We start from the raw sequence: 115343 nt of genomic DNA, 5'->3' as shown, positions 1-115343 counted from the left end.
GTGTGAAGCTTTACGCAGGTTCTGATGAATATACCTATGACAACTTTGGTAATCCCAATGTTGAAAAGTATTATTCAGTGTTTGCTTACGACGATGTACCTAACTATTCGGCGCCTGTCAGTGTTTACTATTCTTCTGAGGAAGTGATTCCTGTAGAAGAAGAAAAATACGAAAAGCAGGAAGAAGAAGACGATGATGAGCCGTTAATTGATTAGTTATTAACTGCCATGTTGTTTACTAGGTAAAAAATGAGAATAGGCGCTTAAAGCGCCTATTTTTTTACACCCTATAAGGCTTTTCTTAACGCTCGTTCAGTGCGCTGGGTACATGAGTACGGACGATGTTTCGAGTTGATAGCTCTGAATGCATTGGTCTAATTGGGCTTACACTCGTCGACTTTTGCGGTACGTCAAAATATATTTCCACATCGGCAAAACTATCTATTACTTGTTGGGTAATTAAAACAACCCCCTTCTCGCTGACTGAAAATCCGAAGTGCTTAGCAATATTAATATCGTCAATGGCTAAATTAGCGGGAACCGTCACACCTTTATCTACGATAACATTTTTTAATTTAGCGCCGGCCTCGATAGTCACATCAGGCAGCAATACACACCCTTGAAGTGAAGCGCCATCACCGATTGCGCAATTAGATGACAAAACAGTGTGATGGATACGGCAATTAGTTAATTGGCAACCGGTTCCAATCAAAATCTGATTGAGGTCGCACTGGCCTTTTTGAGTCCCGCCCCGTATTTGGGTTGGCGCGCTAGATAAAGCACTTCCCCAGATAGGCCAAGACGGGTCAGCTAAATTCAACATATCGCTGTTGTTCAGCAAATCCATATGAGCCCGCCAGTAACTATCAATGGTGCCTACATCTCGCCAATAGGGAATTTGGCAACCATCGGCGCCTCTGAATCGATGCGCAAACACTTTGTGCTGCTCAATAATATTTGGAATTACGTTTTTACCGAAGTCGTGATCAGATTCCAACGCTTTGGCATCTGCTTTAAGTAGCCGATAAAGCACTTCAGCATTCACTACATAATTGCCCATTGAAGCTAAACAATACTCTGGTGCATCTAATAATGGGTGTGGTTTACATGGCTTTTCATCGAAAGCGGTTACCCGACCTTTGCTATCAGCACTTAATACGCCCAGCTGATTTGCCGCATTCTTAGTAGGCACTTCTATGCAAGATACTGTCATTTCAGCACCATTTTTCACATGTTCAGCCAGGAGTTTTCGATAATCCATTTGATATACGTGATCACCTGATAAGATCATCACATATTTAGGCGCTCTGGATTTAATATAATCAATATTCTGAAAACACGCATCTGCAGTACCTTGGTACCAGCTTTCAGACTGCTGCTGGGATGCAGGAAGAATATCTAAACGCCCCCCAAAACTGTTATTCAATGTGCCCCAATGTTGCATTAAATGCCGAATTAAACACTGAGACTTATATTGGGTAAGTACTGCAATTCGATTTAGGCCGGAATTAACACAGTTTGAGAGAGGAAAATCGATGATTCGACAATGACTGCCAAACTCTAGTACAGGTTTAGCCCGGGTTTCAGTAAGTGCTTTTAACCGTGAGCCCTGCCCACCTGCCAGCACTAACACCATGGTATTTTCTATTATTTGCTGTAAATCAATCTCTGCATTCATAACTGTCTCCGGCTAGGGTAATACCTAAATCGATGATGATTAAACTGCAATCACAATTTAATTTATCTACTGAAGGAAAATTGCCGACATTGAATTCAAAAAATTCTACAACATGCCAAACGTGCTAGCGTTAAGTAGACTAGGGATTTCGGTTTTAAGTATTGATCCGTATCAATATGAGTAGTGTTACCAATCTTCGTAGCCTTATAGTGACTATAAATACAGGCTATGCAGTGGTTAAATCTTCGCCATATTTTCAATAATAATCCACACCAGTTGCTCCCTTATTTAATTGTAGTCACCATTGCTTAAGCTAAACAGCTTGTGCTAGCTTTAATGATTACATGCTTATAATTCAAACAAATAAGGAAAGGGAATGAGAGCAGTTTGTACGCTTGTTTTACTGTTAGTCAGTTTGCAATGTATGGCCAAGGATGTCATGAATATGCAAGCAAGGAGCGAGTTGGTTGATGAGATACTAACGCAACGATTCGAGCAGGTTTTACCCAGCCTTATGCAGCGTACTAATATTGATATGTGGGTAATCATGTCGCGGGAATACAATGAAGACCCCGTAATTAAAACTATGCTGCCATCAACGTGGCTATCTGCCCGCAGGCATACCATGTTAGTGATTTATAACCCCGGCGAAGGCAAGCCATTAGAACGCCTGGCGGTAGCGCGATATGCAGTGACCGATTTATTCAAAAAAGCATGGGACAAAGAAGCTCAGCCTAATCAGTGGGAAGCACTTGCTGAAGTTATTGAAGCGCGTAACCCTAAACGAATTGCAGTGAATGTGTCCGATGCATTTGCACTTGCTGATGGTATGAGTAGCACTGAAAACCGCAAGTTTATGGCCGCGCTTTCTCCTACCTTTAAAGACCGTGTTGTGTCAGGTGAAAAACTTGCTATTGCCTGGCTAGAAACCCGTAGTAAGCTTGAAATGCAACACTACCCTACCCTGACTCAAATTGGCTACAAACTTATTGGGACGGCTTTTTCAAATGAAATCATTACCCCGGGAATCACCACCACCGACGATGTTATTTGGTGGCTTCGTGATCAAAGCAAGGCATTAGGGCTAGAAAATTGGTTTCATCCATCAGTGTCTATCCAACGTGCCGACAGCGAAAAATTTGATCAAATAAAAGCGTTTAGTAAGCGCGCTGGTGAAAATATTATTCAGCCAGGAGACCTTATTCATGTTGATTTTGGCATTACTTACTTGCGTTTAAATACCGACCAACAACAACATGCCTATATATTGAAAGCTGGCGAAACGGCCCCTCCTGAAAGCATAGTAAAGGCCTTAGCGGCAGGTAATCGTTTGCAAGATATTCTTACGAACAACTTTAAAGTGGGACGTACTGGCAACGAGATTTTAAAAATGTCGCGAGAACAAGCTATTGAAGAAGGACTAACTCCCGCTATTTATACTCATCCCCTTGGATTTCATGGCCATGCAGCTGGTCCCACTATTGGAATGTGGGACGCACAAGAAGGCGTTCCTGTTAAGGGCGACTACCCTATGTATCCAAATACGGTTTACTCCATAGAACTAAATGCCGCAACCTACATACCAGAGTGGGATAAGGACATACGTATTATGCTAGAAGAAGATGCGTTTTTTGATGGTGAAAAAGTAGAGTATCTCGACGGAAGGCAAAAAGTGCTGCACCTCATTTCCTCACCAGGACAGTAACATACAGATTATTGCGCGCTTATTAACGTATTTTGAGCGCGCACTTTAATAACCAAAGCATTTCAACACTATTTCGATAGCTCCACCCTCGCTATATTACCGTTCACACGATTTATTTACCGCTTATATAAAAAAGCCACTACGTTATTGTCATAAACGTAAGCTGGCCCTACTTAACTAAGAGGAAATAAAAATGAAATCATACTTACAGGTAACTATTGCCACTATCTTCGCCAGCAGCCTGATGATTAACTGTCATGCTAATCATCAGGAACTCACTGATACAACTACCCCCAAAAGCATAAGTAGCACTGTTAATTCAGCCACTTCAACTTCAGCGGCATCTCAAAATAATGAAAGCTTTAGTCGCGGAAAATTTATTGGTCACTGGAAAGGAAAAATCAGTGTTAGCGAAAATCAAAGTATTGAATTTGTGTTTAACATTGAGAACTCAGAAAAAGGCTTGATGGCAACGTTAGATGTTCCATCTCAAAACCAGTTTGGCCTTCAGTTCGATAGTGTTTCGCAGACAGAAAAAGAGATAACACTACTATTAAGTGCTGCGGGTATACGCTACGAAGGTACATTAGAAAACAACGCTATAAAAGGGACATATCAACAAGGTAGCTTTAGCGCGCCCGTTGACCTGGTTAAAACCCAAGTGAAAGTTACCCGCCAAGCCAAACCTCAAGATCCAAGCCCAACACCTCGCTATACGGTAGAACAGGTTAGCTTTGCAAATGAAAAAGAGGGACATATGTTAGCGGGCACATTGTTTGTACCCCAACGGCCTTTTACACATACCGCTATTATTCTTTCTGGTTCAGGTCCTACCCAAAGAGACGGTGATATTGTTGGGCACAAGCTGTACGCCGTATTAGCTGATTTGCTCACTAAAAAGGGAATTGCAGTGCTAAGGTTCGACGACAGAGGCGTTGGTGAATCGGACGGGGAGTATGCTACCGCCACCAGCGAAGATTTTGCTAATGATGCTAACGCTGCACTTAACTTTTTAAAGCACCATGAACCAGTGGCTTCAAGTAAAATAGGCTACATCGGCCACAGTGAAGGCAGTTTAATCGCGGCTATCGCGTTAGCGAATAAAAAGAGTACTTCTGCCGACTTTTTTATCTCACTTGCTGGGCCCGGCACAACTGGGGGTGAGGTATTAATCGACCAATCTTACCTGATTCAAAAGATGCGAGGTGTGCCCAGTAGTGAACTTGAGAAAGACGATAAACTGCAGCGAAAACTGATACAGGCGATATCACAAGATTATTCTAACGAAGATATAAAGGCACTGATGTCAGCTGCCGATATACCCGCTTCTCAGCAAGATGCACAATTGTCTCAGTTGACGTCTGTTTGGATGCAATACTTTATTAAAACCGACCCGAAGACTTACCTTCAAAAGTTATCTCTTCCCGTATTCGCGGTTCATGGTGCTAAAGACTTACAAGTTCCTGTTCGTCAAAACATCGATGGCTTTATGCAATCTATTAATAAACAATGGCTAACGTATAAAATTTACCCTAACTTAAACCACTTATTGCAACCCGCAGACAAAGGATTACCAGAAGAGTATGCTGCGATTAGCACAACCCTATCTCCCGAAGTCGTTGAGGATATAAGCCTTTGGCTAGCACAACAATGAAACAGACCATAAGCTTTTGGCTGTTCCAAATAGGCATTTGGGGCAGCTTAACCTTATTCAACTTATTGGCCCGAGGTTACTTTACCCACTACAAATTGGGCGAGTTGGTAAACTCTTTAAGCTTGTTTGTTGCACTTCTTGCAGCCAGTGGTTTTCTTAAAATGTTTTATCGCGACCAAGTTTCAGCTTCCATTCCCAAAGGGGTTGGACAAGCAATACTAGGCAGTGCTGCAGCGTCATGTATTGCTATATTTATAGTTGGCTTAATCTTACTGCCTAATCAACAATATTTGTTTGGCGAAGTGGGCAGCTTACCCATACTCCAACTAGTCGCTTCCTTCCCTACTATTTTCATTTTCTTGCTCTGTTGGTCAGCGGTTTACTTACTTCTAAAACGTCAACAATCGTTAAAGCTAGCGTATCGACGTGAGGCCGAATTACGCCAAGCGTTAGCGTCAAGCCAGATGGACTTGTTAATTAATCAGCTCAATCCTCACTTTATGTTCAATGTAATTAATAACATTAGGGCGCTTATTTTAGAAGACACCAATAAGGCCAGAGATAGCTTAGCGCAACTGTCAGAAGTACTTAGAACTACATTGCAAACTAAGCAAGACAAAGTATGGTCTTTACCCCAAGAGGTAGATCTTACTAAAAGCTTTATTCAATTAAATAAGCTTCAATTTGAAAACCGATTGCGGGTAGTCTGGGACGTGTCTGGCGATATTGAAAAGTGGCAAGTGCCTTGTTTAGCACTTCAATTGCTGGTTGAAAACGCCATCAAGCATGGCATAGGGGCACTCGTATCTGGAGGCACAATTACCATTAATATAATTGCCGATAACAATTTATCTATTGAGGTTGTCAATCCAGGAAATTTAACGCCATCTAAAGGCTCTACAAGCCTAGGTATTACTAACATTAAGCAGCGTTTAAATTTACTCTATGCCGACAGAGCATATTTCTCTTTGACAGAAAATCAGCACCAAGTGTCGGCGAAAATTGTTATCAAGGAAGAGCAATGACCACCACCACGCAAACCAGAAGTTATAGTGCGATAATTGTAGAAGATTCTCGGTTGGGTCGTGTTGAGCTAAAATCTCAACTCACGCAAATACCCAATATTACGCTGGTAGCCGAAGCGGAAAATTTAGCCCAAGCGAGGGATGCTTTAACCAAGCATCATATAGACGTTATTTTCTTAGATATAAATTTACCCGACGGAAATGGGTTTGATTTACTGACTGAATTGTTACCCGCCCCAAGGGTCATTTTCACCACTGCTTTTGAACAATACGCGTTAGATGCATTTGAAAATAACGCCGTAGATTATTTACTAAAACCAATAACACAAACCAGACTTGCACAAGCCTGTGAAAAGTTATCTTTGAGTTTTGCATTGGAAGAAACTAAAACCTCGGTCGCTTCACCTATGACCATGGAAGAGCGATTTTTTGTTAAAGATGGAACCCAATGCTGGCTAATTCCTTTATCTAAAGTAGAGCGTTTCGAGGCCATGGGCAATTACACTCAAGTTCACTTTGAAGACAAACACCCAATGCTGAACAGAACGTTAGCACAAATTGAAAAGCGCCTACCCGACAGCCACTTCTTTCGCGTAAGCCGAAGTTTCATCGTGCAATTAGATAAGATAACTGCCGTTCAACCATGCAGTTCTGGCGCACTAGAGTTAACAATGGAAAGTGGCGCTGAAGTAGAAGTGTCCCGTAGACAAACCAGCTTATTTAAAGGGCGGTTCGCTATTTAGTGATGAGCCTTACCTGACTGCTTGTTGAACATTCGCCCTTTCTTACTGACCAAGACTCATTTATTCAGCTTTCAGCGCTTCAATGTCACTAATGAGATAATCTACTGAGGCGCTGTTAAGGCCATTGTATATGCCTCGAATATGGCGATTTTTATCTATTAGTAACAAACTTTCCGTATGCAAAAAATCTTCTGTATTTTGCAAATTCCCCAGATCGTCGCTAGCGAAGTACGCGCTTTTTGCTAATGAATAAATAGCATCTCGCTCTCCTGTCGCCAAATACCACTTACCGCTCACAATGCCATTTTTATCCGCATAAGCTTTTAGCAACTCTACCGTATCGGTATGCGGCCTAATCGAGTGCTGAAGAATTTTTACGTTATCGTCATCAATAAATGCTTCTTGTACCTTGGCTAACTTAGAGCGGATCATGGGGCAAATACCAGGGCAAGTGCTAAAGAAAAAACCAGCCACGTAAATTTTATTATCGAAATCTTTTTCGCTGACCTCTTCACCGTCTTGATTAGTGAAACTAAACGGCGGTATTTGGTGAAAACCATTAAGCGCTTCACTATCGCTTTCAATCCAGTGCGGTGTAAATTCTTTGCTGTTGTAGTAAGGTAATTGGTTAGATAAATCTTCAGCCCCGTAGGCTGAAGTTACCGTTATTACACTGCCGCTGCCTAGTAACAGCAGTATGCTAGAAACTAAGACCTGCCTGATTTTGGTAGTAATCAACAGAAATAACTTCATCTTCAAGCCCCACACAGTTGTTCGCTTTTCTAAGCCCATAAATCCGCCCATTTTTGTATTCGAAATTTGAGTATAAGGTGCGGTTTTGGCGCCACGCTTGCTGCAACCCTGTTGGCTGGCCTGCGTGATAGTTAAACTTTTTGAACTTGGCACCACTTCTGTACCATCGCCAGCCCTCGCCCTCGACTTTGCCGTCTTCATACACAAATGCCGAGCGAAGATTACCGTTAACCCACCAGGTTTTTGCACTGCCCTCTCGTGCCCCTGATACATAATAAGCCTCGTAACCTAAGGTGCCGTTCGAAAACCACTTTTTTGCCACGCCTGCGCGGCGCCCAGCAACAAATTCATCTTCTGTAGCCAGTTTTCCGGTGGGGTGATAGCTCACTACTTTTCCAGTAAAAGGGGCACGCTTGTAAATTCGAACGCCTTGCTTGTCTAGTGATATGTCACTTTCATACACCACTAATTGCGGTCTATCGCTAAAGGCTACCGCCCCGCAAGTTGCTGCTAGCCAAAGCACACAGAACCTCAGTGCCTTGTAGGTTAGCGGTTTAGTTAATATCACTCGGCGTACCTTGAAAGTTACCTGGGAAATTAAGGTAATAATCGCCATTTAGGTATTGTTCTGTTGATACATGATAGTGATATTCAGCATCTTCTTCTGAACCACCGGTATAAAGGGTAATTGACGTGTGGCCATTCGATTCATCAAGATCCGTCGGGTAGCCTACGGTTGAATAGCAACGTCTTCCAAAGATAAAAAAGCCATCTGCCATGATGCCTACTAGCGAGTCATCATCGTAGGAGATGGCTTGCGGCTCCAAATGATAATGGTAAGTTTGCGGTCCTGTGTGGGCGCCATTTCGATCGAAACCTTGGATCACACCTAGCGATACATCCCCGGTCCCTTCTGAATCGTTGAAAATGGGCGCGCCGCTTAAGGCAATACCTATCGCACCTAACGGCGTAGCCGATGAAGTTGCAGCAAGTTCCGGTGATACGGGCACAGTTAAGTCGTAATCGTTAATATAATCTTCAATGTCGCCTGGGGAACGTTGTTGGTTAAATAAGGTTTCATCTTCAGGCTCAACATATAAACCGCTGGCGTTACCTGAATCCCAATACGATGATGTATGATCGGGTTTTCCGGCTGATTCTAGCGACACTGTGCATCCATCTTCAGACAACACAATAGTGACATTAGGCGCCGCAACAAATTCAAGATAAGCACTTGAAAGCTCGGTCATAGGTGAGTCGCACGTTGTTGTACTTGAATCACTGTCGCTACCCGTATCTACTGCGGTTCCAGTATCAACACTTGTGCTGCTATCTACCGTTTCATCGGTAGACGAACTTCCGCCACACGCTGTTAGTACCGATAAAATACTTACACAAAACAATGCACGTAATGCGTGGGGACTTTTCGACATGGTGATTCTCTCTATTAGTATTTACTGCAGCAATATTCATACGTTTATACACTGTGCAAACATATGTAAGGATCGTGAATAGTCAGTAAATTAGCACAGGGCTTGTATGCACAATGTGCATATTCCATGGAGTTTGTTGATAAGAAAGAACATAGGGAACTGAAAACAAAAAGTACACCCGTTGATACGCGTAGCTCAGGTAAACCGTAAGGGATAGTAATGGTTTTTAGATAAAGAAATTAAATTTGCGTGATTATATTAAGAGAGGAAATATTTTTTGAGGGGTATTTTTAACACCAGAAGGCGCAGTGATAAAAATAAGTTACTGGCCCACCCAGTTGCCGAGTGGGCCATGAAACTGTAAACAAACGTTATATCAGTAAAGCTGTACTATTCAGAGAATGGACGTACAACAACTGTTTCAGCGTTATAAGAACGAACAAAGGCTGACATTTCTTTGTGGTTACAAATAATGGTTTCGCCTTCTAAGCCATGCTTAGCAAGTGCTTTTTCTGTACCGATTGAAACGGCATCTAGACATGCTTTTGAAGCGATATCTTCGTTTTTAGCAACAAGCGCGATACCTTTAGCTTCACTAGTAGTTTTATCACTGTATAAGTCAGCAAACTTTCTTAAGCTTACGTCATTACAAAGCAATGATGCACTGAAAGACGCAACATTTAATCCGTTGTCACGAATTAAGCGCTTTGCTGCTCTGTAGCCTTCTGTAGCGGCTGTGTAGCAAGCTTGTGTTTCAATGTTTTGATTAACTGGGTTTAAACGAACGTCTTGAGCAAAAGCATTTAAAGACGCTACTGAAGAGATTAGAGCAATGGCGAAAGTTGACAGTTTCATAATGTAATTCCTATTGTGTAACAAAATTAGAGTTTTCTTAAGCAACGAGTACATTATGACCAAAAATTACGTAAAAGAAAGCTTATTTCGTAATTAAATTACAGAAAAAGGCAAAAAACTGTACTTTTCACATCAATTCTGTAAGTTTTTTACAAAAATTAACCTTTCTAACAATCGTTGTTACAAAATGCGAATATATGTAACGTACATTATTGTTATCTAATATTGGATACGGCTGTATTCAGCAGCTTAAAGGTAGATTTTGAAGTTATTAAAATGCCCAAGCGATATATTGCGCTGACCTATGAAATGCGAGGGAGTGGATATGTATTCACAAATTTGCATCAGATAAGTCATGAGGTCACTGAAACAAAAATGCCCACCGGTTTCGTGCGGCAGGCATCAATGATTAAGCTAATAGCCGTGGTGGCTTTTATACTTTTGCGATTAGGTGATTAAATCGTGCATCCAGTTTAGAGAAGGAAGTTTTCGATCTTGCTGGTAGAACAAACGGTTTAACCTACCTAAAAGGTTAACCGGCCTAGATGGATCGTGAGATTTAACCCTATGAGAACTTTCATTAAGCATAAACTCCCAAGGTTGTAGATTCATCTCATCAATCTCTTCTTGGCGAACACCTAAGCTTTTAAGCGTAGACAAAATACGTTCTGTTTTGCTTTCTACAACTGGCAATATGGTACTGCCGTATAAATCAGTTAAAGGCGCGTTAATAGCTGCCAATGTGTGGTTGATTGCCGACCACACCATGTCGTGGTCAAACTCCCAATCACGGGGCGCATAATAACCTTCTATTTCCCACTCTAGCTCTGCATTGCTAGCCGCAATACTGCTTTCTGCTTCTGGCGAGAACGACAAGTCAGGGCGTGCGCCAATATTGTATGCATCTACGCTCATGGCAACACAAATTACCAGATCGCCACATATTTCTTTATTTTGATACAAGGCTTCAAATGCTGCCCGCTTAACTCCCATCCACCCGTGCACTTTCGAAGGTTGCTCTACAAAATGACGCACATCGTTGGGTAAGTCTTCACCATAAAGATCGATTAGCAGTGGCAAGGGGCTTTGCTCTGGTGCCTCATCAGGCATCCACACTTCATACTCTTGCCGATTATCTGCTTTTCCGCGGCTTTTAATACCGTAAGATAAATTTACAGGCCGGCAGATACTCCTGTCTTCATCAACTTTATGAAAATACTCAGAGCGCATTCGCTTGATAAAAGGGGCATCTAAGCCCGCCAGTGCTGCAGTAGGATAGCGATAACCAATCTCGCTGTGCTCAACCATCGTGAGTGTAGGTATGGCTTTTTCAAGCTTACTCTTTACGCCCTTAAGTTGCTCTACATTTGGTAATACAATACTTCGCTCTGGCTCAATAGTGAGCCGACGCCCATCTTCTGCAACGAACTTGGGGGTTTTGTGAAATTCGTACTCAGAAAGGCCGAGGCCTTGCACCGCGATGTTACGATAACGCGACAATTCACTGAAAAGCGCGGTGTGGTTACGAATATGTTTAAACAGGGGGCGGTTTGACGTCATACTACTTATTCCATGTCACGTATTTAAGTTGGAAAATCTGTGCGTATCTATGCAGCCGTTTTTCGGTAATTCCAATGACAGTGTGCCACAAAGATAGCATCAGGCAAGCACCTCCGTGCTCGTACCTCTTTCCTCACTTATTTATATTTAAAAATTCATACCAGACTTCAGCGCCAGCCTTATCGTACTCTTCTACTTTTGCACGAAATGCTTTGCGAAGGTCAACATTAACCAATGGGGCTGGAAGCAGCGGGTCGAACACCAACCGTTTTAGGGCATTGTCGCCGACGGTATAATATTCCTTTGCTGCATCATCTAGTGATAGGCCTTCTATACGCTTACGCGACCGCGCGAGTTCAATTAATCCTTCTTCATAGCTAGCTTCGAGGTTTTTGGTTTGCCATAACCCTGCTGCTTTTTTTTCCGTCGCGTCTGCGAAGTCAGATGCGTTAAACACCACAGCACCTTTATCTAACCCCAGTCGGTACAAGCGCTTTCGTGTTGCTCCTACCGTATCGTTAAGGTTGTTCGGCCTAACATAAAAGTCTGCTGAGAGCTTTTTCAAGCCCATTAATTTAAGCGCCCTGTCTTGTGCACGTGTGGCCTTACGATCACTCTTTGCTAATGCGGTAGTCAGCACGGTAAGCCAATCACCACGCCATTCGCATAATCTAGACTCTGCCGTATGCCAACTGCTGATCTCGCCAGCAAATTGCTCCCCTTCTTTGCCTAACTGATAATAACCACGCTCCACCACCTTCAGCAGTTTAGCCGACTGTAAGCGAGTAAGGGTAACGCGTATGTTATTTTCCGAAATGCCAAACAAGGCGCCTACTCTTACCGCGCTTGCGGCATCCATTTTTATACCGGGGCGTGAACCAAGTAGCTTCATTAACAAGTGGCGGGCTACGGGTTTACCGGTAGGTTTTTCGGGTAACATATTGCTTTACCAATCTTTTAGTAATTAATACGACATCAAGTGAGCACTTTACCTAAATGCCATGCATTTACAAAGTATATCCTTTTTCCGCTGTCTTACTTGCCCATAAGCATTTGAACCTACCCACTTAAATATAAGCACGTGAATATAAACTCGTGTTCAAGAGCACTTAAACGTAGCACTTGAACGTAGCACGTAAACTTAGCGCTTAAACAAAACACCTAAATACAGCCCTTGTGCAGAACGTTTAGCGTAAAGCCTCTTGAACCAGCTTTCTTACTACAAGCAGCCAATTTAATTACAACATTTGACACAAAAAGACACAACTAGTAATGTTTAATGAATTTTCAAGGCGAGTTTATTATGTCTGCACCTACATTGTTCAATACCCATGTTGTTGAGAATCAGCCTCTTCCCTTACCCGCTTATAACTTGTGGCAGGACGACCCACTACTTAAGTGCGCTGTAATGGCTAATGTAACGTCGCCACACGCTGACGTAGCATTACAGCTAGATGTATTTGGGCAAGTCGCTGGCTTTGAATTAATGGAGCATGGCGAACTTGCTAATAAAAATAAGCCCGAGTTTCATCCTTTCGATCGGTATGGTCGCAGAATTGATGATGTAGCGTTTCATCCTAGCTATCACGCACTTATGAGCGCGGCTATGCAGGGTAACGTTCATAACTACTCGTGGCAAAATGAAAGTCAGCAAGGCGCGCATGTCATAAGAGCCGCGTTAATTTTCATGCAATATCAAGCTGACGCGGGCACAACATGCCCTCTTACCATGACCCACGCCGCTATTCCGGCACTACGACAAGCCAAAGGCTTACCAGATTATTGGGTGAATAAAGTCGTTCATGGGCAGTACGATGACCGCACCTTGCCAGCAGAACACAAGCATGGTCTGTCCATTGGTATGGGAATGACCGAAAAACAAGGTGGCTCCGACGTTCGCCGCAACACAACCACTGCTACAAAACAAGAAGATGGTAGTTACCGTATTGTAGGGCACAAGTTCTTCTTTTCTGCTCCCATGTGTGACGGGCACTTAATTCTTGCGCAAACTGGCGCTGGCCTAGGGTGCTTTTTATTACCAAGAGTTATGCCTGATGGCACCTTAAACGAAGTACGTATTCAACGTTTGAAAGACAAATTGGGAGACTGGAGCAATGCTTCATCAGAAGTAGAGTTTCAAGGCGCTACTGCGTATTTAATAGGTGAAGAAGGTAAAGGCGTACGGGTGATTATCGACATGGTGTCTCTTACTCGCCTTGATTGTATGATTGGCTCTTCGGCTACTATGAGACAAGGGTTAGTACAAGCCTATCATCATGTTAGTAATCGAGAAGCCTTTGGTGCAACACTTATTGACCAGCCTTTAATGCAAAATGTCATCGCCGACCTGACTCTTGAATGTACCGCATCATTGGCACTTACCATGCGGGTCGCTCGCGCCGTTGATGCCAGTAAAACCAATCCGAAAGAAGCCGCACTAGCACGTATCGCAACGGCGATTGGTAAATACTGGATTTGTAAGCGAACCCCGGCATTTATTAACGAGGCCCAAGAGTGCTTGGGGGGCATTGGCTATGTTGAAGAGAATATTTTGCCTCGGCTATATCGCCAAGCTCCGCTTAATTCAATTTGGGAAGGCAGTGGTAACGTACAATGCTTAGATGTACTTCGCGCATTGCACAAAGAGCCAGAATCTAAAGCGGCACTTTTTGATTTATTGCATAGCGCAAAAGGGAGAAATGCCTGCTACGATAACCACCTGCAAAGTCTTTTAGACGCTTTCGAAGATACCGCCACCCTAGAAATTCGCAGCCGTTTAATTACAGAGCATACTGCTATTGCCATGCAAGGTGCCTTGCTTCTAAATGAGAGCGATAGCGTGATGGCGAACACCTTTTGTGAAGCAAGGTTAGGCAAACAGCAAGGCTTAGCGTTTGGAACACTGCCTGCTAACGCACCTTTTTTAGATATTATTAAAAAGGGAATGCTTAGCAGTAGCAACAATTAAAACGGGTTAGTACTGAAACCCTGTTCACTTAAACGGGCATGGGCTGTCATCGCAGATAAGTCCATCTCAACGCCCTCTATTAGCATTTCAGAACTTACATCATTAGCGGCTGAGGATTGTCCGCAAACGATTACTCGTACGCCTTTATCCATAAGCGCACGCAATAAATCTAAGTTGCCGTTATCTTCACCTTTTTTCTTTTGATAGGCCGCGTTATTAATCACATCAAGCGTGGCTGAGCCGTGAACCACTAACGCGAGTTGAATATTTTCAAGCTTAGCGCCATTGGTGACATGCATATTAATAAAGGCTATGTTCTGCTAAATTGTTGCTATACTGTATATGAATACAGCCATTGAGGATTAATCATGCTCCCAGCACAATTTACAAAGCTTATAGCCGAGTTAGAACACTTAACAGATAGTCAAACCCGTTATGTTGAGAAGCTGCTGAAAGGCACTGATAGCGTCTCACAGTTGATAACAGAGCTTGAGGAGCGGATGGTTGAAAACCCTGAATGTCCGCACTGTCATAGCTCACTGATCAATCGGCACGGCAAGGTAAACAAGATGCAGCGTTATCGCTGCAAGAACTGCGGCAAAACCTTTGTAGCGACAACGGCGACACCGCTAGCTCGCCTGAGGTACAAAGAGCTTTGGTTAGAATATATTCGCTGTATGCTGGACAGTAAGCCATTGCGTAAATGTGCCGAAGAATGTGGCCTCCACCTTGAAACATCGTTCAGGTGGCGGCACCGATTCTTGGCACTACCATCAGCACTGAATGCGAGCAAATTAGAAGGCATTATCGAAGCAGACGAAACACTTTTTCCCTACTCAGAGAAAGGCTCAAAACGGATGACTCGTCAGCCCCGTAAAAGAGGGGTGAAAGCGAAAAAACGAGGGCGTTCAAAGGATGATTGGGTGCCAGTTTTAACGGTCAGAGACCGAGCTAAGAATACGTATGAAGCCGTTGTACCAAGTGTTACATCGGCAGCTCTGCATCAGGAGCTAGCAGGAAAATTAGAGAAAGACAGTGTGTTGTGTAGTGATGGCTATAAGCCCTACATAGCTCTTTCTGAGAAAAATGATTTAATACACAAGCGCTTAGATGTGGCAGGAGGAGTTAAGGTGATAGATAAAGTCTTTCACATTCAAAATGTTAACGCCTATCACAGCCGTCTGAAAGCGTGGATAAAACGGTTTCACGGAGTAGCCACAAAATACTTGGAACACTACCTAGGTTGGTTCAGGTTTATGGATAATCCAGAAAACCTTAACGAAAACAGGCTCTTTTCGATTCAACAACAGTTAATCCGAACATAGCCTTAATAAAACGAGCTAGTGAATCAAATTTGCGGTTAACCTTGCCCACATCAGCCCCTTTGGCTACATCGAAGGCGACTTTAAATTGTTGCTGAGGCGATACACTCACACCTGGCACAGGTGCATGCTTGCCATAGTTATTAAAAACGGGGCCTGCGGCAAAATCATCAGTGCCCGCATGGGCAAAAAAAGGTGTCGATAAAGCGGTTATTACGGCAAAGGATGACGCTAAAAGGGGTAACGATTTCATGCATGCTCCACGTTGTTATTTTAAGATAAAAAAAACGCCCTACTCACCAAATGAATAGAGCGCGTTTACAATTCAGTGAAACTATTTACTCGCTGTTTTCAAACTAGCAGCATAGTCTTGAGCCTGTTGAAGCACTCTTAATGCATTACCACTCCATATATCTGCTAAGTCTTCTTTGGTATAGCCCTCTTCTAACAATCGCTGTGTGATCATGGGTAAATTAACCACATCCATCATATCGTCTACACCGCCGCCGCCATCCCAGTCAGCGCCAATACCTACATGCTTGGGCCCTACAATTTCTAACGCATGTAAGAAGTGTTTCATATACACATCAAACGACGCTTTAACCGCGGGATGCTCATGCTCTATTTCCCTACGCTTCTCTAATAAACTTTCATGGTCAGCACCTTGTTTAACCATGGCCATCAACCCCTTGTAAGCTTCTTTTCGCTCAGGATTTTCAGGCAATGCAGTAAGGTAGTCGCTGTAAGCATTCATTTGAATGACACCGCCCGACTCGGCTAGCTGCTTGAGCAAGTCGTCGTCAATGTTTCGCGGATGATCGTAAATTGCTTTCACGCCAGTATGCGACAATATGATGGGCGTTTTGGACAATTTAATCATGTCTTTCACCGTTTCATCATGAGCATGGGAACCGTCTAACACAATCCCCAATCTATTTGCTTCGCTCACAAAGGTTTCACCTAACGGCGAAAGCCCACCCCACTTTACGCCTTCGGGATCGGTAGAACTATCACCAAGCTGATTGTTTTTGAAATGTACCGGCCCCGCCATTCGTAGCCCAAACTTATAAAAAGTTTCAAGTAGGCTCATATCCGTCCCGAGGGGATAGGAATTTTCCATACTCATATAGACAATATGTTTGCCGGCTTTTTTGATCTCACTAGCATCATCGGGCTCTAGTGCTAATGCAAAGGTTTCTGGATGTTCGGTAACCATGGTGCGAACAGCAAGCGCCCGTAGTAAAGCGGTATCACGGCTTTGTTGATAACCTTCTGTCGTTAGCGGGCCTTGTGGGGTGTAAAGCACCCAAAAACCACCATCTAGCGCCCCTTCTTGCATTCTTGGAACGTCCACTTGTGAAAAGTCATGTCCATAGGTATGACGTTCCATAATATCAAACCCGGGCCTGACCAAATGGGCGGGCGTATCTAGGTGGGTATCTAAGGTCACGAGTTTTCGCTGAATAGCTTCAGCCTCTTCTAGAGATACGTTATCGGCTGCCTGTGTTACAGAACTCGCCATCGCGGTTCCAAGGCCTAAGGCTACCACTACCCCAATCATTGCTTTGTTTAATTGATACAGTTTTGTATTCGTTTTAGTTGTCATGTTAGAAAGCCACCGTTAATGATGCTTGAACATTGCGTGGGCTTAAAGGGCGATAGAAAGCCGATCCTACAAACGCAAACGACAATACTTCCTTGTCGAAAAGGTTATCTACGTTTAACCGTAAGCTCACATTTTCAGGCATACCAAAAGGGTTCACACCGCCTAAATCCACATAGGCACTTACCGTGGTGTAGCTATCCATTTCATAGGTTTCGGCGTAATCGGTATAACGACTGCTGGTATATTTTGCCGATACGTTCGCTACTAGCCATTCTGTTGGCTCGTAGGTAATGCCTCCTGTCATCACCCAGTCTGGGCTATCAGCCAAGGCACTGCCTTCAGGATTACTACCAAAGCCATCTACTAAGCTGGCATTTTTGTACGAGATATTGGCATTCATGTATAACTGTTTTTTGAATACGTCAGGCTGATAAACACCTGATAATTCAAAGCCGTAGGCTTCTGAAGCGCCGCCATTAATATAGAAGCTCTCTGGCTGCCCAGTGGCGGGGTTTAATACGTTACTGGCAAACAAACGATTATCAAAGCGGGTATAGAATAACGCTAATGCCGCGTTAAAGTTTTCTTTGTTGGTACGGTAGCCTAATTCAATATTATCGGCTTCTTCACCTTCGGGAGTATCGGGTTCAAAGCTAACCGCATTGTCATAAATGTCATCTGTACCATTAGGTAGCGCGTAGTTTTTCGAGTAAGACGCGAAGAGTTGGTCGGTGTCATTTAGGGTGTATACCGCGCCTATTGAAGGTAAGAAATGGTTACTAAATTTGCCGCCCACAGATTGAGGCCCATAGCCCGCTTCACCGTCAATTTCGTAATCATCATAATCACGATATCCATCAAGTGAATAATCCACACTTAAAGACTTTATACCCACTTCAAGCTTTAAATTATCGTCCATTAAGCTAATGGTATCTTTCACGTACAACTGCGTAGTTTCACGTACCGAGGTATAATCTCGACGATAATATGCCACCTCATCCCAAATCACGTCACCGTCAGCACTACCGCCGGTTTTATTCAAACGCTGTTGCGTACGATGGTAAGTGTCTTTTTCCTGCCAGCCACCAAATTGTATATCGTGGGCATCGAGCGTTAAGTTGAAATCAGCAACAAAGCCTTTTCTATCACCACCTACTGACGATAAGCCATATTGCACGCCGCGTGGGTGCACTACATCTAGCCCTGCTGCCGCCTGATCTTCATAAATACTTAAGGTGTTACTGTAAGAATCGGGAGAAACACCATAACCATCTTTATCTTCAAAATAATAAGTACCGGTAAATAACAAGTTATCTAACAAGTAGGTTTCAAGCTGTGCAGAATAAAGCTTATCGTCGCGAACGTTTACGCGGTCTTCGTAATAACTTGTACAGTTACTGCCGGTGAACACAGGGGTAAAGTCGCTTTCATCAGCCACTCCATCTTGGTTGAAATCGTAAACACCGGGTAGTGGTGCAATACAGCCTTCCGGAATGGCATCTAAGTAGCTGTAATAATAGTTATCGTCAAAAGTCGCTTCGGTACCTGATGGCGAATCATAATCGAAGAAGTCATTCGCCACATAGCTAACGGTAAATGTAGTCTCGTCACTAAAGGCATAAATTGCTTTACCCTCAATGTGTTCTCTGTCGATGGTACCTGGCCCGCGCCATAAATCGCTGTCGGTTTTCGAGCGACTTACATAAGCCTTGAAACCATTAATATCTCCGGTTTCTAATTTAACGAAAGAGCGATTTAAATCATCATCACCAATGGTATAAGACATCATGCCACCGGCTTCGTCAGACGGGTCTACCGAATAGTACGAAGCTATAGGCCCTAAGGTAGAATAACTTGGTGCGGAAACATCGCCTGCACCTGGAGAAGCCACTACAGACGCTAAGTTCTCATTATCTACATATCTGAAAATAGGGCTACCGCCGAAAGCATCTGAACGCCCCATTGGAACGCCATTTAGCACAAAGCCCATCTGACTCAAATTGAATGCGCGCACATTCACAGAGTTTCCAAACTCATATAACCCTAATGCACCGTCCGTTTGCACATTAAACCCTGGTAAACTTTCTAACATTTTAAGCCCAGATATACCGCCTGGGGCCGACAACAACGCTTCTCGGGTAACGGCCAGCGTATTGGTCACTTCACCCGTACCAATGGCGACCTCGGTAGTAGAGATACGACGCCCTACTACTTGAATTTTTTCTTCTTCAGTTTCAGCACTGGCGGTTTCACTTTCTTGTGCATACGCAGGGCTGACGGCAAACATTGCCGCAATAGAGACACTTAATAGTGTGGGACGGAACGTTTTATTGGTTTTTATCATGAGTGTGTTTCCTGCTTCAACTGCTACTACGTACCAACTCGGAGGAAAACCGAGTGGGAGTTCTATCAACACATCACAATAAACATACCAACAACGTTAGACTTTAGTATAAATATAGGCGGCATTTTAATCAGGCGAGCAGCCACCTAGCCTAAGCAACTCATCTGATGAGTTCATTCTCAATCGTTTTGGAAGATAACCATTCACATTAACCACCATTACGTTATAGCAATGCACCAAGAGATCGCCGCTGGTAATGAAAGGTGCACCACAACAGTGAATTACTTGCCTTAAAAAATTAAAACACTCTTTAATTTTAAACAGCTAAGACATTAAGTCTGTCGTGCCGATCACGCTATTTTTACAACACATTATTGAGTGTAAAAACTGCGGTATGCTTGCTATTCACTTTTGCAATTTTTATATTGCTTAAATAATGACATCAACCAACTAATTCAAACTTCATGGAACCGAATTACGCCAATTACTCCTACAATGAGTTACTAGAGGTACTAGAAACTATTGACCATCACGCATACCCCGAGCGAGTCGATAGCATTAAAGCTAGATTAGCTACACTAACTCAGAACAGCACTAGCGCATCTATTCGCGGAGACTACAAAGATATTAGCCTCATACTATTTTTATTTAGTTCGGTAATTGGTGCGGTATGCGCCTGGATGCTATTTAAAGAAAGCGAAGATGATTTTAGGCATATAGTTGGCGCCTTATTGCTACCCGCTTCCCCTTTTTTATATTGGTATTACAAGAAAAAGTGGAAAATTCACGCTCAGGATCACTTCATATTAAATGAAGATGGCGTGCTTTATTGCTTAAAAGGGCAAGATGCTAGATTAGTATGGGTTGATATTACGTCCATCGAGTACTCCCGAACCAGATATCATACCAGCGTATCTTTTGATTCAAATAACAGAGAAAAACGTATCTATATTGATATACAAAAATTCCAGTGTAGTCGGACAATGGTAGAAAACTTCATTAGACAAAAAGCCATCGAACACGATGTGCCGTATCATAAAAGCACATTGTGGAGAGGCAAAAAGCGAATAGTATAAGCAAGGTCCTCATCACTCCTAAAACCCTTGATAAAAGCGGCTTATTTTAAAGACCTTGCGTTGATGATATGAGTCTTAAATTATGTTTCTTAAGCTTTACGCTTGGGAATATCTGCTGTAATGCTTAAGTAAAATAGTTAGTTTACGCCAACTTAGCGTTAAAAAATGCAATGGTTCTAGACCATGCTAGCTCAGCATTGTCTTTGTCAAACCGCCCAGTAGAATCATTATGAAAACCATGATTCGCGTTTTTATACATGTGCATTTCATACGACACATTATTTGCTTTCAAATCTTCTTCGTATCCTGGCCAAGTTGCATTTACTCGCTCATCTAATTCACCAAGTTGAATAAGTAAAGGCGCCTCAATATTTTTACGTAACTCTTTGGCTGCTGGCGTACCGTAAAAAGGAACACCTGCATCTATAAGGTCGCTATCGACGGCAGCTAGGTAATTCACCATGTAACCACCAAAACAAAACCCCACAGCGCCTAATTTTCCATTAGACAATTCGTGCGCTTTGATAAATTCAGCGGCGGCAACAAAATCATGCTCTATTTTTGAACGCTCTAGACTACGCTGCATCGCGCGCCCTTCGTCATCGTTACCCGGATAACCGCCTAACGGAAATAAAGCATCGGGAGCAAACGCGATAAAACCTGCCTTCGCAAGCCTTCTGGCTACATCTTTAACGTAAGGGTTTAATCCACGATTTTCGTGTATTACCAATACTACTGGCGCTTTTTTTTGCGTGGTTTCATTTTGGGTTAAAGCATTTGGGACCACTAAATATCCCTTACCTTCGCCGTGTCCATGGGGTGAAGGAAAGGTTTCGTAGATTGCGGTTATGTCGGGATCGTTAAAGGATATTTGTTCAGCCAACGCGTAATTAGGCAGTAATGACGAGGTTAAGAAGGACATGGAATAGCCAAGGGCAACTAATCCTGTGAGTTTGGTCATGAATGTGCGTCTGTCCATGCCACCGTGGGCATAAGCGTCGTACCAATCGAAAGCTTCTTGTGGAATGGCTTTGTTTTCCTGCTGAAGGCTCATAGTTAATCCTTAATGACACAAAGTGGTAATGCTCGGTAAGTGAACTGCTAGTTAATAACTAAATAAGTGTGGGTGTCCAGACTAATATCCGACTAATATCCAATATATTATGAAAACAGGCGCACTTTTGCGCCGTACCGCATTTATGGCGAAGGTAGTCGTAAATGTAGTGCAAATAGGTTTCATTACTACTAGGAAGGCGTTAACTTTACTCCAATATCACTATTTTGATACGTCATTATGATGTAGTAAACCATGAGGCTTGTATGGCAACGTTAAAAGAACAAACTGAAGCGAAGGTTGAAGCTGGCCGTAAAGGCAACCCAGATTTCATGAAAGGGGTTGATGCAGAAATAGCAAAAGCTAAATCGTTTCAGCAAGGCAGTGATGCATTGGCATTGGGTGATAAAGCACCTGAGTTCACGCTGCCAGATGCAAAATTGAATACTGTTTCACTCACTTCTCTATTAAACCAAGGGCCTGTTGTAGTCACTTTTTATCGCGGGAGTTGGTGTCCGTACTGTAATTTGCAGCTTCGTGCCCTACAGTCTCGATTAGACGATATTAAAAGTCTAGGGGCAACGTTAGTGGCTATAAGCCCGCAGGTGCCCGATGATTCGCTCAGTGAAGATGAAATTAGCAAGATGGATTTTATCGTATTGTCAGATCAAAGTGCCAAAGTTGCAGGCCAGTACGGCGTAGCATGGGAAGTGCCTGAATTTCTCATTGAGCACATGAAAAATGATAGGCAACTCGATCTAGAAACCATCAACAACGGTAATGGTAACATTCTGCCTATTCCAGCAACCTTTGTGCTCAATCAAAATGGCGACGTAACCTGGCGTTATGTGGATGTTGATTATAGAACTCGTTCAGAGCCGCAAGATATTATTGATGCACTTAAAAGTATGTAAGCCTATTTGCTTGCAATCTAGAGAGTAAGATACTAGACCTCGGTAGATATATTCAAAACAGCAAAAAGGTGGCCATGGCCACCTTTTTTAAATTATGTGCTGAGCAACAACAATAAAAACAAAAACGACATACTCAGGCTTCAATTTTACCTCTTACTACTTTTTTGTATTCGCTGCGGCCAAATCAATAATTTCAACGTTAGTATTAAATTTACCATTGGTTAAAGCATTGTTCATTTCATCGGGATCTTTAGCATAATCTTGTACAAAGGCTAAAATATTTTGATCGTTACAGGTAACATTTTCAGCAATATAGCGCTTGCTCAAACCAGAATCTTTAATCGATTTGTGCAATTGAATCTTGCTACCTTGTGCTGCAACAACACATAATTTAGAAGATACTGATTCGTCTGCTGCAAATAAAGAATCTGCTGCGTTTGCCATACCAATAGTAGATAAAGAAAGTGTAATTGTAGCTAGTGTTTTAGTGAGAGTATTCATCATTGTCATCCTTTAGGTTAAGTCGAAGTTAATTTTGCAACCTAAATGCCAATATTTTTAAATAAGTAAAATCAACAAGTTAAGCCGAATCAGGGTATTTATCGGATTTTAACCATTCTCATTAACACTATTGAATAGTCATTCTCACTAAATTTTAGCCCTTTATAAAAGTGCATGTTCGTATGCCAATATTTACCTTCTTCGTAACCCACTAAAACGGTAATTTAAATAATTACCGCAACATCAACAACTCGACACTAATTGTAAATAATCTTCTGATGCCATCTCTATCAACCGGCTTTTAGTGCGCTCAAACTCGAACATCAGTGAGCCGCTAGTATAAATCTCATCCTGAGGTACGTAAGCCGTCATGACCAAGTTAGTTTTACTGTCATAACATTCGTCTACCAATGCAATAAATCGGCGTAATGCATCATCCATTGGCGCTAAAACCACTTCCCGCTCTCCGGTTTCAGCAGAGGCGATGTTGATATTCGAACCATTATCTTCAGTGCCCCGCGCTTTAATTCTCTCGTATGCCTGGCCACTCATAGGCGGTACGTTGAACACTAATATGGTTTTGTACAACTTGGCTAACTCTACGTAATCAAAGTGACTACGAGGCCCTTCACACAACGAGGAAAAATCAAAGCAAACTGCCTTATGGCTTATGCCTGAGTTGCTTGTATCAGCGTCACTTTGGGCGATGATATTAATAGTTCGCCCCAACACCGTTACGCTTGACGCCACATCATTGAATGTTAAGTCGTACTGACGAAGGAGGGTTTGATGCAATTCCGCCTGCGCTTGCAATGGCTTAGGTAATTCGAAATAACGTTGAAGGTAATTAAGAGCACGCTTTCTATGATCTTGTTCACCATTAAGATGCAGCACGTGTAAATGGGCTTCAATGGCCGCGATAGCGGGTAAAAAACGTGAGCGCTGTAATCCATTTCGATAAAGCTCGTTTGGCGCACAATTGCTGGTACACACCACTACCATGTTAAGTTCAAACATGTACTGCAGTAAGTTACCTAGTAACATGGCATCGCCAATATCAGAGACAAAGAATTCGTCAAAGCACAGAACCTTGTACTGCTTACTTAGCTGCTTGGCAATATGGCGCAGGGGCTCAGACTTACCGGATAGCTCAGTAAGACGCTTATGCACATCCTGCATAAAATGATGGAAATGTTGTCGTTTACACAAAGCGCTAGGCAAACACGCGTCTAGCAAGTCCATTAAAAAGGTTTTGCCCCGCCCTACCTTGCCCCACAAATAAATGCCTTTACTCTGTGGTTGCTTACTTTTATGAGAAGCGTCTTCGTGAGCACCCTGTAACGAAAGATACAGTTGCTGAAGTAATACAATGGCGTGTTCTTGTGATGGGTCTTTTTGAAGTTTACCCGAATCGACTAACGCTTGATATTTGGTAAGCGGTGAGGACCGTTGCATACAGGTTTTTAAATGATTGTTGCCGAGGAAGATAGCGTTGCGCGTATGTTTGAACTTTCAAACTATTACACTCTATGAACACAGTGCAAAGCGCAACGCTCGATGATTACCAGCTTACGCTTAAGAGGTTTTACCCCACACTGAACTTGGCTTATTGGCTTTCTCTTTCGCTTTCTCTTTCGCTTTTTGGGCCTGCATATCCGCTTTTACGTTCTCGCGTACTTGCTCTTTCGTATGCGCTGTTTTTTTCGCATCAGGGCGGTATTTTTTCACCATGCCTTGCAATAAATTTCGCACAACTTGGTCGCCAGCCACTTTATAGTTTCTGTGATCGGGTTTTCTGAAAAACGCAGAAAGTTCGTTCTTGCTTAATCTGAAATCAGCCATTTGAAGCGCGTTAATCATGTCTTCGTCTTTGTAGCTCATAGCAATACGGATTTTTCGAAGCACTTCGTTGTTACTCAAACGCTCACCGGCTTTTAAAATAACAGGCTCAACACCTTCTTGTTTGCCACGTCTTTTAATGATTAAGCCGTCTAAGAACAAAGAAATGATTTTGTCTCTGCAAGGTAGATACCCTTCTTCACCTTCTTTTTTCATAATTGAATGAAGGTAGTCTACATCCATGTCGTAATCTACTAACTTGAAAATACCGATAGCAGCGGTATCGTTAATTGCCAAAGCAAAACGTAGGCGTCGTAGAACATCATTGTGGATCATGGTTTTTAGTCTTAATCTAGAGGTGGCTCATTTATTATGGCGTAGTTTATCGCAATGGCTAATAGACCGCGAATTAAAAGCGCGGGTTTGCGTGATTTGATTCGGCTTTATGTTTAATTCGTGTTATTTACGGTAATAAATCGATCCTAATTGGTGGTTTTCTTCTTTAAACTACTAAAGCAGCTCTTTATTCGGCGTACTTATGACACCAACAAATAAAAGTAAACATACGGCAAGCAAACCCTTTTACCTGATTTTAGTCTTATTGGCGGTAAGCTTCTTAGCTGGGTGTGCCAGCAAGGGCCCCCAAATTAACATTGATGAAAGCCAAAATTTTGCTGAAATCAATACATTTTTTGTTCGACCACCACTTAATAGTTTGAACCCAGAAATAGAAAGCCAACTTACATCAGCGATTAGCCGAGCTCTTATCGCCAAGGGGCTCAAGCCCTCGCCAGAAGAAGGGGCAGATGTACTGGTAGGTTTCCTTCCTTCTACCGCCAGTGAAGAAAATGACACGCGGTTAAATCTAGGATTAGGCTCGGGTGTGTTTGGGCGTTCTGGTGGCATCTCTCTTGGCAGTATATTCAGCGTACCTATTGGTGAGCGTGTGACGCAATATCAAAATCTTCAAATCGACGTAGTAAGAGGCGATACCTTTATTTACAGTGCGTTGGGTAGTGTAGAAGTAGAATCTACCGATTCAGTCACTATCCAAAATAAACTTGGCGAGTTAGTGGCCAATTTACTTGAAGCCTTTCCAGCAAAATAAAAGTCACTTATGTCGGGCACATGACATAATGAGAATAGTTAGCTTGCTTGTTATAAGACACTCTCTTGTTTTCATCGTAGGCTATAAACTCTATACAGAAGGTTTTTTATGAAAGTTATATTATTTGCTATCACACTTTTTCTCACTGGATGTGCAAGCACTAACGGCTTAGCGGTTTTCTCTTTTTCAAATGCTGAAGTTCAGTCGTTGCTTACCAAGCAAATGCCTAATTTAACTGAAAACGTTAATCTTATGGGCTTGCCTGTACAGCTCAATGTGAATGATGTGAGCGTAAATATTGGCCCAGATAACCGCGATGTCATATCACTGGGGTTAGACACAGGGGCAGAAATTAATGCTTTCGCCTTTAAATATCCGGTACGTTTAACCTTTCAGATTGAAGGCAGCCCTTACTATGATAGTGAGCAAAAAGCCGTATTTCTCCGCAACCTTAATTTACTCGACTCAAGCGTAGAAGCAGGAAGCTATAAGGGGAATCTAAAACCATTAAACAATGAAGTGATGAATTTACTCAACGCTTTTCTGGCGGTTAACCCTGTTTATAAATTAGATATGAATAACCCTAAAGTGGCGCTATTAAGCAAAGTACCGCTAGACATGAAAGTGGTTGAGGGTGCTGTTCAATTAGTACCAAGAAACTGGAATAACTAGGCCATAATAAAAAATAATAATAAGGTAACGCATGAAAATTAGCTTAACACTGCTTCAAATAGCACCTCGATTAGTCGCACTGGGCACCTTAGCGCTAATAATGACGCCAATACTAATGCCAGCAACCGCTTTTAGCGCAGAAAAAATGGCGACTGTCCCTATTATTCAGCCAGCCCCTTTAGTGTCGATTGCCAGCCACGATAGTTTTTTTGACAGTATACGCGCGCTGTGTGGTAAAGCGTTTGCGGGGAAAGTAACGGTTGATAACCAGGCCCACTAGCAGCATGACTGATAAACCTTTGGTTATGCATGTCAGGCGCTGTAAAGACGATGTGTTATATATCCCCTTCCACGTGGGTGAGGATGCATCTCGGACGTGGATCATTACAAAAACGGGCTCTGGGTTGTCGCTCAAGCATGATCATCGCCATAAAGATGGTAGCTACTCGGAATCGACCATGTACGGCGGCCATACCCTTGATGCTGGTTGGCCCCAAGTTCAATCTTTTCCCGCCGATGCCTACTCTAAAGCCTTGTTTGCGAAAAGTGGCATTCCCCAATCAAGCTCCAATATTTGGCAAATGTTTATTTACCCGGAAACCTTTACCTACCGATTGATTAGAGAAGGCAGAGAGTTCCGGGTCGATTTTGATTTAACCCAACCTATACCCGTACCTGCGGCACCATGGGGCTATGCTGACTAAGTTTGGCATTACAAGACGGGGCGCCTTACGCTACTTAGCTAAATGCGGGGCGCATACCTTAGCCGTTTGCTTAGCATCGAATATTTCAATCCAATAATCATCTGGATCTTTAATAAATGCGATGCCTTTCATCGAACCATCGTTAGGACGTTTTTGGAAAGGGACACCTAGCGCTTCAAACCTTTCACATGCAGCGTCTAGATTCGGTACGTGAAAGCCAATATGACCAAAGCCTTTCGGTTCGCTATTGCCATTATGATAATGAACCGTGTCTGCGGTATCGCCCCAGTTATGAGTGAGTTCTAACATGGCTGGACGACCAAAGGTTTGGGCGGTTCGCTCACTGTCATCTTTGCTAATATCAGAAAAATCGTCACCCGCTGCTAAGAAATAAAGGCTAAATTTCATCCCTTCAAAGTCAAGACGTTTTAGCAAGGTCATTCCCATTACTCGTGTATAAAAATCGAGTGAACGTGCAGGGTCGGCAATACGTAGCATGGTCTGGTTGAAAATAAACCCTTCTGTCGCCTTATCCTTGTCTTCACACAATCCTTCGGCGTTATCAAAATGTCGGCTCATTGAAATAGTATCCTTAGTTAAGTGACTTCGTCAGTGCTTTAAATGGGGGCAATCAAAGCTATAAGCAACAATGAAAGCAGCAATAGATGTTTTATTGTACAACGGCTTAGACTATTGGACCTTTGATAGCAGCACATTCTCTCTGTTAGTACAAAGCCTGAACATTTATACTTTGTTTATTCAGTTGGCATAACCCGAACTCATAGTAAATGCGCTTTTTTGTTTTGATCCTGTTACTGGTCATTTGTACTTCCGCCCGTTCGCAGCAGGCTAGCCCCTTGCCTTCTCAGGATGAAGCTTCATTTCAGCGCGCTGAAACATTACTTTCCCAGGCACAACAAGCACAAGATTCCTCACCAAAACGCAGCACTATATGGGCTAATCAAGCCCTAAAAATATCGGAAGAAATAGACGACGTTAGCACGTCAGCACAAGCGCATTTTCTACTTGGAAAACTAACGAGTCGAACCGATCAATACAAAAAATCACAGCACCATTTTTTTACCGCGTCAGCTATATTCGAAAAGCTCAACGATACGGAAAATTATATATCGTCGAATGTGGGCTATATCGATGTATTGGTGAAAGATAAACAATTCACCAAAGCGGAAAACGCGATTACAACGCTAGTGCCATTGGCTTTTCAATACGGCGTAGATTTCCCTATTGGGATTACCTTAAAAGCCAAAGGTGATTACCATTTCGCACGGGCAGAATACACTATTGCGGTTGTGCAATATTTGATGGCTATTGAATATCTTACGGTCAACGAAAGCCACATTCAGAAACTAAACGCAAGAACCCTCGTCAGAATTGCTGAGGCCTACAAGCGATTAGAAAACCGAGAAAAAACCGTTGAATATTATGAAAAAGCATTAGCTATATATACAGACTTAAATGAAATAAAGTCTATGGCACGTACCTTTAATACACTGGCTGAAGCACAACGATACCTTGGTAACTTAGTACTTGCGCTAGACTACGCATTACAAAGTTTAGCCCTTCACGGCCAAATAGATGATGCTGAGGGCCGCGCTAAAGCGTTGATGGGAGCAGGGATTATTTACCGCTACATAGGCCGCTATGAACAGTCTTTAAAGCATGTACATCAAGCTCATAAGTATTATAAGAAGGTCAATGATGCGACGGGCATAGCAAAAACGTCGAATCAGATAGGTCATATATATTTTAGGCTGGAACAATTCGACCAAGCCCGCTCGTTCTACATGCTGTCCATTAGCTTGCCAGAGGAAAAAGTTGAGCCTAAAACCCTTGCTACCGCGCTAGAGAAAGCGCGATTATCGATTACAACAAGGGTAACTATGCTTCGGCAACCTTGTTAGCGCAAAAAGCAGATGATATTTATCGGGATAGCAATGACAAGGCAAAGCAATCAATAACCCAGCGAATATTGGCGAACATCAAACGAGACGAAAATAACGTTTCCGGCGCGCTTGATTATTATAAAGAATCACTGGCTTTAGCCACAGAGATCGAAAGTGATTTTTATCAAATTAAAACGCTCATTCCATTAGCAGGTATGCTCATTGATACCGACATGGAAGAGGCTATTAAGCTGTTAAAAAGCGCCCTGACATTAGCACGTAAAAATGGCTACAAAGCCTATACGTTAGAAAGTTATCGTTATTTGCGACTAGCAGAGAAACGTAGAGGCAATACAGCGGCATCTTTACAATACGCTGAACAAGAAATTGCCTTAAGCGAAGTTATTCAAGAAGACACCAGTAACAACGAACTCGCGCTGGAGAAAGCCAAGCTACATTCATTAAGACTAGAAATAGAGTTAGAAACTCTGCGAGAAAAAAACAAACTCGATAAACTTGAACTGGCCCGAAAGAACAATGAAATTGAGATAGCCCAGCAAGCCACCACCATTTCAGAACTTGAATTAACTAAAAATAGATATGCCAGTGTCGCATTAGCATTGTTATTGGCCGTTTGTTTAGCAGCTATACTGTTAATTTATCGTCGCTTTATGTTGTCGAAACAACACAACAGGGAACTCGACTATTTAGCCACGCGAGACCCATTGACGAACTGCTTTAATCGCCGCGTTCTGTTTGATTTAATGGAACGAGATTTTGCAAGAAAGCCAAAGCCTGAAGACTATTGCGTGATAATGATAGATATCGATTATTTTAAATCTATCAATGATAGTTACGGGCATACCATCGGTGACTTAGTACTTCGAGGCGTTGCTAAAACTTTACAAAAGTGTGTTCGTCAGAACGACATTGTTGCAAGGTTTGGTGGGGAGGAGTTCTGCATTGTATTGCCAGATACCTCCTCACACCAAGCCATGCGTATAGCGGAAAATATGCGAGAAACTATTCAAGTTTGTCGCTTTGATGATATCGCGATTACCTGCAGCTTAGGCGTATCATCTATTCGCTTTAACGCGACGACGCCTTCTGAGTTTATAGACCAAGCCGATCTCGCATTATTTAAGTCGAAATCATTAGGCCGTAATCGGGTCACCTTGTGGAGCGAGGCTCTTGCTAGAGCGCAAGACTAACGTAACTATACAACGGTAATCACATCTTCCATTGGCAAACGTGCTTTAGGTAAACCGTGGTTCCAGTCCTGCTCTTCGTCTGCATAGCCAAGTGCAAGCGCCACTTCACAAACATGTCCGTCTAACTCTTCGCTAAACAATTCACCAATCAAGTCAGCGTCCACGCCTTCCATCGGTGTAGAAGCAATACCAAGGCGGGCTAGAGTGTGGAGCAAGTTTCCAAATGCTAGATAAACTTGAGCTTTTGTCCATGCGCCGTTGTAGCCGTTCTCATCAGTATTAGCTTCTGCAAAAGCGTAAGCCCCCATAAACGAGTCTCGCATTGCTTCTGGTAAGTGACCAGACGCCACTTCAGCATCAACACGTTTAACAAATTTCTCTTTGGTAAACTTAGGGTCGTAAGCAAATAAGATTGTGTGAGATGCTTCTTTTGCATGCAATTGGTTGAACTGGTGCTTGTTAGCAAAAGTGTCGTGTAGGCGCTGTTTTGCACTGTCACTTTCAACCACAACAAACTTCCAAGGTTGAGAGTTTATAGAAGAGGCTGATAACCTTAATGCTTCCAATATAGTGGTTAAGTCTTCTGAAGAAATACGTTTGCTACTGTCGTACTTTTTAACGGTATAACGCTGGTTTAAATCACTGATAATTTGGTTAGACATAACTAATTCCTAATATTTAATGCGAATACTTTAGATGCAGAGAAGTTTAACGAGTTATACTAAAGACGATAAGCCCAGTAATGATTGAATGAGTTTAAACAAATTTTTGATAATGGAAGCGCAGGCTAAACGTCTATTTTTCACTGCCATACTAGAAATAGGAGGCAGACAATAGAAAATCGCGCTATTTTTGAAATCACTATCGATACTAAAGAGCAGTAATGACAGAGCAGCAGTCTCTATCAATTAAAAAGAATCTAACAATACGCCTGTTACGTGTACTTAGGTACAACAAGGCAAGAGTAGAACGTGCACTTATGCTTATGCCTGCTGAGCACAAGCCGTTGTTCCATGTACTGCCGTTTTTACTGCACGTAAATCATCCTGAGCTTCCAGGTTATATTGAAGGCGAAAATATTCCCTTTGGTATTCATAACTACTCATTTCGCGATGTTGTTGAAAATGCACTTTTGCAATGCTTCCCAGATAAGCGTGATTTGCTCTCTGATATCAAGCCTCTGTGGCCCCGTCAGCGAGCGATTGATGCGTTAGTGCTTATGGGAAGTATTGGCACCATTGCACAAACTGACACCTCTGATTTCGACTATTGGGTGTGCGTCGATGGTAAGCAACTATCAGAAACATCGCTTACTAAACTACAAGAAAAATTAACTGCCATTGAAAGTTGGGCAGACCGCAAATTCGGTATAGAAGTGCACTTTTTCCTATCTGAAATTGACAATGTGCGACGTAACGACTTTGGTATTGCCGATGGAGAAAGCGCAGGCTCCGCTCAATCCCTGTTTCTTAAAGCTGAGTTTTACACCACCAATATTGTAGTGGCTGGAAAGGCTCCTTTTTGGTGGTTAACCCCAGAAAAAACAAATGATCAGCAATATGCAGCATTAAAAGATCACCTAGAAGAGGGTGGATCTCCAGATTTAAGTTGGTTTATGGACCTTGGTAACCTTGAAAAGCTCGACGCCAGCGAGTTGTTTGGTGCTGCAATATGGCAGTTAAGCAAGGCCATGGATTCGCCGTTCAAGTCGGTACTAAAAATAGCGAAGTTAGAAGTTTATCTTGCTCATATTGAGCACGGTCAGCCTTTATGCAGCTTGCTTAAAAAGCATGTTCACCGAGGTGCCGAAGCACCTGGACAAGTCGCAGTTATCGACCCTTATGCGCTGATGTTCGACCAACTTATTGAACATTACGAAAAAGAGGGGCAGCCTGAAGACATGTTATTGCTTCAACAGTGCCTATACCTCAAATGCAATTGCAAACTCAGCCAACCGCCGCTACGTGGCGAAACCTCAACGTTTAAACGCAAGATAATAGCGGCCTATGCTAAAAAGTGGGGGTGGACAAAACAAGACCTTTACCATTTGGATAATCAGCACGAATGGTCGTTTCACGAGCGGGTTCAATTAAGCCGACGAATTCATCGATTTCTTTTGAAATGCTATCGACGTATTTCAAGTCAGCTTGGTGCTGAACAACAAACCATGAGTAAAGAAGACATGACCGTACTAGGTCGTCGACTGAGTACGTTTTATGGCAAGAAACCGAACAAAATTGAATTTCTACGCCGCGCGTTTGATGAAAACCTTTACTGCGAAACGGTAACCGTGGCGCTAAAGCACAGTAAAACAGGGCAAGAAACTTGGACTGTGTATGCCACAGATATACTCAGCAAGTCGGGAAAAATATCGCAAAATCAGAAGATAACGCAAACATCCTCTGCTATTGAGTTAATTGTATGGTGCGTAGCAAATCGTATTATCGACGCAAAAACCACCATCTACCTTGATTACAATGCCACAGAGGTAAGCGAACTGGATTTGAACGACTTATTGAAACATATCTGCCGCTACTTTCCGCCCATTAAAGTCTCTTCGCTGCAAAGAGATAATTTGCTCACTAGCGCTCGCATTACAACCTGCTTAGCTGTTGTAAATTTCAACACGCTCAGGCAAAAGGCGAGCGTTGAAGAGGTCTCTGTGTTGTATACCACGTCGTGGGGCGAAACCTTTTTATTCCACGGAAAAGATGTGCTTGATACACTCTGGTTTGAGCTTGAAGAAACGGAGCCTGCACCGCCTTGTTATGCCATGGTGCCTCGCGGAAATCAGCAGGCTCGCATTCAGGGTGAGTTTTTAGAATCCACTGGTGTGAGTTTTTCACTTATTCACTAAACACGTCCCCTGTGTTCTCCCCCTTCTATTCTGCGCCTCTCTTTATTGCCAAACAGTCACATTGGCCATAAGATTCCTTCTCTTGAGCCTGAAAAAGCTAATATTTTTTTGTTTATCTAGGTATGCTAGAAAACAAAACTACGTATTACGTTGTGGGGCTACCATGCTAAAAACTAAAACCCAAACATCCGTTCTCCCTTTTGTTTTGTCAGTAACCTTGCTGTGTACCCTGCTAAGTGCCTGCACTAACGTTACTACCACTACTCAATCGGCAAAGTCTCTCGATAAAAAACTCACCGCAGAACAACTCATCGAGTCTCTTGATTTAACCGGCCACGTTGAAGGCGGTTTTTTTCGCCAAACTTTTAAAGCAGATCACAGGCCGCTAATAAGTACAGAAAACGGCGATAGAGTGAATATGACCTCTATTTATTACCTGCTAAGTGCCCAATCTCCTATCGGACATTTTCATATGAATCGTTCTGACATCATGCATTACTTCCACATGGGAGACCCCATTACGTATTACCTCATTAACCAAGATGGCAGCCTTGAAACCCATGTATTAGGCCCCGATCCTACGCAAGGCCACAAGATGCAAATGGTGGTAAAAGGCGGAACCTGGAAGGCGTCAAAAATACTGACTACCGGCTCCTATGGTTACGGCCTAATAGGAGAAGCGGTAGCGCCTGGTTTCGAATATATTGATATGCAGTTGGGCGAACGCGCTGAGTTAATTAAGCAATTTCCTCAGCACAGTAAGCTCATTACATCGTTAACCCGATAAAAGAAGTCGCTCGCATTGTTCGAAGGTCAAACCTAAGCGCGCTTATGATAAAAACACTTTTACCCTAAATAGCCATCTACCCTACAACTACATCAACTATCACAATATAAAGGTTAACTATGAGCCCACGTACTGTCGCATTTTCAAGAACACGCTTAACTGAGCTAATGGTTCCTTCTTTTGCCAACTTCGGTGGAAAAGTCCATGGCGGAATTATTTTGTCTTTAATGGATAAAGTGGCCTACGCCTGTGCCAGTAAGCACGCTGGCGCCTATTGCGTTACGGTTACCGTTGATGGCGTTGAGTTTTTACAGCCTGTGGAAGTGGGCGAACTATTATCGCTAGATGCTACTGTGCATTACGTCGGAAACACTTCATTGGTGGTGGGTATTAAAGTCACGTCTGAGAACATCAAGACCAATAAAGTGAAGCATACCAATAACAGCTTTTTCACGATGGTGGCTAAAGACGACAACGGTGTGCCAGTAAAAGTGCCCGAGCTTGAACTCAGTAACCCTCACGAAATGCGTCATTTTGTCACAACGATTAAGCGTAATAAAGTAAAACGAGAAGCGCAGGCAAGAATACAAAAAGAACACGACGACTTCATTCCAAAAGAAGACTTTGTATTGCTTGATAAACAGCGCTGCACCATCACCTTCGACAAAGATGCGTCTTATACCCAAGAGTAAGATACAAAAAAGCCCTTGGTGTTTTGCAACAACCAAGGGCTTTTATTAATGCTTACACAGGTATGCGCTAGCCTACAATCCTGCGTGGTACTGGCTTACTGTTGACGCTGGCACCATACTATTTAGCGTGTCTTCAACTTGTTTATCACCGGCTAATAGCTGTTCGAATTGGCGAATTAGCGCTACCTTGTCTGGCGATACTTTGTCTCCCGCACCAATGTTGGTTAAATCAATCATGAAGCCGTCGAACAAGTCAGATAAATCGTTCATTACTTCCATATTTAAAAACTGGTCTTCGTTATAAATACTCGGATAACCGGCTTTTTGCTTATCGATGGCGAACGACATACCTTTCATATTAGTAATGCTGGTTGATTTGTCACAAGAGAGCATACACCCGTTATCGATACGCGGCTTCTCGCAACCTACACTTTGCTGGAAAAAACACTGACGGCTGGTCATCAACAAAATAGGGTGATAAATACTGTAAAACAGTTTGAAGTTTTCAGGCCGTGCAATGTTCTTCATTTGCATGCGGTTTAGCTCGTTTGAAATAAACGCACCGTGACAATCGAAATCTTCTTTCATGGCCATTAAAGCATACGAGTTAGTGGTATTTAAGAAAGGCCCTGCAATCCACTTGATACCCAGTTCATTCGCTTTAAAAGCAATACCGGTATTGTTGGTTATAATTAATGGCGGCATGACTTGTTCAAGAATGTTCACTGCCACATCGTAGTCTTTGCCAATAAGTACTGCAGGAAACCACGGAATTAAGCGGGGGTTGTCTTGTAAAAAGCCTATATATTTAGTGCAATTACGCTTGTAAGCATCTGGCAACTTAAAGTAGATATCAGCATCCGTCTCATCAGCTAAATGCACGTCTGCCTCATCACAGATTAGCAACGAAAGCGCGGGCTGTTTATCGGCTTCGCTTTTAGGGTAACTCGTGAGTTTTGGTAATATCACTTCAGGTATTAACGACTGTTCACCGTTAAGCTGCTTCATGGCTTCGTTTTTAAGCGCCGTTACATCGCGAAACGGCAAACTAAGGCCTGTACCTAATTGTGTGACATCAAGGTCGGCGATGCCATATTCGCCTGTGCCTAAACTTCTAAAACGCTTCTCTAACAAGGTTTCGTCTAGCGCGTTTTTCTCGCTTTTAGACAACACACCTTCAGAACGTAGCGTAATGGTTTTAGGAGCAATGGTGTTGATACTGTCCTTACCAGACTCGCCTTGAACATCTTCAGTATTAGAAGAGTTGCCTGCTGCTAACCCATGGGATTTGATAGTCAGGGTTAAGCAACTTCCCTCTTCACCTGAAAACACTAGTGTTGTAGGTATTTTATCAATAGATAAGTATTGAATTTTCTCTCTTACCAAGTCGTGTAGCTCGTTCTTTTCTTGATAAAGAGTTTGCTTCACTTCTTGTATTTGCACCACTGAAATACGATTAACGTCTTTCGCCGACGCATCATTTGCGCTTTCCGTTTGAACCGCTTTTTCAATGGCATGATTTTTTGAGTTATCACGTGGATTATCAATAAACATCGATTGATTCAAATCGCCACGTAAGAACGCGTTAGAAAAGTCTCGGTTGAAAACCTTATAAAGGCGTTCGCCGTCTTCTAACAATTCGCCTGTTTCTAAAAAGCCATCTATCTGCTTTCTAAAACTATCAATAACGGTATGAACGTAACTTGCGCCTTTTATCCGCCCTTCTACTTTAAAAGAATACACGCCAGCTTCTATCAATGCAGGCAGGTCGAAAAAGGCTGAATTGTCTTTAATATTTAGCGGAAAATTATGCCCCGATTCGGTGGTTTCATATTCTTCGCGGCAAGCCTGACTGCAGCGGCCTCGGTTACCCGAGTTTCCGGCACTCGCAGAGGTTGAATAACATAGCCCTGAGAACGCCACACATAAAGACCCATGCACAAACACCTCGGTTAGCACGTCGTGTTCGCGGCTTACTTTGGTAATGGCAGTAATTTCCCGCAGGTTTAATTCTCTCGACAAATTAACCCGTGAAGCCCCTAGTTTTTTAAGGAAAGGGATTTGACCGATGTTATGCGTGGTCATTTGGGTAGAAGCATGAATATCAAGCGTAGGAAAATGCTTTTTGATAAGATTGAACATGCCAATATCTTGCACAATCACGCCATCAAGCGTGGTATTTACCAACTTGCTTAGTAGCTTTGCAAGAGTGGGAAATTCTTTTTCAAGAATAACGATATTCAACGTTAAAAAGATTTCGCAGTCGTATTGGTGCGCCAAGCGAATAACGCCCACCAGCGCATCAAATGAAATATTAGACGCACGATTTCGCGCATTAAAATTATCTAACCCGCAGTACACCGCATTGGCGCCTGCAATAATGGCGGCTTTAATCGCATCAACATCGCCACCTGGGGCTAATAATTCAATTTTCGGATTCGTGTGAGTACTGTTCATGTAGATGCTATATTGTGGGAAACTTTATGCCGAGGATTTTACCTGCATATTTGCCCAATGAATATCATAACGGCAGATTAATCGCGGTAAATGGAGATAAAACACCCAATGCCACCGTCAAAGCCACCTGCTACGCTACAACCTAATCACAAAAACGCACCTGCAATTGCACAAAAATATGAACCTATACGTGGGCAGCGCCCCATACTTTATTCTTTACGTAATTGCCCTTATGCCATGCGCGGAAGAATTGGTTTGTTTAAAGCGGCGCAAGACGTTGAAGTGCGTGAAGTGGTATTAAGCAATAAGCCCGATGCCATGATTGAAGCGTCTGCCAAAGGTACGGTGCCCACTCTCGTATTGCCAAATTCAGATGGCACTAATACCGTGATAGATGAAAGTTTGGATGTGATGCTGTGGGCACTGCATCAAAACGATCCAGAAGACCTACTGCATCAGCAAGACCCCAACGCTCTGCCCGCCATGCTGGCATTAATTAAAATATTCGATGACGAATTCAAAACACAGTTAAATGCTTACAAAGCTGCTAAACGTTATCACGAAAATAATGTCACCGAGTGCAGGCAAGCCTGTGAAGTATACCTGCAAGATTTAGAAGCGCGTTTAGGTGCTAATAGCATTGAAGGAAGTGCTCAACAAGGCCTCGAAGATGCACAATCGAAGCGGTTTATTTTTGGCACAAAAGAAAGCCTAGCAGATATCGCCCTACTGCCCTTTATTCGCCAATTTTCTAAAGTTGAACGAAAATGGTATCGAGAATCGCCCTACCCTAACCTAAAGCAGTGGCTAAACAGTTATATACAAAGTGTTATGTTTAATAAAGTAATGACGCAGTATGAGCTGTGGAAGCCATAAGCGAAGCACAAAAAAAGGCTGTTCTATTGTTGTAGAACAGCCTTTTAAATAGATTTTTCAGTCTGTCTATTTGGTATTAATTTTAAACTTACCATCTCGCATGAAAGTAGCAAATGCGCCATTGGGATCTGACATCATCATCATAGGTACAACTGAAAAAGGTTCATCACTATCACGGTAAAGAGTGACCTCCTCGCCTTCAAGTAGCGCAAGCATTCCTTCCAATATCATTTGTCTTGGTTCCTCAGCTTGCTCCAGCGCTAATTTTAACTCTTCTATCGCTTCATCACGTAAATTATCGCCGTCTTTTTCAGCAGTAGCTTGAGAAGCAAATAGTCTATCTACTAATCCATCATCTGCTAACGAAAACTCAAACGCGCCAATTTCAATGGCGGCCATTAAATGCTGTGCCATTAACTCGGGGGCTGTTGATATCGGTGCTTTAGTGAAAAGATCGGTTGAAAGTGAAACGCGACCAGCATCTTCTACATCGAAAGAAAGCTCTTTAATACGATATTCGTTGTCTTCTTCATTTACTTCAAAGGAAAAACGTTGATCTAGCGTTTTTCCCTCTTTCATCAGCATGTGAACCAGAATCTCTTGAATATCGTCAGGCGTATCATCAACACCCTGGCCTTTAAATTCTAAAAAAGAAACTCCCGAAAAATGCACTTCACCTTCTGTGGTATTTTCCAACTCGGCTTCAAAGCCCGAAAGCGCTATGTTATCGACCAGAATATCTCCCTGTCTGGCATCACCAATGCGAATATCGTCAATGGACACATCACCAAAAATAGTCGCACTTACATCGCCGTAAGAAACCTGGGTGGTAGCAGGGAGGTCGGCGATCATTTCATCTACTGCGTCTTTGGCTTTTGAGGAAGCATAAACATTTCCTCCTACATAACAAACGCCAAGTGCAACTAAAACGCCTACAACAAGCTTTGTGTTTTTACTCATTTACGTGTCCTTTCTTTTACACTATCCCGAATTTCACACAATCAAATTTCGCTTAATCAAATATCACGCCATTTACACCCCACAGAAACCGAATCTGCAAGATGGAAGATGCAATATGAATAAGTACATCAAACTGACTGCTAAAATCGATGCTATAAGGCCATGGTAACGAATTTTAACGAAAAGTTATGCCCAATTTTTATAGCCGCGCTTCAATCAGTTCAACGTATAGGGATAGTTGCCGTAAAATTGTTCGACTTATTTAAAATAAATGACTGTTTATTTGCAGCCCATGGCGTAACAATTAGCTTAGTGGTGTGACGGTAGATATCTTTTACTGCGCCGTTAGTAAGCACAACTTGCTTGGCGCTTTTGGGAAGCTTGATTTGGGTAAAAACAACCGACGTTTCGTGCCCAAGAGATACCGTACCTTCACCAAGTGGAATAGATTTAAGTTCTGCGTTGATACTCAACGTGGCGCTAATATGGTTAAGAAGCTGCTCGTTAAATTCCTCTGGAGTAGTGTAAGGGGTTTTGGAGAAGTGCAAACGCACTTCTTTTCTAAAAGCATCTAATGATGAGGTTATGGCTAAGCGCCACGTATGGTTTTCTGTTTCTGTTAACCTAACAACAGAATAATCGAATCCGTGGGCATGAACGCTAATTGACCACCATAATAAGGTGATAAATAACACCGACTGTTTAACTACATTCATAATATACCTGCTGGATTACTCTGCCCACGCGCCATAAAAGCAATCTAAGAACTCATTACTTTCTAGCGACAATACGTGGTAATGGTAGCCACGTGTGTCATCGTTGTGCCCCCGGCATTCATCCATATCTTCTGCTTCATTACCGTTGTCATCTAACTTTGCGTACAAACCAAAACCATCAAGGGCATAGCCAATCATTGCCGCGTGACCGTCCGATTGCTCAATACGTGTAGTCATTCCGGTATCACCATGATAGTGATAACCCAAGCTGTTGTTCACGTGCCCACCTGCATCATCTACCGGCGCAATTTGATACCCAGCTAGAATAATATCGATGTCGGCGGGATGATCGAATCTAACACCATTGAATGCCAAGCCCCTTACTGAAGGTCCGTATTCAACGCCAGCCACTTCTAACGTAGGGCCATCGCTTAGCTCAACCGGTTCGTCTTGCTTAATGGGTGTAATAGGAATGAGGTAGGTCACTTGTGTACTTACCCACTCAGGCAAACACTGAGCACACATGTTCGTATATTTATCTTTAATATTAGGATCTGCACCCTCGGCGCACTCCTCGGCGGTTTCCATACGGCGCACTGTGCCGTCATCTTCATACATCTTAAAGCCGGGGTCATCATAATAGGTGGCCAAGTTTTCAATAAAAGCGCCATCTAGGTCATTTATTTCACCTTTATCAAACCAAAGCCCGCCCTCTTCAGCCGTATCGTAAATTGTCTCTGGGCACCAGGGGCCCATATCGTGCTCTTCTGCCGTGTGCTTCGATGTTATTTCGTAGCACAACGTTTGCGTACCATTCACCAAGGTACAAGATACGGTATCGATGCTGACGTTTTCTCCAGTAAGAAACAAAGTCGCATCCACATCCAATCCTGCATTCTCATCTTGCGCGTCGTCATCAGAGCTATCGTCACTGGCTGAACTATCATCAGAGCCTTCACTTGCACTACTGTCGGTGACTTCAGTACTTGAATCGCTTGAACCGCCACAGGCAGTTAAAAACAAAGATAGTGAAATAAAAGCAATTTTGAGCAGATTGTTATTCACGTTAATTCCTTTGTAAAATATAGGGCATAAATTCAATTTACCGCCGCATATCTATAACCAGCTAGGTAAACAAGTACTTAGCCGGCACAGGGGCAGATTCAGGCAATAAATAATGACTGGGCAACTACCTTACTAAATTAGAAAGGGAAACAATGTGGAGAAAAAGTGGAAGTTAAAAACAGGCGAGTAAAAGACAATATATGATATTAAGAGATACGGGTTTTAAATAAAGACTTTCGATGTGTAACGTCAAGTTCATACTTCTCAACAAGGCTTATTTGCTGGTTTATTGCCTTAATAGCGTTAGCAACATTTGCCAATGAAAGCAGGGCTAAAAGCCATCCAACGGGTGAAGAGACTGTTCTTACTATTCGCTGCGCTATACGCAACAGATGACCAACAATCGTCAGTCCTGCAGCATAGAGTTTGGCTTGGAAACCATACTGGGTTCTATCAAAACTAATTTGGTGGGGCAGCGCTTTTGAGTCTATGCAGCAAAACTGATCAAAGTCATTATCATGAGCAAAGCACGTTTTAGAGGGTGCCCCATAATGAAATGCATGACCTTTTAAATACGACATGCCTGAATAAACAATATCGAACGCTTTCACCACACTCAAGTAACATGTGCGTGCTTTTTTACTAATGTAACGTGCAATATTCGCAATCACTTCCTTTGTTTTTTCAAGCACGCGCTTTACTGCACCAAAAAGCCAACTTACCATTCGCTTTAATCCGTCGAAAATACCATTGGCTAGCTTGTTGAACTGCGCTCTTAACGCATTTTGCTTACTTTTACTTTGCCATAATTGGCTTACCGAAGCATTTAGACTTTCATTATCGCTATCAGTCACATCAACACTGGTAGAAAGTGCGGAGAATGCTGCCATTAAAGCAGCATTTAGAGGTTGTCTATTGTCGCTTCTTTCATCATATATTTTATCATTTTCATTATCACTTAGGCGCACCACAGGGTAATCAGAATAAAACTGCTTAACCGCGAGTTGAGTTTTAGATACGCTGATAAAGGTGCGTTTTTTGAATCTTCTTGTAGCCCTTCTAATCGTCTGTTCTTTCCCCGGGGAAATATCATAACCGAGCAACCAAAGCTCTACTCTGGCTATCGCTTCTATAGTGTTAGGGTACGCAGTAAATGCTGGTGCAAAGTGTGTATTGTCGCCTAACCTAGCAACGATATTATCGTATTCAAACATGGCATTGAGTAAATCCATATCCAATCCGGAGCACGCGTTATTCACTAATTCCAGCTGTTTAGCAAACACACAAAACTGGTCAATCGCATTTTGAAAGTCGGTATTTTCGCTAGGGTTGATAATAGTTTTGGTGTGAATACGATGTTTATCCCAATCGGCGAAAAAGCCGAGTGTGTACAAGCGGCAGTACACCGCTCGCATCACGGCTTTGTTTTGTAGTACCCCACATTTAAATAACCAAACGTGGTATTGATTTTCTGGTATTGATTGTTGCCATAAGCTTCTCCGTTTCTCGCTAGCAGCATTTCGCCAAACAGTACCCCATAGTGCAGGGCTTTGCTGATTTTCAAAACTTACTAGGCACTCCAAAACCTGCCATGTAAGCTTGCCGGCCCAACCGTCTTGGGTAATACCAGCATCATATTGAAACTGCTTTATTTTTTTAATCAGTATGCGGTCAGTCTGCGGGTTATGTCGATTTGCAAATTTATGCCCTTCTCCTAAGTAACCTAGCTCAATTAAACGCGCTCTTATGGCGCGAATATAGGCAGAAGAATCTGTCTTGTTAGGGTTATCGGAAGCTAACGTGGCGTTGGGCAAATAATGCTTAGATATTGAAGCATCAAGCCCTCTGCCTAACTTGTCGATTATGCCAAACTTGTCGTCCATCACTACAAATCCGCAATTTCCCCTACGATAGATCTCACGAACTCAATAGATGCGGCTCGAGATTCAGCACCCGCAAGCACCAAATCAGCATGAGCAAGTCGCTGCTCTTCGGTGATATCCTTATCGTAGAAAGCAACAATATCACCATCAATACTGGTTTGAGTACTAGCGAGTACCTTAACCGCTACGGTGGCGTTTCCCATTGCAGAAGACATCACGGCATCAAATTTTAACGGCGCCGTATCCGTCGCGTTCAATGTGACTGAGCCTTGAAATGTCACCACATCAAGCTTAGACAAATCACCAATACCGTCAGCCATGGTTTGCATTGCGTCTTTGAACTTTCCCATCATAAAATTCCTTCTATAAATTAATAAAAAAGCAGCTTTATCGCCTTAACAAAGCTTGTTTTGAACAGCGCGTTAAGCAAAGGTAAAGCGGTGCGCTGAGCTGCTGGTATAGATACGGGTAAAGACGCTGGTATTACTGCGCTTTCTTCCGCTTCCTGTGAAAATGGATAAGTCGCCAAATGCTTAAAGTCATGCTGATTGTCGATTTCCAATCTGCCTTGGTAGATTTCAACCCGAAACTCCCCCCTTTCAGCAAAACGCTGATGTGCTCGGGTGTAGGCTTCGTACCGTAAATGTAAATCGTTCTGAAGCGTTTTCATTACGCAACCCTTACCAGGTCGACAGCGATATACTTTCTATCTGAATGCCTGACTAGGTTAGCTTCATCGTCTCGCCGGTGTAACAAACCATCGAGCCCTCTGCCCTGCCACAATCGCTTCATCTTCGTAATTTGCTGCGCAATGCCAACATAATCTTTGCTTGCCACCAAAGGCTTTATGGCAGCCATTTCTCGTCGTGAATCCCCTTTTAGGCTCCCACCACGGTTATATACTAACGATACCAAGGCAGCTTGAGCATCAGCATTCAAGTACTCGACACCAGGGAAAGTAGATTTTGTTTTTTGTGCATATTTCGGCAGTGATGAGTGCACAAATACATGCTTCGCGGCATCGAAGGGCACAGTGACAGAACGTAAAGAGGAGACATGAATTTTAGCTGCTTGCCCCTTCAGGCCGCATACCCGGGTAAGTTTCACCATATCAAAGGTACTAAGGAGAGACTGCCAGTCTGATTGAAATTGACTCTTACTCGCGTAACCTAAATCGTAGCCAATACCGATTGTGATCCCAGACTCACCTTTAGGCCATGTTGGACGGGTAAGCCGTTTCTCATAATATTGCTTTGAACTGATCTCATGTTGCACAATGAGGTTTATACCCTTTTGTGAAAGCGTAAGGCTTATTTCATCTGAGTTGGCTGGCGTTGTTGTTGATGTAACTTGGGTTAGGCGCTCTGCGATGGGAAGTAACCGCTTTTCAAGGGCTGAAAGGGTTTCGCCACCAAGTACACCATCAGGTGACACACCTAAGTGTTGTTGAATTCGTTTTAGTCGCTCTGAAGTGGTGAAGTGCATTGGGTTGTGTCCATGCAACCTTGAAACATACTTCATTTCGATGGTTATTATTTGAACTAATAAATATTAACTTAACATTATTTGTACAAAATACAACCAATTCGATTTCAATTTTGAGTGTTATCTGAAGAGAATGATAGACGTAGCGTTAAAAGGATAGGGCTATGCGTTTATTTATGAGGGTAACATGCTGAATTTAATATGAATAATCGGTAGTGACTTCGATTAAATAAAAGAAATCACTACCGGGTGTTTTGACTTTGTTCGGGCTAGAACAAAGACTATGCCGTAAATTTTGCTAAAGATAGGGCGGATTTAAGTCCGCCTTCTAGCAATGTGATAGTTGCATCAAGCGTGCTCATTTCTATCCGTAATTCGGCGCGGTCTTCACCTAACGTCCAGACTAATAACAAAGTACCTGCATCTTCAGTAACAGAGAAATCGCCGTTAAACGCATTGGTATCGTTGCGAATATGAATTAATTCAATTAGGCCTTTTACCACTGGCTTAGCGAGGGCTTCATCAATATCGCTCTCACTTAAATAAGGTCTATTGATATCACGACCCACATTGGTTTTCGCTAGCAGTTCCATGTCGTTAGTCGCCCCTAGCATCCCAGCATAATATACTTGTGGTACCCCTGGACTGAAAAACTGTATCGCACGCGCAAGCAAGTATTTATAGTCGTCTTTTCCTAGTGCATCATAATAAGTGCAGTTAATTTGATACAGGTCGACATTACTTGCAGCTTCCCCAGTGGCCTTTCTCGACTCTCCATTCGAGTTAACATGAATGGTTTCTACCAAATTATCGATTTGCGAGTTAGTTAAAAGCCCTGGCTTATCACCGCTGGCTCCTACATCAACAATACCAATTCCATCATGGGTATCTAGTACGGTGAAGCAATTGCGAGGGGAAATAGACAACCAATGCGCCAAGGCAGATGCGTCTTTGCTAAATAGGGTGTGCAATACCAATGGTGGAAGCGCAAAGTCGTAAACGCTGTCACAACGAGACGCAATAGCAATCTGAGTTTCAAAATGGCTGTGAATTTCAACCAAGCTTTGAATGCCCATCGCGTGTGCACGCTTGCTTAATGCTTCGATAAACTCAAAGGTTTCTTCTAACATGAAACAGTTAGTGCCAGCGCGTTTAATGGCATAACCTGCTGCATCTAAACGAATTAAATCGACATTACTTTGTGTAAAAGCTTCTAGGATTGATTCTAGGTATGCTTTACCCAAGTCAGACTCAACATCAATATCGATTTGATTGGCGGTGAACGTTGTCCAGAAAGGCACAACCTCTTTGTTATCTAGCTCATACTCAGAGAAAAATGGCGTAGGGCGAGGCCTAAATACCTTTCCGATATTGGCAATATTAGCCGCATCATCTTCGCTAAATACAGATTGTTTTGTTAAAAATAGCGGCCAGTACTGAGACTCTCGTCCATTTTTAATCACATCTAAAAACGGCTCACTTTGCGCAGACATATGATTCACTATTAGGTCTGCCATAATATTCATCGACTCACCAATCTGTTTCACATCGGCCCAGCTGCCCAAGCGCGAATCAACGGTAGTGTGATCGATAGGATCAAAACCTGCATCTTCACCATCGAAGGGGTAATAGAAAGGTAAAATATGAACGCCCGTAAATAGCCCTTTCAACGTGGTGCTTAGCAGCGTGTTGAGGCCTGTCATATTTCCCTTACCTAAACGGTCTGCATAGGTAATAAGTTGAACGCCATTGCGTAAAGGCATGAAAATTCTCCAAATAACGGGGGTGCGCCTTATTAAAAAGCAAAAATGCACCGAAGATTTGCAGTGTTTCCTATAGCAACAAGAAGCACTGCATTGATTTAATGTAAATAGTGGAACTTGATAATGCTCTGGCTAGGTGTGTTGAGGCACTCCATATTCTCGTTTCTCAATCATGGCGAGACGCTCTCGTGTTGGCTGAGCAATAGCGTTGTAAAGTAAGCCTAGGAACAACAAAATAGAAAAGCCCGTGGCTACGACAAATCCATACTTGGCATCGCCGCCATTGGCATCACTTACCACCCCCATAATAAAAGGCCCAGCCGCAGCACCCGCCGCAGTAAAGAATAAAATAACCCCCGCCACTGAACCGTGCTGTCGCTTCTCGAAGCAGCTAATGCCTTTGGAATTAAAAGTAGGATAAATGACTGACATAAATATGCCGCTTAATGGAAAAAGGAAAACGGCTAGCGTTTGGCCTGCTATTAAGCCAACCACAAAGCACATCATTATCATGAAACTAAATAACAGAAGCACTTTGGTCCACTCGAAGTGCTGCATCATCCAAATACCGACAAACCGACCTACCGCACGCAACGCGAAAAATACGGAAACGGCGTAAATGGCAAGTGTTTGGGTAGATTCATTGGCGTAGCAGCTGTAAATATCTGATGCCGAGTTTGCGTCACAAATTAAGTAGCTTGGCATCCACACATAAATTGCACTTTCGGCCGCAACATAAAGAAACGCACCAAAAGAGAAACCTAGTGCGTAGGGATCTTTAAGCAGTTTTAGGCTATCGACAAGATTAGTAGGCTTTTCTTTTATCGCCTTGCTTTGTGGATATTCAACCATCAGAGCCATGCAAATGAGCACGGTGCATAAACCACCTGCAATCACGTATAGCCAAGTCCAGTGCACACCTTGGGTTATCAACCAAGCGACCAAAATGGGACCTATTATTGCGCCCACACCAAAGAATGCTTCAGCACCGTTCATGGTGCCAGTATGTTCTTTAGTTGAGCGTGAAATATCGCCGATTAAGGCAAGTGCAGCGGTTTTAAACACCCCAACAGCCAAGCCGGACAAGGTTACCAAACTTAGAATAAACGCAAAGGTACTGCCTACCATAAACAGATAGCAAGAAATCGCGAATAAAGCTAAGCCCAAGATTAGCGTTTTTTTACGACCAAATTTATCGGCCAAAAAGCCAAGAAATAGCCCAGAAAATGCGATACCAATCATGAACAAAGAGTGCATTAGACTCGCTTGCGTATTGGTCACTGCAAACTCAATTTTTACTTCTTTAATGATTTCACCTACCGAGTCGGATGTCATCGCAAACATCATAAACATCAAATAGGTTAACCAGCGAATTAACCCGTAGTTATGCTCGCTCGTTTGGTTAGTAGACATGAAGATTTACCTTTAAAACTAAAGAAAGATAAAATGCATAGCTGCGCCGAATTATCTTATGTAGCGCTTGCAGCGAAATACCAGAACTATCGCTTACGGCGCTTATTAAAAAGCGCCGCAGTGAATAGTGATAGCGACCATTAATAGAAAGCGTACTTCAATTGAATTGAAGACGTTCTTCCGCTAATCGGGCGAGCACGAATGATATCGCCAGCTGATGCAGCACTTTCTTCAGACTCAGTAATAACAAACTCATCGGTGGCGTTGTTTACATTCAACGATACTGAGAATTGGTCAGATACATACCAAGTGGCAAATAAGTTAGCCACCACATAAGCATCTTGCTTAAGCTCGTTTGAGTCTTGCACATAGTACTCAGTTGAACCTTGTAACGACGCACCAATACTGAAGTTTTCAAAATCATACTGTGGAATAACCGTGTAGATAAAATCAGCTTGACGACGAGGTGTCTTGCCTACTAATGCAGGGTTGAACTTGTCTTCACTAATTTCTGCATCCGTCCACGTTGCATTTCCTGACATTGTGAAACCGTTACCAAAATCGTACTTACTTTCAAGTTCTAAACCTGTTGCTTCGTATTCACGAATAAAGGTTAAACCGCTTGTCACTTCAGCTTGAGTATCTTGGGTTACCGTATTGAACAATGTCGCGTTAAATTTGAAGTCTCGCGTACCGTACTTGACACCAAACTCTAACTGCTCTGTTTCGTCGAAACCACTCGTCGTGCTTGTTAAGCTGCCATCGGCATTAAGGGTACCGGCAATTTGAAGTAGTCTATCAGCTAGCGCTCGGCCACCTTCACTGTAGCGACCAAAGAAAGTCACAGAATCGCTGTACAGGTATGAACCACCTAATGAGAATGATGTGTTACTTGCTTCGTAATCAACAATTTGACTTGTTGCGTTAGCTCGGTTCAAACGAATTACACCACCACCGAAGCCAAAGCCATTTGATGCAGATGCATCTTCAGTATTACCTGAAATAACCCCATCACCATTAATGTCTACATCGGTATTACCGCCGCAACACGAGTTAATAAGTTCGCCATTCGCTTGCACTGTGTCTCGACGTGCACTCACGTCAAACAACCAGTTATCACCCACTTCGAAGCCTACGTTAATGTATGGTGCTGTAGTGGTGTAGTTTAAATCCCATTCCCATGAAAGGAAGCTTGGAGCCCAAAGCCCCTGGTCAACAAGTGCAGTACCGTCCGCATCTTCAATATGAAGATACTGAGAGTTAGTACCGTCAACCGTTTGGATAAACGTATTCCAGCTGTTCCAGCTAATAGCGATATCTTGCTTAGAGTAGTAATAACCTGCGGTTAGCGTTACGCCATTGGCGTACTCTTTACGAAGACTCAAGTCGTTGATCATATTACCTAAATCATTGTAAGTCGTATCGAACAATAAATTAAGGAAAGCTAAGCCGTTGTACTCTTCACCGGCATTTGGACCATTCGCAAGCGTTACACTGGTTGAATCACAGTTGAACGCATTACCGTCACCGTCTAAGGCTGAAGCACAAATTGCGGTAGCCATACTGCTAGCAGACTGCGGTCCATAAGCTCCGAAAGTATCAGTGAATGGAGATACGAATCCACCGCCTACATCAGACGTTCTGAATTTGTTAAGCAGGTAAAGATCTTCTGCCACTTCCAAATCAGCTTCAAAGCCGAAAGAGGTCACCTCAGATTCAATACCGTCCGTTAGATCACGATTAACTGGGTTACCGAAAGAATCGAAAGTCGAAACATTGGTAGTGTAAGCAGAATGCAGTGTTTGGCTGCTTGCATCGAAGTTATCTACTGCGCCATAGCTGCCGTTACCTTTTACCAATACCGGAGCTGGTAAATAGGTCGTTACTCTGTCGTCTAAATGCTTGAAGTAAAAGCGTAAATGACCGTTTTCGAGTAGTTGAGTGAAGTTGATTTTTACTTGGCCACCTTGGTCGCCGTTATAGCCGGTGTCACGAACACCTTCACCACCGCGCGCAAAACCACCAATGTGGAAATAGAGGTCGTCGTTTACTTCACCGCCGTAAGCGAAGTCTAAACGAAACTCTTCGTAGTCAAGACCAAAGGATGTGCCGATTGCACCACCACCTTGTTCACCCGTTGCGCTGATCATGTTGATGACCCCACCCGGTGAGTTACTGGCAAATGTAGATGCTGAACCACCACGTACCGATTCCACCCGTTCTACAGACCAGTCATAACGTAAGAAGTTATCTGCGTTACCGAAGTTAATATCGCCGTACTCTAAAACGGGAAGGCCATCTTCATGAATTTGCATGAATTTAGAGCCGCCGGTAGCCAAAGGAATACCACGAATAGTGATGTTTGCGTTACCGCCACCGCCTGATGATTCGGCACGAATACCTGGCAGCGCACGGAACACCTCAGCCGTTGAGCGAGGTGCAAGCTTCATGACTTCTTCTTCATCAAACGAACTAACAGAGACACTTGCCTCTTGTGCGGAAACACCCGCGGGGCTGGCTGTTACCACGATCTGTTCATACGTTTCTTTTGCTTTCTTCTCTTGAGATGAATTCTCTTGAGATAAATTCTTTTGAACTAAAGAGTCCTGAGCTAAAGCAGCGCCATTCAGGCCTAATAACACTGCAATGCCCAATGCGCTTTTATTAAATGTTGTATGCATGGGTATTCTCCAAAGCTAAGCGAAATTCTCTTGCGCTCAGCTTTATAGAAAGAAGCGAAAGAGAACTAAAACCATAAATTAACAAACATTGACTTAATCGATTAAGCAAAAGATTACTAGAAAAATTGCATTATGTAAAATATTTGTTTAAAAAAATGACCAAATCCATTTCACCCTATTAGCAAACTAAAATTACAAATACATAAAAATCAGAACCTTATACAAAAAACTAACAAGATAAAAAAGTTTATTTTAATTTTAGTTTTTACCCACCATTAACTTAATCGTTTTAGACTAAGATTTAATTAACAATGTATAAACATAGTAAAAACTCAGATAATTCTTACTCTTAGGCATCAAGTTCGCCACATACTTCATAAAAATCAAGCGCAAGTCTTCGCAATTATCTCATTCAAAAATAGACCTTTCTTACTAAAAAGCGAATTGAGAGATCGGGGTTAGCCTTGCCAAGATTTTGGCATATTAGGCTCGGCGATGTTCCACATAAAAAGCTGAGCTCTGGGTCGTTATATTGTTGAGGGGTTAATACGTGAAGCCGGGCAAGCCGGCCATGTATTCTCTGTCTAGGTGAGAAATGGCGTAGCATGGATGTGTATGCACACAACACTGATCACCATCTTTAAAAAACTCTCAAATATTAGTGCCGCGTACATGCGAACTTAGATTTAGCCACTGTAGAGCTCTCCCTCAAGCTCCTCGTTTAACTCCCATTCAATTCAAGAACTGCGCTCACTTCAACCGCCATATTGCCCGGCAAGCTACTCATGCCAACGGCGGCTCTTGCTGCTTTACCATCATCACCAAACGCAGTGACAAAAATATCGGAAAAGCCATTTATCACGAGTGAATGCCCAGTGAAATCATCAGTGGCATTTACCATCCCCGTTATCTGTAGCACTTGTTTTACCGTGCTCAAATCGCCAGTGGCTTCTTTAATCGTTGCCAACGCGCATAGCCCCACCAATTGAGCAGCATCGTAACCCTGCTCTACCGATACGTCTTGCCCCAATTTGCCAAGTACACTCTTGCCTTCACAGGCCCCGTGACCCGATAAGTACAATATGTTTCCCGCACGTCGCCATGTTACGTAATTGGCTATCGGCTTCACTGGCGCTGGCAAAGTAAACCCCGCCGCTTTGAGGTTTTCCTCTGGCGAATTCGCGCTTGCAACTAAAGGCATTAATATTAATAAAGCTGCTGTCGATACTATAAATTTTTTCATCATTTTTCCTTTCTACAGGCTTTTTAAAGCGAGAATTAAGTGATTTATTTCTTCAGCTGAAATGAATATCTGCGGTGTAACTCGTATACAACAACCACTGGCTAGCCCTACTCTCAATACCGTAAATACGTTGAATTCATTTTCCAGTCTTTTCTTCAGCACCTTTGCGTCGTTTAACGACACTTTCTCTCTCATTCTAAATGCTCCCATTCCTGTGCTTGATGCGTCATCTTCGCCGCCCAACACTTCAATATTAGGCAGTTTTCTTGCTTCTTCTACCCACAAATTGCGCAAGTAACGCAACCTCGCTTCTTTATTGGCAGCCCCAATAGACTGATGAAAGTCGATAGCGGCAGGAATCGTTAAAACAGACGCAAAATTTGATGTGGCAGTATGAACCCGTTTGTGAGCCAACGTATTGGTAGGGTCGGTCTCACCGGGGTATGGAGATATTTTGCCTAACGTGCCCTTCTTCATATAAAGCGCTCCCACCCCCACTGGGCTGCCTATCCATTTGTGCAAGTTGAAGCCTGCCCAGTCCACATTTAAGTCGGTAATGTTAAAGTCGAGCAACCCCCACGATTGGGCACAATCACAAATAACATCTATACCACGGGCTTTTGCGGCTTTAGCGATATCAGCAACAGGCAATATGAGGCCGTGCTGATTACTCACATGAGTAAGCAGCATTAGCTTCAAATTAGGGTTTTCATCAAAGGCTTTCGTGTATACCTTGAGGATCTCTGCTTGATTGGTTTGCGCGGGCAACGTGACTTCCACAGGTTCGACGCTCTGCGTTTTAGCCAACCACCGCATGGTGTCTTTAAAGCTAGGATAATCGATGTCGGCAAATAATACGGTGTCGTTAGCATTAAAGTCGTTGTACTGACGCATTAAGTTATGAATCGATTCCGTCGCGTTACGAGTGATAACGACTTCATCATAATTAGCACCTAGCGCTTGTGCGATTTTGCCAGCGCTTAGCTTTAGGTCCTCAGAGAAATGCTTACGTGCATAAACGGAAAGTTGTGTATTCACCATTTTCGTTTTATCAACAAATACTTCCTGCACCTGCTTAGACATCTTTCCCCAGTAACCATGTTCTAAATTAACTATCCGCTGCGCTTTGTCATAATTCAGTGCAACTTGTGCCCAAAATGATTCATCTTTTGCCAGCAACTCGGGCGATATATTATTAGGTCTTGGGGGTAACTTAGCGGTGGTCGATGATGCAACTTTACTATTAGAATGAACCAATTTTGACGCCGCAAAGGTTCCTAACACCCCACCAATTAGGGTTTTTAACGCCCGCCTACGGTTTAAATACTCCGGCACTACACTCATGAAATCACGCTCACTACTAGGCCTACATTGAAAAGAAAAACATCGTATTTCACTAAATTTGAATCATAAGGAGTCTATCGCAGCCAATTGAAGCAATTGTTAAACCACATGATTTAATGGTGTGTATTTCTGTTGGCTACGCCTTGTGCATACCGCACCTCTAATTACCTTACTTGATGGGGCAAAATAACTTCGATACTCAGAACTGCTGCTTTGTTATTTTGTGTAAATTTCCAGCAAAAAAACGTAAAGCCTAAGGCACTTTTGCGGGAAGTTAATTAAGGTTTCAGATACTAAGCAATGATTGCACTGAATCAAAAAGGAGCGAGATATGAACAAATGGTTTTGGGGTGTATTGATTTTCTGCTTTATTGTAATCAATGAGATAACAGTAGATTGGTTACTCGCCATTACCATTGGCGGTTATGGTTTCGAAGCCAGCTTCGAGCATATCTTTCGATATTCCTCTCCTTTTGCTTACTTTGAATCGGCTCCCTTTCGGCTCATTCCTTACTTGCTACTTACTAGCCTAGCTGCTTTCCTTGGTGACTATTATTCTGTTCATGAAAAAATGGCATTTTGGGGAGCACTAATAGCAATAGCGCTTTTTCATTTTTGGGGATATTGGGGCTTAAATTACCCTTCCTATAATGGTGAGCGCCTATCATCGACAGCCGCATTGGCACTTCTTTTTATTCCCCTGCACGCTATTTGGGTTGGCTTACTTGCGGGTATAGTTACAGGGCTTTTATCGTTATTGTCCGCTAGTATTTTCAAGAAAATTCGCGGCGTTTAATGACAGTAAAACAGCCAATTAAACGCCTTCGAATAAGCGATCTTGCTAGCTACCAATTTGCAATGAAATAATCCGCTTAATTTCGCCCAGCGATAACACCGCCATCAACATCCCAAATCGCACCGGTTACCCAACTCGTTTGTTCTTGTAACAGGAAGACAATACTATTAGCGATATCATCAGGTGTTCCAATGCGACCTATTGGATGAAAACCGTTGAAGCCGGCTAGCGCATCATCAAGTTCAGATGGGTCAATAAACGACTCATAAATAGGCGTTTTAACTACCGCAGGCGATACTGCATTTACCCGTATATTATGCTCTGCTAGTTCCATAGCCATATGTTGCGTTAATGCATGCAAGCCTGCTTTTGCCATTGAATAGGCAGAAGACGGTGTTGCTTTTATTGCCTGTTTCGCCCACATAGAACCAATATGCACAATAGCGCCGCCGCCATGCTTAATCATATTATTCGCCACTGCCTGACTAATAAAAAAAGTAGCGCGATTTAAGCTTGCATAAGTATCGTAATCACTGCCCTCGTGAGATAAAAAGGGCTTAGGGTTAAAGTAGCCAGCAGCGTTCACTAGGTGCTGAATATGTCGATTTTCAGTGTTTATACTATGAATAACTCTGTCTATGTCTTGCTTAAGATATAAATTTGCTTGAATAATTTCTACCGTAGCGCCACCTTTCGATATCGCTTCTAAATCAGATTTAGCAGTAGCCAATTTGCTACCTTTATTACCTAAAATAACAACACTAATACCTTTAGCAATAAGTTGCTTGGCGGTGGCCAATCCCATTCCACTAGAGCCACCTACTATTAGTGCTATGTTTGAAGTATGCATAATTAATTACCTTGGTTATGTTAAACTGTGTGGCGAATTTAACGGTAATTAATAGGCTTAAAAAGTAAGTACTTATCGGTAAGGTAGGTACTTTTTGGTACATCTTAATGAAAACATTAGAGAAGAATTTTTCAAAAAAATTAGCACCAAGCAAAGCGGCTCAAATGGTAGAAACTATTTATGGCTGTAAATGGTCGCTTACCATTTACCAACTTCTGAATAATGGTATTAATCGCCCCGGCGAAATGGTGCGGTGCGTAGATGGCCTTACCACAAAAGTACTCAACCAATGTTTACGCAAAAATATCGAGTTTAATATTTTAGCCCGCGTTTCTTACAACGAAGTTCCGCCCCGAGTTGAGTACGAGGTCACTGAGTTTGGCAGAAAGTTTATGAGAGTACTGGATGAGCTAGACACCCTACAAAATGAAATAGATGGGCATGAATAGTTACTAGTTATCCCCTCTCGCCCTACCACTCACACTTTCCTGCTCCACTGATAGGCCACTCCCGTGACAGGCCAGCCTCCTTCCCTCCAGCACTGATTAAAAAAAACGCGATAAAAACTTGCGCTTTAGAATTACACATGTAATCTTTAATTAAGACTACACATGTAATCCATTTATAGAAAAGTCACTACCACATTGGTTAAAGCGAAATAATTATGAACACACCTAAAGCGCAGCCAGATATTAGCAATACCGAGTTTGAAGTATTAGACGTGATTTGGGACAGCAACCCGATTTCGTCTAACGAGGTCATTGAGCGCCTTAATCAACATAAACCGTGGCATGAAAAAACGGTGAAAACCTTGCTTGGACGCTTAGTAAAAAAGGGGGCTATCAGTTTTCACAAGCAGCAGCGCCAATACCTTTACTACCCCTTAATTGCCCGCGAAGAATATGTTCAAGAAGAAACCAGTAGCTTTTTAAGCCGACTCTTCAAAGGTAAAGTTGCGCCAATGATTGCAGGCTTTGCCAACCAAAACGAGTTATCTAAAGAAGATATCGATGAGCTTAAAGCGGTGATCAAGCAATGGGAGAAAAACAATGATTGAGTGGATGATTTCTCAGCAAACTATGTTAACCGTTGTTCTGGCGCTATTGATTCTTTGTGAGCGATTCCTCACTCCCCAACTAGGCACTACGTTTGTTTACAAAGCATGGTTACTACTTCCGGCTGCACTTGTGATGAACAACCTACCAATTGATTTGGTTTCTATTCCCGCTAATAGCATTAGCCGCTATTTAGTAGGTATTAACCCTAATGTATCCGGTGGGCAGTTTAATGTGCTGTTTTGGTTATGGGCAACGGGTGCTAGCGCAGTAGCGGCTTACATAGCGGCAAACCATATAAGTATATTAAGATCTATTGATAAAAAGCACCTTGTGCGAGCGCCTAGCGCAACGGTTCCGGTAACTTCAAATACATCACCTTCCCTTCGCGCTTATTATTCTGATAAAGCTTCTACGCCTATGCTCTTTGGCTTCTTGAAACCAGCCGTACTGCTGCCAAGTTACTTTAAGACCGCTTTTTCAAACTCCCAACAATCATTAATACTTGAACATGAAAGTGTCCATAACCAACACAAAGATAACCTATGGAATGCTATTGCGTTAGCGTTTGCGGTGCTTTTTTGGTTTAACCCCGTGCTCTGGATTGCGTTGAAATCGTTTCGTAGCAGTCAAGAATTAGCATGCGATAACGCAGTGCTCGCCAACAAATCACCAACCGAGAAACTCATTTATGCAAAAGCACTTGTATGTTGTGCCGAGCATAATTCACAAGCAGTAAACCTGTACCCAACCTTTGGAGAGAAAAATACAATGATTAAAAGATTAAACGCGATTAAAACCCCGCATAAAGGTAATAAATTACTTGCCGCTGGCACAGCTGCTATTTTTGCCTTAGTAACGGCCAACATGGCGTTAGCCAATGTGCCACTTCAAAATACTGAACACAAACAGTCGAAAGTTGACGAAGCAGCCCCGGTAGAATTTGTATCGCCTGAATACCCCAAATCGGCCGAAAAAGGAAATATTGAAGGTTTCGTCGTACTGCAGTTTGATATTACTAAAAACGGTAACACCGACAATGTCACTGTAGTTAATGCCACTCCCGAAGGTATATTTGATGAAAGTGCAAAAGCTGCGCTTGAGCAATGGAAATACAAACCAGCAATTAAAGGTGGTGTAGCCCGCAGGCAAACAGGTTTGTTAGTGCAGCTCGACTATAAACTTGACCAGCCATTAACGGCGGGCACTGATAAGTAAGCTTAAGCCAAAACAGTAAGAATACTAAAAGGAGCTCTTGCTCCTTTTAGTGTTTTCTTCAAACAAGGCTGTTTTGTTTTCGACCACTCTGTCTTAGACCATTCCATCATAGAACGAAGCAAATATTTCACTGCATTCAGTAAAGACTACGGGCACTCCGGGCTCCCTACATTACTTTACCTTTCTTCACCTACCTTAACCTTCTGTAACTATTACCAAAAATTCTTGAGGAAAGGCTCGGCACTGTTTTTGCTTCATTCTATCGTTAGCGCTAGTGATGAGTATCGATGCTGATTGGTTTTGATACCGATGGATTGGATATTATTTATTAGCAAGACCCACAAGCAACAATTGGGAGGAAACATGGCCGGTGGCTGGGCAAAAGACGGGGCAGTACAAGATCAGATAGATGCAAGCGTTGAAGATGCCGTGGCGCGTGCTAAAAACAGCATGTATCAGGGTGAAAGTGCAGAGTTCTGTGAAGAATGTGACGCTCGTATACCAGAACGAAGACGAGTAGCTGTGCTCGGTGTGCAGCTGTGTATAAACTGTCAAGCTAAATTGGAAAAGGCGACTAAGGTTGAATCGGCCTTTAATCGACGAGGAAGCAAAGATAGCCAGCTAAGGTAATTTCCCCTCCTGCTTCTTAAAGATTAACTATTGTTGATTTCACTTAATATTGCTAGCACCTATTCTATTCACTCCTCTATCGCAACAGCGGTGATATGGCACGTACCATTGTGCTCGAGCATTACTAAGCAATGTCTTCAATAGCAGCAAATTATAATCCACTTAACGCTATTTATGCGAAGTCAAATTACTGGAGCTCCAGGGTTTTTATTCGACATTAATAATTCGACACTTTTAAATAAATAACAACATCAAAAATAAGTAAAAAACTCCACCCCCCTTTTCTTTAAAAATAGCCGCCATGAAAATAGAACCACGATTTTAAATGTACTGACATGCATTTACATGTAATCAACTACAAGTATTTAGATATATTTAACAGTCCATTTATTAACATTTATTTCTTGCTACACCATCTCTATTAAATATAATTTCCAAGATATAATACTAAATGTAAATGTTACTTAATGCTTGGTAAGTATTGCATTAATTATTACATTTTCTTCATTTACTTAAGTTTAATTGATATTGAAGAATCGACGCACACCGCAGCCATTAAGGCACCTCTAATAAACTTCTAACGACTTCTGCTCTCTGGCTTAGTTATTGCCATTTTAATAGTGCGTTCAGTATTAGCACTACGATGGCAAGGTTTAAATACGCCGTCCTTCATTTATTAGAGGAATTCATTATGGAAAGAGAAATCGTTGGAACACCAAGCTCAACGGCCGCTAATTTTAGCCTTCCAATAGGGCATCGCATCAGTTGGGGCGCTATCATTGCTGGTATTATGTTAATGATTGCGTTGGGTTGGCTTATGCTCCTTTTGGGCTCTGCTATTGGCGTGGGTATCGCAGATGCTACAGACCTATCTGCAATGGGTAACGGATTAGGCATAGGGTCGATTATTTGGATATTAATAACCACTATTTTCTCTACGTTTGCAGGTGGTGTACTTGCTGCAAAAATGGCAGGAACTGCTGATGATAGAATAGGTGCCCTACACGGCCTAACTGTGTGGTCTGTAGGCACAGTACTTATTGTTATGTTAGGTGTTTCCGGTATCGGCAGTACGATGAACTCAATTGGTAGTGCATTAGGTAGTGCTAATAAAGCCAGCACTACAATTTTAAAATCAGGGTCTGGTAATGAAAGTATGTTGCCCGAATCAGTAAAAACCAGTATTGCCGCAGTGATGAAACGCCAAGCATCACAGGTTATCAGCGAAACAGGCACGGGCTCACAAAGCCCAAATCAGCAAGAAGTAAGTTCAGCTATTGAGTCTTTAAATGCTGAAGATACAGGTGCAATTACCAGTGCACTTATTTCAGGCGACACAGAAAAAGCCCGTAATGAATTAACGCAGCGAACTAGCTTATCAGATGACGAAATCGACTCGATTATCACCGGTGCTCAAGAAAAGGCTGAATCGTGGAGTAACTCAAGTGAATCTAACGAAGCTAAAAATTGGTTAGGCCAGAAAATGGCTGATATTGAAAGTTCGGTGAGCCAATCGGTAGGTGGCATGGCAGGTAGTGAAGTGTCTTCACAAGAAGTTAGCCAAGCATTGAAAGATTTAGATTCAGATACATTGGTTGAAGCGGGTCAGTATTTAATTACTGGTAAACCTGAGATGGCGAAAGATGTATTAGCCGTCAATACCAGCTTATCTGAACAAGAAATTGAAGCCATTGTTAGTGGCGCAGAAAAAGAAGCTAAGCAACTAGTATCAGAAGCAAAAGCTGAATTAAACAAAGTATCGGAAACGGTAGGTACTTATACCCAAGCGGTTCTATGGACAGCCTTTATCGCCTCTGCACTTGGCCTAATAGCCGGCTTAATCGGCGGTCACCTTGGTGCTGGCGCTGTACGTAAAGTTTATGCGGTAGCGTAACAAAAAGCGATATCACCGTTGCGTACACATTAAGTGAAAATAATTGAGGAAGATATTATGAGAATGGGTTTACTAAGTTTAGTCATTGTAGTGTTGATAGTAGCAGCGTTAGTTCAAAACGTAGCTATTGGTGGAATTGGCGGTTTACTTCTACTTGTGGTGCTGCTTCTTTTCCTAACTGGAAGACTATAGATACATGTTTTTTTACTCTCACTCTTTAACGAGCTTATTTTCCAAGCAGCTTAGACTCCAATAGATTAGAGAGTAAAAAAGGCTATTAAATAATAGCTTTCAAATAGAGAACAAGGCTCCTTTAGCATTTGCTATAGGGGCTTTTTTTCTTGCTATAAAAATAATATTTCACTTCACATTAAATAGATTATTTTAAAATATGCATGGCATGTACTTTGCTTTTCTCTATATACGTCATAAGTGCTAAAAATTTAAAAACACGAACGTAAATATTAATTCGAACCTTTTTATATTTATGCGCAAAAACGGTTCCGTTAATAATTCATCAATAGCATTTGCAAACCGTATAGGAGAAAAGCATGTCAAAGATTAATCAATTTACTATGCAGGATCCCCGTTATCAGTATGATGTTTCAGATACTCACAAGAATGATGATCAGCCAGACCCTGGGTTAGATGAAATTCTGTCGCCTAAATCGGACCATGGTGAGAAGACCTATGAAGGTTCAGGTAGATTGAAAGGGCGCAAAGCCCTAGTTACGGGCGGAGACTCTGGCATTGGCCGTGCGGTGGCCATCGCATTTGCAAGAGAAGGTGCCGATGTAGTGATTAATTACCTTCCTAGTGAGGAAAAAGATGCGCAAGACACGCTAACGTATTTGTCAGACTGTGGTATCTCGGCACATGGTATTCCCGGCGATATTTCTGATGAGAGCTTCTGTGAGGAGTTGGTTAGTCAAACCGCAACAAAACTTGGCTCTATAGATATCTTGGTGAACAACGCGGGTAAACAGCAATTTGTGGCTGAGCTAGAAGATTTAACCACAGAACAGTTTTGTAAAACTTATCAAACCAATGTATTTGCTATGTTTTGGATAACAAAAGCCGCAGTGAAACATATGCCCGCAGGTTCGAGCATTATCAACACTACATCTATTCAATGCTATCAACCTTCTGCTGGTTTACTCGACTATGCTTCTACAAAAGGTGCTATAACCAGCTTCACAAAAAGCCTAGCGAAGATGTTAATTGAAAAAGGGATACGAGTGAATGGCGTAGCGCCCGGCCCTATTTGGACACCCATTCAACAAAGTGGCGGCCAGCCTGAAGAGAAGCTCCCTAAGTTTGGTGAAAACGTGCCTTTAAAGAGACCCGGCCAACCTGCCGAGCTAGCACCAGTCTATGTATACCTTGCATCTCAAGAATCTAGCTATGTTACTGCTGAAATTATGGGCGTAACAGGTGGTCAACATCTACCATAATTTGCGGATATTTAGTTAAACATTAACCCAACTGCTCACCCGAGTAGCAAATATGCTATTCGGGTAAGCATACCCTTATAGCTTTTCACCGCACGAATGCTCACGTTAACCGTTTAGCCATTGCACTATGAAGAGACTTTTGCAAATCATAACCCATTGATTTATAAGTTCCTTAGAATGTAATAATAAAAACGGAAAACACATGAAATTAAAAACGCTTGCCTTAGCGTGTGCCTCAACATTTGTAGTTGGGTGTGCCACTCAACACACTTCTTCAGTCAATCAAGCACCAGCTGCCGAGCTATCAACACCATACACGTTAAAGTCTGGCGGAGAGATTTCTGAAAGACAAAAGCATTTATCCATTAGTCATGCAAAGCTTGCCTTTTCCTTCGATTTCGACAAAGAGATAGTGTTTGGCGATACCACACTTACGCTGCAAGCGCCTTTACCACAACAAGAAATCTCTGTGGATTTAGACACACGTTTTACCATTGAAAGCGTTTGGCTCAATGGTACCGAGCTACCTGCACAGCAATTTAGTAACCTTGAAGGCGAGCTTATTGTTTCGCCAAATAGCAGTGTGTCTTTTCCTGTAACGCTCCGCATTGTCTATTCCGGACATCCACGCACGCCAATCAGAGCCCCTTGGGATGGCGGAGTGATGTGGGAAGAAACACCGGATGGACATCCATGGTTGGCAACAGCAGTGCAAGGTGAAGGGTGCGACATTTTCTGGCCGTGTATTGATCAACCTTATGGTGAACCTGCTAACACCGAGCTTTTCATTACCGTACCTAAGCCGCTTGTGGCCGCCAGTAACGGCGTATTGGTTGCTACTGAAGAAAAAGGTAATGACCGCACTTTTCATTGGCAAACCAAGTCGATGCACAATACTTATGGCATTGCCTTAAACATAGCGCCTTATGAAAAGCTGACCAAAAGTTTTACCAGCATATACGGTAACACCTACCCGTTAACCTACTACCATCTTCCAGAAAACGAAGAAAAAGCCGAGGCATTATTTGCCGAACTTCCTGAAATGATAACCTTTTTCGAGCGGATGATTGGCCCCTACCCGTTTGCCAACGAGAAAGTGGGCATAGTACAAACACCTCACCTGGGTATGGAACACCAAACCATTAACGCCTATGGCAATGAATATAGAAAAGATGACGCTGGATATGATTGGTTAATGCAGCACGAGTTTGCCCATGAATGGTTTGGTAATCAGCTAACCAACGACAACTGGGATCACATGTGGTTACACGAAGGGTTTGGCACCTACATGCAACCGTTATATGCACAATACTTACACGGCAATGAAGCCTATTTTGTGAAGCTTAACGCACAGCGAAAAGGGTTGGCTAATGCTCACCCTATCGTTAGCAACGAATTGATGTCTGAAGAAGATGTGTATGAAAAAGGCCCAGCAGGTGATATTTATGCCAAAGGTTCATGGGTTATTCATACACTTAGAGGGCTAATGGGTGATGAACCCTTTTTCCGTTCTGTAACCGAACTTGTGTATGGCCGTGTTGACCCACAACCAGGCAATTTCGAACCTATTTTCGCCAATACTCAAGACTTTATCGATATCGTCAATAAAAACAGCGAGCACAATTTAGATTGGTTTTTTGACGTGTATATATTCAGCGCGGCCTTACCTATATTAGATGTAGCCCGTACAGAAAATGAAGTCACCTTTACGTGGAAAACAGAAGGTGACTTGCCCTTCCCTATGCCCCTAGAGGTTAGCGTAAACGGTAAAGTAACTACGCTTGATATGCAAAACCAAACCAGTTTAATGGTAACCGAATACGATGTGGTGGTTGCCGATCCTAATAGTAAGGTGCTTCGCTACGAACAGCGATTCGAGGATTATAAAGCCTGGCAGGAAGCGCAAGCTGAAATGAGGAAAAAGCAGACCGAAAAATAAGCTTAAAGCAGGGAGCTTAAAAAGCTCCCTTAAATATGCGCTAATTGAGGTTGGTAAAACGAACCCATTGATACCCCGTTGCCGTTCTATCGCTTCTTGGAAATGGGAGTAACCACCTTACTACTCTCTACCAGTTCTTCTAATGCCACACCTGGGTCTTCTTCCCCAGCCACTGACGTAGCATAGGGGCTAGCTGCTTCAGCTTCCTCATCTGAAATGGGGGTGACGTTTCTGGTACGAGAGCCAGTGGTCTCGCCCTCCTTGTTTTGATTTTTATCTTTCAAGCCACGCATTAATTCCTCCAAGTAGGGTACAAATTCTAAGGCTAGTGCTATCAATAGTACGGTAACTAAATACCATGTGGGTAAAGGGTCTTCTTTAAGTTGTAGCGCGAAGTCAGCAGGAATGTCGCCGAAACCAAACAGCGCAATAAAATGCGGCCAATGACGACCCACTACTAACACTAAGGCTAGCAGCGGGATCATTTCTAAAAAACTATGAACATGCTGCTCAATTGGGCCTACACGGCGCTTAGTTACAGCATAAGATACATCCCACATTGCCGTTGCTTCATGCACAAAAAAGAGCAAGATACTGATAGCGATAATTAGGCTGTTTACTTCGAATATCAGCACCATGAAAAGTGGAATGCCCACTTCAGCGAACATAAGTAAATGGATAAGAGATTCTTTTGCGCCGCTCGTACCAGAAATATTACTTCGCCTGTGGCAAAACCAGTCGACTATGCCCGCCACAAACCAGATGGGAATGATGAAATACATTAGGATAATTAGCGTAGGATCGTCCATAAAAACCTGCATCTCCTCTTAAACAAGGCCTACATCAAGTGACATAAGCGAAGGTGTATGAGGTTATAAACGGACAACAGAGCAGAACAGATTAGCAGTTCATTAAATTTTTTTAACGTTGATGGTAGATATTTAAAATTGGCAAGTCGATGCTATTCAATAGCTTCTTAAAATAGGACACCCACATTATCAATAAATTAATTTGTGAGTGTCCCAGCTACCCAAGCGTTCTAAAGCACCTCAATGGGAGTATTTTTCATTATTGAAGCCCGTCTTGGAGTAAAAGCACTGAAGGCTAATCTAATAAAAATTCATCGAATAGTATTACTTCAGAGTTTAAGTCCGAAGGATCGAAAACATAACTTTTCACGCTGCCAGACTGCGTATCCAACACTGAAAATACCGAAAGGTTATTACTGGTTACAAACGGCAAATTTGGATAACTTTCATTTTCCATGCTCATCGGGCTGAATAAGGTTGGAAAGCTCATCACTCTATCCTGGGGATCACCGTTCGGAGGATAATTTTCAATATCCCAGCGAGGTGCCGCAGAATTTACATCTTCCCAAAAGTCTGAATAACTCGCCCTTACATCTGCCGTATAAGATCCGGTTGAATCTATGTAATACGCGCCATAACTATTGCCCACATTCGAGCTTTCAAGGTAATTTAAGCCTTCAACCTCTGCTCTGTTCCATAGATGTGAGTGCCCTATGTGGACCAAATCAACATCATTTTCAATCAATAAGGGTTCAATATCATTTAGCCAAACATCTTGCGCCAGTGGGTATTGATAGCGTATTTCTTCCGCTGTTCCAAGCAAAGGAGCGACTTCGGATGTCCACGTTTCAGGGGCGATTGGAAAAGTATATTCGGTGATAGTTTCGTTCTGATTCTCATCAGTTGTAACAACTTGCATTACAGGCTGTGCTAAAACGGGAACCGTATTATCACCTAATCCAAAGACGCCTTGATGTGCCATAACCACTTTGTATTTAGCCTCTTTAAAAGCATCGGTTTCCATTACGCCCTGCAGCCATGCGTATTGATCTGATTGAGCATCGAATCGCTCGAAAAGAAACTCTCCAAATCCCCATTCAGAAGGCGAGTCAAGGGTATCTATACTTTCAACAAACTTTGTTTTACTGGTACCTGAAACGCTCCAAGAGCGCCATATTCGAGAGACATTCATAGAGATAATGAATACATCACCAAACGAAGCAGCATAATAGTCTTCTCCTGATGGCCCATCATCCGGAAAACTAAAAATGTCTAGAAAGCTCTGCTGATTATGTGAATTATCCGCTATCCACTGCGCTTTTATACTTTCATCGCCGTCAGGATTAACCGTTTCAGCTACTTGATCATAAGCTACTTCAGCATACCAAGCAGGCTGAGGATCGTTGAAGCTTCCGTTTAAAGAATATCCCTCTTCTTCAGGGGTATAACGTCCCATGACTTCGTGATTTCCGATAGTACCAAATAACGGAGCATGCTGAAGAATCTCGCCTCCATTATAGGGAAAACCTGGTACATAAGCCTGATAGTGGCCTTGCAATGCGGGGAAAAAAGCGGGAGAGTCTTCTTTTACTTGGTCGAACCATTCTGATGCTCGGTCAGGGACGTTTACGAAATCTCCTGCAAACAATACGGCATCTGGTACGCCCACGGTTTCAACCACTTTTTGATAATTTGCTACCACGTTTTTCTTAGACTGAAGATCCGAGGTTAACAATATTTTCAACGCCTGACCTTCTGATGGTGCAGGTGCTAGCGTGAAGCTATTACTCTTAAATTCAAATCCGTCTTCATCGGTACTGGTAACGAAATAATCTACTCTTTCACCTTGAACAAGACCTGTTGCTGTTGCCTCATGACGATAAACATCACGGTAGGTTAAAGCATCATAATTAATGTCTCCCAATGAAGAAGAAGTATCTTCCATCATTCGGTTTAATTTGGTCGTAGTAATTTCCGAGGTTGATGAACTTCCAAAGGACAATTCGTGCTCACTGCCTTCAAAATTCGTAAACCACACAACGTTCACAGTGCTCGGTGTAGGGAGTTGCAAAAATGGGTCTGTGAGCATTTCATGTTCAGGATTAACTACTACTGGTACCTCTACGGGAACCTCTACTTCAACGGTTTCATCGTCATTACACCCGGTGAGTAACAAAAGCGGGGTAAAAAAGATTAGCGTTCGCCACTGTATCTTCATAAAGCCTTTTCCTTTTGTGTTATAGATTTAACCTATTGTTCGTGAAAACAATAGAGAAAACCTATGAAGTAAGGGCTGAACATTTATGAATTTTTGGTGAAATATTCTTGAACCGTAACGTTAAAAAGATTAGTTAAATCATATATATACAGGAACTTATAAAACCAAACTTCAGCAGATTCATTTTACTAAAAGCGTAACCCAAACCATTCTGTGGTCAGAACTTGCTTGTCTGTCATTAACTAACCTATACAAGTCACTGTCTTTGGTAGGCCAAAATACGCCAGCGTCTTTTACGTCAAAGCCATACTGTGAAGGCAGTACATAATCGGCTCTTGCCCCCCAATAGGCAGTGAAACGGCTACTGAAGGCTTCGCTTGAGGCTGCTGCGCCACCAGCACTTGTTGGAATAAGGCGATTGTTCACCAACGGGCTTTCGGTTAATTGCTCTATCACATCAGGTCTGTGTTTATCGCCAATATCAGCGGCATTAAAATCGCCAACTAATACGAACCGGTCGTTCTCTTTTAAGCTAACCTGCTCGCCAGCATCGTCATAAATATAGCCACCACGTTCAGGTGTTAAGTAATCTGCCATTAGACGAATTTCATCGTGATTGCGCGTACCATTTCTGTCTTCAGCGCCGTCGAAATTTGGCGGTGTGGGGTGCATAGCCAATATGTGCACTATTTTTCCGTTCACATTTACCGGAATATCCCAGTGAGATTTAGAACTTAGGCGAAAGGCTTGCCACTCTTCTTTTGAATACCAAGGCGTTCCCTTTTCATCAGTACTGGCAGCAGGTAAAATCGGCTGTTGTGCATTAGGCATATCTTGCCATTTGAAGGTTTGAAAAGTGCGCGCATTCGCCTGTTCAATCGGGTACTTAGACAATACCACCATGCCATATTGGCCTGGGTATAAGCCGTATCCATAAGCATCACCGCCGAATTGTTCTTTTTTGCCATTATTGTCTAAATCAAAATTGGTCGGCTCACCAGTGTTGACGGTATTTGTATAAACATAGCCATAATCCACCGCTTTTTGCCCCCCCTGAGATACATTCAGGTAATGCTTTATAAAGTAATCAATACCTACCGACTGGTCGGCGATATAATCAAACTCATTGAGTAACAGAATGTCGGGGTTAACACGTTGAATTATTTCAGCAATATTCTTAACTTGCGAATTCTCACCATTAGATAGCACCTTCTGTAAAACCTTCGCACTAGGCGCTAACCCAAGCGCTTTGTAGTTAGTCGACTCCATGCTCACATTAAACGTGGCTACTTTTATTGTTTGAAGCCCTTTATGTATTTCAAGCGGTTCTGGGGATTCAAGTGCTTCGGCGTTTAGGGCAGTTGGCAGCAAGGTAGACGACAGCAAGGTAAATAGTGATACAAGAAGCCTGTATTTCATGAGTTTGCTCAGTGGTTATTCTACTTTCTATAAGACTATCAATATTACGGTGATTACCAAGCGGTTTTAACCCATTTATTCGTCGCTTGAAATCTTAGTATGGGCTCACATTTTTTACTCGCTAAATTAGATGCAGTATAGTGAGTGTCCATTTTTAGGTAGTAAGTGCATGTCGATTAACCTGCGTAAAACAAGCCGCAATTTTCACTTGTGGCTCTCTTTGGCCATTTTTATTCCTGTCGTTGTTGTGATTGGCAGTGGTCTTTTGTTGCAGGTAAAAAAAGAGTTCGACTGGCTACAACCGCCTACCCAAAAAGCCGCTGGTAACGCCCCATCTATTAGTTTCGATAGTATTATTGAGGCAATTCAGCTCGTCCCTGAAGCCGAATTAAACAGTTGGAGCGACATCGACCGTTTAGACGTTAGGCCCGACAAAGGCATTATAAAAGTACGCGGAAAGAATCATTGGGAAGTACAGTTGAATGCAACCAATGGCGAAGTGCTGCAGGTTGCTTATCGGCGTACCGATACCATTGAAGCTATTCACGATGGCAGCTGGTTTTTTGAAGGCGCAAAGTTATGGCTATTCTTGCCCGCCGCCATTTTGCTATTCATTTTATGGCTGACGGGCTTAGTGATGTTATTTACTACATTAAAGAGTAAATATCGAAAACGTTACTATCGTTCACAGCAAAAAGGTTAACGCTAGCTGTACACTTTCACCTTGCGCAAATGCCGCTTTGTCGTCGGCGCTTACATAATATTGCTGATTAGTAAGATTACGCCAGCTAGCTTGCAGTGAAGTACGTTGGTTGAATTGCCAAGCCGCGCCAATATCTAATGTCGTTACATTATCGAGTTCTTTTTCACCATCGCCAATATCCCGCTTGCTGGCGCGATAAACAAGCGTTGAAAATAGCCGTACATCCTCTAGCTCATACCCTAATGTTAGTCGCTGACTATGTGGCGGAATATCAGCAATAGCGCTACCTATATTATCTTCGCCCTCAATCCACGCGCCATTTAACTGCGCGAACCAATATCCTTGATCGGGTGTGTTATTTTGCGATCTATTTGCAGCTTGTGACTGTTGCCAATCTAGCTGATAGCTTATGCCTTGAATGGTCGCACTGTCTAAATTACTGTAAACCTGAACATCTTCAGATACCGTAGTACGCTCAATATAGTGGTTGATTTTCTGCCGAAACACTTCAACTGAAGCTGTTAAGCCGTTGCTGTTATACGATAACGAAGCCTGTATATTTGTGGCCTGCTCTGTGTCTAAATCGACATCACCTAACACGGTACCCCGAGGGGTTTCACCGGAGAAATAGCGTTCAGTTAATGACGGATTCCTAAAGGCGCTAGATAAGTAAACACTAGCCGTCCATTGCGGCGAAAGTATATGGCTAGCGCCAATAAAACCGCTGATGTTAGCATTTTCAATATCGACAGCATTGTTAGACTGTTGCTGCCAATCTAACCTACCTCTAAACGCTAGCGAGGTATCACCAAAAGAGCGTGTTGCATCAGCAATACCGGCAATTGTGGTTTCACTGGCATCCAATGTACGAAGCTCGTAAGCTAATTCAGAGATAAAAGATGAGCCGGTCGAGCTTAATGTCTCATTTAAAAGAGATTCACCTACAAGCGAGCCACTAGCAGAGGAAACCAAGGTAAGCTCCCTTTCATCAATAGTTACCCCCTCCCGTCCCAACAACTGAACTTGCCAGTTTACCTGCCAGTTATTGATACGTGCGTTACTGCCAACATCAAATCCGAAGTCTAACGCCTCGCTTTCACTTTCGTTTATCCGATCCTCGGGTCTTAAAATGTGGGTGTCCAATGTGGATTGGTGCCACCAAAGGCTGCTAAATATATTAGAGAATGCAAACGTCATTTTGCCTAGCCAGTGCGTATTTTCTGGGTAGGTTGTTACTCTATCTTCTGGAAAGTCGCTACTGGATTTACCGATATCACGGTTGTCTGAATACAACGTCCAGGCTTCTTTCAGCACACCATTATCCGGCCGATGCCTTAAAAACAAGGCGGTTTGTTCAAACTTATCGAACAGGGTATTGCCTTGTGCGTCAGAGCCGTTATTGCCTTTACGATACGACAGGTTCCAGTCGGTATTGCCTGCATAATCGGCATAACTGTAGTCTTGTGCCTGCTGGTTACTGCTCCACCCTATTTGAAGGTTAGATTTAGTGTTGTACGGTAGTAACAAATCCACAGCGCCACCTATAGCGCCCGAACCTAAATAGGTAGAGGCAGCGCCAGGAATGACGGCAACACCTTGAATAAATGAGGGAGGAACAAACCCAACACTCGCCCCTGCGCGGCGATCACTCACAATAGGTACGCCATCAAGCAAGGTTTGTATTCGCCAGCGAGAAAAGCCCCTAATATTGATATTTTGAATTTGCCCACCTTGCCCATTTAAGTTAACTGAAGGCGATTGGAGCAAAATGTCATTAATGTGGGGGCTACCCACAAGATTCGATTTATCGTAAGTATATTGGGGGAAGATGCTGTTTAAGGTTTGATTGTAATAGGCGCGCTCTGCGGTGACAGTGTACCGCTCGACTTCCTTAGCGCTAATATCGTTGGAGCTTGCATTGTTAGCCCCTTCAGCATCAACACCTTCACTATCAGCGCCTTGAGCATCAGTAGCACTGGCACAAAAAACGGGGACGGCTAAAAAAGAAACGGTTAACAATAGTCTAAAAGGGGCTAATCCAAAACGCGAAAACTTAGCGGAAGATAAAAAACAGAAAGAATACGACAGGCTTTTCATTGGGTCTTGCTACGGTAGTAAAGCTAAAAAAGAAGGGTGAAAATAAAAAACGCGGCAGCGTAACGCTGCCGCATCTGTTTGCACTAACGCCCGTTAGTTTGCAATAACCGGAATGCCAGCGGTCCACGGACCACCTTCATTCACCACCGCTTGCTGAAGCGCAGGCAGCGTGGTTTCATGCAACGTTTTAATACGCGCAATTACTTGGCTTAATTCATCTTCAGCGTAACCAAGTTGGTCTTTATGCTGTTGAGTCGGCCCATAAGATGAATTTAATGCCGAACGTGCATAGCGCAAACGGCTCATAATATTAGCCGGTTTAATCCCTTTGCGATTGCGCGACTCTAAGCCAGTAAACGCTTTATTAATATCGTTTATTTCACTTTGAATACTCGCAAATTGTGCTTCAAATTGGGTTACATTACTTGGTGTGCGGTCAATTGCCACACGAAGCAACGCCATAGTGTCTTTTACCTGTTTAAGCACAGTGGTTGAAGACATTGCACGTTTCTGCGCTTTAGTTAAGGCGTTCCCATAAGTTGTAATTTCTTCAGCAGATGCCCCTTCAAGCGCACCTTCATAGATAGATTCCAACGTAAACTGAACAGGCTCAGCTAATTGAGTAACTGTTGCACCTTCACGCTTAAATAACGTCGCACTATAGGTTCCCGGCAATGCCATTAAGCCGTTATTTTTGCTGTCTTTCTTAGTAAGCGGCGTAGTATTCGAATACTTCATATCCCACGTAATGCGGTGAAGCCCTTTCTTGGTGCTGCCCGATACGCGATTTATTACGTCGCCCGCATTGTCACGAATCTCGACATAAACAGCAGGTTCTGGCTCTTGAAGTTCAGCTTCTATCGCTTCCCAACTTGGGTATTTAGGATATTTGTCATCTTCAAGTAGCTTTTTCTCAGCTTCTTGACGCTTACCCTTCGCGGTTAACAAACTGTCTTTTAAGAAATAGGTTAACGTAGCGCCATGTGCTGGGTTTTCAGCTACAAAGCGATCATCACCGTCCGAGTCAGAGTGCCTAGTGTCTAACTTAAACCATTTAACTGGGCGGCTGGGCGCAAATAAAAGCGCGTCTTGTTGCATCGATTTTTCAGTTAATGCGCGAAGTGGTGCGTAATCATCTAGAATATAAATACCACGGCCAAATGTACCGGCCACCAAGTCGTTTTCTCTGCGCTGAATTTTCACATCGCGAGTAGAAATGGTTGGTATACCGCCATCAAGTTCAACCCACTTTTTACCGCCATTCACCGTAAAGAAAACACCAAACTCAGTACCAATGAACATCAAATCTTTGTTCACATGATCCTGCACAATACGCCAAACAAGGTGTTTTGCAGGTAGGTCGTCAGCAAGTGACGTCCACTTTTTACCTAGGTTCGTCGACTTGATCAAATAGGGTTTGAAGTCGCCATATTTATGGTTGTCTAGAGCAACATATACGGTATTCGGATCGTATAAATCAGCACGGATATCATTTACATAAGCGGTAGCAGGAATACCTTTAATAGCGTCTAATTCAATCTTTTTCCACGACTCACCGCCGTTGGTAGTGACTTGAATGATGCCATCGTCGGTACCAGCCCACAGAATGTTTTCATCTACTGGGCTTTCAGAGAAGTTAGCAATGGTGTGGAATTCTGTCATGGCGTACAAATCCCAGCCCGCTTCTACCGACCACGTTCTGCCCATCATAGGCATATGCATACGGTTTCCGTTTTTGGTAAGGTCGCCAGAAACGGCTGTCCAGCTATCGCCACGGTTATCAGAACGCCATACGCGCTGTGATGCAAAATAAATACGAGCAGGGTCGTGGCTAGACACATTAATAGGTGCATCCCAATTATAGCGCTCAGCAGGGTCGCCCGGTAATGGCTGCGGCTTAACATAAACCCCTTCTTTGGTGGTCATGTCTACGCGGGTAAGGTTACCCTGTTGCCACTGAGAATACATAATATCTGGGTTGCCCGGCTCAACCGCTGGCTGATGCCCATCGCCGCCTAGGGTTAAGAACCAATCTTTGTTCTTAATACCTTCTTCGCGCATTGTGCGCGATGGCCCACCTTGGGTAGAGTTATCTTGTGCGCCCGCATAAATCATGTAGAAGGGTTTTGAATCATCCGGCGCCACTTTATAAAACTGCGTTAACGGCAAGTTCGCCATAAAACGCCAATTCGCCATTCTGTCATGAGACATATAAATGCCGCCATCTGATCCCATCAATACAAAATCAGGATCAGTCGGGTGGAATGCCATAGCATGGTCATCTACGTGCTTGCGCTTAGTATTGATTGGCGTCCATGTTTTGCCGCCATCGTCCGACACTTTGCTGTAGTTACTGGCAATATAAACACGGTCAAACTGGTGTTGATCAGCAAAGATTTCTTGGTAATAGTGAGGGCCTGTACCTGCACCTATTTCATCAGAGACCTTGGTCCAACTTGCGCCTTGGTCGGCTGAACGATAGAAACCGCCTTTGCGATTGTCAGTTTCGATAGTGGCGTAAAGCACGTCTGGGTTCATAGGTGATATCGCCATGCCTATTTTACCCATGTTACCTTCTGGCAAACCGGTTTTAAGTTCGGTCCAGGTTTCACCGCCATCGTCAGACGTATGAATGCCTGCCCCTTCGTTAGTCCCTACATATACGGCAATAGAACGTTGGCGAGCCCATGTGGCTGCATAAAGTTTATCTGGGTTACGCGGATCGATAAGTAAGGAGGTTACGCCCGTCCATTTGTCAGCAGGCGTGAGTACTTGCTTCCATGTGTCGCCACCGTCAGTGGTTTTGTAAAGACCGCGTTCACCGCCACCAGACCATAGCGGCCCTTGAGCAGACACCCACACAATATCAGGGTTGGTAGGGTGAATAATAATGTCAGAGATATGTTCAGACTTCTCTAGCCCCACATTATTCCATGTTTGACCGCCATCTACAGACTTATATACGCCGTCACCAAAGCTAATATGACGCCCGCCGTTGTTCTCACCAGTACCTACCCAAATAATGTTTGAGTTACTAGGTGCAATAGTCACATCGCCAATAGAGTAAACCGCTTGTTTATCGAAAATAGGCGTCCACGTATTACCTGCGTTTGTGGTTTTCCACACGCCACCAGAACCTACCGCGGTATACCATGTTGAAGGGTTATTTTGATCGATAGCAATATCTGCTATTCGGCCAGACATATAAGCAGGGCCAATATTTCTCAGCTCCATGGCTTTAAAAGTTGAACTGCTAAAAATAGGTTTGTCGTCGTTAGGTTTTTCTGCAAAAACAGTCGAGCTTGAGAGTGCAAGAGATACAGCTACTGCAGCTTTAAGAAGCTTTTTCATTATTATTATCCACAGAGTGTTTATTTGAATTTAGAATTATAGGTATTAACACTATATAGAGTTACTAACAAACCTATAAAGTTTCAATAAACACACGACCAACCACTGAATATAGAGGTTAAAAAATGGTCGTCAGTGGATAGGCATTGTAAGGGAAAATTTTTATACTCCCCCCAAATTATGGCTGGCATGTTTGATTTGTATGTCTGGTTTTAGGGGTAATAGCTATGCTTTTTTAACCGCTAAAATAACGGTTAAGAAGTACGGCGCTTATAAAAAGCGCAGCACTTGATAAGCAGCTCACAATAAGTAGCTCAAAATAAGCAAATGTATCTTATTAAAAAGTGACGATGTCATCGTTAATTAAATGCCCTACTACAGAACTGTTTTCAGCGTCGACAAACCCGTTGTCGATAGCTTTAGCACGGCCGCGAGTTACTTTGCGATAGTTAGGGTGGGTATAAATATAAGTTTGCTTTGAACGTAATGCTTCTAACACACGTTCTGCCAACATAGATACAGGAATACCAGACTCCACCGCCATCGTGGCCGCTTTGGCCCCTGCTTTTAGTTTTTCTTTATCGATACGCTTTTCTGTGGCTACCGCATATTTTTCTTGTCTGTTGCGATAAGACTCATGAATACGGGTTTTTACAAATGCAGGGCATAACACCGACGTGTGGATATTAAATGGCTCTAGCTCTGGCATCCAGCTTTCAGTCATAGATACTACTGCTGCCTTAGAGGCACAGTATGCGCCCGCGTATGGCATACCCATCAAGCCAGCCATCGATGCCACGTTTAACACCCAGCCCCCTTCACCATGTTCTTTAATGGCAGGAACACAAGCTTGAGCACCATACAAAACGCCCATCACATTCACGTCCATTACCCAGCGCCAAGTTTCAGCTTCAGAGTCTTCAATTTTTCCAGGAGAACCACCCACACCTGCGTTATTGATGACCATATGGATTTTGCCAAATGCCTCTTTGGCTTCAGCTACAACACCTTCCCATTGGGCATAATCGGTGACATCAAGTGAACACGTGATTACCTTGTAGCCTTTTGAGCGCAAGTCTTCGCTAGACTGTGCAAGCGCTGCGGCATCTATATCGGCCATAACAATATTCATTCCCTGCGCCGCTAATGCTTCACTTAGGGCTAAGCCAATTCCACCCGCTGCGCCAGAAATAACCGCGGTTTTACCTGAAAATTCATTAGACTGAGACATCTGCTCTCCTGTTGCCTTTATTCCTGCAGCTCAATTAATTGCTGCAACTGCCGTTTGCCGCCATCACTATGGCCGAATGCATATAAGGCCATCGAAATGCGAAGCATAAATAATGAAATAGTGAGTTGTTCAGCAAGTAGACTAGTCTGATGACGTAAGGGTAGATACTTTATTTGGCTAATTTCAGATACTTCATGAAATCAATAATATGGAGAAAACAGGCTACTGCTTTTTAGTGTGGCTAATAAAAATAGCGCGTTTTATGATTTTAATAATATGACGTCTTAATTAAATATGACTGATATTCATCAATATTTAGGTTGTAAGCCAAAATTGAGTGCTTCTACTCATCGCAAAAATCGGCTTACTTAACGGTTATCCTAACTTACTTCGTGAAAGCTAAAACATGCAGAAAGATAAAACATTAAATTAACAAAACGAGACTTTAGCGGTGAACAAAGCATACAAATAGAATGCACAGGCCCAATTTATCAAGTATTCAGCTAAAAATAGCATTTACACTCTCAACCTTTAAAAAATTAATTTTTTGTTAACACAAGGGAAAATAGAGAGTTTATATTGAGACGACTTCTAATAAGGTGGTCCTGCTCCCCCTTGTGATAAATAGAATTAATCATTACTCTCCCACGCTCAAATAACGGCTCAAGTTCATTCGATTATCTAGGCAATTTCAGTCTAGGCAATTGCAATTTTCGAGGATTCTTACGTAAGCATGGCCAATCCATACCCTTCCATTGATGTTTTTCTGCAGCCTGCTTTCGCAGCATTTGTGCAGAAGCTTCAACGCTACACCACGGGTGTAGGGGTATTCCTATGGATTGCGAACGCAGCCTTACTGCTTAACGTAGCATTGATAGCCAGCGGCACAATGGCCGATTCAGGCGAGTTTGTTAGTGCACTTCACGACAATATTGTTATTGAGCCTTTTTTCATTGCGGCTTTTAACCAAGCGCTTTCCCTGTTTTCTCTTCCAACCATAATATTGGTGCTGGTTGGCCTTCAAGTTCATGCCTGTGCCACCGCTAGAGCTCAATTTGTTGGCAATGACCAACCTGTTCCATTCGTTTTTCACAAATACCCTCATCCCTTTATTCAAAAAATTGGTAGCCGAGCACCTCCTACTCTTAGCTAACCGTTTTTGATGTCGATGTGTAAACACTAATCGTTACCCGAAAACGCTAAATTGCGTGCTTGTCTTTGCGGATTAAGCACAGCGGCTATCTATTGTCTTCGATATACATATCGATGCTCTATTTGCTGCTTATTTTGCTGCTCGTCGGTGCTGTTTATCTGCGCTGGCTAATTGCCGCACTCCCTTGAACTTACGGGTTATAGGAAAAATATTTTTGTCTATTCGTAACCTCTTTAAATTAACTTTTACCACAATCGTGCTGATGCTGGCCGGTTGCAGCGGCGGCGTACTCGATCCTAAAGGGCAAGTAGGTGTGGATGAAAAGAATCTCATCATTCTTTGCACCATTCTTATGCTCATTGTTGTGATCCCCGTCATTGTGCTAACACTTTATTTCGCTTGGAAATATCGCGCCAGTCGCGACTTTGAAATTTACACCCCGAAATGGGCCCACTCTACCAAAATTGAAGCCTTGGTATGGTCGGTTCCGGTACTCATTATTATTGCGCTAGGCGTTATTACTTGGCGTTCAACGCAAGCGTTAGACCCCTACGCGCCGCTCGAAGGCAAAGGTGAGCATCTCACTGTAGAGGTGGTGTCCTTAGACTGGAAGTGGCTATTCATCTACCCAGAGCAAGGCATTGCTACGGTTAACGAATTAGTTTTTCCTGCTAACAAACCCATCGCCTTCAAAATTACCTCTGAGAACGCCATGAACTCATTTTTCATTCCTCAATTGGGCAGTCAAATCTACTCAATGGCCGGAATGGAAACCAAGTTACACCTCATTGCAAATGAGCCTGGTACGTTTAAAGGCATTTCATCCAACTACAGTGGCGCTGGTTTTTCGGGCATGAAATTCGATGCTATTGCCACCCCTACTGAAGCTGATTTCGACGATTGGGTACAAAAGGTTAAGCAAGAAGATACAGTATTAACTTCTGGCACTTACAAAGAACTCGCAGAACCGACCGAAAATCACCCTGTGACCTACTACAGCGATGTAAGTGATGGGTTATTCCACGAAATACTAATGAAATATATGAAAGACCACGGCTCAATGGATTTTTACAGCAAGCCTAATAACGCTGCTACAGGTATGAAAAAAGCTATGCCTGATATTCACAAGGGTCATCATGAAGAGGTTAACGAATAATTATGTCTTTTTTAGGTAAATTATCTATAGAGTCAGTGCCTTACCACGAACCTATTATTATGGTTACGTTGGCAGTGATTGCTGTAGTGGGTATTGCTATTGCGCTACTCATTACAAAATACAAGCAGTGGGGCACACTGTGGAATGACTGGATCACGTCTGTGGATCACAAACATCTAGGCATTATGTACATTGTGCTGGCTATGGTGATGTTACTACGTGGTTTTGCCGACGCCATTATGATGCGTACCCAACTTGCGGTAGCGACTAATGGTGCGCCTGGCTATTTGCCACCGGAACACTACGACCAAATTTTCACCGCCCACGGCGTGATTATGATCATCTTTATGGCCATGCCATTTATGATTGGTTTAATGAACATTGTGCTGCCGCTGCAAATTGGTGCTCGTGATGTTGCCTACCCCTTTTTGAATAATTTAAGTTTTTGGCTTACCGCTGGCGGCGCCATTCTCATTAATATTTCATTAGGTATAGGTGAATTTGCAAAAACAGGTTGGGTAGCTTATCCGCCAATAGCGGGGCTTGAATTAAGCCCGGGGGTTGGCGTCGACTACTACATATGGGCCTTGCAGATATCAGGGCTCGGCACGCTACTTACTGCGGTTAACTTTTTAGTGACTGTATTTAAGATGCGTGCACCGGGCATGAAATTGATGCAAATGCCAATTTTCACGTGGACATGCACGTGGGCAAATATCCTTATTGCCGCGTCGTTCCCTATTCTTACGGCAGTGCTAGCCATGCTAACACTAGACCGCTATCTAGACTTCCACTTCTTCACTAACGAAGCAGGTGGTAACTCTATGATGTACATTAATTTATTCTGGGCTTGGGGCCACCCTGAAGTTTATATTTTGGTGCTACCAGCTTTTGGTATTTTCTCAGAAGTTATTTCAACCTTTACGGCAAAACGCTTATTCGGTTACACCTCGATGGTGTATGCATCGGGCGCAATTGCTATTTTAGGCTTTGTGGTATGGCTACATCATTTCTTTACCATGGGCTCAAGCGCCAATGTAAATGCGTTCTTCGGTATTATGACCATGGTCATCGCCGTGCCGACAGGGGTGAAACTATTCAACTGGTTATTCACCATGTACCGTGGCCGATTGGTACTCAGCGTGCCTGTACTTTGGGCATTGGGCTTTATGGTGACCTTTACCATTGGTGGAATGACCGGTGTGCTATTGGCTATTCCTGGTGCCGACTATGTGCTTCACAACAGCTTATTTTTGATTGCTCATTTCCACAACACCATTATTGGTGGTGCAGTATTTGGTTACTTAGCGGGTTTTGCATTTTGGTTCCCGAAAGCCATGGGCTTCAAGCTTGATGAAAGAACCGGTAAGGCCGCCTTTTGGTGCTGGCAAATTGGTTTCATGATGGCGTTCTTGCCTTTGTATGTGCTGGGCTTCTTGGGCATGACCCGCAGGCTTAATCACACCAATAACCCTGACTGGAACCTATGGCTCTACATTGCGGCAGTAGGTGCGTTTGTTATTGCCCTTGGTATTTTCTTCCAATTATTGCAGTTGTTCATAAGCTTTAAAAACAAAGACAAGCTTAACGATACCACAGGCGATCCGTGGAATGGACACACACTGGAATGGTCCACGGCGTCTCCGCCTCAATTCTATAACTTCGCCAATATTCCACACATCAAAGATATCGATGCATGGACAGACACAAAAGAACGTGGCGATTCCTATCAAAAGCCTGAGAAATACGCGCCTATTCACATGCCGAAGAATACCTCTGCGGGTGTATTTATGAGTATGAGCTGCACGGTAATGGGCTTTGCGCTTATTTGGCATATTTGGTGGTTAGCTGCTGTTGGGCTTATTGCTGGAATAGGTGTATTTATTAAGCGTTGTTACACCTCTGATGTTGATTACTACGTTCAGGTAGATGAGATTGAAAAAATTGAACACGCGCATTTAGCTGCCAATGCGAAAGGAGCGTCTGTATGAGCGCACTAGCAAATGATATAGCTCACGATATTCACGAAGAGCACGCTTTAGACCACGACCACGAACATCACGAAAACAATACGGTATTCGGCTTTTGGCTGTACTTAATGACCGATTGTTTGTTATTCGCTTCATTCTTAGCCACTTATGCGGTGTTATTTATGAACACCGCTGGCGGGGTATCTGGTAAAGATATTTTCGAACTAAACTTTGTGGCGGTTGAAACCGCTGCCCTGCTCGTTAGTAGTATCACCTTCGGCTTCGCCATGATTTGTGCGCACAAGCAAAACAAAAGCGGTGCGTTAGCATGGTTAGCTATCACCTGGGTTTTGGGTGCGACGTTCATCGGCATGGAAGTATATGAGTTCCATCACTTAATCGTACATGGCAATGGCCCTCAAGAAAGTGCGTTTCTTACCGCCTTTTTCTCGCTAGTAGGGTTACACGGGCTTCATGTTACGTCGGGGCTTATCTGGATGACCATTTTGTTCATCGAGGTATCCCGCCGAGGCTTACCTGAAAAAACCGTAACGCGCCTGAGTTGCTTAAGCTTGTTCTGGCATTTCCTCGATATTGTGTGGATTTGCGTATTCACCGTGGTGTATTTAATGGGGGCAATGTAATGACAGGCCATCGTTCTAATAAATTTAGCACCAGTGCCTTAGCGGGAAATAGTGCTAACGATGACAATGCAAACTCAGTCAATCACGCTGCCGAGCATGGCAGCGTAAAAACTTATCTTATTGGCTTTGTGCTATCGGTGATATTGACGCTTATTCCATTTGTTATGGTTATGGAAGGCGACTTCTCAAAAGTAACTACCCTGTGGAGCATCGTCGTTTTCGCACTTGTACAAATTTGGGTTCACCTGAAGTACTTTCTTCACCTTAACTTTGTGACTGAAGACGGCAGAGCCAGTACCATTTCGTTTTTATTCAGCGCACTTATTATCTTCATGGTAGTAGGGCTGTCTATTTGGATAATTTACGAGTCTAACGCGATGATGATGTATTAGCGTATTGCTATTCATTATGCATAAGTAACAAGGTAAACAGTAAAATGAACGCGATATTTCGACGCTATTTATCGGTCACCAAGCCCGGTATCATCATGGGCAACTTAATTTCCGTAGCAGGTGGTTTTTTACTTGCCGCCCGCGGGGATGTTGACTGGCCTTTGATGGTAGCGACCTTGATTGGCTTGTCTTTAGTGGTGGCTTCTGGATGTGCAGTTAACAATTGCATAGACAGCGACATCGACACCAAAATGCAGCGAACACGCACTAGAGTGACTGTCACCGGCGAAATGTCGTTGAAAGCAGCCTTCTGGCACGGTGTAGTGCTAGGGGTTGCTGGTTTCGCTTTACTGGCTTTTTACACCAATCTTACGGCAGTGCTTTTCGCTGCCTTAGGTTATGTGGTTTACGTAGGCGTGTATAGCTTATACATGAAGCGTAACTCTGTGTATGGCACCCTTGTTGGTAGCTTATCTGGCGCGGTACCGCCCGTGGTAGGTTACTGTGCAGTAACCGTTGAGTTCGACACCGCCGCCGCGATTTTGCTAGTGATGTTCAGTATATGGCAAATGCCCCATTCTTATGCCATCGCTATCTTCCGTTTCAAAGATTATGAAGCTGCCAATATACCGGTATTGCCGGTGGCAGAAGGCATCGCAAAAGCTAAGCAGCACATCGTGTTATACATTGCGGTATATGCCATGGTTACACTGCTGTTGCCAATTAGTGGTTATACGGGTGTGGGCTTTTTGGCCGTGGCATTTTCCACCAGCTTATGGTGGTTGATTATGGCGCTGCGAGGATATCGCCGCGATATCAATATTGAAGGTTGGGCACGACAAGTGTTCGGGTTCTCTATCGTCAATATTACTGCGTTATCAATTGCTATGGCGGTAGATTATCACTCTCAGGCACAGTTTATTTTTTGATTATTTATATAGGGACCGGTGGTGTCTACAGTAAATACTCGGCCCCCATATCGTGTGATCACCAAGGGGAAACTGACGGTATACGCATCAAGCGGGTTTAACGCGTCTGATGTGACTAGTAGACGCTTATTCTTTTGAGAAAATCGCAACGCGCCACCTAACTTAAATATTACTAAGCAAATCTTGTGCTTAATCAAGTTGCTTTGGTTCCAAAATTTATATTATTATTTACACTTCGTTGGGGAGTAGCCTGTTTCCATTATCCATGGAAAAGTTTGTGTCAACATAATTGGTCACATGACCATGGTACAAACACCACTTGGTTGGCGAGACCATCGATATTTCCATGCCCTAAGGTCAGGCGTGTGGTTTTATCGTGGACTCAATATTGCCTGACCGGAGTTTTGAAGTATGAGTATCTTTGCTCTCATTTTACTTGCCTTTGCTATGTCTACTGATGCTTTTGCTGCCGCTATAGGTAAGGGTGTCAAAATAAAGAATCCTCGTTTTAGCTTTGCTATCAAAGTCGGCTTTACATTTGGTTTAATAGAAGCAACCACTCCTATTGTAGGTTGGATAATAGGGCGTGCAGCTTCTTCTTATGTAGAAGCGTGGGATCATTGGATTGCGTTGATTATTCTTACCGGCTTAGGCGTTTATATGGTCTTTGAAAGCTTTCAACCTGCCATTGATGATGAAAGTAAAACGCAAAAGCAGTCGTTTATTTTGCTATGTGTGACTGCGTTTGGTACTAGCATAGACGCAATGGCGGTTGGCGCAAGCCTTGCATTTGTTGATGTAAATATCATGACGGCCTCCGGCTTAATTGGTTTGGCCACGTTTTTGATGGTAACGATAGGTATTATGCTGGGTAGTTTAATGGGCTCTTTAATAGGCAAACGAGCCGAGACATTTGGTGGAGTCATACTTATTTCGGTGGGTATGTGGATTTTTGCAACCCACACTCTTTAGAATTCAATACTCTTTAGAATTCAATAGTTTTTAGAATACGACACTATAACAATGCCGCTACTTAACGTAGTTGCACATATCTGTAATCGCTAACTGTCTTCTTCATAGACTCAGCTTTATCTATAGTTCACTAAATCAAGGGCGACCTAGACAGCATGCTCGCCCCTTTCATAGTGATTAACGAATACTGCCGGTTAGCGTATAGAGCATTGTACGCCCACTTGCGTTAGTCGTTATTGGTCGGAGCAAGTGTTCCCCGCTCCATTGTTAGTCACGTTGCATGCCTAATTAACCTCTGGATTTAGTTTTGCCTCGAAATTCGGCACAGAACGCTTTTCAGCTTCAGCTGCCGAAGTAACTTTTCCGTTGCTCTCAATATCCTTAACAAGCCACTCCATCTCTTTTATCTCTCTGCGCTGCGCTAAGATGATATTGTCAGCGAGTTCACGCACTCGAGTATCCTCTATATTTGCCCGTTCACTAGTAAGAATTGCAATTGAATGGTGAGGGATCATCGCCTTCATATACGCTGAATCTGAAACAGTTGCTTGTGACCGAACTAAGTATAAACACACCGCAAACAAGGCGATTGCAGCAATGAATATAGACGCGTTCAGTTTCTTATTGGTATACATACCCAACATAAACGAGAGCATGATGATTGCCATTCCCGCGCCCATATACAACGCCATATAAGTACGGGTTTCGCTAAACCAAATATGGGAAATGGCATAAGTGTTTAGGTACATCATGATAAACATGACGATGGTAGAGGTGACTATCATCGCTGCAAATCTTGAATATTTCATATGTATTCCTTACCAATATTGAGCTGTTTGAATAATTTCATTCTCGCTTAAAATACGCTAGGCGTTTGTTGAACTGCCAAATTCAACTGTCAAATTCAACTCCCAAATTCCACTTCCGGATTTGACCGAAGATTGAGTAGATAAGAGTGGAGGCAAATGTAACGACAAACTTGTGAAAACTTTGAATCATCAATGCATATAGCAGGGGATTTCTTACATCCCCTGCTATATGCCTACTGCGAACTTGTAGGCAATTGAGCCTGTTACATTATTTACGATGTTGGCATAACGTACACTTCTCGTACGCAGGCCGAATCGTTAGCTGAAAGGGCAAACACAACCGACTTTGCTATATCTTCGGGCTGAAGTTTGTCTTCCTTGGGCTCATCGAAGAAAGGGGTGTTCACCATTCCAGGGCAAATTGTGGTACATCTACCGCCCCACTCTCTCATTTCTTCCGCTAAGTTTTGGCCAAAACCGTAGGCAAACCATTTACTTGCGCCATAAACCGAGCCTTTTAAAGCAATACGCCCTGCCACCGAGCTTGTTAGAATAAAGTGACCTTTAGTCTTTTTCAGCAAAGGAAGCCCAAGCTTTGCGGTGTACAGCAAGCCGTTCACGTTTGCGCCTAACATACTTTTCCATTCAGCAACGTCGCCGTTCTCAATACCGGCACTTTTTGCACCTGTACCGGCATTTGCAAATACTCCATCTACGTGGCCATAATGCTGAGCCACTTTGCTAAATGCTTTCTCTAAATCATTGAAATCGCTCACATCGGCAGTAACGGCAAAGGCATTAGCCTCGCCAAGATCTGCCACCAAATCGTTAAGCTTGTCTTCACTTCTGGCAATTAAGGCAACTTTATTACCTTCATCTACCAGTGCTTGTGCAGTCGCTTTGCCTATCCCGCTTGACGCACCGGTTATTACAATTACCTTTGAACCTGTTTTCTGACTAGACATGCATACTCCTGTTAACGCTAATTACTTGCTCGCTTAAAATTCTACCTGTGAGTTTATATTCTCACTTTACAAACCTAAGCAATGAGTTGACTAATCTTCTCTACAAAAGCTGGGATGTCATCTGGATTTCTGCTGGTTACCAATTTGCCATCTTGTACCACTTGCTCATCTTTCCAGGTAGCACCGGCATTAATTAAATCTGTTTTGATACTGGGAAAAGAAGTAACTGTACTGTTTCTTGCTAGCTCAGATTCAACCAGTAACCATGGCCCATGACATATAGCAGCAAGTGCTTTAATGCGAGGCTCTGCGTGGGCTTGCTTAATAAATGAAACCGCATCGTTATTAGTACGTAAGATATCTGGGTTAATTTGGCCGCCAGGCAATACGAGCGCGTCGTAATCACTTGGCGATACCGAGGAAACTTGAGCATCTACCGATATTTGTTTACCCCAATTCCCCTCATTCCATGCAGTGATACTGCTTTGATCATCAATTGAAAGTATCTCTACTGTAGCGCCTTGCTCGGTAAGCATATCTTTTGGCTGCACCAGTTCACTTTGCTCAAAACCATCAGTAGCTAAAATAGCGATTTTTTTGCCTTCTAAATTTTGCTGGTTGCTCATTGTAAAACTCCTATTTCTACTCAACATTATTGCCGCTTCCCATTCAGTTGTTTGCATAACGCAAAGCTGAAAAACGAAGATTAACCGGATGAACACTCATCAGCGGAACACCTTCTAAGCTGGCAATTCCAATAACAAACTTATATATGTAACTTGTGACTGCAATAACCAAACCATCACCCAAAACCTCTTAATCACTTGTTTATACTGAACTTTCATTCAGGCCAAAAAGTTATAGTGCTTTAGCCGGAACCTTTGGCATGCGACTTTTTCAGCATTTGTGAAGGTTTTACATGAGGATAAACCCAGCTACATATAGAAAAACATCAGCAGAGCACCGGCTATCATGAATAGATTTTCGGTTAGCGAAACAAAGCCCAATGGCACGTTGCTATCGCCCCCTACACAGGCACACTTGAGTTCACGTTTATCGATGTATACCGCTTTGACCACTGAAACCGCTCCCACCGTACCTATAAATAGGGAGAACGGCGCCACCGCTAACGCGGGTAGTTGAGCTACCATACCAATACCAGCATAAGCCTCTACAAACGGGTAAATATAGGCGTATCGTAGCCACTTCATTGCTAGCAAATCGTAGGTAATAAACGAGTTAGTAAAGCTGAATAGGTCTTTGAGTTTTTGTACTGCCAGCAGCGACATCGAAAACGCGATAAACAGCATGAGAGTACGAATGGAAAAATACGCACCTGCTACCGTATATTGAAATGCTAACGCTAATAACGCAGCTACCGAAAATATAGCTATTACTGGGGTATAGGTGGTACCCGACTGCCCTGCTTCACCTTTATTAAAAAAAGCACGAAGATCGTCGTACCCACCAATACGCTCATCATTTATAAACGTTTGTGGGGTTGTTTTAACGTTGTGCTTTGCCTTGAACGCGTCGGTTTCTTCCCTAGAAGTGAGGGGACGATCATCTATGTTATACCCTTCTCTCTCTAGCAAGTCTTTGGAACGTAAACCAAACGGACAAATATGATTATCGGTCACCATTCTGTACAAAATTGCAGTTTTACTCATCATGCTCTCCTTAGTCTCACTCGCGCCAATAGCTAACAGAAAAGGTTGTAGCTAATGTCGCAATAAGCGCCAAACTCGTCTTTACTCAAACCTGCCTCTAAATTAGATAGCGAGAAGAGATCCGTCATGTGAAATCCTTACGCGAATAGTTCATGAAGCTGTAAATTCCTCACAATTAACGGCCCAAACCCTTCGGTTCTAGGTACCTTCATCAATACCGTTACAATATCTATACCGATATGTACTCAAGGTTATTGTAGGCATTATCGAATATGTCTCTTTGGGGGGAATCTGTCGGATGTATCTCTCGGAGAAATCTGTAGGGCGATAACGCGCAATCGATTGCTGGCCTTATCGTTTAGAGCGTAGAATATTAATTCCTTTCGTTATAGAGTGAGTAGAACTCTCGAAAAGGCATTTAGGATGACATTCGTATTTTTACATGGCTCAGGTTGCACGAATAACGTGTGGGCGCACCAAGTATCGTTTTTCAACAACAGCATTGCTTTAAATTTTCCTGGGCACCCTGATGGCGAAGCATTATGCGATGTAAAATCCATTGCTCAATGGGTGCTTAACACCGTTGAACAAGAAGATTTAACAGACGTGGTGTTGGTGGGTCATTCTTTAGGAAGTGCCGTAGCCATGCAGGCTGCTCTGCTGGCTTCAAGCGAATTAACGACTTTTGATTCAAGTAGATTTAAAGCACTGGTGCTAATAGGTGCGGGCGCTAAATTAAAAGTAATGCCACAACTGCTTACGTCACTAGCAGCGCTTATAGAAGGAGGCGGAGCATTCCCCGATTACCTATTGGCTTCAAACCAACAACTGCAAGAGCCGTTAAGAACTGAGGTAAATTCGGCAATCATTAACAATGGCGCCGCAGTGATGCTGAAAGACTTTACGGCTTGTGACAACTTTGACGTTATGCAGGAGATAGGTAGCATTACATTGCCAGTACAGCTTATTGTGGGTAACAAAGATATTATGACACCGGTGAAATATTCTGAGTTCCTGTTAGGCCAATTACCTAACGCAAAACTAAACATTATAGAAAATGGCACCCATATGGTCTTTGCAGAACAACACGCTACAGTGAACGGTTGCATTCAGGAGTTTGTAAACGGGTTAACCTAGTCTGTTTCCCTTCAGACACTTATTAAAATCTACTTATAAAAAAGGCGTTACGCTAAGCAGTAACGCCTCGTAGTTATTAAGCTACTTTGGCTTTACCTAGCCGGGTTAAACAACCATCTTTAATAGGAATCGTCGGGCAAGCCTACTGCCAATTGCTTAGTTTGGTATTATCAACAGTTTAACTAAGCGTGTCGGCAATATACTTATCGATAATTTGCTCTAGTACATCTAATGGCACGGCCCCGTTTTTCAGAACCGCATCATGGAATTCACCTAAAACAAACTTATCACCTAACGCTAGTTTGGCTTTTTCACGCAACTCAAGAATTTTCATCATGCCCACTTTGTAAGACGTTGCTTGCCCTGGCATAACAATATAGCGCTCGATTTCTGAGGTTACGTCAGACTCGGCCATACCTGTATTAGCTAGCATGTAGTCAATGGCTTCTTCACGGGTCCAGCGTTTCGCATGGATACCAGTATCAACCACTAGCCTTACCGCCCGGAAAAGCTCGGCTTGTAAGCGACCGATATTATCAAACGGATCATCTTGAAAACCGAGGTCCCACGCCAAGCGTTCTGAATAAAGCGCCCAGCCTTCGATATAGGCCACGAAGGGAGCGACCGTTCTAAAAATAGGTAAACCTTCTAGCTCCATTGCAATGGCAATTTGAAAGTGATGACCCGGTATCCCCTCATGATAAGCAAGTGTTCGCATGCTGTAGGTAGGGGTTGCTTTAATATCGTAAAGATTCGCAAAGAAAACGCCCGGGCGAGACCCATCAAACGCGGGGGCTTCATAATACGCACCTGGAGCTGTTTTTTCTTTAAACTGTGGAATACGTTTCACTTCCATACCCGCTTCTGGGCGTACTAAAAACGCATCGCCAAGGCCTGCGTCAATTTCATCTAGAATAGTTTGATAATCGGCTAGAATTTGCTCCCGTCCTTCGGCGGTATCTGGGTAATAAAAGCGTTCGTCCTCTGCTAGCGTATTTATTGCAGCAGTAAATCCTTGGCTAACATCAAATCTTTCTTGCGCTAATATCGCCAGAATCTCAGCTTGTATACGGTCAACCTCTGATAAACCCACATTGTGAATATAGTCGGCAGAATAATCGGTGGTAGTAAAAAAACGCAGGGCAAGTTTATAAGCTTCGCCTCCCCCCTCTAAGTGCCATAAGCCATCGTCGGTTCCCGCTTTTGGCTTAAGGCCTGTAAAGTAATCGATGAGCATTTGGTAAGTAGGATAAACCGTATTTTCTATTTCAGTCGCAACGTTGGATAAAAGCCCGTCGTAGTCAGCTTCAACAATTTCATCAGACTCTTTCATGCGGCGCTGAACCGAGGTATACAGAATGTTTTCTTTTACTGGCTTATCGATAAACCCCTGCATTTCGTCAATGACTCGCTGAATAACAAAGCGTGGCGGAAGGATATTCTTCTCTTCGCGCAACTTCATCCCTTCAAGCATTTGAGTGAAATAGCGCTTACTTTCACTTAAACGGCTAATGTAGAAATCAACGCTTTCTACATCGGTAATCGGGTGCTGCCCATCCATAAAGCTAGGAAAGTTGCTCTGTGCCCCTGACATTTGGTTAAAGGGGTAACTATGATATTGGTACTTTTCGAACCCGCTTAAGGTGTTGAGTAAGTACAGCGCGATGTCTTTGGATAATTGCTGATCTTCATCCAAATCTTCATACTGCACAAGCACATTTTTAACCTGCATAAGCTCATCAAACGTGGCTTGTGAAGACGCTAAACTGGCATCGTCCAAATGGGCGTTATGACCTTTTATGCCCATACCATCTAACACGCCAATTGAGGTCAACGTTTGGGGGCTCTTCAATGCCTGCTGAATAAGGGTTCTATCTAAAAATACGCGAAATGAAAATGGCTTTTCAGCATTCCACTCGTGTGTACCCCAGGCGGCTGCACCCAGTATAATTACCAGCACACCTATGCCTAACCATTTAAAGAAAGTTTTCATCTGTATCCCTGTTATTGTTATTTGTTCTATACAATTTAGACGCTGAAATTTGCGTTTGCGAGTTCTACATTATGCAGGTAAGCAATAAAGTCAATTAAAAGAAAGACAAAGCCAATTTAAGAGATTTCTTCCATACGTAGAAGTTAAAAAACTTTATAGAAAGATTTCGTCCTCTTTCGCTTTCTGAAATGAAATGCTTCATCGCGAAAATTCGACATGCCGCCGCTTGAAATACACGTCTCATCGAAACTATTAAAAATTTACAACTTTAGTATTGTATGACTAATTGATTTTGTGCTTAACTCAGCTCCATAAACGAAACTCGTTTATCACATCTAATAATTATAAGTCTTATCAGACAACACGGCTTTTAGCTGCACCCCGCAACAGAAAAGAAGTAACAGCAGTATGCGTACCAAAAATACGTGTAACTCGTGCATGCAAAAGCACTGCGCTACTGCAACGTTCATTCGCTTTAAAAATACACTTATAAAAATTCAGGAACACACAATGCAACAAGCAAATTTTAACGCTTCTGTTTTCAAGCTTTCCTTGATCGCAGGTGCTATAGCGGCTATACCGTTTTCAACGTCGGTAATGGCTCAAGAACAAACCAACATCGACGAGCAAGATGTTGAGCAAATCCAAATTGTTGGTTCGCGCCGCGTAGGCCGCACTGTTAATGACTCTCCGGTTCCTATCGATATTATCGATGCGTCTTCTATTGAAGCCACTGGTTTAACCGAAACCAACATGATCCTCAATTCGTTGTTGCCAAGCTTCAACTTTCCGCAACCTTCTGTTACTGATGGAACAGACCATGTTCGCCCAGCACAGCTTCGCGGTTTAGCACCAGATCACACGCTTGTTTTAGTAAATGGTAAGCGCCGCCATACTTCAGCACTACTTAACCTAAACGGTTCTGTGGGCCGCGGCTCTTCTGCTGTGGATTTAAATGCTATACCAGCTAACGCGATTAAGCGCATTGAAGTATTGCGCGATGGTGCAGCGGCTCAATACGGTTCAGACGCCATTGCTGGTGTTATCAATATTGTATTGAAAGACGCTAGCGAAGGCGGTGAAGTATCAGCCACTTACGGTGCAAACGTAACTACAATGGACGGCGTGCCTAACCTTGAGGGCGTTAGTGCCGATGCAGATGGCAACCTTGCAATCAATACAGGTTCAGATCGTGAACTGACCGACGGACAAACCCTTACCCTTCGTGGCAATATGGGCTTTGAGTGGGGCGATGACGGATTTATAAATGTTTCAGCTGAATACCGCGACCGTGGTGAGTCGAACCGTTCAGACTTCGATACTCGCGAAAATTATACTCGTGACGCTGATGGTAATTTAGATGAAAGAGAATTCACTGTTAACCGCTACAACCATGTATATGGTAACGGTGAAGTAGAAGATTACGCGCTGTTTGTAAACGCAGGTAAAGCCATTAACGACAGTGTCGAATTTTACGGTACTGCGGGCTTTAGTTCGCGTGATTCTATTGGCGGCGGTTTTTACCGCAGAGCATCAGATAGCCGTAACATCACTTCTATCTACCCTGACGGCTTCTTACCATCTATTCAAACCGATATTCAAGATATGTCGGTACTAGGCGGCATTAAGGGTTACGGCGATGTGTGGAACTACGATTTGTCACTTACCCACGGTGGCAATGCTTTAGAGTACAGCGTAGTGAATAGCTTGAACACATCGCTTGGACCAACAAGCCAAACGAGTTTTAACGCGGGTGAGCTGGAGTACAACACTACCATTATTAACGCTGATGCATCTCGCTTAGTTGATACAGGCTATTTCTTCAGCGAAATGAACTTCGCTATGGGTGCAGAATACCGCCACGAAAGCTATGAGATTACCGCTGGTGAAGAAAACTCGTATGTCCAAGGTACGTTTGGCCCAGGTGGCGTAGTTACCGACCCTGTTGATGGCCCTTTTGGCTCAGCTGGCTCACAAGTTTTCCCTGGCTTCACGCCAGAGTCAGCAGGTGAAAACACACGTCACAACTACAGCTTTTATGTAGATGTAGAAGCCGATGTACTAGAAAACTGGAACGTAGCAGTAGCAGGTCGTTTTGAAGACTATTCAGATTTTGGCAGTACCTTTAACTGGAAGCTCTCTAATCGCGTTACTGTTACTGACACTTTTGCACTTCGTGCCTCGGTTTCAACAGGCTTTAGAGCGCCTTCCTTACAACAGCAGCATTTCACCTCTATTGCAACTGTGTTCGTGGATGGCGAGCCAACTGAAACGGGTACGTTTGCCGCCTCAAGTGATGTTGCACAGGCATTGGGTAGCCCAGGTCTTGATGCTGAAGAATCTGATAACTACAGCGCTGGTTTCACTTACTCGCCTACTGCCAATTTCAACCTAACCGTAGATTTCTACCGTATTGATATTGACGATCGTATCGTGTTGTCGAACAACCTATCGGGTGATGCTATTGAAGCGTTGCTCGAAGGCACAGGTGCTAACCAAGCTCGCTTCTTCTTAAACGCGATTAATTCACGTACTGAAGGGGTAGATATTGTTTCTACATACACATTAAACACAGCTGATTTTGGTGCGTTTAACTTCAATGCGGGTATTAACTTCAACGATAATGAAGTGACCGATATTTTAGAAGCGCCAGAAGTGCTCCAAGGCGCAGGCTTCGATCAAAGTAACTTGTTTGACGATGTAGAACTGCGTCGTTTCGAGACAAGCTCGCCAGATAGCAAAGTGAACCTTGGTGTAACTTGGTCTTATGACCGTTACAATGCAACATTGCGCACCACACGATACGGCGAAGTAGAAGACCCATCATCAATTGAAGCACGTAACGAAATTATACCTTCTGAGTGGATCACAGATTTAGATGTTCGCGTAGCCCTTACTGACAACCTAGCGGTATCGGTTGGTGCGAATAACATCTTCGATGTTTACCCAGAAGCTACACGCGATTTAGTTGATGACGTAACGACCTTCTCGATGATTTTCCCATACTCGGGCTTCTCGCCCTATGGATTCACGGGCCGTTATGTTTACGGAAAAGTGACTTATAGCTTTTAATTAATCTTGTAAGTTAAAACTCAACAAAAATGCCGGATGTGAAAACATTCGGCATTTTTATGCTCTACTTTTTTCCCATCAAAATTATATGCGGTAAATTTGTATTTAACCTCCTTACACGGCAAGAACTATTCTCAAGATCAGTTACCTTTGTTAACAAGCGTGAGTATTTTAAGTGCTCCCACTTTTGGGTTAACACTTTTAGAAGAAATTAATAATGGAAGTTCTTACAAATAATGAGGTAGACCTTGTATCAGGCGGGTGCGCAGAGCACTGCTGGGGCGATTTTAGCATAGCAGGATTAGCTGCATCGATGGGAGCAGGAGCTCTAGGCGGTGTCCGTGGTGGTGGCTGGGTTGGTGCTGCTATAGGTGCTATTTCTGGTGGGTTAGGATATGCAGGTAGTAAAGTTGGCGACAAGATGTCCGAGCGCACCACATCCACAACTGATGAGTAATTTTAGGGGCTAAGGCCCTTTATTAGGAGCCAATATGCTGAAGAATATTAAACAGATTATAAGCTATACCCTTTTAATGGCATGTATTATTGTTATCACTGTAACCACCGTAAAGATTGTAGAAATGATCTGGCCTTTAGAGAATGCTAAAACGCTCTTGGTGATTGTGGTCGTTTTTTTGACCACGTTCATTTGCACCCAAGTAGCAAAAAAGTATGGCTTATTTACCCGTTAGTTTCCGCTTTCGATAAACACTCGGCTCAAGCCCTTGGTCATTCTACTTTGCTATTCATACGTATGGTGACGGGTAACGCTAAAGCGATTTAAAATATGATGCATGACGTAAACGGCACTCAAACTAAGGGCAATGGCTACGGCCACAGAGCTAAAACGGTAAAGCGCGCTGTAAACTAAATCTTGGTTGGGTGTTAGCGAGTTTCCAAACAAAATACCAAACGTGGTTAGCACACCAAACCCAATGCCCGGCATCCCGCCACCTAAAATATGATAGCGGCTAAAAATGAATGCTAAAATCCACAACACAAGCACCGGAAAAAGTAAAAAATCACTGTGATTGTACAAAAACAATTGCGCCAGCAGTGCTAAATTACAACCAATGAGTGTACCAATAGCCCGTTGCCACCCAGCGAGACTTGCCGCTTTCCAGCAAAGCGAAAATAGAATAAGCACCGATGACGCCTGAGCTGATATCGAGTCTTGCAGATCCAACGCTTGAAACACCACAAACGATAAGGTTGCCACACTTGCACATAACAGCACTTCGTGACGAATACTTTCTTTCGCCTTAGGCGGTGGAACACGAGGTATGCGCGGTGCAACATCCGGAAATATGCCATGCATGAGAACCGCAATAACAATTGATAAAAGCGTAGCTGCACCGTTACTCACTATTAACGGGTATACAGTATCTACGCCGGTTACATAGCTTGAAAAGTGTAGCTGTATTGAAAGCCCTACTGCACCTAACGCTCCAAACAAAAAGCCGCCGCCACTGCTCATTTGATAGAACAAGATACAAAAGCATAGAAACACAATAAGGGTCATCACCACTGGAATGTGGGAAAACAGCCCTTGCAATACCAATACAATAAAGGCGCTAAACCCCGCGCTGGCGATGAACTGCTTTAACACTGGCTTGCTAATAACAGGTACTAACCCCAGCAACAACATGGGATAAACCGTAAAGAAAATACCATAAGGCCAGTTCATCAAGTTACTGATGGCAAAGCCAAGGGTACAGCCACCCGCTACACGTAATGCTTGGCGCAGACCGTTGGCATCTAACTGCGGCCCTTGGCTAACTGTTGTCGACATTTAGCCTCCGCTAGTAAATGTAATGCAGCCAACTAATGGCGTTAATTTGCAACGTACCAAACCACTGGCCTAATGTTGATTCAGGTAACAATTGAACTGTGGCACGGGCACCACTTGGCATACCTTCTACTAAGGCTTCGTTGTCTTGCAGGACAATATGAACCCGTTGACGCTGAGCATCACGCACCCATCGATTACTTGTTTCGGTAACGCTTAACGTACCATTTGCACTTAACTGGCCATCGCTAACCCCGGCCTCAAACGAATCAATATGCGCATCAAATACTTCACCAGGTAAGCTATCGAACACCACTTTAGCAACACTGCTTTCGGCCATGTGCGTTAACGACTTTTCTCTAAAATCGGCTACCAAATCGGTCTCGCTGGTTACTATCGCGAGTAGCGGATTCCCTTTTACTGCATAGGCCCCTTCACGTAACTGCATGTTAGACACAACACCATCATTTCGCGCACGCACTTGGGTATATGATAAATTTAGTTTGGCTTCGGCAAGCTGGTTTGCGGCATGGCGAACAGTAAGGTTATTTTCACCCGAATCACCTCTTGCCAATAAGGCTTCAGATAACTGCGCTTCAAGGGCTGATTTATTGGCAACACTCGCTTCATAGTTAGCCCGCATAGCCTCAAGTTCTTGCTCTGAAATCGCGCGTTGCTTATATAACGCGGTGCTGCGTTGTTGAAGTAACTTTTGCTCGTGCAGCTTGGCACTAGCAGCCTTAATTTGAGCCTCTAGCGATTTAATATTGGTATCAAGTCGTTTGTTTTGTAATTTGGCATCATCTAACGCTAACTTTGCTTGCGTTAGCGCTATGTCGTAAGGCCCTCTATCAATTTGAAATAGCACGTCGCCGGCTTTTACCGTTTGATTGTTGCTAACAAAAACCTGTGTGACTTCGCCACTTAATTGAGGCGCTACTTGTACAACAGGGTGATAAATTCGCGCTTGGGGCGTAACTGGCATGAAGGTATCGGCAATAAGGTAGTAAATAAAAACCAGCACAAAACCAATTAAAGAAAATCTTACGTAAAGTGAAAATTTCTGATCAGGCGTCATTAGTCCCCTCCTCTAATTTACTTGCTCTGCGTGTTTCCTGTAGAGAAATGCAGTCCGAGGCATTTTGTTCTATTTGCAACAACGCACGCGCCATTACATCTAGCTGCTCATGGGTTAACCCTGCATAAAACTGCTGCTTAACATCCGCAATTTTTTCATTTAGCGAATTCAAAACAACGCGACCGTCTTGAGTGAAATATAGTTTTTTGCTGCGCTTATCGTTGTTATCAACTTGGCGGCTAATTAGAGACTGCTCTTCAAGCTGCTTTAATGTGCGGGTTAACGACGGCATTTCTATGCCTAAACTTTGCGCCAGCGCTAATTGGGTAACCCCTTCGCCAATTAAATTGATATGCATTAACGCGAGCCATCTTGATTGCGTTAACCCCAAGGGCTCAACAGTTAACGTAACAGCTTCTCTGCATAACCGGTGTACTCGGCCCATCTTTCCAACAAGCGTAAAATCTAGCGTTTCGTGAAACGGCTTTTGTGCAGACATACTCACCTCAAAGTTACTTAGCATGCTAACTACAATAACATTACTTAGCACGCTAAGTAAATAAAAGTCGTATTTACCTTTCCTCCACGTGATTTTTTATGACCACCAAAATGATCGTTATAAATGCATGCAGCTTACTCATTCTAGGTTCACCTTATTTTGTAAGGTGGAAAAGTATTAAAAATGGTAAGGGAAGCATGACAATAACTAACGACAATTTTCTGCAGGTTCGTGGTGCACGGGTTCACAACTTAAAAGACGTGGATGTTGATATACCGCGAAACAAGATTGTGGCCTTTACGGGCATTTCTGGCTCGGGTAAGTCCTCACTCGCCTTTGGCACCTTGTACGCAGAAGCGCAACATCGTTATTTAGATTCGGTTTCCCCTTATGCAAGAAGGTTGATAGATCAAATTGAAACGCCCGATGTAGATAGTATCGAGGGCCTGCCACCCGCAGTTGGGCTGCATCAGAACCGCGGAACGCCTTCAATTCGTTCATCGGTAGGTAGTATCACCACCATTTCGAATAGCCTTCGAATGCTGTATTCCCGTGCAGGTGATTACCCCGCAAATCAAAAGATTATTTACGCTGATGGCTTCTCGCCAAATACCGTTGAGGGTGCCTGCGAGAAGTGCCATGGCATTGGCACTGTGTTTGATGTAACCGAAGACAAACTGGTGCCCGACCCTACCCTTACCATTCGTGAAGGAGCCATTGCTGCCTGGCCTGGCGCGTGGCAAGGTAAAAATTTAGTGCGGGTTCTACTGTCGTTAGATATTGATGTCGATATATCTTGGCAGGAATTACCCGAATCTACGCGAGATTGGATTTTATACACCGACGATACCCCCCAAGTACCGGTATACAGAAACTATACCTTGGCGCAGACCCAAGCCGCGAGGGAAGAAGGCGAACCCGCCAGCTATAACGGTAAGTTTATTGGCGCTAAACGCTATGTACTTGAAACCTTCAAAACCTCCCAAAAAGAAAAAATTAAGCAAAAAGTCGCGCAATATCTTGCCGTTTCAACGTGCCCACAATGCCATGGGAAAAAGCTTAAACAGGCTTCACTTTCCGTTACGCTCTGCGGCCTAGACATATCCGCCTTCTCTCAACTTTCGTTGAGCGACGTGGTAGAACATTTGAATACGCTACTTGAAACAGCCGAAGCCCAAAACAACGAACGGGCACTGGTTATTCAAAACATTGCTAAAGACATAGCTGCTCGTATCAAACCCATTATTGCACTCGGATTGGGGTATCTTTCCTTAGAGCGGAGCACCACGTCGATTTCAGCCGGGGAATTACAGCGGTTACGGCTAGCCACCCAAATAAAATCGAAATTGTTTGGCGTGATATATATTATGGATGAGCCATCGTCTGGCCTGCACCCGAACGATGTAACCGCATTGCTAGACGCATTTGATATGCTAGTAGAAGCAGGCAATAGCGTATTTTTGGTTGAGCATAATCCCCGTGTCATTAAACACGCTGACTGGGTTGTGGATATAGGCCCCAATGCAGGCTTAAACGGCGGTGAGTTGGTATATAGCGGACCTGTCGATGCATTGGAAAAAGCATCGAATTCAATAACCTCACAGTATCTTTTCAATAACGCTTTGGCCCTTAAGCATCACAACCGTGCCCCGAAAGGCTGGCTATCATTAAAAGCCATTACTAAAAACAACCTTAATAGTATCGACTGCGCGTTTCCCCTTGGCACTATTACCACAGTAACCGGCGTATCAGGCTCGGGTAAATCGAGCTTAGTCAGCCATGCACTGGTGGAGTTAGTGAAAGCGTCACTCGGCACTAGCAGAGCGCCGGATAAAAACGCTACTACTAATAGCTCTGCTGGCAAAAGCGCCGCTAGCAATAACCCTGCAGCAGTTATTACCGAAGCCACGTTGCTGGAAAGCAACGAAGAGCAACCAGCTAGCGGCTATATAGATAGCAGCAATATTAATAGTGGCAGTGAAGGTGGCATTGAGGGTTACAGCCCAGACGACAAAGCAAGCGATGCCGAACAAATAAAGCGATTAGTCGTAGTAAACCAATCCCCCATTGGCAGAACGCCCCGTTCGAATTTAGCGACTTACACAGGGCTATTCGACCATGTGCGTAAACTATTCGCCGCCACACCATTAGCAAAAAAACGACGCTACGATGCAGGTCGATTTTCGTTTAACACCACCAAAGGAAGGTGCGCCAACTGCGAGGGGGTAGGCTTTGTATCGGTAGAATTACTCTTTATGCCATCGGTGTATTCCCCGTGCCCGGTTTGCGATACAAAACGCTACAACCAAGACACATTAGACGTTACCTGGAATTCATTATCGATAGCCGATGTACTGTCGCTAAGTGTTGCAGAGGCACATAACCTATTCGCCAATGAAGCCCCAGTTTTTCGTGCGCTTGATGCGCTGGTGAAAGTGGGCTTGGGCTACTTACGATTAGGCCAACCCGCCACCGAACTTTCAGGGGGAGAAGCACAGCGAATAAAGCTGGCTACCGAGCTAAAACGAGCCGACAAAAAACACACCCTTTACGTACTAGACGAACCTACTACCGGGCTTCATCCTGCGGATATTTCGTTATTAATGAAACACTTAAATACATTGGTAGATGAAGGCAGCAGCGTGGTAATGGTAGAGCACAATATGCAAGTTGCGTCATCTAGTGATTACATTATAGATATTGGCCCAGGTGCGGGTGATGCTGGAGGAAACATAGTGGCTAAAGGCACGCCTGCTGAAGTTGCGAAATGCAATAAGAGTAAAACAGCCCCCTTTATCACGCTACGTTAATAGCGTTAAACAGGTTATCGCGCGTGTTAACTGTAACAACAAATGAACTAGCAGGTATTTTTTTGTAATCTTACTTGTTCTCTGCGCTGTATAAACCCATAGACAAGTAACGTGAACGGAATTACATGAGCACAACGCAATCTACTCAGGCAGAGTCTGCTTTGGGGTTAACGCTAAAAAACTGGTGGAGTATTGTTAAACGTACATTTACCAACATCCAAAGCCATAATATTCCTCTTATCGCCGCGGGCGTTGCGTTTTACTGCTTACTAGCGATATTCCCGCTTCTTGGTGCCACCATTTCCTTATATGGCTTAATGGTGTCACCCGAAGAGTTACAAAATCATATGGCCTTGCTGGTTAACGTAGTGCCTAGCGACAGCAGCTATATTATTGAAGAACAACTTAAAAACCTTACTCAAAAATCCAGCTCAGCCTTGGGATGGGGCTTCTTCCTAACGCTTTTCTTATCATTATGGAGTAGCAGTAAAGGGGCCAACGCACTTATTACCGCATGCAATATTACCTATATCGAAGACAATGGCAGAGGCTTTTTTAAAGGCTTAATTGCCCGCATAACTGGCACCATTTGCATGATAATCACCGTCATTGTTGCGCTAGTTTGCATTACGGTTCTTCCGGAATTAATAAGTTGGATTTCTGGCGGCTTAATAAGCTTCAAGCAAGCTTCATGGATAACCTGGCCTGTATTGCTGTTGCTCTTTAATATTGGACTTTCTGCACTATACCGTTACGCACCTCATAGACGTTCAGCACAGTGGCGATGGGTTACACCGGGGTCGTTGTTCGCCACTTTATTATGGATTGCCGCATCTTATGGCTTTTCTATTTATTTGAATGAATTCGCTAGCTACAACAAAACCTACGGCTCGGTAGGTGGCATTATCATTCTACTCATGTGGCTGTACTTAAGCGCCTACATCATACTTATTGGCGCTGAAGTAAACTCGTCAATTGAGCTTCAAACTACCGCAGACAGTACCGTGGGTGAAGACAAGCCTATGGGTGAACGAGATGCCGTAGTGGCTGATAATACGCCGGAAGATTTGAAAGAGAATTGATAAATTGAGGTAATATGCACCTGCTTAATTGCGGTATCATACCCCTAATTAAATACAGGAATGTGCAGCTTAATGACCACAGACTACTCTTCATTGTTACAAACCCTTTTTGGATTTCCATCGTTTCGTAGTGGTCAGCAAGAGGTTGTAGATAGTCTGCTTAATCAGCGCTCGTCACTTGCCATATTTCCCACAGGTTCAGGTAAGTCGTTATGCTATCAATTTGTAGCAACGCAACTACCACATCTAACCTTAGTAGTGTCGCCATTGTTGGCCCTGATGAAAGATCAGCTCGCCTTTTTACATAGTAAAGGCATAGCTGCCGCAAGCATCGATTTAACACTAACCGCTGAACAAAATAAGCAAGTCATGAACGACGTACGTTCTGGTGAATGCAAAATACTCATGGTGTCGGTAGAGCGTTTTAAGAACGAACGCTTCAGGCAGTTTATAGAGTCGATTCAAGTTTCAATGTTAGTGATTGATGAAGCCCACTGTATCTCTGAATGGGGGCACAACTTTCGTCCTGATTACTTGAAACTACCAGCCTATCAGCAAGAATTAAACATTCCCTTAGTGTTACTGCTGACTGCGACGGCCACTAAAAAAGTGAAGCTTGATATGGCACGTCGGTTTAATATTGCGCCAGATAATATTGTGCAAACGGGATTCTATCGGCCCAACCTTAATTTGAATGTACTGCCGGTTGTTGAGAAGAATAAAAACCAAGCCTTACTGGAAGAACTTCAACGCCAACAAGGCGCGGGTATAGTATACGTAACGTTGCAACAAACTGCCGAACAAGTCGCACGGTTTTTACAACAAAATGGGGTCGCAGCAAGCGCCTATCATGCCGGACTAGACAGCGATATTCGCCAAAACATTCAACAAGATTTCATGGTGAACAAGCTACAAGTGGTAGTGGCCACTATTGCGTTTGGCATGGGCATTGATAAATCTGATATTCGTTTTGTTGTACATTACGACTTACCCAAGTCTATAGAGAACTACAGCCAAGAAATTGGTCGAGGTGGCCGCGACGGACAAAACGCTAACTGCACGGTGCTGGCCAACCTAGATGGCCTAGTGACAATTGAAAACTTTGTTTATGGCGATACGCCAGACAAATCCGCTATTGAACGGGTAATTAAAGACATTGCCAGTCAAGCTCCTGAGCAAAGTACTAGTGCCTCACACGGCGGCGCAAGTGGCGGTACGTATCAATGGGAAACCCAAATAAATAGCTTGTCGACCTTAAGCAATATTCGTCAGCTACCGCTTAAAACCTTGCTAGTACAACTAGAACTCGCCAAGGTTATTCGCCCTTTATACGCCTATTTTGCTGAGTTCAAATACCGTTTTAATACCGACAAAGCCGACATTCTCAACCTATTTAGCAAAGAGCGAAGCGATTTTCTAAACGCCGTCTTCACCCATACCGATATGAAAAAAGTATGGGGCGTAGTGAATTTCGACAGTATTTTTGAGCACTACGGGGCTGAACGCGCAAGAGTAGTAACGGCATTAGAATATTTACACGAACACAATCATATCGAGCTAGCGTCGCGGTTAATTACCGATGTATATGAGGTTAATCAGCAAGCACTGTTAGCAGATGATTCACCCAATAGCCTAGCCGAAAACCTCGCCCACTATTTTGCTGAAAATGAACGTAAAGAAGTAAAACGTATTGCCGCCTTAGTACGGTTCTTCGAGCTTAACACCTGTTTAAACTATAACTTATCGGCGTATTTTGATGACCAACAGGCGCCAAAAGAATGCGGCCACTGCAGTGTGTGCAATGGTAAAGTGGCCAAATTAGACTATTCAACGCCTATCCCCCAGCCAGATAAAGAACAAGTAGCCCAGGCGATGGCTGCCCTTAATACTCACCTTGAAGGTAAGTTTAACGAAACCATCACTGAATCTATCTATTGCCGTTTTTTAACCGCCATGACCATGCCTTTATTTACCCGTTTAAAAGTAAGGCAAGTTGCAGGGTTTGGCAGCTGCGAGTTTTGCAGATATGCGGATGTGAAAGCCGTTGTTAGCGAGATTTTAGATGAAGGTGCTAGGCCTTAATACCTGTTATCCCTAATATCTGTTACTCTACGCGGCAAATATGCGCGGCATATAATCTCAGTTACATCGTGTATCAGTTACACCGAGTCTCAGTTACACCGTGTCGCAGTATCACCGTGTCGCAGTAACACCGCGCCGCCCAATTCGTATACTTGCATAAAAACGCTACCTAAAAGTGCTAGCACCAAATAACAATAGTGCGGGCGCCAAATAAATATAAGTATAAAGATTAATAAGACTAGCGTTAGGCCTTACATAACGCGCTCAGCAAAATACTCAGGATTACCATGGCTCTTAAAGCAACCATTTTTAAAGCGGATATATCAATTACCGATATGGATCGCAATTACTACAATGAGCACAATTTAACTATTGCTCGTCACCCCTCTGAGAACGATGCTCGCATGATGCTTCGTATTGTTGCTTTTATTGTGAATGCTCACGAACAGCTGCAGTTTACAAAAGGGTTATCTGACGACGAAGTGCCAGACATTTGGCAAAAGGACTTCAGCGACGTAATAGAACTGTGGATTGAGTTGGGCCAACCGTCCGAACAACGCATTAAAAAAGGCTGCAATCAAAGCCAGCAGATGATGATTTATGCTTACGCAGATAACAGCTTCGATGCTTGGTGGAAGAAAGAACAAAACAGCCTACGCACAAGAAAGAACTTATCTATTTTTACCTTGCCAGAAAGCCTTTCTACCTCGTTGGCTAATGCCGTAGACCGTTCAATGCAAATGCAAGTAACGGTTCAAGATGGCCAAATTTGGCTAACTATCGAAAGCGCTGGCAAGAGCGAATGTATAGAAGTGGAAATTGAAAAGCATTTGTAATTTTTCTAACGGTGCCGAATAGATAGCCGTTAGATGCTGTTCTGGCCGACATAATGTTGCAATAAATACCTAATAACATGATTGGTTATGATTCTTCTATATATATATCCAAGTGAAAATACTACTAATTAACTTGCCGGAGTCCATCGACCGACTCAACTTGTTTACGCAGAGCGCAAAACACTATTCAGCTGAATTTTCAGTCATAACGGCAATTAAAGGCTCGTCAGATAATGTTATGCACCAAGGATATTCAAAGCGTGCTAACAAGCTAAATTACTATAAAAAATTAACCTTAGGGGAAATCGGCTGCTTTCTTAGCCACAGAAAAGCCTGGTCTTTTATTGTCGAGCACAAGCTAGCGTTCGCCGTAGTACTAGAAGACGATGTGATGTTCGAGCATAGCTTTCAACAACTAGATAAAGTAATAGATAAAATCAACGAGCCTTGGGACTACATAAACCTTAACGAAGTGCATGAGAAACGTTCTGCGACAACCGTCTTCATGTCTGAAGGTGTTTCTGTGGTCAAATATAATAAATTACCTATTGGCGCTTCTGCACAAGTCATTTCCTATAGTGGCGCTGAAAAGTTGCTAAAATATACAGAATCGTTTTCTAGGCCCTTGGACGTTGAACTTCAATGGTTAGCAGTAGATAAAATAAAAGCTTTAGGTATTAAGCCTTACCCGTTTAAAACAAGAAAGCTACATAGCGACATTGACCAATTTGGTAGAAGAAATAGTGTAAGTGGGAACCCTGTTGTGAAAGTTTTTAATCTAATAAAATTCCAGGCTCACCTTTTTAAACATTTCTGCCTCAATTTTTGGTTTTTAAATCATTGAGAAAGCCTAAACACTCTCTTAAATACCCTTACTTAAATGCACTCCACTTTGATAAGCACAACTTATCTCCCATTTTTGACAACATACTTTTTTTAGTACCACTTCCATTGTTTTCTTCTGACATTTCTTTATTAGCCATTATAGGCTGTTCACCCACTATTGAACGTGTGCTGCCAACGCGAGAATTACCAATCACAAACCTAGTCATGTTGATTTTTATCGCGCTAAAGCATGCGCCAACCCTGCTCGTTTTCATGTTCATTTCGCCAATCCCTTTTCGACATAAATTCGTAAGTTTTTCCTCATTCGGTAACGTAAGTGTCGCGATTAACCCTTTACTTCACCAACGATAAAAACTAACTTAAAAGATAAGCTGAACTTATATAACAACAATTAATGGACAAACGATTACGATGGCTGAATAACCTGCTTTGTTTTGAAGTAGCCGCCCGGCATCAAAGCTACAGCAAAGCGGCAGAAGAGCTGTATATCTCGCAAGCCGCGGTAAGCCAACAAATGCGGCAGCTAGAGTCTAATTTAGGGGTAAGCTTATTTCGTAGGCAAGCTCGAAAAATGCTACTAACTGGGCCGGGCAGAACCCTTTATGCATCCTGTGAGAAAGGCTTTAGTGAAATCGTAAGTGGTTTGAATCAAGTACATGAAGAGCCCTTGGAAGGCAGTTTAACCGTTACCTCCACTCAGGCTTTTTGTGCATTGTGGCTTATGCCCAACTTATTCGAGTTTTTTAATCAGTACCCCACCATAAATATTAATATTCAAGCATCTAATCGCATTGAAAGCTTACATAAAGGCGATATTGATATCGCCATTCGCTTTTCAACCTCTAGCACAGCGGCCAAGGATGACAGCCTTATTGTACAAAGGTTCGGTGAAAATGGCGTAGTGCCCGCCTGCTCCCCTGAGTTTCAAACTCAAATGCAGCTGCATAGCGTTAAAGACATGTTGGGGGCACGCCTACTCGCACTTGCAGGAGAAGAGAAAGCAAGTTGGGAAGCATACTTTGAACACAGCAAAATTAATCTTTCAAATAAGATACTAAGAAAGACAGTGGTATCTTCGAGCGATCTTGCCGTTAGCGCCGCACTAGCAGGCCAGGGTGTTATGTTAGCTTCTGATGTTATGATTGGTCAGTATTTGAAATCAGGGCAATTGGTGGTACCCATTGATATTCCCCACCCAGTGCGCTGGAAATCTCATTTTGTATATCTAAAGAACTCACCAAAACAACAACGCATAGCGCATTTCTGTGAGTGGCTTACAGAAAAAATGGCAAACCATGAAGCACTACAAACGTAAAAACAGGTTAAAACCGCGTTAGCCGACGGTGAAGATATTCATTCTCTTCCGTCAGCTTTTCTTTTTGTTTCAGTAACTCAACAATCATCGCTACCGCTACCCAATCCAACTCTAATTGAGAATATAGCGTTATGGCTTTTTTGACCCAACGAACACTGCTGGTATCGAACATCCAGTCGTTCTTATCGTCGCCAGAAACAGGTTCAGCTATCCCGTAATCAATAACTTCAACTATCAATTCTTGGTTTAACCGTTCAACTTGGCAAAGTTCTTCGAATGATATTACTAGCAGCGTATCAACCATTTTCTTTACTCCATTGTGAGCGAGGGTCGTCGTGTTTTAATTCCGCTAGTTGTTGCCATAATACGTTGTCTTCATCACTGGATGTGTTTGGTATAACGATTTTTAAAACTGCAATCATATCGCCAACGCCGGTTTTCATTTTAAGCCCTTTACCCTTAACCCGTAATTTTTGGCCTGTTTGACTATTTGGCTTGATATTTAAACTAATTTTGCCGGTCAACGTTGGCACTTCAACCTTGCATCCCAGTGCTGCTTCCCACGGTAAAACAGGTACAGTTAGAACAAGGTTATGCCCTTCAACATCAAACAATGGGTGCGGTACTAAACGTATGTGTAAATAGAGATCGCCATCTCTACCTTGCCCCTGCCCTTTGCCACCCTGGCCTTTAAGCCTAATCCGCTCTGAGTCAACCACGCCGACTGGTATTTTAACTTTAAGGGTTTTATTGACGTGTTTTATCTGGCCGTTTTCTAGTGATGGTACCGAAAACTGAATTGTTTTTGGCGCTTCTGAAAACAAATCTTCAAGGAATACTGGCACTTCAATCTCAGCATCTTGGCCGTGATTGCTAAACCCTGAAAAATCATCTGCTTGATGACTACGCGGCCCCTGATTAAAACCACCGCCAAATACGGAATTAAAAAAGTCTGAAAAGTCCCCGCCAGTGTGAGCACCATTGAAATCATTATTGCTCTGCCAGCCTGGTGGCGGTTGAAAATTATCGTGTGAAGTAGCACCATATTTTTTCAATTCGTCATATTCAGCTCTGCGCTGCGGATCTTTAAGCACCTCATAAGCTTCAACTAATTCTTTAAATTCTTCATCGGAATTACTGTCAGGCTGCATATCTGGGTGCAGCTTTAGGGCAAGCTTACGATAGGCTTTTTTTATTTCCTTTAAATCAGCATCTTCTTTAACACCAAGGATCTGATAATAATCTTTAAATTCCATTCAATGATGCTCAGCGTAGTGACTATAAAGTACTTAATATAGCGGATGCCGATAAAGTATCGTTTGATATTGATCAAATATCGTCAGGACTGCAAAAAACGGGGAAGGTTATGATTAACGTTGTATAGGAAGTTTGGCTTCAATTTAGGCTAAAAATGAAGGGGCTAATGCAATGTGACCCGCACAAAAAACGCAAACCTGATTTAATCATCAGGCCCTTCTACAGTAAAGACCAGGTGTCTTCGCATATCTTTTAGAATAACCCCTTTTTTCACCATGGCGGCGCTTAATCGCTTTCGCCATTTTAATAATTCCGGTTCCGCGGCGGCTAAGGATTGTTCATCTTCAAACTGAAAGCGCAATAATAAAGAACTTGGGAACATCTCGTATTTCATATCAAACCAGCACTGCACCATGCCAGGAATTTCAGCGCGCCCTTGCTCTTCAAGCATGTTCGCGACATCAAGGACAAGTGCTTGTTGTTTAATTTGCACTTTAGAAAGTTTTTTCATCGATAGGGTCCATCTTAGGGGCTAACGTTCGCAGACGCTAAACTTAAACGAAAACCTAGATAAATACCAAGAAAGCAGAGCTAATCAACAAAAAACTTAAAGCAAAAAGTTCACTATAGAATAGTTTTAACACGCCTTTTAGTTGCGCAAACAATAGCTAAACCCAATATCTTACAAACTCACCGAAACAACCTAACCAACTGAATTAAATACACTTACCCATCCCGTAAGTCTCACTTCATGACGTATTTTTAAACCGTTAAGTTTCCGTAAGTTCTTTTTCGTAGGATCCGGCAATACTCACTCCAACACCAATCGCTCTATAGATGCAGATTGCTGTCGCTTCACGATGGATTGGTAATTTCCCCCCTACTTTAAGGAATGAACATGAAACAGTTAATGCTAGGTTGTTGTGCAATGATCTTGGTGTTTCCTGCTTGGGTAAGCGCAGTTACACAAACAGACAATCACTATGCTGCCAATAAAAGCAATGGCTATATTGCCTACATGAGTGAACCAGAAACCCTGGTTATCGAGCAGGGAAACAGCACTTTGAAACGTGAAGTTCACCTGCCCCGAGTTCATCAAGCCGCTGAGTTTAGTTGGTCGAATGACAATCGCTACCTAACCTTTACTACCCATAAGCAGCACCTGTGGCTATATGATTTACACCTTGCCACGCTTCGGCTTATTGAGTCGATGCCAAGCACAGCACCTGAAAGCAAATACTCACCCCAATGGTCAAACGCAGGAAATTGGTTGCTATTTATTTCGCACAACCAAACGGAAGCTCGCCCTCGCGTTTACTCCCCATTACGTAAGCACAGCTATGCCTTGCCCATGTCAGCCGATGATTTCAGTCATATTGCGTGGGCCAATCACAGTAACGAAATAACCTTATTGGATTTCGTTGGGAAGCGTGAACGCCTTGCCTCATTTAAGTTATTTGGCATCACCCTGACCGCCACTGATGCTCGCAGTTTAATGGCCTTAAAAAATTAACCTAGGCCCTAAATCTAATATCGAAAAATTGATAGAAAAGGAAACGATAATGAAAAACGTCATTAGAAAAGCTGCCTTTAGCCTAGTACCTGCAGTGCTCTTATTCGCTACTGTGCAAGCGGCAAATTTTAACGAATTGAACAAAGTAGGTGTTGTGAATAACAACCTAGATACGCCCCGCCAGATGGTCATTTATAACAGCGACCAAACTAAGTGCTTGTCGACATACGGCCATAACCGTAAGAGTACTAATGTATTAACTTATGAAACCTGCCGTGTAGATGGTTACGATACCTGGACAATAACAAGCTCAGGCAAGATTAAAAATCAACGTAGCGGAAAATGCCTTACTTCGCCTCAAGGCAGAAGCACCTTAACGCTTGCTCGATGTAATACGTCTATTAAACGCGGTTACACCGCCTACGACTTCGTTATTCTGAATCACCTAGACGTTCCCACAAATAGCGGTATCGAAGTAGCCCAATTAGATTAACTGTGGCGTCTTATCCCCTGCCGCAATGCTGTTGCGGCAGGGCTCCACCTACTTAAAACCTTAGAATCGATGAATAGTCTTGCAAACTCACTCGCTCGGTTTAGACTTATACATGGCAAATTGAAGACCCGAAAAAATGAAACATCAAGGGGTTGGAGTTCAGTCTGTCTTGGATATGGGATATCTGTAGACATGAGCGAAACCTTTCAACTTGGTGACTGGGAAGTCAATACTTCGTTAAATTCCCTGTCTCGTGATAACACATCTGTTCACCTTGAACCTAAGATGATGGACGTGCTTGCCTATCTGTCAGCCCATGCAGGCGAGGTGATTAGTACCGAACAATTGCTTATCGAATTTTGGCAGGGCACTTTTTATGGCGATGCCCCAGTCCAGAAATGTATCGCCATGTTGCGCAAGAAGCTTGGCGATAATTCAAGGCAACCTTCATACATAGAAACCGTTCAGCGCCGAGGTTATCGCATTATTGCGAATGTGGTGCTATTAGACGAGCGTCAGCGGTGGGGCAATCTTCAAAAACTCAGCCAATGGACCCAAGGCTCACCCTATCGGGGGCTACAAACCTTTCAGCCCGAACACGCGGCGATATTCTTTGGACGCAATAAAGCAATCGCAGAAGTGGTTCACCATCTTAATCAGGCAATGGATGATAACTTCAGCTTTTTACTATTAATGGGAAAAAGTGGCAGCGGAAAATCATCACTGTTACGTGCGGGGGTTATTCCGTTTATTACCCGAAGTGAAGGTTTAGCGGGTATAAAAGTGCAGCACTACACAGTTATCACCCCCACCCGCGGCAAAGCTAGCAGTATATTCAGGCAGCTATTAGGTGCCCTTAATGATATGAGCATGCTGGTTGATACTTGGAATTTAGACGCGCATGCCTGTGACCTAAGCCAGCACCCTTCCCATCTAAAAGCCCTGCTTAAAGAAAGTGAGAGCATAACTGAATTGAATGATGGCGCGACCTCAACTCACTCAGTAGCGCGCCCCCACAACCTCATTGTTATCGATCAGTTTGAGCAAGTGTTGCAAGACGCAAGCTTGTCGAAAGAAGACGCGGCTAGCTTAATGAGCTTTTTAACCGTGCTTGTAAAAACTCAACGCCTTATTCTAATTGTGTCGTTACGAAACGACTTTTATGCCAACAGTATGGAATTAGAAGGATTCGCACGGCTCAAAGACGAAGGCCAGCAATACGACCTTCAACCTCCTAACGCCACCGATATAGCCCGTATGATACGCCTGCCAGCGCTTTCTGCAGGCCTAAGCTTCGAAGAAAACGTACAAACTGGAGAAAAACTCGATGAGGTTTTGCTAGAAGCAGCGATTGGTCACCCCGATGCGCTGCCCTTAATGGAGTTCACTCTAGACTTGCTCTACCAGCGCCGCGACAAAGAGAACACGTTGCTGTTTTCTGCCTTTGCCAACATTGGCGGTTTAGAAGGTGCAATAGCACAACAGGCCGAAACCACTTATCAAGGTATGAGCGAAACGGCTAAAGCAAGTTGGAAAAGCGTGATGCACGAATTGGTGACCATTAACGATGTGAATCAAACCGGCTTAATTGCTAGAAAAGTACCCATTGAGCAGTTTAGTGACGAGAACGATTTAGCCTTTATTCAGCAGTTTGTTGATGCACGATTATTCGTTACCGAATCAGACCTTGGTGCAAATGAACTTACTTATAATACATCAGCCCCTGATGCGAAGAGGAATAAGCGTGTTTGCGTTGCCCATGAAGCCTTATTAAAACACTGGGATCGCATTACCGACTGGGCACAAAAAAATCGTGCGGCTTTACTAAAAAGAACGGAGCTCAATACCGATTGCAGCCGCTGGTTAAATGCGGGTAAACCTCAAGACATGTTACTGCCCTCTGGTAGAAAGTTAGACGACGCTCGCTGGATGGCAAAGCAACCCCACTTGCACTTAACACCGCAGGAAACATTATTCATTCACCTTTCTGAAGGCCAGCATAAAAAAACGCAGCGCTATAAAACGTCGGCCATTGCCGCCCTGGCGATATTGGCTGTGTCCACAACGGGGTTGGCCATTTATAGCAATAATCAAACTCAACTCGCTGTTGAACAAACCCACCAAGCACAGGTACTTCGAAACAAAGCTGAAAGCTTAGTAGATTACATGTTGGGCGACTTACGCAGCCAGCTAGAGCCCATAGGGAAACTGGACGTGCTCGAAGGTGTTGGGCAGAAAACATTAGATTATTATGCAGGTATTGAAACCGGTGATGGGCTAAGGCAAGCAAACTCGTTGAAGCTTTTAGCCGAGATAAACATTAACCGAGGAGAGTTTGAACATGCCGGTGAACAGTTATCTCAAGCGTTAAATATTTTAAATAAACAGGACGCAGAGCAGCTAAAAATACAAGAAACAGCACCGAATGGCATTGCATCAGCAAACGCGTATTCACAAAGTACAACGCAAACTAGCGAGCAAGTGTTGTTCTTAAAAGGGAACATTCACTATTGGATTGGCGTCATCGCCTACTTCAAACAAGACTATACCACTACCATCGAAGAATGGACAAAGTACCTTAACTATTCACAACAACTGTTAGTGCTTGATGAGCTAAACCCCAAATGGATGTTGGAAGTAAGTTCGGCTCAACACAATATTGGTAGTTTAGCGCTTCGTATTTCCCAGTACGAAAGCGCCAGCCAAAATTTTCGTGACTCCATCGCTTTAAAACGCAAAATGTTAATCTCGCAACCTAACCATAGTGAAGTACAAGCCTCGCTGCGGGGTTCTTTGTTAGGACTAGTAGCAGTGGCCTTTCAAACTTTTGAATTCAATGAAGCAGAAAAATTGGCAGAAGAAGCCTATACCCTTGCGGTTAAATTACTGCTCGAAAATCCTGACGACTACAACATTGTCTATCAAACTTTGTCATCCGCTAATTTGCTAATACAAGCGCAAATGTCCGTTGGCAACAAATCAGGTGCTGATAAAACAATAACCGACGGTGTCATGCTGGCGCAGAAACTGGCTAAACAAGAACCCGAAAATGAAGCCTGGATGACCAAAGTTGCGACATTAATGTTCTTCTATTGGGATTATTATTTGCTCTTCGACACAAAAGACAGCCCCCCTAATCCAGCACTACTTAACCTTACTCGCGCTGCTTTTAACAAAACCAAAAACCTGCCTATAAAACAGAAAATTTACAGTGTGAAATTGGGTTTCGAAAACCGCGAAAATTCAGAGGTGATGACAGATATTGCCCAACCATCCCTTGAGTTCAATAGTGAATCCACCCCGCGTCTACTGTGGGAGTTACATTTAAAATGCCGCAACCACCCCTGCACCATTGGTGAGGATATACGAAAAGAGGTTGGGAAAGGTGAACGTAAAAGCTTAGCCCTCACGCATTTTACGTTAGCGAACACCGAGAAACCGTCGAACGATATGAATGCTTCACTAACTGAATTCTATTTTTTACTTGTGTCATCTAAGCGAAGTGCGGCTAGAGATGTGCTATTGAGTCTGGAAAAGCAAGGGTACTTACATCCCCAATTAACAGACGCAATTAATCGCGCTAAAGACGACACTTAAACCCTGAAAGGAGCTTCAGATGGAACATGATGATCAATGTCGTAAAATAGCTTATAGCTACACCTTAAATTTATCAGTATTTACTGACAATTTATTGGAGCAAACGCTGAAAGAAGGCGAAGGTACTGCAGAAGGCGAAACCTACTTTTTTAAGTATGAGGGGAAAGGCTTTTCAAACGGAATATTATCAATACCCCAAAGTTATTTTGCCGATGGGGACGTGAGGATCACTATCTTACTGAATCAAACTGCATCAGCTCACAAGCACGGACCGGCGGGCTATAAATTTGCCTGGATCCATGCACGCCGAGCGGGTGATAAAGAAGAATATGTAGGACGGGGGCAGAGATTCGAAATGGAAAGCTGGCAAAATGACAAAGTTTCATTTCTGTTAACCGGTAAAATGCAATACAAAACGACTAAGGGCTGGGTAAACGTAAACACCTGTGAGTTGGCGCTAGATGTTTGGGTACACCACACCTACCGCTCGCAATTAACCAAGGAATTTACTGTAGATAAAATTAACTGCGACCCACAAATTGAAATTCAACCCTCTTAATGAATCAGTGAGTTCAAAAGTAAGTGGGGTCATAAATACTCTTTACACTTTGACGAATATTTAGGCTAGACTGGAACCATCAAATATTAGTTATAAATAGGCTAGCAGCATAATCTAGTTTAGCGCTAATAGATGAATGTAACATTTTCACTAACCTTAACATTTGCACTAAATTCGGCAAAAGGAGTTTTACCATGAAAAACAAAGCAATTGCGTTAGCATTATTACTGTCTGTAGTAGGTTGTTCTGAGTCTAATAAAGAGGCAACGGAAGAAGCCAAAAAAGAAGCCATGATGGAAATGGAGAAGGCTGGCGACGAGGCAGCTGACGGCTACGAAGAAGGAAAAGAAAAAGCAGCTGATGCTTGGGATGAAACTAAAGACTCTGCATCAAGTACCTATGAAGATGGTAAAGACATGGCTTCTGATGCTTATGAAGACGGCAAAGACATGGCTTCCGATGCATATGAAGACGGCAAAGATATGGCCTCTGACGCGTACGAAGATGGTAAAGAAAAAAGTGCTGACATGATGGATGCTGGTGCTGAAAAAGTGCGTGAAGCATGTATCGCGATGAAGGAAAAAATGGGTGGTGACGTAAGCGAGTGTGATAGTAAAGACTAACTTACCGCCCCCAGCATTGTGTGTTTGCTACACTTTTTTACCAAACGCACAATGCTTTTCCCCTTATTCAGCTAATGACTCAATCAATTCGCCAAGCAACTTTATACTTTGTGTACGAACTTCCTGCGAGCCATCAATAAAATTGAACCGCAAACAATTTCGATATTTTCCAGTCGCTGAAAACATTTGCCCAGGGGCAACATAAATACCATGCTCTTTGGCTTTATCAGCCAGTTTAACCGCGTCGTATTTCGCATTTAATTCAACCCACAGTACGTATCCGCCTTGCGGATAACTTACGCACGTATCTTGTGGAAAATAGCGTTTAATATCAGCGCGAAGTGCGTCTCGTGCACTCAAATAATAATGGCGCATTGCCCGTATGTGCTTATCGTAACCGCCTTGTTCGATATAACTTGCTATGGCGAGCTGAGGCAATGTGGGGCACATGGAGCTGCTAACATACTTCGCATGAAGTACTTTGTTCCTGAAACTTCCAGGCGCTATCCACCCCACCCTAAACCCTGGTGCTAAGGTTTTGGAAAATGACGAACACAATAAAACCCGACCATCCTCATCAAACGATTTAACCGTTTTGGGGCGCGGGTAGGAATACGCGATGTCTCCGTAAATATCATCTTCAATAATGGCGACATCGTATTCTCTTGCCATATCGTAAAGTGCTTTTTTCTTATCATCGGGCATAACAAAGCCCTGAGGATTATTGACCGTTGGTGCTACCAATATGGCTTTTACCGGCCATTGATCTAGCGCCAGTTTCAATGCATCTAAACTCAGGCCAGTTTCAGAGTCTGTAGGTATTTCTAGTGCTTTTAAATTCGCACCTTTTATGGCTTGCATGGCACCGTAAAAGCCCGGTGACTCAACCACTATTACATCCCCTGCATTGGCCACCGCACGAAGGCATACCGATAATGCTTCTTGGCAACCTGATGTAACGATAAACTCATCCGACTGCAGTCTACAGCCCGAGGCAGCAGTAAGCCTGCTAAGCTGTTTTCTAAGGCTCTGATCACCTTTCACATCACCGTACACCATGCCATCAAGCGGCCTGTTCTTTGTTAACTCATGCAGGCGTTTTGTTAGTGGCTTTAGGGTTTTTGCGGTCATGTTAGGCATGGCGTGCTGGAACTGACATCGCGTTTCAATACCACTGTCTTTGTTAAACGTATTCAACAGCATGTTGAGTACATCTTCCCACTGAGACACATCCATCGGCCGTTGCGGCGGCTTAGTCATTTTGGGCGTGTTATTCAATGTGGTATTTGACGATACGAAATAGCCTGATTTAGGCTTCGCTTCAACGTACATTTGAGACTCTAGAACCCGATAGGCTTCTTGTACTGTAGCGATACTAACGTGGTGCTCTTTAGACAATTGCCTTACCGAGGGAAGTTTATCTCCTTGTTCAAATAGCCCACGATCTATTTGCGCTTTTAGTTCACAAGCAAGCGACTCATACAGTGTCATTCATTCTACTCGATACAGACAAAAACCATACAGATAACTATACCCTAACCTATCGCTATAACTTACCATACAGTTGCAATAATAAATGAGCATACAGTCATTGTTTCCTCTCATCTGTATGGCATATTTTTAGGGCTTTTGGCCCTAATACATACAAACTTTTAAATGTACCATTCTGTAGCGTTGTTTAGTAACGCCTATAAATTTGCAACTCAACCGTCGCTTATTGGCTTAAATAGAAGATTAGAGAAAAGGACCACCATGGAAACTTCGTTACTTTTTGCACTCGCTACCTTTGCTTTTGTTAGTACAGTAACGCCCGGGCCTAATAACTTAATGCTATTGGCATCTGGGGCGCAGTATGGTTATAAAAAATCGCTTCCACATATGTTTGGTATTGTTGTGGGCGTTGCAGGCTTAATGATAAGTACGCTGATGGGCGTGGGCGCACTTTTCACATTATTTCCCGCCTTGTATACCGTACTAAAAGTACTAGGCATAGCGTATTTGTTGTGGCTGGCCGTTAAAATTGCCACTGCCCCAACTGATGAAATTGAAATCAAGAAAACCACCCGCCAAGGACCACTAAAATGGTGGGAGGGCGCACTGTTTCAATTAATTAATCCTAAAGCGTGGATGATGGCATTGGCTAGCGTAGGCACATTTTCGGTTCCCGGTGAACACTACGCAGAATCGGGGCTTGCTATTGTTATGGCTTTTGCGCTTATTGGATTTCCGTGTATTTCTATTTGGGTCGCAGTTGGTGCAAAAATAAAAATTTGGCTTAGCTCGCCCATGCGCAGAAAGCGCTTCAACTTCACCATGGCAGCCGCCACGGCTGCTACATTGTTTTTGATTATTTAAAATAGGGAAGTGACGTGTGAGTATGTTATTGACTAGACGATGTACTCCCCCACGCTAACGCTCTGCTTAAAATGGTTTAGCCGCTTTGGGTTGCAAGTAAGCTAAGGATAACTTGCTACGGCTAAACCCGTTTTAACAAGCACTAAGGCGCGAAAAAGAAGCCTTTATCTACCCCACTAAAATTGTTTTTATGGTTCAACAAGTACTTTTTGTTCTTCGCGCCATCTATCAATCGTAAGATATTGTTCTGCGAGTCCTTGTTAGCCATGTTGCTAATACGAAACTTCAACTGCGTTACATTTTCTGGCATGCCCAGAATTTCAAAGATAAACACCGACAAATGATCATCGAGTTTTATTTTGCCCTCGCCCAAACGCAATTGGCTTGTGGTCACTTCTTGCGTTTTTTCACCTCGGCTAAAAGCCTTCACATCAAAGGCTTGTTTAATGTGGGCCACTAAACGTTGCTTATAAGCGGTGCTGCCTTTTGGTATTGCCTTGAGCTTAGCTTTATTGCTACTGCTGGCAATAAGCGATTGATCTATACCGTACAATGGCGTCATCACTTCATATATCCAGCGACCATCATCTAAATGGCGAATTTGAAAAGTGGCAATATTGCTATCGTGCGCATTACTTACGCCTGAAAACATCAATACACCAACCAATAAGATAAATTTAACTTTTTTACGCATATGCAGTACCCATAAGCCTTATGCCGATATATTTAAAGGCATAAGGCATCAACCCTTTACGTTTTAAACAGTGATGGCGATTGAACAGTCATGGTCATTGAACTGTAAAATCGTTTCTATCGACGTAACTTCCCATCAAACAGACCGGTACCGTTGGCGCCCCCGTTTCTAAGGCGTGGTAGTGGTATGCGCCATCTGGGAACTCTTCCGTGGCATGAGTATGACCATTACACTCATCAGTAGTGGCTACATCAGCAGGAAGGGTATTGGCGCCGTCAATCAAATCGTAAGCGGCGTAAATAGGAAAACCGTCTTTCGCTAAGCCAGCAAACGCCGCGTGATCTTCATACTCAATATAAGTATTGGTACAACTAATACCGTACCGATTTGTGAAGTTGTATTCTGGTGCATCGGACACGGTATTGATAGATTGAGGAATAAAGTGCCAGTGATAATATCCGGCAGGATCGGCATGGCCACCGCAATGATCTAACGCGGGGATATTTCCGCTACCCGTGCCACCAATACCGGCTTCAGCA

General features: G+C 43.1%; 101 protein-coding genes, 2 pseudogenes and 1 riboswitch (2 of these 104 running past the window's edge). Of the genes and pseudogenes, 51 read left to right on the top strand and 52 right to left on the bottom strand.

From position 1 onward, the window contains the following. Positions 1-215 carry the 3' portion of a M14 family metallopeptidase gene (locus tag AMBT_RS03210; RefSeq protein WP_013783145.1) on the top strand. Its footprint begins 2440 nt before the window's first position, so the window shows 215 of its 2655 coding nt (coding positions 2441-2655); its start codon lies beyond the left edge, outside the window; it ends in the stop codon at positions 213-215. An 85-nt stretch (positions 216-300) separates the two neighbouring features. Here AMBT_RS03210 and glgC read toward each other — a convergent pair whose 3' ends face one another. Next, on the bottom strand, positions 301-1677 hold the full coding sequence (gene glgC / locus AMBT_RS03205; RefSeq protein WP_013783144.1) for a glucose-1-phosphate adenylyltransferase: 1377 nt from the start codon (positions 1675-1677) through the stop codon (positions 301-303). Between the two features lie 376 nt (positions 1678-2053). Here glgC and AMBT_RS03200 point away from each other — a divergent pair, with 376 nt between their 5' ends. From AMBT_RS03200 to AMBT_RS03185, 4 genes are all read left to right on the top strand, one after another. Beyond that, entirely contained in the window at positions 2054-3382 is a 1329-nt protein-coding gene (locus tag AMBT_RS03200; RefSeq protein WP_013783143.1) for a M24 family metallopeptidase, read from the top strand. 193 nt (positions 3383-3575) lie between these two features. After that, complete coding sequence (locus tag AMBT_RS03195) at positions 3576-5036, top strand: alpha/beta hydrolase family protein (RefSeq protein WP_013783142.1); 1461 nt, start codon at positions 3576-3578, stop codon at positions 5034-5036. After that, a complete protein-coding gene (locus AMBT_RS03190; RefSeq protein ID WP_013783141.1) occupies positions 5033-6061 on the top strand; it encodes a sensor histidine kinase in 1029 nt (342 codons plus the stop codon). The genes AMBT_RS03195 and AMBT_RS03190 overlap by 4 nt, the downstream gene beginning before the upstream one ends. After that, on the top strand, positions 6058-6804 hold the full coding sequence (locus tag AMBT_RS03185; RefSeq protein WP_013783140.1) for a LytR/AlgR family response regulator transcription factor: 747 nt from the start codon (positions 6058-6060) through the stop codon (positions 6802-6804). Before AMBT_RS03190 ends, AMBT_RS03185 begins: the two co-directional genes overlap by 4 nt. A gap of 60 nt (positions 6805-6864) precedes the next feature. Here the strand turns inward: AMBT_RS03185 and AMBT_RS03180 are convergent, their stop codons facing one another. The 6 genes from AMBT_RS03180 to AMBT_RS03150 form a co-directional block, all read right to left on the bottom strand. Beyond that, the gene (locus AMBT_RS03180) at positions 6865-7557 is read right to left on the bottom strand and encodes an SCO family protein (protein ID WP_013783139.1); all 693 of its coding nucleotides are present in this window, start codon (positions 7555-7557) and stop codon (positions 6865-6867) included. Next, positions 7505-8125 carry a toxin-antitoxin system YwqK family antitoxin gene (locus AMBT_RS03175; RefSeq protein WP_013783138.1) on the bottom strand — a complete coding sequence of 207 codons (621 nt, stop codon included), beginning with the start codon at positions 8123-8125 and terminating at the stop codon, positions 7505-7507. The genes AMBT_RS03180 and AMBT_RS03175 overlap by 53 nt, the downstream gene beginning before the upstream one ends. Next, positions 8112-8990 (bottom strand): YHYH protein, encoded by an 879-nt coding sequence (locus tag AMBT_RS03170; RefSeq protein ID WP_013783137.1) that lies wholly within the window; start codon positions 8988-8990, stop codon positions 8112-8114. Before AMBT_RS03170 ends, AMBT_RS03175 begins: the two co-directional genes overlap by 14 nt. A gap of 390 nt (positions 8991-9380) precedes the next feature. After that, the gene (locus AMBT_RS03165; protein WP_013783136.1) at positions 9381-9845 is read right to left on the bottom strand and encodes a hypothetical protein; all 465 of its coding nucleotides are present in this window, start codon (positions 9843-9845) and stop codon (positions 9381-9383) included. 447 nt (positions 9846-10292) lie between these two features. Next, on the bottom strand, positions 10293-11405 hold the full coding sequence (locus AMBT_RS03155) for a hypothetical protein (protein WP_013783134.1): 1113 nt from the start codon (positions 11403-11405) through the stop codon (positions 10293-10295). Positions 11406-11538: 133 nt separating this feature from the next. After that, positions 11539-12345 (bottom strand): PaaX family transcriptional regulator, encoded by an 807-nt coding sequence (locus AMBT_RS03150; protein WP_013783133.1) that lies wholly within the window; start codon positions 12343-12345, stop codon positions 11539-11541. A 363-nt stretch (positions 12346-12708) separates the two neighbouring features. Between AMBT_RS03150 and AMBT_RS03145 the strand changes: the two genes are divergently transcribed. Further along, the gene (locus tag AMBT_RS03145) at positions 12709-14373 is read left to right on the top strand and encodes an isovaleryl-CoA dehydrogenase (RefSeq protein WP_041452483.1); all 1665 of its coding nucleotides are present in this window, start codon (positions 12709-12711) and stop codon (positions 14371-14373) included. Here AMBT_RS03145 and AMBT_RS03140 read toward each other — a convergent pair. Beyond that, positions 14370-14672, bottom strand: a complete 303-nt coding sequence (locus AMBT_RS03140) for a DsrE family protein (RefSeq protein WP_013783131.1) — start codon at positions 14670-14672, stop codon at positions 14370-14372. The two genes, AMBT_RS03145 and AMBT_RS03140, sit on opposite strands and share 4 nt — an antisense overlap. 69 nt (positions 14673-14741) lie before the next feature. Here AMBT_RS03140 and AMBT_RS03135 point away from each other — a divergent pair, with 69 nt between their 5' ends. Next, the gene (locus AMBT_RS03135) at positions 14742-15698 is read left to right on the top strand and encodes an IS1595 family transposase (RefSeq protein ID WP_013783130.1); all 957 of its coding nucleotides are present in this window, start codon (positions 14742-14744) and stop codon (positions 15696-15698) included. Here AMBT_RS03135 and AMBT_RS03130 read toward each other — a convergent pair. From AMBT_RS03130 to AMBT_RS03120, 3 genes are all read right to left on the bottom strand, one after another. Further along, entirely contained in the window at positions 15649-15948 is a 300-nt protein-coding gene (locus tag AMBT_RS03130) for a hypothetical protein (RefSeq protein WP_041452482.1), read from the bottom strand. The genes AMBT_RS03135 and AMBT_RS03130 overlap by 50 nt on opposite strands. 81 nt (positions 15949-16029) lie before the next feature. Continuing rightward, positions 16030-17301: a dipeptidase gene (locus AMBT_RS03125; RefSeq protein WP_013783128.1), complete on the bottom strand. Its 1272-nt coding sequence runs from the start codon at positions 17299-17301 to the stop codon at positions 16030-16032. A 1-nt stretch (position 17302) separates the two neighbouring features. Continuing rightward, positions 17303-19645 (bottom strand): TonB-dependent receptor, encoded by a 2343-nt coding sequence (locus AMBT_RS03120; protein WP_013783127.1) that lies wholly within the window; start codon positions 19643-19645, stop codon positions 17303-17305. Positions 19646-20109: 464 nt separating this feature from the next. Here AMBT_RS03120 and AMBT_RS03115 point away from each other — a divergent pair, with 464 nt between their 5' ends. Then, positions 20110-20721 (top strand): hypothetical protein, encoded by a 612-nt coding sequence (locus tag AMBT_RS03115; protein WP_013783126.1) that lies wholly within the window; start codon positions 20110-20112, stop codon positions 20719-20721. A 142-nt stretch (positions 20722-20863) separates the two neighbouring features. On the opposite strand, the gene AMBT_RS03110 is transcribed toward AMBT_RS03115, so the two are convergent. Beyond that, positions 20864-21775, bottom strand: a complete 912-nt coding sequence (locus AMBT_RS03110; RefSeq protein WP_013783125.1) for a dienelactone hydrolase family protein — start codon at positions 21773-21775, stop codon at positions 20864-20866. 266 nt (positions 21776-22041) lie between these two features. On the opposite strand from AMBT_RS03110, the gene AMBT_RS03105 reads away from it, so the two are divergent. Then, complete coding sequence (locus AMBT_RS03105) at positions 22042-22689, top strand: peroxiredoxin-like family protein (RefSeq protein WP_013783124.1); 648 nt, start codon at positions 22042-22044, stop codon at positions 22687-22689. 156 nt (positions 22690-22845) lie between these two features. On the opposite strand, the gene AMBT_RS03100 is transcribed toward AMBT_RS03105, so the two are convergent. The 3 genes from AMBT_RS03100 to AMBT_RS03090 all read right to left on the bottom strand — a co-directional run bounded on the left by AMBT_RS03100 (position 22846) and on the right by AMBT_RS03090 (position 25365). After that, positions 22846-23193 carry a DUF3718 domain-containing protein gene (locus tag AMBT_RS03100; protein WP_158306759.1) on the bottom strand — a complete coding sequence of 116 codons (348 nt, stop codon included), beginning with the start codon at positions 23191-23193 and terminating at the stop codon, positions 22846-22848. A 240-nt stretch (positions 23194-23433) separates the two neighbouring features. Continuing rightward, the gene (gene zapE / locus AMBT_RS03095) at positions 23434-24645 is read right to left on the bottom strand and encodes a cell division protein ZapE (protein WP_013783122.1); all 1212 of its coding nucleotides are present in this window, start codon (positions 24643-24645) and stop codon (positions 23434-23436) included. Between the two features lie 120 nt (positions 24646-24765). Beyond that, positions 24766-25365, bottom strand: coding sequence for a YehS family protein (locus AMBT_RS03090; protein WP_013783121.1), 600 nt, complete (start codon positions 25363-25365; stop codon positions 24766-24768). A gap of 202 nt (positions 25366-25567) precedes the next feature. On the opposite strand from AMBT_RS03090, the gene AMBT_RS03085 reads away from it, so the two are divergent. From AMBT_RS03085 to AMBT_RS03075, 3 genes and pseudogenes are all read left to right on the top strand, one after another. Continuing rightward, positions 25568-26137, top strand: a complete 570-nt coding sequence (locus tag AMBT_RS03085) for a DUF4136 domain-containing protein (RefSeq protein WP_013783120.1) — start codon at positions 25568-25570, stop codon at positions 26135-26137. A 108-nt stretch (positions 26138-26245) separates the two neighbouring features. Continuing rightward, positions 26246-26809 carry a YceB family lipoprotein gene (locus AMBT_RS03080; protein ID WP_013783119.1) on the top strand — a complete coding sequence of 188 codons (564 nt, stop codon included), beginning with the start codon at positions 26246-26248 and terminating at the stop codon, positions 26807-26809. A gap of 115 nt (positions 26810-26924) precedes the next feature. Then, a pseudogene (locus AMBT_RS03075) lies at positions 26925-27513 on the top strand (hypothetical protein). Between the two features lie 30 nt (positions 27514-27543). On the opposite strand, the gene gloA reads toward AMBT_RS03075, so the two are convergent. Next, positions 27544-28092, bottom strand: a complete 549-nt coding sequence (gloA, locus tag AMBT_RS03070; protein WP_013783118.1) for a lactoylglutathione lyase — start codon at positions 28090-28092, stop codon at positions 27544-27546. Positions 28093-28370: 278 nt separating this feature from the next. Between gloA and AMBT_RS22340 the strand changes: the two genes are divergently transcribed. Further along, positions 28371-29435: a tetratricopeptide repeat protein gene (locus AMBT_RS22340; RefSeq protein WP_158306758.1), complete on the top strand. Its 1065-nt coding sequence runs from the start codon at positions 28371-28373 to the stop codon at positions 29433-29435. Next, positions 29429-30628 carry a GGDEF domain-containing protein gene (locus AMBT_RS22335; RefSeq protein ID WP_013783116.1) on the top strand — a complete coding sequence of 400 codons (1200 nt, stop codon included), beginning with the start codon at positions 29429-29431 and terminating at the stop codon, positions 30626-30628. Before AMBT_RS22340 ends, AMBT_RS22335 begins: the two co-directional genes overlap by 7 nt. 5 nt (positions 30629-30633) lie before the next feature. Here AMBT_RS22335 and AMBT_RS03055 read toward each other — a convergent pair whose 3' ends face one another. Further along, positions 30634-31290, bottom strand: coding sequence for an NAD(P)H-dependent oxidoreductase (locus AMBT_RS03055; protein ID WP_013783115.1), 657 nt, complete (start codon positions 31288-31290; stop codon positions 30634-30636). 221 nt (positions 31291-31511) lie between these two features. Here AMBT_RS03055 and AMBT_RS03050 point away from each other — a divergent pair, with 221 nt between their 5' ends. From AMBT_RS03050 to AMBT_RS03040, 3 genes and pseudogenes are all read left to right on the top strand, one after another. Then, a complete protein-coding gene (locus AMBT_RS03050) occupies positions 31512-33485 on the top strand; it encodes a class I adenylate cyclase (protein ID WP_041452481.1) in 1974 nt (657 codons plus the stop codon). A 283-nt stretch (positions 33486-33768) separates the two neighbouring features. Continuing rightward, a pseudogene (locus tag AMBT_RS03045) lies at positions 33769-34272 on the top strand (cupin domain-containing protein); the annotation flags it as partial. A 119-nt stretch (positions 34273-34391) separates the two neighbouring features. Then, positions 34392-34964 (top strand): acyl-CoA thioesterase, encoded by a 573-nt coding sequence (locus AMBT_RS03040; RefSeq protein WP_013783112.1) that lies wholly within the window; start codon positions 34392-34394, stop codon positions 34962-34964. A gap of 72 nt (positions 34965-35036) precedes the next feature. Here the strand turns inward: AMBT_RS03040 and AMBT_RS03035 are convergent, their stop codons facing one another. Next, positions 35037-37421, bottom strand: coding sequence for a peptidase U32 family protein (locus AMBT_RS03035; RefSeq protein ID WP_013783111.1), 2385 nt, complete (start codon positions 37419-37421; stop codon positions 35037-35039). Between the two features lie 108 nt (positions 37422-37529). Between AMBT_RS03035 and AMBT_RS03030 the strand changes: the two genes are divergently transcribed. After that, positions 37530-38297: a glutathione S-transferase gene (locus AMBT_RS03030; RefSeq protein ID WP_013783110.1), complete on the top strand. Its 768-nt coding sequence runs from the start codon at positions 37530-37532 to the stop codon at positions 38295-38297. Between the two features lie 66 nt (positions 38298-38363). Here AMBT_RS03030 and AMBT_RS03025 read toward each other — a convergent pair whose 3' ends face one another. The 12 genes from AMBT_RS03025 to AMBT_RS02970 all read right to left on the bottom strand — a co-directional run bounded on the left by AMBT_RS03025 (position 38364) and on the right by AMBT_RS02970 (position 52850). Then, complete coding sequence (locus tag AMBT_RS03025; RefSeq protein ID WP_013783109.1) at positions 38364-39257, bottom strand: aq_1923 C-terminal domain; 894 nt, start codon at positions 39255-39257, stop codon at positions 38364-38366. 221 nt (positions 39258-39478) lie between these two features. Next, complete coding sequence (locus tag AMBT_RS03020; RefSeq protein ID WP_013783108.1) at positions 39479-39973, bottom strand: hypothetical protein; 495 nt, start codon at positions 39971-39973, stop codon at positions 39479-39481. Positions 39974-39988: 15 nt separating this feature from the next. After that, the gene (locus AMBT_RS03015; protein WP_013783107.1) at positions 39989-41038 is read right to left on the bottom strand and encodes a YHYH protein; all 1050 of its coding nucleotides are present in this window, start codon (positions 41036-41038) and stop codon (positions 39989-39991) included. Positions 41039-41244: 206 nt separating this feature from the next. Further along, positions 41245-42921: a peptidoglycan-binding domain-containing protein gene (locus tag AMBT_RS03010; RefSeq protein WP_013783106.1), complete on the bottom strand. Its 1677-nt coding sequence runs from the start codon at positions 42919-42921 to the stop codon at positions 41245-41247. Positions 42922-42923: 2 nt separating this feature from the next. Then, positions 42924-43274 carry a hypothetical protein gene (locus AMBT_RS03005; protein ID WP_126871590.1) on the bottom strand — a complete coding sequence of 117 codons (351 nt, stop codon included), beginning with the start codon at positions 43272-43274 and terminating at the stop codon, positions 42924-42926. 17 nt (positions 43275-43291) lie between these two features. Further along, on the bottom strand, positions 43292-43591 hold the full coding sequence (locus AMBT_RS03000) for a hypothetical protein (protein WP_013783104.1): 300 nt from the start codon (positions 43589-43591) through the stop codon (positions 43292-43294). Continuing rightward, on the bottom strand, positions 43591-44406 hold the full coding sequence (locus AMBT_RS02995) for a DUF8812 domain-containing protein (RefSeq protein ID WP_013783103.1): 816 nt from the start codon (positions 44404-44406) through the stop codon (positions 43591-43593). Before AMBT_RS02995 ends, AMBT_RS03000 begins: the two co-directional genes overlap by 1 nt. Before the next feature lie 281 nt (positions 44407-44687). Further along, positions 44688-46169, bottom strand: coding sequence for a sucrose phosphorylase (gtfA, locus tag AMBT_RS02990; RefSeq protein ID WP_013783102.1), 1482 nt, complete (start codon positions 46167-46169; stop codon positions 44688-44690). A 132-nt stretch (positions 46170-46301) separates the two neighbouring features. Continuing rightward, entirely contained in the window at positions 46302-47522 is a 1221-nt protein-coding gene (locus AMBT_RS02985) for an MFS transporter (protein ID WP_083820178.1), read from the bottom strand. A 200-nt stretch (positions 47523-47722) separates the two neighbouring features. Continuing rightward, positions 47723-50263: a TonB-dependent receptor gene (locus AMBT_RS02980; protein WP_013783099.1), complete on the bottom strand. Its 2541-nt coding sequence runs from the start codon at positions 50261-50263 to the stop codon at positions 47723-47725. A gap of 721 nt (positions 50264-50984) precedes the next feature. Next, positions 50985-51506, bottom strand: a complete 522-nt coding sequence (locus AMBT_RS02975; RefSeq protein ID WP_013783098.1) for a RidA family protein — start codon at positions 51504-51506, stop codon at positions 50985-50987. A 12-nt stretch (positions 51507-51518) separates the two neighbouring features. Then, on the bottom strand, positions 51519-52850 hold the full coding sequence (locus AMBT_RS02970) for an aminotransferase class V-fold PLP-dependent enzyme (RefSeq protein WP_013783097.1): 1332 nt from the start codon (positions 52848-52850) through the stop codon (positions 51519-51521). A 331-nt stretch (positions 52851-53181) separates the two neighbouring features. Here AMBT_RS02970 and AMBT_RS02965 point away from each other — a divergent pair, with 331 nt between their 5' ends. After that, on the top strand, positions 53182-53646 hold the full coding sequence (locus AMBT_RS02965) for a hypothetical protein (protein ID WP_013783096.1): 465 nt from the start codon (positions 53182-53184) through the stop codon (positions 53644-53646). A 76-nt stretch (positions 53647-53722) separates the two neighbouring features. On the opposite strand, the gene AMBT_RS02960 is transcribed toward AMBT_RS02965, so the two are convergent. Further along, a complete protein-coding gene (locus tag AMBT_RS02960; protein ID WP_013783095.1) occupies positions 53723-54496 on the bottom strand; it encodes an SDR family NAD(P)-dependent oxidoreductase in 774 nt (257 codons plus the stop codon). 107 nt (positions 54497-54603) lie between these two features. Here AMBT_RS02960 and AMBT_RS02955 point away from each other — a divergent pair, with 107 nt between their 5' ends. The 8 genes from AMBT_RS02955 to AMBT_RS02920 all read left to right on the top strand — a co-directional run bounded on the left by AMBT_RS02955 (position 54604) and on the right by AMBT_RS02920 (position 62686). Next, entirely contained in the window at positions 54604-54945 is a 342-nt protein-coding gene (locus AMBT_RS02955) for a winged helix-turn-helix transcriptional regulator (RefSeq protein WP_013783094.1), read from the top strand. A gap of 215 nt (positions 54946-55160) precedes the next feature. Next, a complete protein-coding gene (locus AMBT_RS02950; RefSeq protein ID WP_013783093.1) occupies positions 55161-55553 on the top strand; it encodes a BlaI/MecI/CopY family transcriptional regulator in 393 nt (130 codons plus the stop codon). Continuing rightward, positions 55546-56769, top strand: a complete 1224-nt coding sequence (locus AMBT_RS02945) for a TonB family protein (protein WP_013783092.1) — start codon at positions 55546-55548, stop codon at positions 56767-56769. Before AMBT_RS02950 ends, AMBT_RS02945 begins: the two co-directional genes overlap by 8 nt. A 363-nt stretch (positions 56770-57132) precedes the next feature. After that, the gene (locus AMBT_RS02940) at positions 57133-57399 is read left to right on the top strand and encodes a DksA/TraR family C4-type zinc finger protein (protein ID WP_013783091.1); all 267 of its coding nucleotides are present in this window, start codon (positions 57133-57135) and stop codon (positions 57397-57399) included. 691 nt (positions 57400-58090) lie between these two features. After that, positions 58091-59293, top strand: a complete 1203-nt coding sequence (locus AMBT_RS21825) for a hypothetical protein (RefSeq protein WP_013783090.1) — start codon at positions 58091-58093, stop codon at positions 59291-59293. A 57-nt stretch (positions 59294-59350) separates the two neighbouring features. Next, on the top strand, positions 59351-59485 hold the full coding sequence (locus AMBT_RS23060) for a hypothetical protein (RefSeq protein WP_013783089.1): 135 nt from the start codon (positions 59351-59353) through the stop codon (positions 59483-59485). A 359-nt stretch (positions 59486-59844) separates the two neighbouring features. Then, positions 59845-60747 carry an SDR family oxidoreductase gene (locus AMBT_RS02925; protein ID WP_013783088.1) on the top strand — a complete coding sequence of 301 codons (903 nt, stop codon included), beginning with the start codon at positions 59845-59847 and terminating at the stop codon, positions 60745-60747. 202 nt (positions 60748-60949) lie between these two features. Next, positions 60950-62686, top strand: coding sequence for a M1 family metallopeptidase (locus AMBT_RS02920; RefSeq protein WP_013783087.1), 1737 nt, complete (start codon positions 60950-60952; stop codon positions 62684-62686). An 86-nt stretch (positions 62687-62772) separates the two neighbouring features. On the opposite strand, the gene AMBT_RS02915 is transcribed toward AMBT_RS02920, so the two are convergent. The 3 genes from AMBT_RS02915 to AMBT_RS02905 form a co-directional block, all read right to left on the bottom strand. Next, positions 62773-63495 (bottom strand): hypothetical protein, encoded by a 723-nt coding sequence (locus AMBT_RS02915; protein ID WP_013783086.1) that lies wholly within the window; start codon positions 63493-63495, stop codon positions 62773-62775. A 295-nt stretch (positions 63496-63790) separates the two neighbouring features. Beyond that, complete coding sequence (locus AMBT_RS02910) at positions 63791-65713, bottom strand: metallophosphoesterase (protein ID WP_013783085.1); 1923 nt, start codon at positions 65711-65713, stop codon at positions 63791-63793. Between the two features lie 180 nt (positions 65714-65893). Then, on the bottom strand, positions 65894-67132 hold the full coding sequence (locus AMBT_RS02905; protein WP_013783084.1) for an endonuclease/exonuclease/phosphatase family protein: 1239 nt from the start codon (positions 67130-67132) through the stop codon (positions 65894-65896). 169 nt (positions 67133-67301) lie between these two features. On the opposite strand from AMBT_RS02905, the gene AMBT_RS02900 reads away from it, so the two are divergent. After that, a complete protein-coding gene (locus tag AMBT_RS02900) occupies positions 67302-67835 on the top strand; it encodes a PepSY domain-containing protein (RefSeq protein WP_013783083.1) in 534 nt (177 codons plus the stop codon). On the opposite strand, the gene AMBT_RS02895 is transcribed toward AMBT_RS02900, so the two are convergent. The 3 genes from AMBT_RS02895 to AMBT_RS02885 all read right to left on the bottom strand — a co-directional run bounded on the left by AMBT_RS02895 (position 67818) and on the right by AMBT_RS02885 (position 74514). Continuing rightward, complete coding sequence (locus AMBT_RS02895; RefSeq protein WP_013783082.1) at positions 67818-69932, bottom strand: TonB-dependent receptor plug domain-containing protein; 2115 nt, start codon at positions 69930-69932, stop codon at positions 67818-67820. The two genes, AMBT_RS02900 and AMBT_RS02895, sit on opposite strands and share 18 nt — an antisense overlap. Before the next feature lie 93 nt (positions 69933-70025). Then, the gene (locus AMBT_RS02890; RefSeq protein WP_013783081.1) at positions 70026-73283 is read right to left on the bottom strand and encodes a WD40/YVTN/BNR-like repeat-containing protein; all 3258 of its coding nucleotides are present in this window, start codon (positions 73281-73283) and stop codon (positions 70026-70028) included. A 337-nt stretch (positions 73284-73620) separates the two neighbouring features. After that, complete coding sequence (locus AMBT_RS02885) at positions 73621-74514, bottom strand: SDR family NAD(P)-dependent oxidoreductase (protein WP_013783080.1); 894 nt, start codon at positions 74512-74514, stop codon at positions 73621-73623. A gap of 733 nt (positions 74515-75247) precedes the next feature. Between AMBT_RS02885 and AMBT_RS02880 the strand changes: the two genes are divergently transcribed. From AMBT_RS02880 to AMBT_RS02850, 7 genes are all read left to right on the top strand, one after another. Further along, complete coding sequence (locus AMBT_RS02880; RefSeq protein ID WP_013783079.1) at positions 75248-75667, top strand: hypothetical protein; 420 nt, start codon at positions 75248-75250, stop codon at positions 75665-75667. 214 nt (positions 75668-75881) lie between these two features. Then, complete coding sequence (cyoA, locus tag AMBT_RS02875; protein WP_013783078.1) at positions 75882-76823, top strand: ubiquinol oxidase subunit II; 942 nt, start codon at positions 75882-75884, stop codon at positions 76821-76823. A 2-nt stretch (positions 76824-76825) separates the two neighbouring features. After that, on the top strand, positions 76826-78814 hold the full coding sequence (gene cyoB, locus AMBT_RS02870; protein ID WP_013783077.1) for a cytochrome o ubiquinol oxidase subunit I: 1989 nt from the start codon (positions 76826-76828) through the stop codon (positions 78812-78814). Beyond that, positions 78811-79437 carry a cytochrome o ubiquinol oxidase subunit III gene (gene cyoC / locus AMBT_RS02865; RefSeq protein WP_041452479.1) on the top strand — a complete coding sequence of 209 codons (627 nt, stop codon included), beginning with the start codon at positions 78811-78813 and terminating at the stop codon, positions 79435-79437. The genes cyoB and cyoC overlap by 4 nt, the downstream gene beginning before the upstream one ends. A 119-nt stretch (positions 79438-79556) precedes the next feature. After that, on the top strand, positions 79557-79829 hold the full coding sequence (gene cyoD / locus AMBT_RS02860; RefSeq protein WP_417874133.1) for a cytochrome o ubiquinol oxidase subunit IV: 273 nt from the start codon (positions 79557-79559) through the stop codon (positions 79827-79829). A 53-nt stretch (positions 79830-79882) separates the two neighbouring features. Next, complete coding sequence (gene cyoE / locus AMBT_RS02855; RefSeq protein ID WP_202945453.1) at positions 79883-80758, top strand: heme o synthase; 876 nt, start codon at positions 79883-79885, stop codon at positions 80756-80758. Between the two features lie 228 nt (positions 80759-80986). Beyond that, a riboswitch (yybP-ykoY riboswitch) is annotated at positions 80987-81129 on the top strand. A 40-nt stretch (positions 81130-81169) separates the two neighbouring features. Then, positions 81170-81730 (top strand): manganese efflux pump MntP, encoded by a 561-nt coding sequence (locus AMBT_RS02850; RefSeq protein ID WP_013783073.1) that lies wholly within the window; start codon positions 81170-81172, stop codon positions 81728-81730. Between the two features lie 284 nt (positions 81731-82014). On the opposite strand, the gene AMBT_RS02845 is transcribed toward AMBT_RS02850, so the two are convergent. The 4 genes from AMBT_RS02845 to AMBT_RS02830 all read right to left on the bottom strand — a co-directional run bounded on the left by AMBT_RS02845 (position 82015) and on the right by AMBT_RS02830 (position 85174). Continuing rightward, entirely contained in the window at positions 82015-82539 is a 525-nt protein-coding gene (locus AMBT_RS02845) for a DUF305 domain-containing protein (RefSeq protein ID WP_013783072.1), read from the bottom strand. Between the two features lie 272 nt (positions 82540-82811). Next, positions 82812-83504 carry an SDR family oxidoreductase gene (locus AMBT_RS02840; RefSeq protein ID WP_013783071.1) on the bottom strand — a complete coding sequence of 231 codons (693 nt, stop codon included), beginning with the start codon at positions 83502-83504 and terminating at the stop codon, positions 82812-82814. A 74-nt stretch (positions 83505-83578) separates the two neighbouring features. Beyond that, entirely contained in the window at positions 83579-84130 is a 552-nt protein-coding gene (locus AMBT_RS02835) for a type 1 glutamine amidotransferase domain-containing protein (RefSeq protein WP_013783070.1), read from the bottom strand. Positions 84131-84439: 309 nt separating this feature from the next. Next, positions 84440-85174 (bottom strand): MauE/DoxX family redox-associated membrane protein, encoded by a 735-nt coding sequence (locus AMBT_RS02830; RefSeq protein WP_013783069.1) that lies wholly within the window; start codon positions 85172-85174, stop codon positions 84440-84442. A 423-nt stretch (positions 85175-85597) separates the two neighbouring features. On the opposite strand from AMBT_RS02830, the gene AMBT_RS02825 reads away from it, so the two are divergent. Then, the gene (locus tag AMBT_RS02825) at positions 85598-86311 is read left to right on the top strand and encodes an alpha/beta fold hydrolase (RefSeq protein ID WP_013783068.1); all 714 of its coding nucleotides are present in this window, start codon (positions 85598-85600) and stop codon (positions 86309-86311) included. A gap of 178 nt (positions 86312-86489) precedes the next feature. On the opposite strand, the gene AMBT_RS02820 is transcribed toward AMBT_RS02825, so the two are convergent. Next, positions 86490-88304 carry a DUF885 domain-containing protein gene (locus tag AMBT_RS02820; RefSeq protein WP_013783067.1) on the bottom strand — a complete coding sequence of 605 codons (1815 nt, stop codon included), beginning with the start codon at positions 88302-88304 and terminating at the stop codon, positions 86490-86492. 510 nt (positions 88305-88814) lie between these two features. Between AMBT_RS02820 and AMBT_RS02815 the strand changes: the two genes are divergently transcribed. From AMBT_RS02815 to AMBT_RS02805, 3 genes are all read left to right on the top strand, one after another. Then, positions 88815-91376 (top strand): TonB-dependent receptor plug domain-containing protein, encoded by a 2562-nt coding sequence (locus AMBT_RS02815; protein WP_041452719.1) that lies wholly within the window; start codon positions 88815-88817, stop codon positions 91374-91376. Positions 91377-91593: 217 nt separating this feature from the next. Further along, the gene (locus tag AMBT_RS02810; protein WP_013783065.1) at positions 91594-91833 is read left to right on the top strand and encodes a hypothetical protein; all 240 of its coding nucleotides are present in this window, start codon (positions 91594-91596) and stop codon (positions 91831-91833) included. 34 nt (positions 91834-91867) lie between these two features. Beyond that, a complete protein-coding gene (locus tag AMBT_RS02805; protein WP_013783064.1) occupies positions 91868-92068 on the top strand; it encodes a hypothetical protein in 201 nt (66 codons plus the stop codon). A 50-nt stretch (positions 92069-92118) separates the two neighbouring features. On the opposite strand, the gene AMBT_RS02800 is transcribed toward AMBT_RS02805, so the two are convergent. From AMBT_RS02800 to AMBT_RS02790, 3 genes are read right to left on the bottom strand one after another with little or no spacing between them, the layout of a single operon-like run. Beyond that, on the bottom strand, positions 92119-93168 hold the full coding sequence (locus tag AMBT_RS02800) for a DUF2955 domain-containing protein (RefSeq protein WP_013783063.1): 1050 nt from the start codon (positions 93166-93168) through the stop codon (positions 92119-92121). A 10-nt stretch (positions 93169-93178) separates the two neighbouring features. After that, on the bottom strand, positions 93179-94243 hold the full coding sequence (locus tag AMBT_RS02795; protein WP_013783062.1) for an HlyD family secretion protein: 1065 nt from the start codon (positions 94241-94243) through the stop codon (positions 93179-93181). Then, entirely contained in the window at positions 94233-94742 is a 510-nt protein-coding gene (locus AMBT_RS02790) for a MarR family transcriptional regulator (RefSeq protein WP_013783061.1), read from the bottom strand. Before AMBT_RS02790 ends, AMBT_RS02795 begins: the two co-directional genes overlap by 11 nt. Before the next feature lie 197 nt (positions 94743-94939). Here AMBT_RS02790 and AMBT_RS02785 point away from each other — a divergent pair, with 197 nt between their 5' ends. The 5 genes from AMBT_RS02785 to AMBT_RS21820 all read left to right on the top strand — a co-directional run bounded on the left by AMBT_RS02785 (position 94940) and on the right by AMBT_RS21820 (position 102396). Next, positions 94940-97552 carry an excinuclease ABC subunit UvrA gene (locus tag AMBT_RS02785; RefSeq protein WP_148259069.1) on the top strand — a complete coding sequence of 871 codons (2613 nt, stop codon included), beginning with the start codon at positions 94940-94942 and terminating at the stop codon, positions 97550-97552. A gap of 125 nt (positions 97553-97677) precedes the next feature. Continuing rightward, positions 97678-98634 (top strand): YihY/virulence factor BrkB family protein, encoded by a 957-nt coding sequence (locus AMBT_RS02780; RefSeq protein ID WP_013783059.1) that lies wholly within the window; start codon positions 97678-97680, stop codon positions 98632-98634. Positions 98635-98706: 72 nt separating this feature from the next. Beyond that, positions 98707-100716 (top strand): RecQ family ATP-dependent DNA helicase, encoded by a 2010-nt coding sequence (locus tag AMBT_RS02775; RefSeq protein WP_013783058.1) that lies wholly within the window; start codon positions 98707-98709, stop codon positions 100714-100716. A 287-nt stretch (positions 100717-101003) separates the two neighbouring features. After that, positions 101004-101552 (top strand): YaeQ family protein, encoded by a 549-nt coding sequence (locus AMBT_RS02770; protein WP_013783057.1) that lies wholly within the window; start codon positions 101004-101006, stop codon positions 101550-101552. Between the two features lie 112 nt (positions 101553-101664). Further along, the gene (locus AMBT_RS21820) at positions 101665-102396 is read left to right on the top strand and encodes a glycosyltransferase family 25 protein (RefSeq protein WP_158306757.1); all 732 of its coding nucleotides are present in this window, start codon (positions 101665-101667) and stop codon (positions 102394-102396) included. 28 nt (positions 102397-102424) lie between these two features. On the opposite strand, the gene AMBT_RS02760 is transcribed toward AMBT_RS21820, so the two are convergent. Further along, positions 102425-102658 carry a hypothetical protein gene (locus AMBT_RS02760; RefSeq protein WP_013783055.1) on the bottom strand — a complete coding sequence of 78 codons (234 nt, stop codon included), beginning with the start codon at positions 102656-102658 and terminating at the stop codon, positions 102425-102427. A gap of 134 nt (positions 102659-102792) precedes the next feature. On the opposite strand from AMBT_RS02760, the gene AMBT_RS02755 reads away from it, so the two are divergent. Beyond that, positions 102793-103713 (top strand): LysR substrate-binding domain-containing protein, encoded by a 921-nt coding sequence (locus AMBT_RS02755; RefSeq protein WP_013783054.1) that lies wholly within the window; start codon positions 102793-102795, stop codon positions 103711-103713. A gap of 7 nt (positions 103714-103720) precedes the next feature. Here the strand turns inward: AMBT_RS02755 and AMBT_RS02750 are convergent, their stop codons facing one another. From AMBT_RS02750 to AMBT_RS02740, 3 genes are all read right to left on the bottom strand, one after another. Next, positions 103721-104017, bottom strand: coding sequence for a chaperone modulator CbpM (locus AMBT_RS02750; RefSeq protein WP_013783053.1), 297 nt, complete (start codon positions 104015-104017; stop codon positions 103721-103723). Beyond that, on the bottom strand, positions 104010-104969 hold the full coding sequence (locus AMBT_RS02745) for a DnaJ C-terminal domain-containing protein (protein ID WP_013783052.1): 960 nt from the start codon (positions 104967-104969) through the stop codon (positions 104010-104012). Before AMBT_RS02745 ends, AMBT_RS02750 begins: the two co-directional genes overlap by 8 nt. A 203-nt stretch (positions 104970-105172) precedes the next feature. Further along, complete coding sequence (locus AMBT_RS02740) at positions 105173-105481, bottom strand: hypothetical protein (protein ID WP_013783051.1); 309 nt, start codon at positions 105479-105481, stop codon at positions 105173-105175. A gap of 387 nt (positions 105482-105868) precedes the next feature. Here AMBT_RS02740 and AMBT_RS02735 point away from each other — a divergent pair, with 387 nt between their 5' ends. The 5 genes from AMBT_RS02735 (at position 105869) to AMBT_RS02715 (ending at position 111755) form a co-directional block, all read left to right on the top strand. After that, positions 105869-106483 (top strand): hypothetical protein, encoded by a 615-nt coding sequence (locus AMBT_RS02735; protein WP_013783050.1) that lies wholly within the window; start codon positions 105869-105871, stop codon positions 106481-106483. Between the two features lie 49 nt (positions 106484-106532). Further along, positions 106533-106976 (top strand): ricin-type beta-trefoil lectin domain protein, encoded by a 444-nt coding sequence (locus AMBT_RS02730; protein WP_013783049.1) that lies wholly within the window; start codon positions 106533-106535, stop codon positions 106974-106976. 192 nt (positions 106977-107168) lie between these two features. Further along, the gene (locus AMBT_RS02725) at positions 107169-110573 is read left to right on the top strand and encodes an nSTAND1 domain-containing NTPase (protein ID WP_013783048.1); all 3405 of its coding nucleotides are present in this window, start codon (positions 107169-107171) and stop codon (positions 110571-110573) included. Positions 110574-110592: 19 nt separating this feature from the next. Then, positions 110593-111132: a hypothetical protein gene (locus tag AMBT_RS02720; protein WP_013783047.1), complete on the top strand. Its 540-nt coding sequence runs from the start codon at positions 110593-110595 to the stop codon at positions 111130-111132. A gap of 194 nt (positions 111133-111326) precedes the next feature. Further along, complete coding sequence (locus AMBT_RS02715) at positions 111327-111755, top strand: hypothetical protein (RefSeq protein ID WP_013783046.1); 429 nt, start codon at positions 111327-111329, stop codon at positions 111753-111755. 63 nt (positions 111756-111818) lie between these two features. Here the strand turns inward: AMBT_RS02715 and AMBT_RS02710 are convergent, their stop codons facing one another. Beyond that, entirely contained in the window at positions 111819-113246 is a 1428-nt protein-coding gene (locus AMBT_RS02710; RefSeq protein ID WP_013783045.1) for an aminotransferase-like domain-containing protein, read from the bottom strand. 261 nt (positions 113247-113507) lie between these two features. On the opposite strand from AMBT_RS02710, the gene AMBT_RS02705 reads away from it, so the two are divergent. Beyond that, positions 113508-114110, top strand: coding sequence for a LysE family translocator (locus AMBT_RS02705; RefSeq protein WP_041452715.1), 603 nt, complete (start codon positions 113508-113510; stop codon positions 114108-114110). Positions 114111-114252: 142 nt separating this feature from the next. Here the strand turns inward: AMBT_RS02705 and AMBT_RS02700 are convergent, their stop codons facing one another. Both AMBT_RS02700 and AMBT_RS02695 read right to left on the bottom strand, forming a co-directional pair. Further along, positions 114253-114804 (bottom strand): hypothetical protein, encoded by a 552-nt coding sequence (locus AMBT_RS02700; protein WP_013783043.1) that lies wholly within the window; start codon positions 114802-114804, stop codon positions 114253-114255. A 94-nt stretch (positions 114805-114898) separates the two neighbouring features. Continuing rightward, positions 114899-115343: the 3' portion of a YHYH protein gene (locus tag AMBT_RS02695; protein WP_013783042.1), read on the bottom strand. 650 nt of this gene lie beyond the right edge of the window; the window shows 445 of its 1095 coding nt (coding positions 651-1095); the start codon falls outside the window, past its right edge — the gene reads right to left on this strand; the stop codon is at positions 114899-114901.

Source organism: Alteromonas naphthalenivorans, assembly GCF_000213655.1.
Classification (GTDB): Bacteria; Pseudomonadota; Gammaproteobacteria; order Enterobacterales; family Alteromonadaceae; genus Alteromonas; species Alteromonas naphthalenivorans.
The sequence above is the reverse complement of the archived record's forward strand: the minus strand, read 5'-3'. Positions and strand labels throughout refer to the sequence as shown.

Excerpts from the sequence above, each read along its gene's own strand:
- AMBT_RS02905 (WP_013783084.1), bottom strand. The coding sequence starts at position 67,132 with ATGAAATACAGGCTTCTTGTATCACTATTTACCTTGCTGTCGTCTACC.
- AMBT_RS02920 (WP_013783087.1), top strand. The coding sequence starts at position 60,950 with ATGAAATTAAAAACGCTTGCCTTAGCGTGTGCCTCAACATTTGTAGTT.
- AMBT_RS02810 (WP_013783065.1), top strand. The coding sequence starts at position 91,594 with ATGGAAGTTCTTACAAATAATGAGGTAGACCTTGTATCAGGCGGGTGC.
- AMBT_RS02890 (WP_013783081.1), bottom strand. The coding sequence starts at position 73,283 with ATGAAAAAGCTTCTTAAAGCTGCAGTAGCTGTATCTCTTGCACTCTCA.
- AMBT_RS03030 (WP_013783110.1), top strand. The coding sequence starts at position 37,530 with ATGCCACCGTCAAAGCCACCTGCTACGCTACAACCTAATCACAAAAAC.
- cyoB (WP_013783077.1), top strand. The coding sequence starts at position 76,826 with ATGTCTTTTTTAGGTAAATTATCTATAGAGTCAGTGCCTTACCACGAA.
- AMBT_RS02850 (WP_013783073.1), top strand. The coding sequence starts at position 81,170 with ATGAGTATCTTTGCTCTCATTTTACTTGCCTTTGCTATGTCTACTGAT.
- AMBT_RS02910 (WP_013783085.1), bottom strand. The coding sequence starts at position 65,713 with ATGAAGATACAGTGGCGAACGCTAATCTTTTTTACCCCGCTTTTGTTA.
- AMBT_RS02895 (WP_013783082.1), bottom strand. The coding sequence starts at position 69,932 with ATGAAAAGCCTGTCGTATTCTTTCTGTTTTTTATCTTCCGCTAAGTTT.
- AMBT_RS03185 (WP_013783140.1), top strand. The coding sequence starts at position 6,058 with ATGACCACCACCACGCAAACCAGAAGTTATAGTGCGATAATTGTAGAA.
- AMBT_RS03005 (WP_126871590.1), bottom strand. The coding sequence starts at position 43,274 with ATGATGGGAAAGTTCAAAGACGCAATGCAAACCATGGCTGACGGTATT.
- AMBT_RS02745 (WP_013783052.1), bottom strand. The coding sequence starts at position 104,969 with ATGGAATTTAAAGATTATTATCAGATCCTTGGTGTTAAAGAAGATGCT.
- AMBT_RS02755 (WP_013783054.1), top strand. The coding sequence starts at position 102,793 with ATGGACAAACGATTACGATGGCTGAATAACCTGCTTTGTTTTGAAGTA.
- AMBT_RS02970 (WP_013783097.1), bottom strand. The coding sequence starts at position 52,850 with ATGAGTGTAGTGCCGGAGTATTTAAACCGTAGGCGGGCGTTAAAAACC.
- AMBT_RS02780 (WP_013783059.1), top strand. The coding sequence starts at position 97,678 with ATGAGCACAACGCAATCTACTCAGGCAGAGTCTGCTTTGGGGTTAACG.
- AMBT_RS02815 (WP_041452719.1), top strand. The coding sequence starts at position 88,815 with ATGCAACAAGCAAATTTTAACGCTTCTGTTTTCAAGCTTTCCTTGATC.
- AMBT_RS02790 (WP_013783061.1), bottom strand. The coding sequence starts at position 94,742 with ATGTCTGCACAAAAGCCGTTTCACGAAACGCTAGATTTTACGCTTGTT.
- AMBT_RS03130 (WP_041452482.1), bottom strand. The coding sequence starts at position 15,948 with ATGAAATCGTTACCCCTTTTAGCGTCATCCTTTGCCGTAATAACCGCT.
- AMBT_RS02825 (WP_013783068.1), top strand. The coding sequence starts at position 85,598 with ATGACATTCGTATTTTTACATGGCTCAGGTTGCACGAATAACGTGTGG.
- AMBT_RS03055 (WP_013783115.1), bottom strand. The coding sequence starts at position 31,290 with ATGTCTAACCAAATTATCAGTGATTTAAACCAGCGTTATACCGTTAAA.
- AMBT_RS03165 (WP_013783136.1), bottom strand. The coding sequence starts at position 9,845 with ATGAAACTGTCAACTTTCGCCATTGCTCTAATCTCTTCAGTAGCGTCT.
- AMBT_RS02995 (WP_013783103.1), bottom strand. The coding sequence starts at position 44,406 with ATGCACTTCACCACTTCAGAGCGACTAAAACGAATTCAACAACACTTA.
- AMBT_RS03035 (WP_013783111.1), bottom strand. The coding sequence starts at position 37,421 with ATGAACAGTACTCACACGAATCCGAAAATTGAATTATTAGCCCCAGGT.
- AMBT_RS03145 (WP_041452483.1), top strand. The coding sequence starts at position 12,709 with ATGTCTGCACCTACATTGTTCAATACCCATGTTGTTGAGAATCAGCCT.
- AMBT_RS03195 (WP_013783142.1), top strand. The coding sequence starts at position 3,576 with ATGAAATCATACTTACAGGTAACTATTGCCACTATCTTCGCCAGCAGC.
- AMBT_RS03170 (WP_013783137.1), bottom strand. The coding sequence starts at position 8,990 with ATGTCGAAAAGTCCCCACGCATTACGTGCATTGTTTTGTGTAAGTATT.
- AMBT_RS02980 (WP_013783099.1), bottom strand. The coding sequence starts at position 50,263 with ATGCATACAACATTTAATAAAAGCGCATTGGGCATTGCAGTGTTATTA.
- AMBT_RS03080 (WP_013783119.1), top strand. The coding sequence starts at position 26,246 with ATGAAAGTTATATTATTTGCTATCACACTTTTTCTCACTGGATGTGCA.
- AMBT_RS02785 (WP_148259069.1), top strand. The coding sequence starts at position 94,940 with ATGACAATAACTAACGACAATTTTCTGCAGGTTCGTGGTGCACGGGTT.
- gtfA (WP_013783102.1), bottom strand. The coding sequence starts at position 46,169 with ATGCCTTTACGCAATGGCGTTCAACTTATTACCTATGCAGACCGTTTA.
- AMBT_RS03115 (WP_013783126.1), top strand. The coding sequence starts at position 20,110 with ATGGAACCGAATTACGCCAATTACTCCTACAATGAGTTACTAGAGGTA.
- AMBT_RS03020 (WP_013783108.1), bottom strand. The coding sequence starts at position 39,973 with ATGAATGTAGTTAAACAGTCGGTGTTATTTATCACCTTATTATGGTGG.
- AMBT_RS02830 (WP_013783069.1), bottom strand. The coding sequence starts at position 85,174 with ATGAGTAAAACTGCAATTTTGTACAGAATGGTGACCGATAATCATATT.
- AMBT_RS02945 (WP_013783092.1), top strand. The coding sequence starts at position 55,546 with ATGATTGAGTGGATGATTTCTCAGCAAACTATGTTAACCGTTGTTCTG.
- AMBT_RS02900 (WP_013783083.1), top strand. The coding sequence starts at position 67,302 with ATGTCGATTAACCTGCGTAAAACAAGCCGCAATTTTCACTTGTGGCTC.
- AMBT_RS03120 (WP_013783127.1), bottom strand. The coding sequence starts at position 19,645 with ATGATAAAAACCAATAAAACGTTCCGTCCCACACTATTAAGTGTCTCT.
- AMBT_RS02820 (WP_013783067.1), bottom strand. The coding sequence starts at position 88,304 with ATGAAAACTTTCTTTAAATGGTTAGGCATAGGTGTGCTGGTAATTATA.
- AMBT_RS03000 (WP_013783104.1), bottom strand. The coding sequence starts at position 43,591 with ATGAAAACGCTTCAGAACGATTTACATTTACGGTACGAAGCCTACACC.
- AMBT_RS02880 (WP_013783079.1), top strand. The coding sequence starts at position 75,248 with ATGGCCAATCCATACCCTTCCATTGATGTTTTTCTGCAGCCTGCTTTC.
- AMBT_RS03150 (WP_013783133.1), bottom strand. The coding sequence starts at position 12,345 with ATGTTACCCGAAAAACCTACCGGTAAACCCGTAGCCCGCCACTTGTTA.
- AMBT_RS02955 (WP_013783094.1), top strand. The coding sequence starts at position 54,604 with ATGAAAACATTAGAGAAGAATTTTTCAAAAAAATTAGCACCAAGCAAA.
- AMBT_RS02735 (WP_013783050.1), top strand. The coding sequence starts at position 105,869 with ATGAAACAGTTAATGCTAGGTTGTTGTGCAATGATCTTGGTGTTTCCT.
- AMBT_RS02770 (WP_013783057.1), top strand. The coding sequence starts at position 101,004 with ATGGCTCTTAAAGCAACCATTTTTAAAGCGGATATATCAATTACCGAT.
- AMBT_RS02740 (WP_013783051.1), bottom strand. The coding sequence starts at position 105,481 with ATGAAAAAACTTTCTAAAGTGCAAATTAAACAACAAGCACTTGTCCTT.
- AMBT_RS02700 (WP_013783043.1), bottom strand. The coding sequence starts at position 114,804 with ATGCGTAAAAAAGTTAAATTTATCTTATTGGTTGGTGTATTGATGTTT.
- AMBT_RS02985 (WP_083820178.1), bottom strand. The coding sequence starts at position 47,522 with ATGTTTATGATGTTTGCGATGACATCCGACTCGGTAGGTGAAATCATT.
- AMBT_RS02730 (WP_013783049.1), top strand. The coding sequence starts at position 106,533 with ATGAAAAACGTCATTAGAAAAGCTGCCTTTAGCCTAGTACCTGCAGTG.
- AMBT_RS02805 (WP_013783064.1), top strand. The coding sequence starts at position 91,868 with ATGCTGAAGAATATTAAACAGATTATAAGCTATACCCTTTTAATGGCA.
- AMBT_RS03155 (WP_013783134.1), bottom strand. The coding sequence starts at position 11,405 with ATGACGTCAAACCGCCCCCTGTTTAAACATATTCGTAACCACACCGCG.
- AMBT_RS02760 (WP_013783055.1), bottom strand. The coding sequence starts at position 102,658 with ATGAACATGAAAACGAGCAGGGTTGGCGCATGCTTTAGCGCGATAAAA.
- AMBT_RS02710 (WP_013783045.1), bottom strand. The coding sequence starts at position 113,246 with ATGACACTGTATGAGTCGCTTGCTTGTGAACTAAAAGCGCAAATAGAT.
- gloA (WP_013783118.1), bottom strand. The coding sequence starts at position 28,092 with ATGAGCCGACATTTTGATAACGCCGAAGGATTGTGTGAAGACAAGGAT.
- AMBT_RS02840 (WP_013783071.1), bottom strand. The coding sequence starts at position 83,504 with ATGTCTAGTCAGAAAACAGGTTCAAAGGTAATTGTAATAACCGGTGCG.
- AMBT_RS02940 (WP_013783091.1), top strand. The coding sequence starts at position 57,133 with ATGGCCGGTGGCTGGGCAAAAGACGGGGCAGTACAAGATCAGATAGAT.
- AMBT_RS02925 (WP_013783088.1), top strand. The coding sequence starts at position 59,845 with ATGTCAAAGATTAATCAATTTACTATGCAGGATCCCCGTTATCAGTAT.
- cyoC (WP_041452479.1), top strand. The coding sequence starts at position 78,811 with ATGAGCGCACTAGCAAATGATATAGCTCACGATATTCACGAAGAGCAC.
- AMBT_RS02885 (WP_013783080.1), bottom strand. The coding sequence starts at position 74,514 with ATGTCTCAGTCTAATGAATTTTCAGGTAAAACCGCGGTTATTTCTGGC.
- AMBT_RS02705 (WP_041452715.1), top strand. The coding sequence starts at position 113,508 with ATGGAAACTTCGTTACTTTTTGCACTCGCTACCTTTGCTTTTGTTAGT.
- zapE (WP_013783122.1), bottom strand. The coding sequence starts at position 24,645 with ATGCAACGGTCCTCACCGCTTACCAAATATCAAGCGTTAGTCGATTCG.
- AMBT_RS02835 (WP_013783070.1), bottom strand. The coding sequence starts at position 84,130 with ATGAGCAACCAGCAAAATTTAGAAGGCAAAAAAATCGCTATTTTAGCT.
- AMBT_RS02960 (WP_013783095.1), bottom strand. The coding sequence starts at position 54,496 with ATGCATACTTCAAACATAGCACTAATAGTAGGTGGCTCTAGTGGAATG.
- AMBT_RS23060 (WP_013783089.1), top strand. The coding sequence starts at position 59,351 with ATGAGAATGGGTTTACTAAGTTTAGTCATTGTAGTGTTGATAGTAGCA.
- AMBT_RS02950 (WP_013783093.1), top strand. The coding sequence starts at position 55,161 with ATGAACACACCTAAAGCGCAGCCAGATATTAGCAATACCGAGTTTGAA.
- AMBT_RS03110 (WP_013783125.1), bottom strand. The coding sequence starts at position 21,775 with ATGAGCCTTCAGCAGGAAAACAAAGCCATTCCACAAGAAGCTTTCGAT.
- AMBT_RS21825 (WP_013783090.1), top strand. The coding sequence starts at position 58,091 with ATGGAAAGAGAAATCGTTGGAACACCAAGCTCAACGGCCGCTAATTTT.
- AMBT_RS03025 (WP_013783109.1), bottom strand. The coding sequence starts at position 39,257 with ATGAGTAAAAACACAAAGCTTGTTGTAGGCGTTTTAGTTGCACTTGGC.
- AMBT_RS03040 (WP_013783112.1), top strand. The coding sequence starts at position 34,392 with ATGAGCCCACGTACTGTCGCATTTTCAAGAACACGCTTAACTGAGCTA.
- AMBT_RS03200 (WP_013783143.1), top strand. The coding sequence starts at position 2,054 with ATGAGAGCAGTTTGTACGCTTGTTTTACTGTTAGTCAGTTTGCAATGT.
- AMBT_RS03190 (WP_013783141.1), top strand. The coding sequence starts at position 5,033 with ATGAAACAGACCATAAGCTTTTGGCTGTTCCAAATAGGCATTTGGGGC.
- AMBT_RS03085 (WP_013783120.1), top strand. The coding sequence starts at position 25,568 with ATGACACCAACAAATAAAAGTAAACATACGGCAAGCAAACCCTTTTAC.
- AMBT_RS02725 (WP_013783048.1), top strand. The coding sequence starts at position 107,169 with ATGAGCGAAACCTTTCAACTTGGTGACTGGGAAGTCAATACTTCGTTA.
- AMBT_RS02750 (WP_013783053.1), bottom strand. The coding sequence starts at position 104,017 with ATGGTTGATACGCTGCTAGTAATATCATTCGAAGAACTTTGCCAAGTT.
- AMBT_RS03100 (WP_158306759.1), bottom strand. The coding sequence starts at position 23,193 with ATGATGAATACTCTCACTAAAACACTAGCTACAATTACACTTTCTTTA.
- AMBT_RS03105 (WP_013783124.1), top strand. The coding sequence starts at position 22,042 with ATGGCAACGTTAAAAGAACAAACTGAAGCGAAGGTTGAAGCTGGCCGT.
- AMBT_RS02795 (WP_013783062.1), bottom strand. The coding sequence starts at position 94,243 with ATGACGCCTGATCAGAAATTTTCACTTTACGTAAGATTTTCTTTAATT.
- AMBT_RS02975 (WP_013783098.1), bottom strand. The coding sequence starts at position 51,506 with ATGAAAAAATTTATAGTATCGACAGCAGCTTTATTAATATTAATGCCT.
- AMBT_RS03010 (WP_013783106.1), bottom strand. The coding sequence starts at position 42,921 with ATGGACGACAAGTTTGGCATAATCGACAAGTTAGGCAGAGGGCTTGAT.
- AMBT_RS02800 (WP_013783063.1), bottom strand. The coding sequence starts at position 93,168 with ATGTCGACAACAGTTAGCCAAGGGCCGCAGTTAGATGCCAACGGTCTG.
- AMBT_RS03140 (WP_013783131.1), bottom strand. The coding sequence starts at position 14,672 with ATGCATGTCACCAATGGCGCTAAGCTTGAAAATATTCAACTCGCGTTA.
- AMBT_RS03125 (WP_013783128.1), bottom strand. The coding sequence starts at position 17,301 with ATGACAACTAAAACGAATACAAAACTGTATCAATTAAACAAAGCAATG.
- AMBT_RS03135 (WP_013783130.1), top strand. The coding sequence starts at position 14,742 with ATGCTCCCAGCACAATTTACAAAGCTTATAGCCGAGTTAGAACACTTA.
- AMBT_RS03180 (WP_013783139.1), bottom strand. The coding sequence starts at position 7,557 with ATGAAGTTATTTCTGTTGATTACTACCAAAATCAGGCAGGTCTTAGTT.
- AMBT_RS03090 (WP_013783121.1), bottom strand. The coding sequence starts at position 25,365 with ATGATCCACAATGATGTTCTACGACGCCTACGTTTTGCTTTGGCAATT.
- AMBT_RS02845 (WP_013783072.1), bottom strand. The coding sequence starts at position 82,539 with ATGAAATATTCAAGATTTGCAGCGATGATAGTCACCTCTACCATCGTC.
- AMBT_RS02720 (WP_013783047.1), top strand. The coding sequence starts at position 110,593 with ATGGAACATGATGATCAATGTCGTAAAATAGCTTATAGCTACACCTTA.
- AMBT_RS03050 (WP_041452481.1), top strand. The coding sequence starts at position 31,512 with ATGACAGAGCAGCAGTCTCTATCAATTAAAAAGAATCTAACAATACGC.
- glgC (WP_013783144.1), bottom strand. The coding sequence starts at position 1,677 with ATGAATGCAGAGATTGATTTACAGCAAATAATAGAAAATACCATGGTG.
- AMBT_RS02915 (WP_013783086.1), bottom strand. The coding sequence starts at position 63,495 with ATGGACGATCCTACGCTAATTATCCTAATGTATTTCATCATTCCCATC.
- AMBT_RS02965 (WP_013783096.1), top strand. The coding sequence starts at position 53,182 with ATGAACAAATGGTTTTGGGGTGTATTGATTTTCTGCTTTATTGTAATC.
- AMBT_RS02775 (WP_013783058.1), top strand. The coding sequence starts at position 98,707 with ATGACCACAGACTACTCTTCATTGTTACAAACCCTTTTTGGATTTCCA.
- AMBT_RS02715 (WP_013783046.1), top strand. The coding sequence starts at position 111,327 with ATGAAAAACAAAGCAATTGCGTTAGCATTATTACTGTCTGTAGTAGGT.